This is a genomic window from Streptantibioticus silvisoli (assembly GCF_027947535.2).
In the GTDB taxonomy this organism is placed as follows: Bacteria; Actinomycetota; Actinomycetes; order Streptomycetales; family Streptomycetaceae; genus Streptantibioticus_C; species Streptantibioticus_C silvisoli.
The window spans coordinates 57,093-172,435 of sequence record NZ_JAAGKO020000009.1 but is presented as its reverse complement, the minus strand read 5'-3'; the positions used below and the strand labels follow the sequence as shown (position 1 = coordinate 172,435).

Sequence of the window (115,343 nt, the reverse complement as noted above, 5' to 3'; positions counted from 1 at the left end):
TCCCGCTTCTCCAGCGCCACCCGTTCGGCGTGCTCACGGGCCTGCTCCAGCAACGGGTCCACCAGCCGCTCGGCCAGCCCGCCGCGCCGCGCGCCACCGAGTCCCGCCTGCGACAGCGCCTTCGCCACCGCCGTGCGGTGCCCGGCGGCCGCGGTGCGTACCGTCTCCTCGTCGAGCAGCACCGGCCGCACCATGTTGACCAGCACCGATCCCACCGGCAGTCCGGCCGCGCGCAGCTCCGCCACGCCGTCGACCGTCTCCTGGACCGGCATCTCCTCCAGCAGCGTCACCAGGTGGACGGCCGTCTCCGCGGACTTCAGCACCCGCATGACGGCCTGCGCCTGATTGTGTATCGGCCCGAACCTGGCCAGGCCCGCCACCTCGTCGTTCACGTTCAGGAACCGGGTGATGCGGCCGGTCGGCGGCGCGTCCATCACCACCGCGTCGTAGACCCGGGTGCCGCCCTTGGAGGTCCGGCGGCGCACCGCCTCGCACGCCTTGCCGGTCAGCAGTACGTCCCGCAGGCCCGGTGCGACGGTGGTGGCGAAGTCGATGGCGCCGAGCTTCTTCAGCGCCCGGCCCGCCCGGCCCAGCTTGTAGAACATCTCCAGGTAGTCCAGCAGCGCCAGCTCCGGGTCGATCGCCATCCCGAACACCTCGCCGCCGCCGGGAGCCACCGCGATCTTGCGCTCCTCGTAGGGCAGCTCGCCGCTCTCGAACAACTGGGCGATGCCGTGCCGGCCCTCCACCTCGACCAGCAGCGTGCGCCGGCCCTTCCCGGCGAGGGCGAGCGCGAGCGCGGCGGCCACCGTGGTCTTACCGGTGCCGCCTTTGCCCGTCACGATGTGGAACCGCGTCGGGCTCGGAGCGGTACCGGACGCGGCTGGCTGTTGGGCGCTCACCCTCCCGAGCCTAACCAGTTGTCCCCCGGTCCACGCACGGGACCGGAGACCGAACGGTCGGGCCGAGGCATTAAAGTCGCACCCATGACCAAGTGGGAATACGTGACTGTGCCGCTCCTCGTCCACGCCACCAAGCAGATCCTGGACACCTGGGGCGAGGACGGCTGGGAGCTCGTCCAGGTCGTGCCGGGCCCGAACAACCCCGAGCAGCTGGTTGCCTACCTCAAGCGGGAGAAGCAGGCGTGAGCGCCCTGGAGGAGAGGATCGAGGCTCTCGGCCTCACGCTCCCCGAGGTCGTCGCGCCGCTGGCGGCATACCAGCCGGCCGTCGTCTCCGGGGTGTATGTGCACACTTCCGGCCAACTGCCGATGGTCCAGGGCGCCCTCGCCGCCACCGGCAAGGTCGGCGCCGAGGTCGACCCCGCGCGTGCCAAGGAGCTGGCGGCCACCTGCGCGCTGAACGCCCTGGCCGCCGTCAAGTCGGTCATCGGTGACCTCGACCGCATCCTGCGCGTCGTCAAGGTCGTCGGCTTCGTCGCCTCCGCCCCCGACTTCGTCGGCCAGCCCGCGGTGGTCAACGGCGCCAGCGAACTGCTCGGCGAGGTCCTCGGCGACGCCGGCGTCCACGCCCGCAGCGCGGTCGGCGTCGCCGTCCTGCCGCTGGACGCGCCGGTCGAGGTCGAGATGATCGTCGAACTGAAGGCCTGACCGCTGTTCCGCTTTCCGTTTTCCGTTTTTCCGTCTTTCCGAACGCACGCGCTGTCGGAGCACCCGCGTTTCGGAGCGCACCCGCCTTCCGAACGCGCGCTCGCCTTCCGAACGTCGCACCCTCGACCGAACGCGCCGCCGCTGCCCGAACGCGGGCGCGGGCCCGACCCGAGACCCCTTCCCCGCCGGGAGGGGGTCTCGGTTTTGCACCGGCGCCGATCTACCATCTGGCCATGACCATGACGCACGGTGGACAGCGGCTCCCCGACTCCTGGGGCGACCGGATCCGGGCCATGGCCCAGGGCCTCATCACGCCCGTGACCGCCCGGCAGGCGGCGACCGTCCTGCTGCTGCGGGACACCCCCGCCGACGGCCCCGAGGTGCACATGCTGCGCCGCCGGACCTCGATGGCGTTCGCCGCGGGGATGTACGCCTATCCGGGTGGCGGCGTCGACCCGCGCGACGAGCGCCCGGTCGGCTGGGCCGGACCGTCCCCGGCCGTCTGGGCCGAACGGCTCGGCCTCGACCGGCCCGACGCCGCGCAGGCCGTGGTGTGCGCCGCGGTCCGCGAGACGTTCGAGGAGGCCGGCGTGCTGCTGGCCGGCCCGGACGCCTCGTCGGTCGTCGCCGACACCACCGGCGACGCCTGGGAGGCCGACCGCCGGGCCCTGGTCGCCCACGAACTGTCCTTCGCCGACCTGCTCGCCCGCCGCGACCTGGTCCTGCGCTCCGACCTGCTCGGCCCCTGGGCCCGCTGGACCACACCGGAGTTCGAGGAACGCCGCTACGACACGTGGTTCTTCGTCGCCGCCCTCCCCGACGGCCAGCTCACCCGGGACGTCTCCGGCGAGGCCGACCACACCGTCTGGACCAGTCCCACCGCGGCCGCCGCCGCCCACGACGCCGGCGAACTGCTGATGATGCCGCCGACCCTCGCCACCCTGCGCGCCCTGACGCCCCGCGCCGACGTGGCGGACGTGCTCGCGGCCAGCGCCGGCCGCGACATGACCGCCGTCCTGGCCCGGCTGGAGACCACCGGCGAGGAGATCGTCGTCAGCTGGCCCGGCCACGAGGAGTTCACCCTGCGGGTCCCCCGGCACGCACCGTCCGCGGAAGGGACCGGCTGATGGAATCCGCGATACTCCCCGGCGCCCCGCGCCCGTCCATCGGCGGCCCGGCGACGTCCCGGGCGGTCTGCGTCCTGGCCCCGAACGCGTCGCCGATGACGCTGGACGGCACCAACACCTGGCTGCTGTCCGAACCCGGCTCCGACCTGGCCGTCGTCGTCGACCCCGGCCCGCTGGACGAGGCGCACCTGGCCGCGATCGTCGCGACCGCGGCCGCCGCCGGCCAGCGTGTCGCCCTCACCCTGCTCACCCACGGCCATCCCGACCACGCCGAGGGCGCCGCCCGGTTCGCCGAACTGACCCGCACCCCGGTCCGGGCCCTCGACCCGGCCCTGCGCCTCGGCGACGAGGGTCTTGCGGCCGGCGACGTCGTCACCACCGGCGGCCTCGAACTGCGCGTGGTCCCCACCCCGGGCCACACCTCGGATTCGCTCTGCTTCGCCCTGCCCGCCGACGGCGCCGTCCTGACCGGCGACACCGTCCTGGGCCGCGGCACCACGATGGTCGCCCACCCCGACGGCCGCCTCGGCGACTACCTCGACTCGCTGCGCCGCCTCCAGGCCCTGACGGTCGACGGCACCGTCGACACGATCCTGCCCGGCCACGGCCCCGTGCTGAACGACGCCCGCGGTGCCGTCGAGTACTACCTCGCGCACCGCGCCAACCGCCTCGCCCAGGTCGAGACCGCGGTCGAACGCGGCCACCGCACCGCCGCCGAGGTCGTCGCCGACGTCTACGCCGACGTTCCCGCTGCCCTGTGGCCCGCCGCCGAGCTGTCGGTACGCGCCCAGCTCGATTACCTGAGCGAACACGGTCTGATCTGACCGCGAGCGCTCCTGGCACGGTGTGGCGGCGCGGAAGGGCGGTCGTGTGCCGGGAAACCGTTGACTGGTCGTTGACTCTGACAACGGTAATGGGGACCACGGCACCCCTGCGGCGCCGCGTCCCGTCCGAACGCCCCGCCCGCGCGGTCGCCGTCCCCGGTGGAACATTCCACCCCTACGGCACCCGTACGCACGACGCCGCGCCCACGGCCCCCGAGGGGCGTCGGCGCGGCGTCATACGTGCGGTGACCCGGGCGCGGCGGCCCGAGCGCGGCCCGGCCGGAACCGGAGCGCGTCAAGCCGGGCGGCGGGTGCTCAGCGACTGCGCTTCGCGAGCCGTTCCACGTCGAGCAGGATGACCGCGCGGGCCTCCAGGCGCAGCCAGCCGCGGCCGGCGAAGTCGGCGAGCGCCTTGTTGACCGTCTCGCGGGACGCGCCGACCAGCTGGGCCAGCTCCTCCTGCGTCAGGTCGTGCACGACGTGGATGCCCTCCTCCGACTGCACGCCGAACCGGCGCGACAGGTCCAGCAGCGCCTTGGCGACGCGGCCGGGAACGTCGGAGAACACCAGGTCGGACATGCTGTCGTTGGTCCGCCGCAGCCGCCTCGCGATGGCCCGCAGCAGGGCGACCGCCACCTCGGGCCGGGCGTTCATCCACGGCTGGAGGTCGGGGTGGCCCAGGCCGAGCAGCTTGACCTCGGTCAGCGCGGTGGCCGTGGCGGTGCGGGGGCCGGGGTCGAACAGCGACAGTTCGCCGATCATCTCGGCCGGGCCGAGGACCGCGAGCATGTTCTCCCGGCCGTCGGCCGAGGTGCGATGCAGCTTCACCTTGCCCTCGGTGACCACGTACAGCCGGTCGCCGGGGTCGCCCTCGTGGAAGAGCGAGTCGCCCCGGGCGAGCGTTACCTCCGTCATGGAGGCGCGCAGCTCAGCGGCCTGCTCGTCGTCGAGCGCCGCGAACAGTGGCGCGCGCCGCAGAACGTCGTCCACCAGGTCTCTCCTTGCGTGCCGGACGGTAAATCAGTGCTATCGATCACAAGTGTGACCTATGCCGGAGCGGACGGGGGCCCTGGGGGTCGGATTGCCACCCGATTCCCGGTCGATTGCCACCGGAATCCCGCTGGGCGGACAGCTCGGCCTCCCACGGTTGTCGGTCCCCGGGCTTAGGCTGGCCGGGTGCCTGATACGCCAAGTGCGCAGCGGAAACAGCCGGGTAGCGGGTCCGAAAGGGTGGCCTCCCCGGCAGATTCCGCTGTGAGCGAACAGACCGGTGGGGCCACCGGGACCACCACGTCCCCCGGAGCCACCCGCGCCACGTCCTCCGGGTCCACGTCGACAGCGTCCACGGGCTCCACGGGGTCCACCGCGTCGAAGAGAACGTCCAGGACGGCCGCCTCCGCCGACAGGACCGCTGCCCGTAAGACGTCCAAGACCGCCGCGTCCAAGACTCCCGCGTCCAAGACCACCGCCCGTAAGACCACCAAGACCGCCGCGTCGAAGTCCGCCGCGTCCGGAGCGGCACCGGCACCGGCACCGGCAGCGGCGGCGGCGAAGCCCGCCGAGTCCCACGCCGCCCTGGTCCGCCGGGCGCGCCGCATCAACCGCGAACTGGCCGAGGCGTACCCGTACGCCCATCCGGAGCTGGACTTCGACAGCCCGTTCCAATTGCTGATCGCCACCGTGCTGTCCGCCCAGACCACGGACCTGCGCGTCAACCAGACGACGCCGGCGCTGTTCGCCCGTTACCCCGCGCCGGAGGACATGGCCGCCGCCGATCCCGAGGCGATGGAGGCCATCCTGCGGCCGACCGGTTTCTTCCGGGCGAAGACGAAGTCCGTCATAGGTCTGTCGGCGGCGCTGCGCGACCGGTTCGGCGGCGAGGTGCCCGGCCGGCTGGAGGACCTGGTCACGCTGCCCGGCGTCGGCCGCAAGACCGCCAACGTCGTGCTCGGCAACGCGTTCGGCGTGCCCGGACTGACCGTCGACACCCACTTCGGACGGCTGGTGCGCCGCTTCGGCTGGACGACCGCGCAGGACCCGGAGAAGGTCGAGTCCGACGTCGCGGAGCTGTTCCCGAAGTCGGATTGGACCATGCTCTCCCACCGGCTGATCTTCCACGGCCGCCGCATCTGCCACTCCCGCAAACCCGCGTGCGGCGCCTGCCCGATCGCGCCGCTGTGCCCGTCGTACGGCGAGGGCGAGACCGACCCGGCCAAGGCGGAGAAACTCCTGAAATACGAGAAGGCCGGCGCCCCCGGCCAGCGGCTCAAGCCCCCGGCGGACTTCCCCGGCCCGGCGGCCAAGCCGCTGGAGGCTTCGTGACGGCGGTTCCCGGCACCGACCCGCTCGGACTGCCCGACTGGCTCGCACCGGTCGCCGAGGCCGCCTCGACCGTGCGCGCCGAACAGCTCAGCCGCTTCCTGCCCCCGCCCGACGGCGGCCGGCAGTCCGCCGTGCTGATCCTCTTCGGCGAGGGCCCGCGCGGCCCCGAGGTACTGCTGATGCAGCGATCCGGCAGCCTGCGCTCGCACGCCGGCCAGACATCGTTCCCCGGCGGCGCCCTCGACCCGGCCGACGGCGACCCCGACGGTGACGGGCCGGTGCGCGCCGCGCTGCGCGAGGCGTGGGAGGAGACCGGCCTCGACCCGGCCGGCGTGCAGGTCTTCGGCGTGCTGCCCAAGCTGTACATCCCGGTCAGCCGCTTCGTGGTCGCCCCGGTGCTGGGCTGGTGGCGGTCGCCGACGCCGGTCACCGCCGTCGACCCGGCCGAGACCGCCCACGTCTTCACGGTGCCGGTCGCCGACCTGGCCGATCCGGCCAACCGCGCGACCACCGTTCACCCGAGCGGCTACCGCGGTCCGTCGTTCGCCGTCTGCGACGTGCTGGTGTGGGGCTTCACCGCCGGACTGCTGGACCGGCTGCTGCACTTGTCGGGGTGGGAACGCCCCTGGGACCAGGGAAGGGAAGTCCTGCTCGATGGTCTGGCGTGAGACGGTGTCCCGGTGAACGTGCTGGACATCCTGCTGTTGCTCGCCGCCGTGTGGTTCGCCGTCATCGGTTACCGGCAGGGCTTCGTCGTCGGCGTGCTGTCGGTCTTCGGCTTCCTGGGCGGCGGCCTGATCGCCATCTACGTCCTGCCCATAATCTGGGATGACGCGGTCGGCCCCGCCACCAAGATCGGCACGTACACCGCCATCGCGGCCGTGGCGATCGTCATCATCTTCGCCTCCGTGGGCCAGGCCTGCACCACCCACTTCGGCAACAAGCTGCGCACCCGCATCACCTGGTCGCCCGCCCGCGCCATCGACGCCACCGGCGGCGCGCTGGTCAACGTGCTCGCCATGCTGCTGGTCGCCTGGCTCATCGGCTCCGCCCTGGCCGGCACCGCGCTGCCCACCATCGGCCGCGAGGTCCGCTCCTCCAAGGTGCTCACCGGCGTGTCCCGCATGATCCCGGCCCGCGCCGACGGCTGGTTCGCCGACTTCTCCTCCGTGCTGGCCCAGAACGGCTTCCCGCAGGTCTTCACCCCGTTCTCCAGCGAGCCCATCACCAACGTGCCGCCGCCCGACCCCAAGCTGGTCTCCAACGGCACCGCCTCACGCGCCGAGGACAGCATCGTCAAGATCGTCGGCACCGCGGACTCCTGCAGCAAGGTGCTGGAAGGCTCCGGCTTCGTCTTCTCGCCGCACCACGTCATGACCAACGCCCACGTGGTCGGCGGCGTCCGCAACCCCACCGTGCAGATCGGCGGCGTCGGCCGGCAGTACCCGGCCCGCGTCGTCCTGTACGACTGGCAGCGCGACGTGGCCGTCCTCGACGTCCCGTCGCTCGACGCGCCCGCGCTGACCTTCGACACCACCGCCGCGCACACCGGCGACAGCGCCATCGTCGCCGGCTTCCCCGAGAACGGCCCCTTCAACGTCCAGGCCGCCCGGGTCCGCGCCCGCATCCAGGCTCACGGCCCCGACATCTACCGCCGCGGCAACGTCAGCCGTGACGTCTACTCCCTCTACACCGTCGTCCGCCAGGGCAACTCCGGCGGCCCGCTCCTGACACCCGGTGGCCGGGTCTACGGCATCGTCTTCGCCAAGTCCCTCGACGACGACACCACCGGCTACGCCCTCACCGAGAACGAGATCAGCTCCGACATCACCACCGGCCGCACGGCCTCCCACACGGTCGACACGCAGGGCTGCGCGCTCTGAGGGGGGAGAGTCTTCCGCGGTGCGGGGGTGCGGGGGTGGTTGGCGGCGCGGTGGCCGCCGGTGCGGGGGCATCGGCGGTGGTTGGCGGTGTGGCGCTCGCCGGTGCGGGTGCGCTGGCGGGGGACAGGGTGAGGCTGGCTGCGGTCGCGCCGGTACGGGGTCGTCGGCGCCGGTGACGGTGCGTGGCCGGTGGCTGGGCGCCGGTACGGGGATGCCTGCGGTTGACGGTGCAAAGGCGGCGGCTGGGCGCCGGTGCGAAATCGTCGGCACCGCCGCCGGTCGCTCGACGCGGCGGTGCCTGGGAATCGGCCTTCGGCGTTCCGGTGTCTTCGGCGGCCTCGGTGTCCTGGAGGAGTGTCCTGGTGTCTTCAGTACCGGGTCGGCCCGGGCCGGATGGGCCGGCCGGCCCCGTGCTGGATCAGTCGCTGCGGGAGGAATGCCGGAGTCTGGCTCCGACCCACCGAGCACGGCGCCGCAGAATGTGCGGGATGGCCAGCAGCTGTTCTCTGTCCTGAAGAACCGCGGTGGGTGCGCCTGCCGTTCCGGCCCCGGCTTCCGGGGTGGCTCGGCGGCGGTCACGGGACACATCGCGGTAGTCGTGCGTCAAGCCCATACGGAGCTACGTGCCCGCCACTCGCGATCGGTAACCGTATTCGTGGCCGATGAGTCGATTTCGGCCGGTCGGCCCCGTGACGGAAGTCCCCCATACGGGCCTCCGTCGGCCTCCGCGGGCGTTGGCGGGCCTTCCACGGGGGACGCGGTGGGGGCCTCCGCCGGTTCTGGTGGGCCTCCGCCAGGCGTGGTGGGGCCTCCGCGGGCCCGCGGGAGCGGTGCGCGGTAGCGGTGGGGGATACGGGGGCGGGACGGGGATGGGGTGCGAGATGGGGCCGGGTCGGCGACGCTCAGCCTGACGCCCGGTCTGTGCCGGCGCCGACCGGCCGGATTCGTGCAGCCCGCCTGTGTCCGCGTCAGGCGCTCAAGGCTCCGTACAACCCCGCCTGTGTCCGCGTCAGAGGTTCGGGGCCCGTACAGCTGCCTGTGCCTGCGTCAGGCGATCGAAACCCGGGCGGCGGCCTGTGCAGGCCGCAGACAGCGCCGATGCGCCTAGCGGCGGCGGACGCACCCGGCGGGGAACCTCAGCGGTCCGGTTCGGGGTCCTGGAGCCAGTTGATCAGCTCGGTGGAGAACGCGGCCGGGTCCTCCTCGTGCGGGAAGTGCCCGAGCCCGTCGAAGAGCCGCCAGCGGTACGGCGCCTCCACGTACTCGCCCGAACCGGCCGCGCTGCGGGTCCGCATCACCGGATCGAGTGAGCCGTGCAGGTGCAGCGTCGGCACCCGCACCGGTCGTTTCATCCGACGGTAGAACTGCACGCCGTCCGGCCGGGCCATCGACCGCACCAGCCACCGGTACGGCTCGATCGAACAGTGTGCCGTCGACGGGATCCGCATCGCCCGGCGGTAGGTGTCCACCACCGCGTCCTGCGGCGGCACCGGCCCCGACCACTCGCGCATCAGCCGCCCGACCAGCTCCGCGTCGTCAGCCACCAGCCGCCGCTCCGGCAGCCACGGCTGCTGGAACCCCCAGATGTGCGAACTGTTCGCGCTCTGCCGGACGTCCGCCAGCATCGCCGACCGCCAGCGCCGCGGGTGCGGCATCGAGCACACCGCCAGCCGGCGCACCAGCTTCGGCCGCATCGCCGCGGCCGTCCAGGCCAGATAACCGCCCAGGTCGTGCCCCACCAGTGCCGCATCCGGCTCACCCAGCGACCGGATCACCCCGGTCACGTCCAGCGCCAGGTTGCCCGGGTCGTAGCCGCGCGGCGTCCGGTCGCTGCCGCCGACCCCGCGCAGATCCATCGCCACCGCCCGGAAGCCCACCTCCGCCAGCGCCGTCATCTGATGCCGCCACGTCCACCAGAACTGCGGGAAGCCGTGCAGCAGCAGCACCAACGGTCCGTCGCCCGCCTCCGCGATGTGGAACCGCGCGCCATTGGCGGCGACGTCCCGGTGCGTCCAGGGTCCGTCGAGGCGTACACCCGATGAGTCTGCGACCGTCATGTCGCAGAGCGTGTCACATCTGGCGGACCGGCGTCTTTTCGATCGCCACGGCGTCCCTGGGCCGCAGCGCGACCTGCTCCTGACCGTCCGCCAGCGCCCGCGGATGCGGCTTGACGTTCTGAAGGGCCTGCGCGGTCTGCTTGGCCGAAGAGATCGTCAGCTCCGGCTTCTGGATCTTCTTGAACCTGTTCACCGCGATCAGCGCCAGCAGTGCGGCCACCACGATGAACGCGCCGCCGACGATCAGGAACGACCACGCCAGCCCCAGACCGAGGTTGTGGATGCCGTAGGCCGCCGCGAAGCTGAGCACCGGCATCGCGAACAGCCCGAGCATGCCCGCCACCGCGATCGCCCCGCCGCCGATCCCGGCCCGCTTGGCGTCCTGCCGCAACTCGGCCTTGGCCAGCGCGATCTCCTCGTGGACGAGTGCCGACATCTCCGCCGTGGCCGCCGTGACCAGCTGCGCCAAGGTGCGCCCGTCGGTCCGCTCGTCTGCGCTCATCGCGTCCTCCGTCTGCCGTTCCGCCGGCCGGGTGCCGACTTGCTGCCCGCGTGACCCGCCGCGGTCACCGCTGGGATCATGCTGGACCATCGTCCCCGGAACCCGCTCCCCGGGCCAGTTCCGCGAGTCGGCGGTGCTCGGCGGCCTGTGTTTCAAGGATCACCGCGATGTACGGCCGGTATTCCGGATTCCCCCGTTCGTCCACGCGGGGCACACCGACCTGTTCGCTGTTCCGCCCGCGTCCCCGGCGCCGACGGGACGGGGGCACCCGGCGCGACCTCACCGGCTGCCCCCGCTCCACCGAGGGCACGCCGTCAATCCGCTGACGGCGCTGTCACCCCTCGGACCCTCGGACGTACCGTCAGTCCTCCGAGGACGCCGCCGGCAACTTGGACTGGATCAGGTCCATGACGGTGGAGTCGGTCAGCGTGGTGACGTCACCCAGCTGCCGGTTCTCGGCGACATCGCGCAGCAGCCGGCGCATGATCTTGCCGGACCGGGTCTTCGGCAGTTCGGCGACGGTCAGAACGCGCTTGGGCTTGGCGATCGGGCCGAGCGTCTTGCCGACGTGGTCGCGCAGTTCCTTGATCAACGCCTCCCCCTCGTCCTTCGCCGACCCGCGCAGGATGACGAAGGCGACGATGGCCTGGCCGGTCGTGGCGTCGGCGGCGCCCACGACGGCCGACTCGGCGACCTTCGGGTGGGAGACCAGGGCGGACTCCACCTCGGTGGTCGAGATGTTGTGACCGGAGACCAGCATGACGTCGTCCACCCGGCCCAACAGCCAGATGTCGCCGTCATCGTCCTTCTTCGCTCCGTCACCGGCGAAGTACCGCTCCGGGAAACGGGACCAGTACGTGTCGATGAAGCGCTGGTCGTCACCCCAGATGGTGCGCAGCATCGACGGCCACGGCTCGGTCAGTACGAGGTATCCGCCGGAGCCGTTGGCGACCTCGTTGGCCTCGTCGTCGACCACGGTGGCGGCGATACCCGGCAGCGGCGTCTGGGCGGAGCCGGGCTTGGTGTGCGTCACGCCGGGCAGCGGGCTGATCATCATCGCGCCCGTCTCGGTCTGCCACCACGTGTCGACGATCGGGCAGCGGTTACCGCCGATGTGCTCGCGGTACCACATCCAGGCCTCGGGGTTGATCGGCTCCCCGACGCTGCCGAGCACCCGCAGGCTCGACAGATCGAACCCGGCCGGGATGTCGTCGCCCCACTTCATGAACGTCCGGATCGCGGTGGGGGCGGTGTACAGGAGCGTCACCCCGTACTTCTGCACGATCTCCCAGAAGCGCCCCTGGTGCGGCGTGTCGGGGGTGCCCTCGTAGATGACCTGGGTCGCGCCGTTCGACAGCGGCCCGTACACGATGTACGAGTGGCCCGTCACCCAGCCGATGTCGGCGGTGCACCAGAAGACGTCCGACTCCGGCTTGAGGTCGAACACCGCGTGGTGGGTGTAGCTTGCCTGCGTCAGGTAGCCGCCCGACGTGTGCAGGATGCCCTTCGGCTTCCCCGTGGTGCCGGAGGTGTACAGGATGAACAGCGGGTGCTCGGCGTCGAAGGCCTGCGGCGTGTGGTCGGTGGACTGGCGCCCCACGGCCTCGTGCCACCACACGTCCTTGGTGTCGTCCCAGGCCACGTCCTGCCCGGTGCGGCGCACCACCAGCACGTGTTCGACCTGCGGGCACTTGGCCACCGCCTCGTCGATCGCCGGCTTCAGGGCGGAGGGCGCGCCGCGCCGGTAGCCGCCGTCCGCGGTGATGACGACGTGTGCGTCGGCATCCTGGATGCGGGAGGCGACGGCGTCGGCGGAGAAGCCGCCGAAGACGACCGAGTGGGCCGCGCCGATGCGGGCACAGGCCAGCATGGCGGTGACGGCCTCGGGGATCATCGGCAGGTAGATCGCGACGCGGTCGCCCGCCTGGACGCCGAGCTCGGTCAGGGCGTTGGCCGCCTGGCTGACCTCGTCCTTGAGCTGGGCGTAGGTGACGGTACGGGTGTCGCCGGGCTCGCCCTCGAAGTGGATGGCGACGCGGTCGCCGTGGCCGGCCTCCACATGCCGGTCCACGCAGTTGTAGGCGACGTTGAGCCGGCCGTCGGCGAACCACTTGGCGAACGGCGGGTTCGACCAGTCGAGGGTCTCGGTCGGCTCGGTGGACCAGCTGAGCCGGCGGGCCTGCTCGGCCCAGAACGCCAGGCGGTCCTCCTTCGCCCGGTCGTAGGCCTCCTCCTTGACGTTGGCAGCCGCTGCCAACTCGGCGGGAGGCGCGAACCGACGTTCTTCACGCAGCAAGTTGGCCAGACTCTCGTTACCGCTCACGCCATCTCCTCGTATCCCTCGGCTGCCCGCCCTTCGGCTCTTCGCGGGCCGTTCCGTTGTGAAGACTGCCAGGCTCGCTGCACGGGCTTCCAGCGCTACCCCATCAGCCTGAGGCCGCGATGACAAGATCCACGGCTCTTTGGTGTAGACCTCTTGGCCCAGCCCTCGGCCGGTCCCCGCAGGTCTGACGTGGCCGGGACACGGTGGGCGGCGCTGGAACGGGTGCCCCGGAGGCGGTGTGGTGGTCGGCCCCGGCGTCGGAGCGGGCCGCCGGGAGGGGGTTTGCCGGGCGGGGTCGGGGGATCGCCGGCGGGGGCGGAGTGCCCGGAGCGGGTGTTCGGTCCCCGGTGAACTGCTGGGGTGCGGCGGGCTGTTCGGGGTGCCGTCATTCGGGGTGCCGTCATTCGGGGTGCCGTCATAGGGGCGTTGGACGTGGATGCGGGCGGGGTGGGGGCGTGGCGTCAGGTGTGCGCGGGTGCGTCGGGCAGGACGGCGTGGAAGATCCCTGACGCCTCGTCGAGGAGGTATCCCTGCGCGCCTCGGCCACGTGGAAGTACATGCCGTGCAGGCGCAGTTGTCCCTCGGCCACTCGGCGGGAGACACAGGTGTGCTCCATGAGGTGGCCGAGCTGCTGCACGACGTTGAGCAGACAGAGCCGTTCCACATCGTCCGCGACCGGACGGTCCGCGATCAGAGGACGGCCGTTGGTCACCGCATCGTCCAGCCTGACGAGGCTGGGGCGGCCGTGACGCAGCCAGCGGGTCAGGGGGCTGGGGCGAGCGGGGTGCCCCGAGGCCGTCGGCGCCGCGCCGGAAGGGTGGGCGGTCGCCGCGGCGTTCAGCAGCGCCTGCATGGCTCCGCAACCGGAGTGTCCGCAGACGGTGATGGAGGTGACCCGCAGGACTTCGACGGCGTACTCGATGGCCGCTGCCACTGAGTCGCACACCGTCTCCGGACCGGGTGACGGGGGCGGTGGGACCAGGTTGCCCACGTTGCGCACGGTGAAGAGGTCCCCGGGCCGGCTGGAGGTGATCATGCTGGTCACCAGCCGGGAGTCCGCGCACGCGAGGAAGAGCTGGGTGGGGCGCTGTCCGTCGCGGGCGAGGCGCCCGAGCTCCTCTCGTACCAGCGGTGCCGTGTCCCGCTGGAAGGTCGCGATGGCGGAGCTCAGGTCGAGGAACGGCGGCGTCGGGGGCTTCGTCCCCGGGCGGGTCGGGGACGTCGGGTGTGACTGGCGCATGTCCGCTCCTGCAGGCCGGCGAAGTGTCGGTCGCGGAGTGTGGTGGCTCCGTTATTTTCAAGGATCAGTAAATGAAGAGTAATGGGAGGATATAGACCCTGGGAAGGGCCGAATGGGTGTACGGGTCTCATTCACTACGAACGAGTGAACTGCCGCCGGATGTTGCCGCTGCGGAACGAGGGGCGCGGAGGTGGTGGCGCGCGGCAGCTGGGCGGTGGGATCGGGGGCCGGGTACGCGTGAGCCCACGCGGGGCCTGCGGGAGGCGTGTCGGAGGACGTCGGTGGGCGGTTCGACCGGACTTGCCGCCTCCGGGGCCACTGCTCCGGGACCTGTCGCCTGCGGGGCCGCTGTCTCCGGGACTTAGGGGCCGCAGGTCCACCGCCTCCCGGGCCACTGCCTCCAAGGCTCAGCGCCTGCGAGGGCCACCGTCTCCGGGACTCACCGCTCGCCGAACCACCGCTCCCGGTGACGGCCGGCGCCACGCCTCCGGGGGAGTTCCTCATCGTCTGCGGACTCGCCGGCCGGACCCACGCGCCAACGGGGCAGGTCGTCGCGTCGAAGCCGGTTCGCCCCCCGTCGCAGCCCGGCCGCCGGTCCGTCGACTACCGGGTGTCTCCCTCGGGCCGGCCGGAGCTGCCTACCGGACGTGGGCCGGAGTCGACCGGAGCCGACCATCAGGTGCCTGGCGGACGCCGACCGGAATCCCGGGTGCCGACGCCGCCTTGGTGATCGGTGACTCGTCGAGAACGAAGTTCGGGTCGATCTGCGCGGCGAGATCGGTGCCGGTGCGCTCGTTGCCCCAACTCTCCGCGTTCTTCAGGTGGAAGTGCACCATCTGATGGGTGTAGCGGGTCCAGTCTCGGCCTTCGTAGGACGCGTCGGCGGCTTCGTGCAGGGCGTGCAGGGCCAGGCGGTTGGGCTCTTCGAGCAGTTCGAAACGCGGTGGGCGTCCCTTCTCCATCGCCCGGACCCAGTCCGAGTGGCCCACCGTGGCGAACAGGTCATCGCCCACCTCGTCGCGGAGAAAGGCCAGGTCATCGGCGTCCCGCACCTTGTTCCCGACCACCCGCAGCGCCACGTCGAAATCGCGCGCGTACTCCTTGTACTGGCGGTAGACGCCGACACCCTTGCGCGTCGGCTCCGCGACCAGGAACGTCATGTCGAACCGGGTGAACATCCCGGAGGCGAACGAGTCGCTGCCCGCCGTCATGTCCACCACCACGTACTCGTCGCGCCCGTCGACCAGGTGGTTGAGGCAGAGTTCGACCGCGCCGACCTTGGAGTGGTAGCAGGCCACGCCCAGGTCGGACTCGGTGAACGGGCCGGTGACCATCAACCGCACTTCGCCGTCGTCGAGTCGCACCGTGCGGGCGCAGGCCGCGTAGACCGGGTTTTCCTCGGCGACGCGGAGGAGCCGGGAGCCGTGACCCGGCGGTGTCGTCTTGATCATCGTATCGGCGGACGAGATGCGCGGATTCGTTCCCCGCAGGTATTCCTTGATCTCCGGAAGGTGTGCGCCGAGCGCCGGAAGGGTCGCCGCGTCGTCCTCGTCGAGGCCCAGTGCGGGACCGAGGTGCTGGTTGATGTCGGCGTCGATGGCGACCACCGGCGCTCCCAGGGCCGCCAGATGCCGGATGAACAGGGAGGAGAGCGTGGTCTTACCGCTCCCGCCCTTGCCAACGAAAGCGATCTTCATGTTCAAGAGCGTAGTGCGCCGTGTGTTCCCGACCCGGCCATCGGCACGCCGAAACCACTCGTTCGAGCGGTGTGGGACGGCGAACGAGGGCTTTGGGTGGGCGCGCGGCATCAGGTTCCGCGCTGACACGCGCGCCGGTACGCCGGGGAGACCGGGCATACCGGCATATCGGCATGCCGGGGAGACCTGCCGGCATACCGGCGCGCCGGGGGAGACCCGGCCCTGGCCCGGGTGCTTTGAGCGCTTCGGTGGGCGGTGCGTAGGGTCGTCATCATGAGTGCGTCCTCCCGGGGAACGACCCCCGGCTCCTCGGCGGCCCCCGATCCTCTTGACGTGCTCGGCGCGCTGCCGGGCGTTTCGGACTCCGTCGACTCAGTACGGCAGGCGGTGGACCGGGTCTACGGCCACCGGGTGATGCGGCGGCGTTCGCAGGAGGTCAGTTCCGAGGCGGCGTTGCGCGGCGCCCGCGGTTCCGCCGCGCTGGCCGACGCGGACTGGCCGCTGGAGGAGGTGCGCCGGCGCAGCGACTTCGGGGCCGAGCCCGAGGCCCGTACGGTCGGCGCGGCGTTGCGCCTGACCGCTGAGGCCGGTCAGCTTCTCGACGTCTGGCGGCAGTCCCCGGTGCAGGCGCTGGCCCGCTTGCATCTGGTCGCGGCCGGTGGCATCGCCGCTGACGAGACGGTCGGTCGACCGCGTCTCGCCGGCGAATCCGTCACTGGTGAGCCCGCTGACCTGGAACAACTCCTCGCGCTGCCGTTGCCGGACGCCGCTGAGGTCGCCGCCCGCCTGGACGGACTGGCCGGGCTCCTGCGTTCCGGTTCCGCGGCGCCCGCGCTGGTGGTGGCCGCGGTGGTGCATGGTGAACTGCTGGCGTTGCGGCCCTTCGGGTCCGGTAACGGCGCCGTCGCGCGGGCCGCCGAACGGATCGTGCTGATCGGCAGCGGGCTCGACCCCAAGGGCATCTGCCCCGCCGAGGCAGGCCATGCCGAACTGGGACGCGCCGGCTACCTCGAGGCCCTTGAGGCGTACATGTCCGGTACGCCTGACGGCGTGGCGTTCTGGATCGGTCACTGCGCGAAGGCGGTGAACCTCGGCGCCCGGGAGAGCACCGCTGTGTGCGAGGCACTCCAACGGGGTGCCGCCTGACGGCAGTGACGAGTCCGCCGGGCCGCTGACCCGCGCTGCTCGGGCGTCCCGCCGCCCCTCACCGCATCGCCGGCGGGGACGGATGACCTGGGCCTCGGGGTGGTTTCGCCGAGCGGGCGTGGGATGACAGTCGTGCGCGGGACGTCAGCGGTGGCGGCTGGCCCGAACGCTTCGGCTGGCCGGATCGTCGCCGCCTGTCGGTACGCAAAGGCGGCGGCACCCAGAGGATGCCGCCGCTGGCACGTGCGCCAAGTGACCATGCGTGCACTCGTTTGACCCATCAGGCGGGGATTTCGGCCCCTTGAACCTGTGCGTCCGCCCGGTCAGCGGGCTGGCTTCGCGTGGGTGCCCGGCGTTCGTGCTCGGTCCGTGGGCCTGATCGACGGGATCCTCTCGGATGTCCGTGGTCTCGCGGGCCGTTGATTCCTTTCTACTCCCCGGGAAGAGGAAGCGGAACCCCTGGTTTCGGATTTTTGCTTTTCCTCTTATTCAATAATCAAGTATTTCTTTCGTAGCAAATGGACGTGATCGGTTCCGAATAGGTGACTTCAGGACAGCACTGGTCGCCGCCGCCGGGACATGTACCAGACCAGGCCGGCGGTCAGCACGGCACCGGCCGCCGCCGTGGCGGCCAGCACCGGTCGGCTGGGCATGGCCGGAACGCGCTGGCGCAGTCGGACGGGCCGGTTGAAGACCAGTACGGGCCAGCCGCGTGACACGGCTTCGCGACGCAGGGCCCGGTCCGGGTTGACCGCGTACGGATGCCCGACGGACGAGAGCATGGGGACGTCGGTCGCGGAGTCGCTGTAGGCGTAGCTGCGCTCCAGGTCATAGCCCTGTGAGGCGGCCAGTTCGGCGACTGCCACGGCCTTGGTGTCCGCGTAGGCGTAGTACTCGACCTCGCCCGTGTAGCAGCCGTCCGCGACGACCATGCGGGTCGCGACCACGTGGTCGGCGCCCAGGAGCGCGCCGATCGGCTCGACCACTTCGGCTCCCGAGGTGCTGACGATGACCACGTCACGTCCGGCCGCGTGGTGTTCCTCGATGAGCGAGGCGGCCTCGTCGTAGATCAGGGGGTCGATCAGGTCGTGCAGAGTTTCGGCGACGATCTCCCGGACCTGCTGCACGTTCCAGCCCCGGCACATGGCCGAGAGGTACTCGCGCATCCTCTCCATCTGGTCGTGGTCGGCGCCGCCGAGCAGATAGACGAACTGGGCGTAGGCCGTGCGAAGCACCGCCCGACGGTTGATCAGGCCGCCTTGATAGAAGGACTTGCTGAAGGCCAACGTGCTCGACTTCGCGATGACCGTCTTGTCGAGATCAAAGAAGGCGGCGGTCCGCGGCAAGGGGTGGTTTTCCACGATGACGAGCATAGGCACCCACCATTCGGCGTAAGCCCTGGCGCGTGGGTTTGCCTGAGAAGGCCTTCGGGTACACCATGGAAGTCACGGATCGTTCGCGACCGTGCTAACCCGGCTGGCTCCTCCCCCCCGAGTCGGCCGTGGGGACGACCCCCGCTCTCCCCCCCGGCGGGGGTCGTCGCATGTCCGGATGCCTTTCCGACCACTCGAATGGTCGATGCAGGTGCCACGAAGCCGGTCATTTCTTCTTCCCCCTGGTTCCGCTCGGTCTTGTCTCAGGTATGACGCGTGACCCTGCGTAATCGTTGCCCGTCTGTCGAGAAGTCACCCATCCGGGTGGCGAAGTTCTCCACAAGCACTGGGTTTTCCCCTGTTTTTCACCAAGATCACCACGATTACAGATCTCCCTTCACTGTGAAGGCACGCGAAGTTCGCGGCTCTAACGAGAGAAGTGAGGGGTCATGCTCGAATCCATGCCGACCGGCAGGCCTGAAGGCGCCGGGAGTATTCAACGAAGCGCGCTGAAACCGGACTTGGGACGGTGCGGGGTAAAACGGACTGTCCCCGCGAGGACGGTCGCGCATGGTGGTCGACCGAGCCCGTCGAGGCCCGGCGGCCTGTGCGATCCGCGCGGGCTGTCCGGCCCGGCTGCAAACGGAGGTGAGCCCCGGCCGTGGGCCTGCGCCCCTCCGCCTTCCTCCGGCCCCCGCGCCACCTCGTGCCTCCCCGCTGATTCGGCGCCGGAGCAGTCGTCCGCCGACAGCGGCACGGACGGCGGTGAGGCCCTTGCGCCGCGCTCATGTGGAGCATCCGTACTTCCCCCCGAGCCGGCCCCGCTCGTGTGGCAGGAGTGGGAGGACAGCGAGCCCGACTTCGGCACCGATCCCGGTGCGAATTGCGGTGCCGGCGAGGCGGGCATCGGCCTCGTCCCGGAGAGCGACATCGAGTACTTCGCCGTCTTCCAGGCCGACGACATCCGCCTGTCCTGCGTGAACGACGAGAAGCCGCCGGGCTCGGACGTTCCAGCTGTCGGGGAGATTCGGAGGACCCCGGATCACCGGACCAACTCGGCTGTCCCGGCGGCTTCGAGGGCCCGACCGGCCCCCGTGGCCGAGTCGGCGCAACCGGTCGCGCCACAGGCGGAGGCCGGACCGTCTGGGTCAACGAACACCGGGGCGTCAACCGTTCCGGCCCTTGGCCGCACGACATTCCCGGCAGGAGACCTCACCGACCCGGGCGTCGAAAAAGCCGGATACGGCGAAGAGCCCCTGCGTCCACCGCCGCTGCCGTCGTGGGCGCGGACGTCGGCTTCCGATCGGCTGCCCGAGCCTTACGCCACACCGCCGGAGCGGGATCACCCCGGCCGTCGTCCGGACGGTGACTCCGCTGACGGTGAGCGGACCGCGCCGCGGGCCGGGGGACGACCGGTGGGGATGCCGTTGATCGTCACGGAAGACGAGGCTTTGCTGGACGACCTGTTGCGTCTGTGCGCAGCCGCCGGTGTCGAGCCGGAGGTGTCCTTCGGGCCGCCGCCGGACCCGGGCAGCTGGGAGTCGGCACCGCTGGTGCTGGTGGGGGACGACTGCGCGGACGGGCTGCGCAGGATGCGGCGGCGGTCCGGTGTGCTGCTCGTCGGACGTGACCTCGACGACTCGCAGGTGTGGCGGCGTGGCGTGGTGATCGGCGCCGACCACGTGCTCTTCCTGCCGGATGCCGAGCCGTGGCTGGTGGACCTGATCGCCGATGCCGGGGAGGGCGTGGGGGAGACCGCGCTCACCGTGGGCGTGGTGGGCGGCCGCGGTGGCGCCGGCGCCAGCACGCTGGCCTGCGCGTTGGCGGTCACGGCCGCACGGCAGGGGCACCGGACGATGCTCATTGACGGCGATCCGCTCGGCGGCGGCCTGGACGTGCTGCTGGGTGCCGAGAGTGTCAGCGGGCTGCGGTGGCCGGACCTCGCCGAGTCCCAGGGCCGCGTCAGCTCCGGCGCGTTGGAGGAGTCGCTGCCGCGGTTGCACGACCTGAGCGTCCTCAGTTGGGACCGGTCCGACGCGGTCGTGATCACACCGGAGGCGATGCGCTCGGTCCTGGGCGCGGCACGGCGGCGTGGCGGGGTGGTTGTCGTGGACCTGCCCCGCCGGGTGGACGAGGCGGTCATCGAGGCGCTGTCGCAGACCGACGTCGGTCTGATGGTCGTACCGGCGGAACTGCGGGCGATCGCCGCCGCTGACCGGGTGGCGTCCCGGGTCGGCATGGTGCTGCGCGATCTGCGGGTGGTGGCGCGCGGTCCGTTCCCCGCAGGGCTGGACGGCGATGAGATCGCCCGGTTGCTGGGATTGCCGTCGGCCGGTGCGCTCGGCGTGGAGAAGGGGCTGGCGGAAGCGGTCGACTCCGGTGCGCCGCCCGGATCGCAGGTGCGCGGGCCGCTGGCGAAGTTCTGCACGTCGTTCCTGGCGGGTGCCCTGCGCAGCGACGGCAGCGTGCCAGCATGAACGGCTACGACAACACCGCCGAGACGGCGCCTGCGCACTCCGCCGCGATCACCGGCCAGGTGGGCGGACGGAGCGGGTTCACTCCATCGGGTGGACTTCCGGCGGCCGGGGCTTACGGATCGCAGGGTGCGGCCGGGCCGGAGACGGAGGGCGCCGCGTTGCTGGACGCGGTGCGGTTGACGCTGGCGGAGTCCGGCCAGGAGCCGACACCGGCCCGGGTCGCCGCCGCGTTGCGGTCGCAAGGGCGGCTGTTGGGTGACACGGCGGTGCTCGGTGTGGTGCGCGAGTTGCGATCCGAGATGGTCGGCGCCGGCCTGCTGGAACCGCTGTTGCTGGAGCCGGGCGTCACCGATGTGCTGGTGAACGGGCCGGACGAGGTCTGGGTGGATCGCGGGGCCGGGCTGGAGCGGACCGGGGTGCGTTTCCGTGACGCGGCGGCGGTACGCCGGCTGGCGCAGCGGCTGGCCACGGCGGCGGGGCGGCGGCTGGACGACGCCAGGCCCTGGGTCGACGCGCGGTTGCCCGACGGGACCCGGATGCACGCGGTGCTGCCCCCGGTGTCGGTGGGTTCGCCGTGCGTGTCGCTGCGGGTGGTGCGGGCGCGGGCGTTCTCCCTGGAAGAGCTGGCCGACGCGGGCACGGTGGACGCGGAGGCGGCGGCACTGCTGCGGGCGCTGGTCGACGCGAGGTTGTCGTTCCTGGTCTCCGGCGGCACCGGGTGCGGGAAGACGACGTTGCTCAGCACGCTGCTGGGCCTGGTCGGGCATGGGGAACGCATCGTGCTGGCCGAGGACTCCGCCGAGTTGCGGCCCGCTCATCCGCACGTCGTCCGGTTGGAGACCCGGCCCGCCAACCAGGAGGGCGTCGGGTTGGTGACGTTGCGGGACCTGGTGCGGCAGGCACTGCGCATGCGGCCGGACCGCTTGGTGGTCGGCGAGGTGCGCGGGCCCGAAGTCCTGGATCTGCTGGCCGCGTTGAACACCGGGCACGAGGGCGGCTGCGGCACGGTGCACGCCAACGCGGCCTGCGACGTCCCGGCGCGTCTGGAGGCGCTGGGATCGACCGCCGGGCTGGAACGGGCGGCGCTGCACAGCCAGTTGGCGTCCGCCCTGTCGGTGGTGGTGCATCTGGCCCGGGACCGTGCGGGCCGCCGGCGGCTGTCGGAGCTGCACGTGCTGGAACGCGACGCGGCCGGACTGGTCGCCACCGTTCCGGCGGTGGTGCGCAGTACGGACGGCCGGTTCGAACGCGAGCGCGGCTGGCGGCGGTTCGCGGAACTGTGCGGGCGGGGGATGCGGTGATGGACGCGGAGCTGGCCGCAGCGTGGAGCGTGGCGGGGGTGGCGATGGTCGCGGTGTGGGCGCTGCACCGCCGGGCCGGCGCGGCGCGCAGGGTGCGGTTGTTGCTGACCGGCACCGGATCGGAGCGGGCGACCGCTGCGTCGGGACCGGGCCGGGGGTCGGAGGTACGGGCGGTGCGTGTGCGGGCCGTGCTGGTGGCGGCGTACGGGCGGGGCAAGAAACGCCTGGAGCGCCGCCTGGGGGCCCGGATCGGCCCGGAGACGCTGTGCTTGCCGGCAGGGCTTCTGCTGGCGCTGGCGGCCCGTTCGCCGGTTCCGTTGCTGGCCGGTGCGGTGGCGGTGCCGTGCGTGGGGCGCCGACTGCGGTGCCGGGAGCAGCGGTTGGCGTGCGAGGCGCGCGAGGAGGCCGTGGCCGGGCTGTGCGCGGCGCTCGCCGGTGAACTGCGGGCCGGCAGCCCACCGGAGCTGGTGCTGACCGAGGCGGTCGAGCGGCTGCGCGGGACGGATGTGGCGCAGGGGTGGGCGGCGTTGACGCCCTTGCTGGCGGCGGCCCGGTTCGGCGGCGACGTGCCGTCGGCGTTGCGTGAGGCGGCGGGGCAGCTCGGGGCGGAGGGACTGGCCGCTGTGGCCGTCTGCTGGGAGGTGGCGGTGGACGGGGGCGCCGGTCTCGCGGACGGGCTGGACCGGGTGGCCGCCTCGCTGAGAGCAGAACGAAGCCAACGTGAGGACCTGCGCGCGCAGTTGGCCGGCCCCAAGGTGACGGCCGCGATGCTCGCGCTGCTGCCGGCCTTCGGCGTGTTGCTCGGCGTGTCGTTGGGCGCCGATCCGTTGCGGGTGTTGTTCCGCACCGCGGTCGGGTTCGCCTGCCTGGTCGTGGGGGCCGCGCTGGAGTGGGCCGGGCTGGCGTGGACCGCGCGGATCGTGCGGACCGCGGAGGGGGTGCCGTCGTGAGCGCGGGGGTGGTCCACAGCCTCGGGGAGGGGGCGTGGCTCGCCGTCGGAGCGGGCGCTGCCTCGGCGGCCGGTGCGGTGGGGAGGGCGGTGCGCCGGGCACGGTCGGCGCGGCGGCGCCGGGAGGCGTTGCTGGGGGCCGGTGAGTCGCGTCGGCGGCACCGGTTCGGCGGCCGGGCGGAAGCACTCCGGGCGGCAGCCCGTGCGTGGGCCGTGCCCGCCGGGGCGGGGGTGGCGGCGGGCTGGTTGGTCGGCGGTGCCGCCGGGTGCCTGCTGGGCGCGGCCGCCGCGTACGGCGCCCGGCGATGGCGGAGGACGGCTGCGGCGCGGGCCTCTCCCGTCGCCGCCGCGGTGGGAAGCCGACTGCCGGAGGCGGCGGAGCTGTTGGCGGCGTGTCTCGCTTCCGGGGCCGGCCCGGTCGCGGCGGCGGACGCGGTGGGGCGCACGTTGGGCGGCCCGCTGGGTGAGGCGTTGCGCCGGATCGCCGCGGAGGTGCGGCTGGGCGGTGACCCGGCGCGGTGCTGGCAGCGGCTGGCGGTGGTGCCGGGGGCCTGCGACCTCGCTCGGTGGATGGCGCGGTCGGTGACGACCGGGGTGCCACCGGTCGCGGCGGTGACGCGGTTCGCGGCGGAGTGCCGTGCCGGGCGGGCCCGTGCGGCGGGGGCACGGGCACGGCGGGCCGCGGTGCTGGCGACCGCGCCGCTGGGCCTGTGCTTCCTGCCGGCCTTTCTCGCGGTGGGCGTCGTGCCGGTGGTCATCGGCCTGGCGGGGGTGATGACCGGCGGGGGCTGAAGAGGCGGGAGCACGCGTCGGGCGCGGGGTCCACGAGACCTGAGCCGCGACAGCGGTCCGGGGTGCGCGGCTGAGTGTCCCGGCCGGATCACGGAACGTACCGAACCCATCGCCCCGGCAGTCGGGGTGAACGGAAACCAGGAGGAAGACATGACCAGTTGGATCAAGGACGCGATGCGGCACGGCCGCAAGCTCGGCGGCGCATGCGGCGTACGACGTGGAGGCGGGGTCTCGGCCCGTTGGCGTGCGATGCGCGGCGCGGCGGCTGACGCCGGGATGTCGACGGCGGAGTACGCCGTGGGCACGGTGGCGGCGTGCGGGTTCGCGGCGGTGCTGTACAAGGTCGTCACCAGCGCGGCGGTGAGTTCCGCCCTCACCGGCATGATCAAGAAGGCGCTCGATGTGTCCTTCTGACCTGCGCCTTCCCGCCGTTGCCCGCCGTTGCTGGCGGGCGCGGCGGGCTGGGCGCGGGGGAACGGACGCGGGGTATGTGACGGCTGAGACGGCGGTGGTGTTGCCGGTGCTCGTGGTGTTCACCGCGATGCTGCTGTGGGGGCTCCAGGCGGCGACCGCGCAGATCAGGTGCGTGGACGCGGCCAGAGCCGGCGCGCGTTCGGTGGCCAGGTCGGAGCCCGCCTCCGTTGCGGTCGCCGCAGCCTCCGCCGCCGCACCCTCCGGCGCGTTGGTGACGGTACGGCGCGGTGGTGACCTGGTGCGGGTGCGGGTGACGGCGCGTTCGCTGGGGCCAGGCGGGCTGGCGCGGTTGCTGTCGGTGACCGTCGGCGCTGAGGCGGCCGCCTTGGACGAGGGGACTGTCCGGTGAGCGCGGTGAGGCGGGACCGGGACCGTGGCCCGGCCTTGGGGCGGGGCCGGGGCCGGGATCGGGGGTCCGCGACGGTGTGGGCCGTGGTGGCGACCGGGCTGCTGTGCACGGTGTTCGCCGCCCTGCTGGGGCTCGGTCAGGCCGTCGCGTCACGCCACCGGGCCGGCGGCGCGGCCGACCTCGCGGCGCTCGCGGCGGCGGATCGCGCCCTGGACGGTGAACGGACCGCGTGCCAGGCGGCGGAACGCGTCGCTCAGGCACAGGGCGCACGGCTGGACGCCTGCGTGGTGGTCGGCGAGGTGGCCGACGTCACCGCCGAGGTGCCGGGGCCAGGCTTCCCGTTCCCGACCGGCCCGGCCAGGAGCCGCGCGCGAGCGGGGCCGTCGGACGAGGGCACGGGTGCGGTGGCCGATGGCGGGGCGGGCGGTGCGGTGGTTGGCGGTGCCAGGGCTGACTGTGCGGTGGCTGACGGAGGCATCGCTGGCGGTGCCGGGGCTGACGGTGCGATGGCGGACGGTGCCGTGGTGGGCGGCCGGGTGGGCGGCCGGGCTGGCGGTGCGGTGGTTCTAGGTCGCCGTGGCCGAGGACAGGAGGCAGTCGAGGACGCGGACGGCGGCGGACTTGTCGAGGGGGTCGTTGCCGTTGCCGCACTTGGGCGACTGCACGCAGGACGGGCAGCCGGAGTCGCAGTCGCAGGATGCGATGGCCTCGCGGGTGGCGGTGAGCCAGGTGCGGGCGGTGTGGAAGGCGCGTTCGGCGAAGCCCGCACCGCCGGAGTGGCCGTCGTAGACGAAGACCGTGGGAAGCCCGGTGTCGGGGTGCAGCGGGAACGACACGCCGCCGATGTCCCAGCGGTCGCAGGTGGCGAAGAGTGGGAGGAGGCCGATGGAGGCGTGTTCGGCGGCGTGCAGGGCGCCGGGCAGTTCGTCGGGCAGGACGCCGGCGTCGGCGAGCTGGTCCTCGGTGAGGGACCACCAGACCGCGCGGGTGCGCAGGGTGCGTGGCGGCAGGTCGAGCTTGCTCTCGCCGAGCACCTCGCCGGTGATGAGTTTCCGGCGCAGGTAGGACACGACCTGGTGGGTGACCTCTACGGAGCCGAACGACAACCGGGCCGCGCCCCAGGGGAGTTCGGTCTCGGTGGACAGGACGGAGATCGCCGTGGTGTCGCGGGCCATGGTGGAGTACGGCGGCTCGGCCCGCTCGACCAGCGCGACGGAGTCCTCCAGGTCGAGCCGGGTGACGAGGTAGGTGCGGCCGCGGTGCAGGTGGACCGCGCCGTCGTGGACGCTGGTGTGGGCGGCGGAGGCGTCGACGGTACCGAGCAGCCGGCCGGTGCCGGATTCCACGACCTGGATCGGGCGGCCGCCTTCGCCGCGGATGTCGGTGAGGTCGGCGGCGCGTTCCCGGCGGGTCCAGTACCAGCCGCCGGACCGGCGCCGCAGCAGACCGCGGGTCTCCAGCTGTGCCACGAGCGAGGCGGACTCGGGGCCGAAGAGGGCCAGGTCCTCCTCGGTCAGGGGCAGTTCGGCGGCTGCGGCGCACAGGTGCGGGGCGAGGACGTACGGGTTGTCCGGGTCCAGGACGGTGGACTCCACCGGGCGGTCGAACAGCGCCTCGGGATGGTGGACGAGGTAGGTGTCCAGCGGATCGTCCCGGGCGACGAGTACCGCCAGCGCGCCCTCGCCGCCGCGTCCGGCGCGCCCGGCCTGCTGCCACAGGGAGGCCCGGGTGCCCGGGTAGCCGGCCAGCAGGACGGCGTCCAGTCCGGAAACGTCGACGCCGAGTTCGAGGGCGGTGGTGGAGGCCAGGCCGAGCAGCCGGCCGCTGTGCAGATCGCGTTCGAGCGCACGGCGTTCCTCCGGCAGATAACCGCCGCGATAGGCGGCGACCCGGCCCGGAAGTGAGTCGTCGACCTCCGCCAGCCGGTCCTGTGCGAGCAGTGCGATGAGTTCCGCGGCGCGCCGGGAACGGACGAATGCGACGGTGCGGGTGCCGAGCGTGACGAGGTCGGTGAGCAGTTCGGCGGTCTCGGCGGTGGCCGTGCGGCGGACCGGGGCACCGCGTTCGCCGCTCAGCTCGGTGAGGGGCGGTTCCCAGAGGGCGAACACCAGTTCACCGCGCGGTGAGGCGTCGTCGGTGACCTCGACGACCGGCACACCGGTGAGCCGTCGTGCGGCCTCGGCGGGGTCGGCGGCGGTGGCGGAGGCCAGCAGGAAGACGGGATCGGCACCGTAACGGGCGCAGATCCGGCGCAGTCGCCGCAGCACCTGGGCGACGTGCGAACCGAACACGCCGCGATACGTGTGGCACTCGTCGATGACGACGTACCGCAGCTGCCGCAGGAAGGAGGCCCAGCGGGCGTGGCCCGGCAGGATGCCGCGGTGCAGCATGTCGGGGTTGGTCAGCACGTAGGTGCCGTACTGCCGGACCCACTCGCGTTCCTCGAACGGCGTGTCGCCGTCGTAGACGGCCGCGCGCACCGCGGTGCCGAGCGGGGCGGCCAGTTCGGCCACCGCGCGCCGCTGATCGGCGGCGAGGGCTTTCGTGGGGGCGAGGTAGAGCGCGGTCGCTCCCCGGCCGGTCACCCGCGCCCGCGCGCCGCCGGCCGACTTCGCGCCGTCGGGCACGGCGCCCTGCAGGGGGCGCGCGCCGGTGCCCGTAGCGCCGTCGGCACCCGACCGGCTCCTTCTGCCGCCCGCACCGGCCGCGCTCCCCGCGCCCGGCGCGTCGTCGGAATCGGCCCCGCCCGACACGCTTCCCCCGCCCGACACGCCGTCCGCGCCCGACACGTTCCCCGCACCCGGCGCGCCGCTCCAGCTCGACACGCCGTCGGCGCCGTCCGCCGCGCCGCCGTCCCCGCCTGCCGGGCCGTCTCCGCCCGCTGCGCCCGGATCGCCACCGTTTGTCGCCCCGGCGTCAACCTGCGTAACGGCGTCACTCTCGATGGCCGCAGAAGTTTCCGTGGTCTCCGCCTCCGCGGCGTGCGCGGTGCCGGCGTCAGGCGTCGAACCGCTGTCGTTCGCCGCGCGGCCACCGCCCGCCGCTACGCCGCTGTCGCCCGCCACGCCGGCGTCGACCGTCGGACCGACACCCTCCGCCACGCCGGCGCCATCCGTTATTTCGGCGTCACCCGTTCCGACCTCGGCGACCCCGTTGACGCGGCCGACCCCGTCGACGCCACCGACCTCACCGCTCTCACCGACCCGATCGACCCCAGCGACCAGACCGACCCCACTGACCCCGTTGACCTCCTCGCTCGCCACGCCGGCCTCGTGAGGGGCCGTTGAGCGGGAGCGGGAGGTGCGGGGAGGTCGGGAGGGGCGGGCTGCGGCGTCGGCGCCGTCCAGGAGGGCGCTGAGGACCGGGACGAGGTAGGCCAGGGACTTGCCGGAGGCGGTGCCGGTGGCGATGACGACGGATTCGCCCCGGAGTGCGTGGGCCGCGGTGCGGGCCTGGTGCTCCCAGGGGCGGGTGATACCGGCCGCCCGGATGGCATCGATCACTTCCGGGCGGATCTGCTCAGGCCAATCGGCATGCCGTCCCGTTCTTGGGGGCAAGTGCTCCGTATGAGTGACGCGCGCGGCGCGGCCCGCGCCCGACGCGATCCTGTCGAGGACCGTGGAGGGAGCGGGTCGGCCGTGCCGAGGTTGCGGTGCGGGATCGTGGGCCATCGGCACTCAGTGTGTCACCGGTGTGACGGACAAACGCTGTAAGCGTCGTCCTTGCCCGCTGGTAAGTGATTGAATGCCATCGCGGCTGCCGATCCATGGGGGGCGACCGCTCGATGCAAGGTGCTGGAGGTTCCGTGGACCTGTCCCTGTCGACCGAGACCGTTGGCGACCGTACGGTTGTCCGGGTCGGTGGCGAGATTGATGTATACACCGCGCCCAAGCTGCGCGAGCAGTTGGTCGAGCTCGTCAACGACGGCAGCTACCACCTGGTCGTGGACATGGAGGGCGTTGACTTCCTCGACTCCACCGGCCTGGGTGTACTCGTCGGCGGACTCAAGCGAGTGCGCGCCCACGAGGGTTCGCTGCGTCTGGTGTGCAACCAGGAGCGCATTCTGAAGATTTTCCGAATCACCGGTCTGACCAAGGTGTTTCCGATTCACACCTCGGTCGATGAGGCTGTCTCGGCTACGGACTGACGGCGGCGGTGACACGCGGCGGCCGACTGAGGCCGGTCGTCCGCGTGACATCCCGTGTCCGCCCGAGTACGTGAGGCACCCGGGGTCGTCCGCGAGGCGGGCCCCGGGCTCCTGTCGCGCTGCCCTGACCTTCTAGGGAGTCCGTCGATGGCCACCGTTGAGCTGCTGTTCAGCGCCCTGCCCGAACATGTTCGTACCGCCCGCCTGGTGGCGGCCGCGGTCGCCCGCCGAGCGGGGGTGGACGAGGCAGTGCTGGACGAGGTGCGGCTCGCGGTGGGCGAGGCGTGCACCCGAGCCGTCGGGCTGCACCGCATGAACGAGGTGGATCAGCCCGTGCTGGTGCGGCTGACCGAGGAGGAGAAGAAGTTCTCCATCGAGGTCGGCGACGGCATTCCGGCCGGGCCGGGCGCGTCGGGCGGACCCGCCGGAGCCGGTGCGGACGAGGCCGACGACGAGAGCCGCATGGGTCTCGCCGTCATCAGCGGCCTGGTCGACGACGTCGAGGTCACCACCGGACCGGACGGCGGCACGATTCGTATGACCTGGCCGGTGTCACCGGCTGCGGTCCATCAGGTCTGAGCTCTGAGCCGCGAGTCGGCGCTGCGGTTCATCAGTCCGAACCACGTTCGGGTGATTTGCCGTCGCCCGGCAGCGGATCGGCCCGGGGCGACCGGCGTCGCGGTTGCGTGCGCTCAGATTGCCCCGAAGCCCGTCCGGCGCTCAGCCTCTGGCCGTGCCGTGCCGTGCCGTGCCGTGCCGTGCCGTGCCGTGCCGTGCCGTGCCGTGCCGTGCCGTGCCGTGCCGTGCCGTGCCGTGCCGTGCCGTGCCGTGCCGTGCCCGCGTCCCGTATCCGGGGCTCTCCGGGTACCCGTGACGTTGGCGGTTCGGCTCGCGTGCCGGGGCGGACGCGCCGGGCCTCGGTGAGGCGTTTCGCAGACCACGATCCTGATCCGTGCGTCTGCCCTTTCGCATGTCCGGAACCGGTCTGCCACGGGTCCGGCCACCGGTACGCCGTCGGTCCGCCAACCGGTGCCGCGCCGTCGGGCGGGACGGCCCGCGTCGTCCGCTTGCGTGTCGGGCGTACTCGCTCGTCGTGGCGGGAGCGGTTCACGGCTTCGGCCGCCGCGATATCGCCGTAGGTGATGAAGGCAACAACGGGTCCGCCGCCTGGCCGGGTGGTCCGTCGAAGGCGCGTCGGGGGACGAAACTGGCTGGTCGTCAGGGTGGACGTGGGGCAGAAGGGTTGGGTGGGCGGTGCGTCAGGGTGCTGGCGCCGGTACTTGCTGGCGCGGCCGACCTGGCTGGGGCATAACGCGACAATCCCGGTCGTACCATCCGATCAACTCGTGGCCCGACCCCCTTTCGCCGTGTATGTTCCCCGTCCGGAACCACCCACGGAAGGAATCGCCCGGTGATCAAGAAACTCTCGGCCGGTCTGTGCTGCGCCGCGATCGCGACGCTCGCGGTCGCGGGGTGCAGCGACTCGGACGATCAGGTCAACGCGTACGCGAAGAAGGTCTGCGACCAGGTGCAGCCGCAGCAGGCCACCATTCAGCGGGCCACCAGCGCCATCGCCTCGGTCTCCGCGGCCGGGAACAGCCCCGCGCAGGTCCAGCAGACCGACTCGGCCGCCTTCGGGCAGATCGCCGGGGCCTACCAGACGCTCGCCAAGGCGATCCAGGACGCGGGGGCGCCCCCGGTCGACAAGGGCGCGACGCTCCGGAAGAACGCGGTCACCCAGCTCACCGGCATCGCCTCCTCGTACTCCAAGCTCCAGAAGACGGTCCAGGGGCTCGACGCCTCCGACCAGGGAAAGTTCGCCGACGGCCTGAAGACCGTCTCCGACCAGCTCGTCCCGCTCAGCCAGAGCAGCGGCGACGCGCTGACCAAGCTCCAGGCCGGCGACATTGGCAAGGCGATGGCCGGACAGCCCGGCTGCCGCAAGGCCTCCGCCAGCGCCTCCGCGTCCGCCGGCCCGGCGTAACCCCTCCGGCGGCGGATGGCGGGCCCGCCGCCGGGCGGACGCGTTCGCTGCGTGGCGGACGTAGGGCGACGGCGGACGTACCGCGGACGTACGGCCGCGGCGGCGGATGTACAGCGGGATGTACGTCTCCGACGCTGCCCGTATGCCCGTATGCCCGTATGCCCGTATGCCCGTATGCCCGTATGCCCGTATGCCCGTATGCCCGTATGCCCGTATGCCCGGCGCCTGCCGACTCACCGGCGGCCCCGCCACCACGCAGGTCTGACGCGCCCAAGCCAGACCCCCGCGCCAGCCACCCCACGCCCGCGCGCAGCACGCCTCCCCCCAGTCACCCCACGCCCCAGCCCGCACCGGCCTTCGCCCCGCACCGCCAAAGACCCCCGCACCGCCAGAAAGCCCCCCACCGCCAGAAGCCCCACCCCCGCACCGCCAAAGAGCCCCCCCACCGCCAGAAGAACCCCCACCCCCGCAACCCGTCACCCCTCCCTCCCGCGATCCGGGACAATGGGCCCCGTGAGTGCCCAGACCCTCCCCGTGCCCGAGTCCACCCGTACCGCGCGGCTTCGTGACGCGCTGCTGGCGGCCGACTTCACCGCAGACGGATGCCTGGAGCTGCTGGGGGCGACGGCGTATGCCGCGCTGTCGCGCAGTGAGACGGTGCCGGCGCTGCGGGCCACCCGCGGGGACGGGGTGCTGGAGACGCTGGTGCGGCTGTTCCTGCTTCAGCGTTCCGTGCCGAGGCGGGCCGCGGCCGCCGCGTTGCCGCTCCAGGACGTCGTTGACGGCGGCTGGGTGCGGGAGGCGGCCGACGGCGGGGTCGAGGCCACGGTCGACGTGCGGCCGTACGCCGGTGACGAGGGCGAGAACTGGTGGATCGTCTCCGACCTCGGCTGCGCGGTCGGCGGTGCCGGCGGGATCGGCGCCGGTACCGGTGACCGGGACGGCGCGCCCGACCGCTCGCAGTTGGTGCTCGGGGTCGGCGGTGCGTCCACCACGCTGGCCGGCCTGACCGTCCGTACTCCGGTACGCGACGTGCTGGACCTGGGAACCGGTTCCGGCGTCCAGGCGCTGCACGCGGCCGGCCGGGCGAGCCGGGTCACCGCCACCGACGTCAACCCGCGCGCCCTGCGGTTCGCCGAGCTGACGCTCGCGCTGTCCGGCGTGCCGGCCGCCGACCTGCGGCAGGGCAGCCTGTACGAACCGGTGGGGGAGGAGCGGTTCGACCTGATCGTGTCGAATCCGCCGTTCGTCATCTCACCGGGTGAGCGGTTCGTCTACCGCGACGGCGGTATGGCCGGCGACGACCTGTGTCGCACGCTCGTCGGACGATCCGCCGATCATCTGAACGAGGGCGGCTACTGCCAGCTGCTGGCCAACTGGGAGCACGTCGAGGGCGAGGACTGGCGCGAGCGGGTGCGGTCCTGGCTGCCGGCCGGCTGCGACGCGTGGATCGTGCAGCGCGAGGTGCAGGACCCGGCCGCCTACGCCGAGCTGTGGCTGCGCGACGGCGGGGACCACCGCACCGACCCGGCGAGTTACGCCGCGCGGTACGACCACTGGCTGGCGGAGTTCGAACGCCGCAAGGTCAAGGGCGTCGGATTCGGCTGGATCACCGTGCGGAAGACCGGCGCGGACGTGCCGTCGGTGACCGCCGAGGAGTGGCCGCATGCGGTGGAACAGCCGCTGGGCCCGGAGATCGAGCAGTGGTTCGCCCAGCAGGACTTCCTGCGCCGGCACGACGACGCCGCGCTGCTGGCCTGCCGTTTCCGGCTGGCCGAGGAGGTCGTGCAGGAGCAGATCGGGCTGCCGGGCACCGAGGACCCCGAGCACGTGGTGCTGCGCGCCCACCGCGGCATGCGCCGGGCCACCGCCGTCGACACGGTCGGCGCCGGATTCGCCGGAGTGTGTGACGGATCGCTCACCGCGGGCCGGATCGTGGACGCCATCGCCCAGCTTCTCGGGCAGGACCCGGTGGTCCTGCGCGACCGCACCCCGGCGTCCATCCGCTCCCTGGTCGAGCAGGGTTTCCTGGTACCGCTCGACTGATCCGTCCGCCGGGGCGGCTCCGGGGGCGTGTGGGGCGTACCGGCCGGTTCATGGGGCGGGCGGACCGTAAGTCGGGTTACCGTTCGAGTGGCGTTGCGGACTTTTCCCGTTTGACACGGGGGGCTGGGTTACGGTCACACTCCGCAGCGTCACCCTTTCGACCCGGAGAGAAGAGCAGAAGTTGTCCCCGACCACCGACGCCGCTCAGGGCGGCCACCGCCTCGTTATCGTCGAGTCGCCCGCCAAGGCGAAGACGATCAAGAGCTACCTCGGCCCCGGGTACGTGGTCGAGGCCAGCGTCGGACACATCCGTGACCTGCCGAACGGCGCCGCCGAGGTGCCGGAGAAGTACACGGGTGAGGTGCGCCGCCTCGGGGTGGACGTCGAACACGACTTCCAGCCGGTCTACGTCGTCAACAGCGACAAGAAGAGCCAGGTCAAGAAGCTCAAGGACCTGCTGGTCGGCGCCGACGAACTCCTGCTCGCCACCGATGAGGACCGCGAGGGCGAGGCGATCGCCTGGCACCTGCAGGAGGTCCTCAAGCCCAAGGTCCCGGTGCGCCGGATGGTCTTCCACGAGATCACCAAGGACGCCATCCAGGCCGCGGTGCGCAACCCCCGCGAGCTGAACCAGCGCCTGGTCGACGCCCAGGAGACCCGCCGCATCCTCGACCGGCTCTACGGCTACGAGGTCTCCCCGGTGCTGTGGAAGAAGGTCATGCCGAAGCTGTCGGCGGGCCGCGTGCAGTCGGTCGCCACCCGGCTGGTCGTCGAGCGGGAGCGCGAGCGCATCGCGTTCACCTCGGCCGAGTACTGGGACCTGACCGGCACCTTCGCCACCGGCCGCGCCGGTGACGCCGTCGACCCCGGCACCTTCGCCGCCCGGCTGACCTCGGTCGACGGCCGCCGCATCGCCCAGGGCCGCGACTTCGGCTCGACCGGCCGGCTCAAGGACGGCGCGCCGGTGCTCCACCTCGACGAGTCCGCCGCCCGGGCGCTGGCCGCCGCGCTGGCCGACAGCACCTTCGCGGTGCGTTCCGTCGAGTCCAAGCCGTACCGTCGTTCGCCCTACGCGCCGTTCCGTACGACGACCCTCCAGCAGGAGGCGTCCCGCAAGCTGGGCTTCGGCGCCAAGGCCACCATGCAGGTCGCGCAGAAGCTGTACGAAAACGGCTTCATCACGTACATGCGTACGGACTCCACCACGTTGTCGGAGACCGCGATCAAGGCGGCCCGCGCCCAGGTCACCCAGCTGTACGGCGCCGACTACCTGCCGGACAAGCCGCGTACGTACACCGGCAAGGTCAAGAACGCCCAGGAGGCGCACGAGGCGATCCGCCCGTCCGGCGACCGCTTCCGCACCCCGGCCGAGACCCGCCTGACCGGCGACCAGTTCCGCCTGTACGAGCTGATCTGGATGCGTACCGTCGCCTCGCAGATGAAGGACGCGGTCGGGCAGTCCGTCACCGTCAAGGTGGCCGGCCGCGCCGCCGACGGGCGGGAGGCGGAGTTCTCCGCGTCCGGCAAGATCATCACGTTCCACGGCTTCATGAAGGCCTACGTCGAGGGCGCCGACGACCCCAACGCCGAGCTGGACGACCGCGAGCGGCGGCTGCCGCAGGTCACCGAGGGCGACGCGCTGACCGCGGACGAGATCGACGCCGACGGCCACGCCACCAAGCCGCCCGCCCGCTACACCGAGGCGTCGCTGGTCAAGGAGCTGGAGGAGCGCGAGATCGGCCGCCCGTCCACGTACGCGGCGATCCTCGGCACCATCCTCGACCGCGGGTACGTCTTCAAGAAGGGCACCGCGCTCGTCCCGTCCTTCCTGAGCTTCGCGGTCGTCGGCCTGCTGGAGAAGCACTTCGGCCGGCTGGTCGACTACGACTTCACCGCCCGCATGGAGGACGACCTCGACCGGATCGCCCGCGGTGAGGCGCAGTCCGTGCCGTGGCTGCGCCGGTTCTACTTCGGCGAGACCCGGGGCGCCGTGCCCGCCGCGGTCACCGGCGGCGCCGCCGAGGCCGGCAACGGCGACGGCGACCACCTCGGCGGCCTGAAGGAGCTCGTCACCGACCTCGGCGCGATCGACGCCCGTGAGGTGTCCTCCTTCCCGGTCGCCGACGGCATCGTGCTGCGCGTCGGCCGTTACGGCCCGTACGTCGAGCAGACCGTCGAGGGCGAGGAGACCTCCCGCCGCGCCGACGTCCCCGACGAACTGCCGCCGGACGAGTTGACCGTCGAGCTGGCCAGGGAACTGCTGGACAAGCCCAGCGGCGACTTCGAGCTGGGCGTCGACCCGGCGACCGGCCGTCAGATCGTCGCCAAGGACGGCCGGTACGGCCCGTACGTCACCGAGATCCTCCCCGACGACACGCCCAAGACCGGGAAGAACGCCGTCAAGCCGCGCACCGCGTCGCTCCTGAAGTCGATGACGCTCGACACGGTGACGCTGGAGGACGCCCTCAAGCTGATGTCGCTCCCGCGTGTCGTCGGCGCCGACCCGGAGTCCGGTGACGAGATCACCGCGCAGAACGGCCGGTACGGCCCGTACCTGAAGAAGGGCGCCGACTCGCGTTCGATCGGGTCGGAGGAGCAGCTGTTCACCATCACGCTGGAGGAGGCGCTGGCGATCTACGCGCAGCCCAAGCAGCGTGGCCGCGCCGCCGCCAAGCCCCCGCTGAAGGAACTGGGCACCGACCCGGTCAGCGAGAAGCCGGTGGTGGTCAAGGACGGCCGGTTCGGGCCGTACGTCACGGACGGCGAGACCAACGCCACGCTGCGCCGCGACGACGACGTGGAGACCATCACGCCCGAGCGCGGCTACGAACTCCTGGCGGACAAGCGCGCCAAGGCGCCGGTGAAGAAGACCGCCAAGAAGGCCCCCGCGAAGAAGGCGCCCGCCAAGAAGGCCCCGGCGAAGACCGCGGCCAAGAAGACGGCCGCCAAGAAGACCGCCACGACCGCGACGGCGAAGAAGACCGCCGCCAAGAAGACGACGGCGTCCAAGCCGTCCGAGTAGCCACGCACGACCGCTGACCCCGGAAACCGGACGGGGGCGCCCCAACTGCGTGGGTGCCCCCTGAAGGACCGTTTCCTCGGGCGCGCCGACGGCTCGTGGACGGCTCACCGACGGCTCATGGACGGCCTGCGGACGACGCGCCGACAGCCTGCCGACGGCCCGCGGAGCGCGTGCGCACGGGGTCCGGAACCCTGTCCGGACAGGGTTCCGGACCCCGTGCGGACGGCGATTTGGCGGTATTCCGCCGGTACTCCGCACGGTTTTCTACTTGACCGTCAGGTCACGGTCAGGTATCCGGATCGTCCGGGTGTTCGGCGTGGGCGAATGAGAAGGCCCTTGCCGGTTAGGCTGGCAGGATGACGCGTGCCGAGCAGCCGGGCCAGCCCGACGACTTCACCACCGCACTCGCCGCCGACTCCCGCGAGCGTGCCGTCTCCGCCCTTCTGCGCGTCCCCACCTTGCGCAAACTGTGGACCGCGCACGCCACCGGAGCGGTCGGTGACCGCCTCGGGCTGCTGGCCCTGCTGGCGCTGACCGCCCAGGCGGCCGCCTCCGAACAGGTGCTGGGCGGAGGTTTCCGCGGCATCGGCTTCGCGATCGCGATCGTCTTCGGGCTGCGGCTGCTGGCCGCCGTCCTGTTCGGCGCCGTGCTGCTCGGGCCGCTGTCCACCCTGACCTCGCCACAGGGCGTGCTGGACCGGCGCTGGACGATGATCGGCTCGGACGCCGCACGGCTCGCGCTGTTCGTCGTCGCGCCGCTGTGGATCGACTGGCTGCCGGGCAACGCGCTGACGTGGCTGTTCGTCACCGTCTTCGTCACCGGCCTGGCCGAACGGCTGTGGACGATCGCCAAGGACGGCGCCGCCCCCGCGCTGCTGCCCGCCCAGACCGCCACCGGCGTGCGCCCCGGCCCCGACCACCTCGAAGCGCTGCGCCGCCTCGACCTGCGCACCGGATTCGTCGCGCTGCCGGTCGCCGCCGCCGGGCTGGTCGCCGCCGCGCTGCTCAACAGCCTGCTGGGCGTGTGGTCGGTCTGGTTCGCCGCCCACCAGGTCGCGATGGTCTCCTACGTCGCCGCCGGCCTGTTCGCCGCCTGCGTGGCGGTCCTGTACTTCATCGAACTGCCCGACGTCGTCACCCCCCGGCCGCGCTCGCCGCTGGAGGGCCTGCGCCGCCCCAAGGGCCCGGCCGGCGCCGAGAGCGGCCGGACGAACGCGCTGCCCACGCTGGTGCTCGCCTGCGCCGCGGTGGCCGGCGCGATCGCCGCCGCCACCTCGGTCGCCGTCCTGCACGCCACCGCCCTCGGCGGCGGCCCGACCGCCTTCGGCCTGCTGGTGCTGGCGCTGACCGGCGGCACGGTCTGGGGCATCCGCACCGCCGGAAGCCTGCTGCCCGGCCTGTCGCGCCGCCGCCTGATGGGCCTGGCGATCGCGGTGTCCGGCATCGCGCTGCTGCTCACGGGCCTGGTGCCCGACCCCACCACGGTGCTGCTGCTGTCGTTGCTGGCCGGCTACGCGGCCGGGGTGGCCGCCAACACCGGTCACGTGCTGATCGACCAGGAGGCCGAGGAGGCCCGCAGGGGGCGCACCACCGCCCACCTGCACGCCGTCGTACGCCTCGCGCTGGCCGTCGCCGCGGTGGCCGGCCCCCTGGTCGCCGCCGCCATCGGCCCGCACCGGGTGGTCAACGGCTCGTTCACCTTCAGCCACGGCGGCGCCGCGTTCACCCTGATGCTGGTCGGCGCGCTGCTGCTGCCGGTCGCCGCGCTGGTGATCGGCAAGCTCGACGACCGGCAGGGCGTCCCGATCCGCCGCGACCTGCGCGAGGCCCTGCGCGGCGGCGAACCGGCGGTCGGGCCCGCCGCGACCGGCTTCTTCCTCGCCGTCGAAGGCGGTGACGGCGCCGGCAAGTCCACCCAGGCGGAGGCGCTGGCGGAGTGGATCCGCGCCAAGGGCCACGAGGTCGTCGTCACCCGCGAACCCGGCGCCACCGCGCTCGGCAAGCGCCTGCGGTCCATCCTGCTGGACGTCTCCAGCACCGGTATCTCCGACCGCGCCGAGGCCCTGCTGTACGCGGCCGACCGCGCCGAGCACGTCGACAGCGTCGTGCGCCCGGCCCTGGAACGCGGCGCCATCGTCATCACCGACCGCTACATCGACTCCTCCGTCGCCTACCAGGGCGCCGGCCGCGACCTGGCGCCCACCGAGATCGCCCGGATCTCCCGCTGGGCCACCGGCGGCCTCGTTCCGCACCTCACCGTGCTGCTGGACATCGCGCCGGACGCCGCCCGCGAGCGCTTCACCGAGGCGCCCGACCGCCTGGAGTCCGAGCCCGCCGAGTTCCACGACCGCGTCCGCCGCGGCTTCCTGACGCTGGCCGCCGCCGACCCCTCGCGCTACCTCGTGCTGGACGCCGCCCAGGAACCGGAGACGGTCACCCGGCTCGCCCGGCACCGGCTCGACCAGGTGCTGCCGCTGTCGGAGCAGGAGATCGAGGCCCGCGCCGAGGCCGAGCGCCGTGCCGCCGAGGAGATCCGCAAGCGCGCCGAGGAGGAGGCCGCCGCCAAGGCCGAGGCCGAACGCCTGGAGCAGGAACGCCAGGAGCAGCTGGCCCGGCTGCGCGCCGAGGAGCAGGAGCAGCGCCGCCTCGCCGAGGAGCAGCGGGAGCGCGAGGAGGCCGAACGGCAGGCCGAACAGCAGGCCGAGCAGGCCCGCCAGCGCGCCGAGGAAGCCCGCCTGCGTGCCGAGGAGGAACAGCGCCTCGCCGCGGAGGAGCGGGCCCGCCGCGACGCCGCGGAGGCCGCCCGTGCCGAGGAGCAGCGCCGGCTGGCCGAGGAGGGCCGCCTGCGCCAGGAGGCCGCCGACGCCGCCCGCGCCGACGAGGCCCGCCGCCTCGCGGCGGACGAACGCGCCCGCCGCGACGCCGAACAGGCCGCCCGCGCCGAGGAGCAGGAACGCCTGCGCCGCCAGAAGGCCGAGCAGGACCGGCTGCGCGCCGAGGCCCAGGCGGTCCGGCTGGACAAGCAGCGCAAGTCGGAGGAAGCCCTGCTGCGCGCCGAACGCGGCCGCGAGGAATCCCGCCCGGCCGCCGAACCCGGTACACGTACCGATGCCGGTCCCGCGGCGGACTCTCCGTCCGACACGCCGTCGGACGCGGTGCCCGACACCACGGACACGCCGGAATCACCCGGTAATACGTCACGAAACGCCTCCACCGGCCGGTTCGACGACGCCACGACGACCATCAACGTGGTTCCGCCGGTCCCGGGCAACGCCGAGACCCGCACCATCGAGACCCCCCAGCCGCAGACGCCGGGCGAACCGACCGACGCCGTCCCGCGCCGCCACGACGACGTCACGCGAACGCTGGAGACGCCGCGGCCGGACAGCACGATGACCGTGCAGACGCCGCAGGTCCCGCAGGCGCCGTCCGACAACACCCGGACCGTCGAGGTCCCCCAGCCGTCGGACGCCGAGAAGACCACCGTCATGCCGCGCGTTCCGGCGGCCGATCCGCGGGTACAGCCGCACGACGCCGAGCGCACCACCGTGATGCCCCGGATCACCGAGGACGGCACGCCCGCCGCCCACGACGACGCGCCGGCCGACCGGGTGCCGTCCTGGCTGTTCCGCGACGAGGAGGGCCACACCGCCGGCGCCGGCTACGGCTACGGCTCGGTGTCCGCCACCGGCCCGGACGCACCCGTCGACGACCGCACGCGCGAGCTGCCGCAGATCGCCGACGCGGACTCGTCCGGTACCCCGCGCAAGCGGCCGCGGCCCAGCTGGGCCGAGGAGACCCCGCTGGACGACCTGCCGTCCCTCGCCGACGAACTGCTCGGCCCGCACCACTCCCTCGACGACTACGAGCCCTACGACCGCGACAACCGGGACGACACCGACCCCGGCAAGGGCGGCGGAGGCCGCAGGCGCCGCCGCTGACCGGGTCCCCGGACCCGTCCGCACGTGAAGCGGGCCCCGTCGCCTCGGCGCCGGGGCCCGTTGTCAGTGGGGTGGTCGATGATGGTGCCGTCGGCGACGCCGGGACGTGTCCGGGCGCTGTCGGCGGGAGCGGCACGGCCTCGGGGCTGCGCGTGCGGCTACGCCCGGGCGGGTTCCGGGCGCGGTGGCGGCGTGCGGAACCCCGGCGGTCGCGGCGCGTTGGACCGGGCGTTGGACCGGGCGTTGGACAGGGCTGAACAGGGTTGAACAGGGCTGAACAGCGGGAGACCCGCGAAAGGGGTGCGGCATGACGGTCTGGGACGACCTGATCGGACAGAATCCGGTCATCGAGCAGTTGCTGTCCGCCGCGCGGGACGCCGACGCGCTGGTGACGGCGACCGCAGCCGGGGCGGACGCGGCGGCGAACACCGCGACGGCGAACGCGTTGAACGCGTCGAAGATGACCCACGCCTGGCTGTTCACCGGGCCGCCCGGCTCCGGACGTGCCGAGGCGGCCCGCGCGTTCGCGGCGGCCCTTCAGTGCGTCAGCCCGGACCGCGCGCTCGGCGGCGCGCCCGGCTGCGGGTTCTGCGACGGCTGCCACACCGCCCTGGTCGGCACCCACGCCGACGTCGAGGTGGTCGCCACCGACCAGTTGTCCATCGGCGTCAAGGACACCCGTGACCTGGTACGGCGTTCCGCGATGTCCCCGGCCGGCGGTCGCTGGCAGATCATCGTCCTGGAGGACGCTGACCGCCTCACCGAAGGCGCCGGCAACGTCCTGCTGAAGGCGGTCGAGGAGCCCGCGCCCCGCACCGTCTGGCTGCTGTGCGCCCCCTCCGTCGAGGACGCGCTGCCGACCATCCGCTCCCGCTGCCGGCTGCTGACGCTGCGCACGCCACCGGTGGACGCGGTGGCCGACGCCCTGATGCGGCGCGACGGCATCGCCCCCGACCTCGCCGCGTCCGTCGCCCGGGCCACCCGGGGCCACATCGGCCGCGCCCGCAGACTCGCCACCGACGAACGCGCCCGGGAGCGCCGCGCCGCCGTGCTGCGGCTGCCGCAGCAGTTCGACGACATCGGCGGCTGCCTGAAGGCGGCGCAGAGCCTGGTCGACTCCGCCACCGAGGACGCCAAACAGGTCGCCGAGGAGGTCGACACCAAGGAGACCGAGGAGATGCGCGCGGCCCTCGGCGCCGCAGCCGGTGCCGGCAGCCGTATGCCGCGCGGCACGGCGGGCGTCATGAAGGACCTGGCCGACCGGCAGAAACGCCGCTCCACCCGCACCCAGCGCGACACGCTCGACCTCGCGCTCACCGACCTGGTCGGCTTCTACCGCGACGTGCTCGCCGTCCAGTTCGACTCCGACGCCCGCATCGCCAACGCCGACCACCACGACGCCGTCCACCGCCAGGCCGCCACCGCCCGCCCGGAGAACACCCTGCGCCGCATAGAGGCGATCCTGGCCTGCCGCGAGGCCCTCGACACCAACGTCGCACCGCTGCTGGCGGTCGAGGCGATGACGATGGCGCTGCGAGCGGGGTAGGGGCCGCTGCGCGGGGCTGGCGGTGCGGGGCTTTGGCCTGGGCTGGGGTGGGGTGAGGTGAGGTGGCTGGGGGTGCGGGGGCTTTGGGGCTGGCGTGGCTGGCGGTGCGTGGCGGTGCCGGCGTGGTTGACGGTGCGGTGTGCGGCTCCAGGGTGGGGTGTCTGGCGGTGCGATCTACAGCCCAGAGGTGGGACAGCCGGCGGTGTGGGAGCGCGTGCTGCTGTCCGCTGACGGTGCGTCGCCTCGTACGCGTGTTGACGCGGCCGTGGCTGGTGCTTCCGGGTGATCCTTGGCCGCGTCGGGTTGCGGGCCGGTACCCGTGGGCACGGCTTGCACACCGGAGGGGTCGCGGTGGGCGGCGGCGTCCGCGGCTGTTCTCAGGGTGGTGCGTACCGGTGTCAACGTCCTCCGTCGTCCTCAGCGTGATCCCGCTGGCCGTCTCGTCGGCCGTCGCGGTGCCGCTCGCCCGTGGGGCCACCGCCCGCTGGCGGGGGCAGCGGGCGGGCCGTGCGTACGAACTCCCGGAGGACTACCGTCCCGCCCTGCTGCGGGCCGCCGCCTCCGCTGCCGTCCTGGTCACCGGCCTCGTCCTCACCGTCACTCTTTCGAGCGAAATGGGTCACTCCCCATCCGTCATCGTGGCCAAGGGCGCCCCGGCGCCGCCGCCCGGCCGCCCGCGTTCCGACTCCCGCCCGCGTCCCCGTCCGGATAACCGCCCGCACCCTCGCCCGCGTCCCCACCCCTCCGCCACCCCCGGCGGTCCGCCGCGCACCGTGGCCGAGCCGGCCGGCGGCACGTTGCAGCGGTTCGCCGACGGTACGCGGGTCTGGCTGCCGCCGCAGTACACGTATCCGTCCGCCATCCACCGGACGTTTCCGCTGGTGGTGGCGTATCTGCCGGACGTCGCGCCGAACAGCGAGCAGTTGTTCCCGGCGTTCGCACGGCACGTCGCGGCCGGCCGGTCGGACCCCTTCGTCGTCGTGCTGCCGCGCGACTGCGCCGCCGACCCCTCGGACGCCGCGGCGCTCGCCGCCCGGTACTACCGCACGGTCCCCGGCCCGGCCGCGCGCGGCGTGCTGGGGGTCGGCGCGCTGGCTCCCTGCGCGATCCGGGCCGCGTTGGCGCATCCGGAACGTTTCGGTGCCTACGTGGGCGTGGCCGGTACCTACGACGGCGGCGCAGTGCCGGTGCCGTCCGCGGCGCCCGAACCGTTCCCGAACCTGATGCTGGCCGCGGGCGGTCTGGAGGGCCCGCAGCGGGCGTCCGCGGTGCGGCTGCGAACGGCGTTGCTCCGCTTGGGCCTTCGGGCCCGGCTGGTCGACGGCGTGCTCGGCGAGCGCCCGCTCGGCGGCGGACAGCGGCGGCACGAACTCGCCCTCGCCGCCCAGTACTTCACCGAGGAACTCGCGGCGCCGGGCGGCCGGGCGCGGACCCCGGTGGGGGCTGCCGGCAGACGGCCCCCGGCCTCGTCGTCAACCGCGCTCCCGCGCGCCAGGCTTCGTTCGCCCCTCAGGCCCTCGTCCGCCCCGTAACCGGACCTAACCGGACCGCCCGGGACCAGAGGGCCCGAAACCCGGGAACGGGGGGCCAGAAGGCCCGAAACCCAGGGATATGGGACCAGAAGGCCAGGGACAAGGAAGCACGGGACAAGGGGGCGAGGGACCGAAAAGCACCGGCCCAAAACAGGATCATTCGGAGTATGGCGGGAAATCGCCGGTAAGGGGTGTTCCGAACGGGCAGACCGTGCCTCTGTCCGGATACGCTCGCTGGACCCGACGGGAGGACTCAGGCACCCATGGACACCGTTCGACTGCTCCGGACCACCTCGACCGTACTCGTGGTGGCCGGCCTGACGCTCTCGGGATGTTCCGCGAGCGGTACGGGACGCAGCGCAGCCGCCAGTTCCCCGTCGGCCGCCTCGGGCCCGGCCGGTACGCCGGGGTCCGCCGTGCCGGGCGCCGACGCCACGCTGGCGCCGCTGTCCGCCGACGTACCGTCGGCCCTTCAGTCGTATTACGGCCAGAAGCTCTCGTGGCACGGCTGCGACAGCGGCTTCGAGTGCGCGACGATGCGCGTGCCGCTCGACTACGCGCACCCGGTGGCCGCCGACGACCTGAAGCTGGCGGTCTCCCGCAAGAAGGCCACCGGCCCTGGCGCGCGGATCGGCTCCCTGCTGGTCAACCCCGGCGGTCCCGGCGGCTCGGCGATCGACTACCTGCACTACGCGGGCGTCAGCTTCCCGGCGCCGGTGCGCGCCCGTTACGACATGGTGGCCGTCGACCCGCGCGGCGTCGCCCGCAGCGCCCCGGTCACCTGCCTGTCCAACGCACAGATGGACAAGTTCGCCCAGGTCGACAACACGCCGGACAGTGCGGCGCAGATCAAGGACGTCGTCAGCGCCGACAAGGCGTTCGGCCAGGGCTGCGAGAGCCGCTCCAAAAAGCTCCTCGGCCACGTCAGCACGGTCGACTCCGCCCGCGACATGGATGTCCTGCGTGCGCTGCTCGGCGACAAGAAGCTCTATTACGTCGGCAAGTCCTACGGTACGTTCCTCGGCGCGACGTACGCCGGCCTGTTCCCCAGCCGTGTGGGACGGATGGTGCTCGACGGCGCGATGGACCCGTCGCTCAGTTCGCTGAAGATGGGCGAGGCCCAGGCGCACGGCTTCGAGACCGCTTTCCAGGCTTTCGCCAAGGACTGCGTCCAGCAGAGCGGCTGCCCGATGGGGAGGACCACGTCCGCCGCGGGCAGTTACGTGACGAAGTTTCTCAACGGGCTCGACGCGCATCCGCTGCCGACCGGCCAGAGCCGCAAGCTCGGCGAACAGCTCGGCACCACCGGCCTGCTGGAGGCCATGTACTCCAAGGAGCTCTGGCCGGTCCTGCGCCAGGCCCTCACCGCCGCCAACCATGGCGACGGCTCCCAGCTCCTCGCACTGTCCGACCAGTACTACGAACGCAACGCCAAGGGTTCGTACTCCAACCTGATGGCCGCCAACGCCGCCGTCAACTGCCTCGACCTCCCCGCCGCCGCGAACTCCCCGGCCCAGGTCGAGGCCGCGCTCCCCGCGTTCCGCAAGGCGTCCCCGCACTTCGGCACCGACTTCGCCTGGATGAGCCTCAGCTGCGCCGACTGGCCGGTGAAGCCCACCGGCCGCGCGGAACGCATCCCCGCCAAGGGCGCCGCCCCCATCGTCGTCATCGGCACCACCCGCGACCCCGCCACCCCGTACGCCTGGGCCCAGTCCCTCGCGAGCCAGCTCCAGTCGGCCACCCTGGTCACCTACAACGGCGACGGCCACACGGTGTACGCCAACGGGGACGACTGCGTCGACACCGCCGTCAACACGTACCTCCTCCAGGGCAAACCCCCGAAGAAGGGTCTCCGCTGCTCGTAGCCGCGTGCGCCTCTGGGAAGCGGGGGTGCCTCCGGCGGGGAACGGTCGGGGGTGCGGGTGCCTCCGGTGGGGGAGTGCGATGTTCGTGCCGGGGGTGCCTCTGGCGGAGGATGCTGGCGGCGGGGGCGGCTCCGGGGAGGAGCGGTCGACGGTGGGGGTGCCTCCGGCGAGGGAGTGTGATGACGGTGCCGGGTCCCGCCGGAGGGGGAGCGTGCTGACGGTGCCCGGGTCCCTCCGGAGGAGCTGAAGCGGGTGCTGGCGTCCACCTGCGGAGCGTGACGTGATGCCGGGAAACGACGCTCCGGCCCCGCCCCGGTCCGCGTCGGCGGAACCCGAAACACCGGTGCGGACCACCCCCTCGGCCTGTGTAGACTTACTCCCGTTGCCCCTGGCCCCGGCCAGCCCCGGCAGCCCGCCGCCTTAGCTCAGTCGGACAGAGCGACGCACTCGTAATGCGTAGGTCAAGGGTTCGATTCCCTTAGGCGGCTCCGCGAATCCCCAGGTCACATAGCCCGTGACCTGGGGTTTTCTGTTGCTCGGGGCATGACGCGTCGCACGGCCGGGACGCCGTGAGGATGTCTGCGTGAGCGATGCGTGAGCGGAGCGGGCCAGGGGCCTACTTCTTGGGCTTCTTCCGCTTGCCCGGCTCCTTGGCCTTGGCCCGGTCCCTCTCCGCCTTCTTGGCGGCCTTCCGGGCCTTCTCCGCAGCGCGCGCGGTCTCCTCCGCCTCCGTCTTGCGCTGGAGCGGTACGAGCTTCGCGGTCGCCTCGGCCGCGTCCTTGGCGACTTCGGGGAACACGCTCTGGTAGACGTCACGCGTGATCCGGGTGTCGCTGTGGCCGAGGGTGTCGGAGACGACCTTCACGTCGACGCCGGCCGCGAGCATGAGCGTCGCGGCCCCGTGGCGCAGGTCGTGCAGCCGGATCGGCGGCAAACCCGAGGAGGCGACGAGGCGTTCGAAGTAGTCGGTGATCTTGCCGGGGTGCAGCCAGGAGCCGTCCTCCTGGGTGAAGACGTGGCCGGTCTCCACCCAGGCCGAGCCCCACTCGGCGCGGTCGGCTTCCTGCTGCTTGCGGTGCCGTTCCAGGACGCCGACCGTGTCGTCGTCGAGGGCGACCACGCGGAAGCCGCTGTCGGTCTTCGGGTCGGAGCTCTCCACGTCCCAGCCGTCCTGCACGAGCTGGGTGGTCACCGTGAGCGTGTGGCGGGCCAGATCGGTCTCGGACCAGGACTGCCCGCACGCCTCGCCCCGGCGCAGGCCGCGGAAGGCGATGAGGTGCCACATGGCGTACAGCCGGTCGTCCGCGACGTGGTCGAGGAAGGCGCCGGTCTGCTGGGGCGTCCAGACCATGACCGGCGAAGGCTTCTCGCCGGTCTGCTCCCACCGGGCCACCCGCTCGTCCGTCCACACGAGCGCCTTGGGTTTGCGTACGGGGTCGAGTTCGACGTGGGCGGCGGGGTTGAAGGTGAGGATCTGCTGCGCGATGGCATCGTTCAGGGCGGCCCGGAGCGTGGCCCGGACGCGCTGCCGCGTGGCCGCTCCGGTAACCCGCCGGAACGGTGGCATCGCGCGAAGCGCGTCGCGCAGGGCCCTGCGGCGTGCCCGGTGTTCGGCCCCCTTCCACGGAACGGTGGCCAACTCATCGACGAGCGCTTGGCGTTGAGCGTTCTCCTCCAGGATGACCGCGTTCGCCTCGGCGATGGCGGTGAACATCTCGGTGAGGTGACTGACGCGCAGTCGGTCGAGCCGGAGGTGGCCGAGGCGGGGCTTGAGGTGGACGCGGATGTCCGTCTCGTAGCGGCTGGCGCCCGATTTGCGGATGCGTTTGCCGGCCAGCCACCGGTCGAGCCATTCACCGACGGTGAGGCGCCCGATGAGGTCCTGGCCGGACTTGAGGCGCCGTCGCGTCTCCTCGACGTCGGGCAGGGGTGTCTTCTCGTCGCCGACCTCCTCCAGCATGGCGGCGATGAGGGCGACGCCTTCCGGATCGTCGGAGTCGACGAGGCCGAGGAGCGCGCGGACGTGGTCGAGGTCGGCCTGGGCGTCCTTGAGGCTGCCGTACCCGGCGCGGCTGAAGGAGCGGCGGGTGCCGTCCTCGCGAGGTGGGAGTTCCTGGCGTATGGAGTAGGAGCCGTGCTTGCGGCCCGAGAGCTTGGGACAGGACTTGCCGAGCGGCTTGCCGGTCCTGGGGTCGCGGCAGTAGCAACGGCGGTGCGTGGAGCCCTTCAAAGGTGTTCCTCCGGGTCGTCGGCCTCGGGGTCGATGCCGTGGAGATCGGGGTGGAGCGGTGGCGGCGTGCCGCCGTCCTCGCGGATGAAGGCGCGCGCGGTGCGGAGCCGATCCCTGTGGTGGGCGGCGGTGGCGGCGTAGTGGTCGGCCGAGCGTTGGGCGTCCTCCCGTTCCTCAGGGGTGTTGGCGGTGCGGGCTTCCCAACGGGCGTGGTCCGCGTCGCGGGCGGCGGTGCGGGCGGCGGCCTGGTGGTACTGATGGGCACGGAAGGCGCGCAGCATCGGGTCCTCTCCGCCCAGGAGCCCGCTCGCCTCGCCGGTGAACCACAGCAACGCGTCCCAGGCGGACTCCGGATCGGTGAGCGGGAGCGTCTGGACCCGGTCGGTGTGGCCGAGGGGGTAGAGCAGCAGGATCGGCGAGGTCTCCAGCGCATCCGCCAGCACGATGACGTCGACCAGGGGGAGGGTGGCGCGGCGCCCGGACTCCATGTTGGCGATGACGTTGCGCGGAATGGGGTGGCCGCGTTCGGCACACGCGTCGGCCAGGTCCTGCGCGCTCATGCCCATCTCCTTTCTGCGACGCCTCACTTCGGCGGCCACGGTGGCCATGACCTGGTCGACCCACTCGGGTACGTCGTCCTCGTCATCCGGTCCAGTGTGATTACGGCTCTGTGTCATGCAGACACATTAGCTCGACCATCATGGATCGGAGGGCCTGGAGACGGACGTGATGGGCGCGTTCGCCGAGGGCTGTAATCGAAGGACCGTTGCGTGCGAGACGAGACGACGGCCGACCGGTCGTACGGGATGACCCGGGAAGAGCTTCTGGCCCTGCCTGCCGCTGTCGACCTCGACACCGGCAACCGGGCTTTGGGGCTCGGCCGGAGCAAGGGCTACGAGTTGGCCAAGCGGGGTGCCTACCCATGCAGGGTGCTGCGGCTCGGCAGGGCGTACCGGGTGGTGACGGCGGATCTGCTGAGCCTGCTGGGGCTTGCGGCGTGACGGAGGCGAGCTCAGCGCCATTCTGCGTTCAGCTGACACAACGGCGCTGGACTGCCGCAGGGCGTGGACGTACCGTCCGTGTTCCCTCGCGGCGTCCCGACGCCCGCGAGGCGGGGATGGGCCCCCGGCGGTGCAACGCCGGAGGCCCCAGCTTCCCCATACGGCCCGTGACGAACCAACACGGCGACCAGGGCGTGCAAGCCCGCAGCCGCCGGACGAGGAGCTACCGCGTGAAACCTACGACATCCGCCTGCGATCCCGCACGCACCAAGCCGGCCTGGCCGCCGGTCGCCGTCCCCGGCGGAGGGCTGGTCCAGCGCCAGGACGACGTGCAGGAGGACCTGGCGGACGCACCCGACGCGGTGCCGTCGGGCGCCGCTGCCGAGCCGTCCGTTCCGTCCGGTACTCCCGCCGACGTGTCGGCCGAGCCCGTCGCGCAGGCCGGCGTCCCGGTGGGACAACCCGTCGCCGAGTCCGTGCCGACCGAGGTCGAGGGCTCACGGCTGCTGGACGAACTGCGGGAGGCGATCGCGCGCTACGTGATCCTGCCCAGCGACGAGGCATTGACGGCGGTGGCGCTCTGGGTGGCGGCCACGCACGTCCAGCCCGCGTTGCAGCACGCGCCGCGCCTGGCGGTCGTCGGACCGGCGAAGCGCTGCGGCAAGTCGCGGTTGCTGGACGTGGTCACCGAGACGGTGCACCGACCGCTGATCACGGTCAACACGAGCCCTGCCGTGGTCTTCCGGGCGATCGGCGAGGACCCGCCGACGCTGCTGGTGGACGAGGCCGACACGATCTTCGGCAGCATCAAGGCGGCGGAGCGCAACGAGGAACTGCGCGGCCTCCTCAACGCCGGGCACCAGCGCAACCGGCCCGCGCTGCGCATCGCCGGACCCGAACACAAGCCGGTCGCCTTCCCCACCTTCGCGATGGCCGCGCTCGCCGGTATCGGCGACCTGCCGGACACGGTCATGGACCGCGCCGTCGTGATCCGCATGCAGCGCCGCAAGGACGGCGAGAGGGTCGAGCAGTTCCGCTCCCGCCGCGACATCCCGGCCCTCCACGCCCTGCGCGACCGCCTCGCCGCCTGGCTGCGCCCGCTGCTGGACCATGCCGCCGAACTGGTCCCGGCCATGCCGGTCAAGGACCGGGCGGCCGACACCTGGGAGCCGCTGGTCATCGTGGCCGAACTGGCGGGCGGTGACTGGCCGGAGCGGGCGCGGTCGGTCTGCGCGTCGATGTGCGCCGCCGAAGCCGGGCAGGAGGACGAGTCGAGTCTCAAGACCCGCCTCCTGCGTGACATCCGCACCGCCTTCGCCGACCGGGGCGACCCCGAGGTCCTGCGGACGAACGACCTGCTGACGGCCCTGTGCCAGGACAGCGAAGCCCCCTGGGCCGACTACGGCACCGCCGGACTCAACCCGCGTCATCTGGGCCTGCTGCTGAAGGACTTCGGCATTAAGTCCGCCAACTGCCGCTTCGACGCCGGCCGATAGGCCAAAGCCTTCACCCGCGCGAAGTTCACCGACGCCTGGGCCCGCTACTGCCCCGACGACACGGCTCCCGCTGCGGAGGCCGAGAACGCCTCCGAACGCCCGCGCTGATGCGGTAACCACTCGTCCCACCCGTCGCACCGCAGGTCAACGCGGCGACGAGTCCCGCGCCCGCAACGAGTCCACCCGCATCAGCCGGACCAGTCGTACCTGCCTGACCAGGCACGCGACGGGTGGGACGAGTCCCGCACGTCCTTCACACCCGACCACCGCCGTCGTCCTGCGCTCCGCCCTGCCCGGAACGGAGCGGAGCGCAGGGGCGGCCTCCTGGAAACCAGCTCACTCATGGCCCTTCCTTCAGCCCATCCCGCCCGTCACCGTGTCACCGCCTGGGACCGCGCGGCCGTCGTCGCTCTCGGAGCCGCCGGATGCGCGCTCTCGTACGACGCCCTCCAGCAGATGGCCGTCGCCATTCACGTACGCGGGTTCCTCATGTACCTGTTCCCCCTCGTGATCGACGGGTTCATCGCCTACAGCGTCCGAGCCCTCCTCGTCCTCCGGACGGCGCCCTTCCGGGCTCGTCTGTATGTCTGGACCCTGTTCGGCGCCGCCACCATCGCCAGCATCTGGGCCAACGCCCTGCACGCCGTACGCCTGAACGAGCAAGCTCCCGCCGGGATCCTCCACCTGGGGAACGGCACCGTCGGCATCCTGTCGACGGTCGCACCGCTTGCTCTGGCGGGCGCCGTCCACCTCCACATCCTCATCACCCGCGAGGCCACGGGGACGCCCTCGCCGGAACCTGCCCCGACCCCAGATGTCCCTACCGAACAGCCGGACCCGGCGCGTCGGAACGGCCGGCCTGCCGACGCCACCATCGACCAGCTCATGGAGATCGGGCACATCGCCGCAGTTGAATACGGCCGACTCTCCCGTGCGGTGGTCCTGCAGGCGATAAGGGACAAGGGACTCAAGGTCGGTGGTGAGCGACTGACGGAGGTGATGACGGCGCTACGAACCGAGGCCGACACCACCTCCGAGACCGATCTGGCCGCGGGCTGACCCTCGGTTCGTCGGCGGCCGGGGTGGTCGGAACCCATACGACCACCCCGGCGGTCAGGAGTCGCCGACCGTCGTCAGTCGTCCACAGCGCTGTGGATACCAGCAGCAGTCCGCTCACCCTCATGACCCCGTTCACGCACCCCTTTCGGAGACGACCGTGACGTTCGATCCCCATATTCACGCGGACCACTGCGACGGCGATCGCTCACCCCGGAAGCGCTCTCCCAGCCTGGTCGACCGCATCAGGAGCGCGTTCGGGACACCTGCTCCTGGCGGAGCCAGTAGTACCCCGAGTCCGACTCGGGGCCGGTTGTCGGGGGCCTCCGCCCCGGGGGTGGCGGAGACGGCCCGGCGCGAGGGCGCGCCGGGCCAGGGGGTCAGGGCCGAAGGCGGCCCTGACCCGGAGCAACTCCTCGCCGTCCAGCAGCAGATCCTGACCAACCTCCCGCCGGGCGAGCCCGTCGCCGCGACGGCCCCGGGCGGTGCCGAGTTGAAGAACCGCCGCTTCACCGGAGTCAAGCGCGCGGAACGCGTCGGCCCTCTGCGGTTCGAGCCTGACCAGGAGGCCCGGCTGGGGGCAGCTGCCGCTGCCAACGGCTACCGGGGCGTCTCCGGATTCGCCGCAGACGTCGTCCTGGCCTTCACCGACGGCCGGTTCTTCATCGACCTGCCCCTGGCGGAAGAACGCCGCCAGACCCACCACTTCCGCGCCAGGGTCCTGCGCCTGCTCAGCGGCGTCTCCAACAACGTCAACCAGATCGCCCGCGCCCTCAACAGCGGATACGAACCCACCGCCGACATCCGCCACACCCTCGTCGAGCTACGCCACCTGCTGGAGCAGATCGCCGAAGCCCTCCGCCAGTCCGCCGACCAGGAGGTGTGACGAGCGTGATCGCATCGATCAAGAAGGCCGGTTCCAACACTCGCGGCCTGCTCGCCTACCTCTACGGACCCGGCCGCCACGACGAACACCACGACCCGCACATCGTCGCCGGCTTCGCCACCTTCGGCATGCCCGACCCCGGCCGCGACGAACACGTCACCCTCACCGAACTCGCCCGCCACCTGGACGAGCCCGTACGCCTGCGCAACAGCGAACTCGGCCAGCAGGTCACCGACCACGTCTGGCACTGCCCCGTCCGCGCCGCCCCCGAAGACCGCCACCTCTCCGACGCCGAATGGGCCGAGATCGCGGAGCGCATCGTCCAGGGCACCGGTATCGGCCCCGCCGGCGACGACCTCGCCTGCCGCTGGATCGCCGTCCGCCACGCCGACGACCACATCCACATCCTCGCCACCACCGTCCGCGAGGACGGCCGCCGCCCCAAACTCCACGACAGCGGCAAACGGGCTGGAGCCGAGTGCCGGGAGATCGAGAAGGACTACGGCCTGCGCCGACTCGCCACCGGCGACGGCACCGCCAGCCGCCGCCCCACCCAGGGCGAGATGCACAAGGCCGCCCGCCTCGGCTGGGAACAGACCAGCCGCGAATGGCTCCAGGACCGCATCCGCGCCGCCATCCCCCACGCCGCCAGTCCCGAGGAACTCCTCGCCTACCTCCAAGCCGACGGCGTCGAGGTCAAGATCCGCCGCTTCCCCTCCGGCGACCTCCAGGGCTACTCCGTCGCCCGCCCCGGCGACCTGAAGACCAACGGAGCACCGAACTACATCCCTGGCGGAAAGATCGCCCCAGACCTCTCCCTGCCCAAACTCCAAGCCCTCCTCGAAGCCGGCAAGCCCGAGGAGCACCCCACCGCCCGCCGCAACCGGCCCAGCACCCCCTGGCAGCACGCCACCGACGCCCTCGACACCTTCAGCATCGACATCGTTGATGGTGACCAGGACGGCAGCAGTGGTGACGCACGAGCCCAAGCCCAGGTCACCGCTCTCGGCGAACTGATCGAGGCCACCGCCCAGACCGCGCCCGAAGCCCTCCACGCCGAACTGCGAGCCGCAACAAGGGCATTCGCTCGCGCCCAACGCTCCAGGATCCGCGCCGACCACGCCACCGCGGCCGGCCTGCGTACCGCTGCCCGCGACCTGGTGAACGCGGGCAGCGGCAAGGACGGCAGCGCCCTCGCCGTCCTGATCGCCGCCCTCGTCTGGGCGGCGATCCTCGCCGAACGCTGGCACCAGGCCCGAGACCACGCCCAACAGGCCGAAGCCGCCCGCCACACCGTCCAGCACCTCCAAGCCGCCTACGACCAGGCCGCCGCCCCGCACATCGCCGAACTTCTCCACCGTCAGCCCAAGCAGGACACCCGCAACACCCTCGCCAACGACGTGCGTGCTGCCGTCCCCGACCACGCCGACCGCATCCTCACCGACCCCAACTGGCCAGCACTGGCAACGGTGCTCGCCGACGCCGAAGCAGGCGGCCACCGCCCGGTCCGGCTCCTCACCGAAGCCGCTGGCCGCCGCGAACTGACCACCGCCCGCCTACCCGCCAAGGTCCTCATCGCCCGCATCCAGCACACCAGCCGCAACCCGGTACCCAACCGCACTGCCGAAGCTGCCCGCATGCGTTCAACGAACGCAACTGCCGTCCCCGCCCGGCAGACCCGAGATCAGGAATGTTTGGCGGCAGCCGCGGCAGCCACCGAGCAGCAGCGTCGACAACGCCGATAGAACCAACAACGGCGCCGACACACACGGGTGGGTCGGCGCCGTGTCTCGTTCTCAGGCGTCGATGCGGGCGACCTTGCGGCCCACCTTGAGGTACAGCTCGGTGCCTTCGACCGCCCCGCCCTCGCTGACGACCGAGCTCAGCGTCTGCTGAACAGCGGCCTCCGCGAGCGGCGTGCTCTGCTGGTCTCCGTCCGCCTCGCGGATCAGGCGGAGACCGTTCTGCTGGGCCACCCGCCGTACGGCGGAAATGCTGGGCGCAAAGTCCAGCGTGCGGGTGATCAACGCCCCGAGTGTGTCCTCGGCGTGGTCCTTCAGGGAGACGACCGGCAGGTTCTGGGTGTCGCCGAAGGACCGCTTGGAGAAGCGGGCGGTGAATTCGGCGCGGGCGGCGGCAGCAGCGTCCAGGCCGTGGAGAGCGGCCACGACCTCGCCAGCGAGGAGGCGCTTGACCGCCATCGGGTGGGTGGTTCCCGCCTCCAGGCCCTTGGTGATCACGCGGATCTCGTCGTCGGTCCACTCGGTGAGCAGCTGGAGGTAGGGCTCGGTGAGGTGGTCGGGGATGGACATCAGCCGGCCGTAGACCTCGTCCGGCGAAGCGGACAAGCCCACGTAGTTGCTCTTGCTCTTGCTCATCTTGGCGCCGGTGCCGTCAGTGCCCTCGATGAGCGGGGTGGTGATGACGACCTCGGGGGTCTGGTCAGAGATCTCCATGACCTTGCGGCACATCTGGAGGTTCAGCAACTGGTCCACTCCGCCGAGTTCCACGTCGGCGTCGATGGCGACCGAGTCCCAGGCCATGACGACGGAGTAGACGAACTCGGCGACGGAGAGCCCCTGTCCTTCGGCGAGGCGGTTACGGAAGTCCTCGCGCTGGAGCGTCATGGAGACCGGAACCCGGGCGAGGACGCCGATGAGCTCCGGCAGGGAGACCTTGTTCAGCCACTCGCCGTTGAAGCGCAGGTCGGCGCGCTTGAAGTCGATGAACGGGGTGACCTGCTGCTGGTAACCGCTCAGGTTGTGGGCGATGTCCTCGTCGGTGAGGGGCGGTCGCTCCGAGGACCTTCCCGATGGGTCGCCGATCTTGGCCGTGACGTCGCCGATGATGAAGACGACGTGGTGGCCCATACGCTGGAACCGGCTGGCGATGATGATCGGTACCGCGTGGCCGAGGTGGACGTCGGGCGAGGTGGGGTCGATGCCGTACTTGACGACGAAGGGACGTCCCGCCGCCTGAGCGGCTTCGATCTTCTCGGCGAGCACCGTCGCCGAGGGAATCAGGTTGATCGCGCGCCCCTCGACCAGGGCCGCCTGTTCCTGGGGGGAGAGGTCGGAGAGGTCCAGGGAGCGCCGTGCTGTCGTCTCGCCCAGCAGCTGCGCGACCGTATAGTCCGCGCCCAGGTCCGCCCCGTCGAGGATGTGCATGACACGGGTGACAGACTCACGCAAACGGCTCATGGCGCCTATACGCTCCTGGGTCGGACAGCTGGCTGGGCCAGTATGGGATTGGGAGTGGCGACGTTATCGAATGCGTGGTGGTCCAGTGCATCGAATATCGGCCCATGGCCGCGTCCTTCTCCGCTGGCCGCAGCGACGCTTCGTCGCGAGCCGGGTGCTGGTCTGCTGAAGGTCATCGATCACCGTGCCCGGCCGCTCGCGAGTACTTCCGCTGATTCCTCAGACCCGGACAGATCGTCAGCGTCTTCGCCCGTTGCCTCCCTCACGCTGAGCTGGGCAATGCAGGGATCGCCCAAGTCCCGTACCCCGTGCGCCTCGTTGCCGCGTCGCTATCGTGGGAGTCGCCCCTACACCACAGGAGGCAGCACGCATGCGTGGTCTCGGAGATCACCTGAGCATCGGCGAGCGGATCGCGTTCCACCGGAAGCGCCGCGGCTACACGCAGCAGGTACTGGCCGGGTTGGTAGGCCGCAGCACCGACTGGCTGGCCAAGGCGGAGGCCGGTCGGCGCAAACCGCCGCGTATCGACATGCTTGCCGAACTCGCCCGAGTGCTCCGCGTGCCGCTCGGGGAACTGGTCGGCCAACCCGTGCTCATGGAGGACGACAGGCAACAGGACGATGTCCCGGCCGTGCGGGACGCGTTGATGAGTCCGCGTCGTCTCTCCCGGTTGCTGTTCGGCCCGGAGGCCGAAGCGCAGCTCCCGAGCCCCGGTCCGACGCGTGAGCTCGTGGAACAGAGGTGGGACGACTACCAGGCTGGTCGGCTCGGCAACGTGATCGCTGGGCTTCCCGGCCTTCTTCAGACCGCCCAGGAGCTTGAGGACCGCGCTGCGCGTTCCGCCGGGGAACGCCGGGACTGCTGGGCTGTCTCCGCCCGGGTACACCACCTCGCCGCCACGACGCTCGCCAAGATCGGGGAATCCGACATCTCGTGGCTCGCTGCCGAGCGAGCCATGCGGGCCGCCGACGAATCGGGCGACCCGCTGGTGTTGGCGTCCGCCGCGCGGGCCGGCACGCATGCCCTGCTCGCCAATGGCCGGTATGACGACGCGATGGAGCTGGGTCACACCGCGGCGGTGTGGTTGTCGGCCCGGGTCGATCAGAACGATCCAGCCGCGTTGAGTCTGCTCGGCATGGTCCATCTACGTGCAGCCATCGCTGCGGCGCGGCGCCAGGACCGTTCCACAGCTACGAGTCTTCTGAACCAGGCCGAGGCACTCGCCGACCAGCTCGGCTCCGATGAGAACTACTGGCAGACCAGCTTCGGGCCGACGAATGTCGTTCTGCATCGGCTGTCCGCCGAACTCGACCTCGACAACATCTCGTACGTCGTGGAACACGGTCAGATCGAGGTGGATCACATGCCCCCGGAGCGAGGCGTTTCCCACCGCATCGACTATGCCCGTGCCCTCGCGCTGGCAGGCCAGGGGGACCGTGCGTTGGCGGAGCTGCGTGCGGCCGAGGACACGTCGGCGCAGCTTGTACGGAACAATCCCCGTGTACGAGACACGCTGCGGGACCTGATCAAGCAATCCCCGATCACCGGCAGCGCTCGCTCGTCGGAGTTGTTCATGATGGCTCAACGATGCAGGGCGGTGCAGTGAACACCAACAAACGCGGAGTCCTCGGAGTCGTGGGCACGAGCGCCGGCGGAGTCGAAGCCTTGCGCACCGGGCTCGTGGAACCGGCTCTGGCGCGCGGGTGGCAGGTTGCCGTGACGGTCACGCCGACAGCCGGCCGCTGGCTACGGATGAGCGGCGAGACAGACCGGCTGGAGGAGCTGACAGGTCTGCCCGTACGAGACGCACCACGGCTGCCCGGCGAGGCGAGGCCGCACCCGAGCGTGGACTGCTACGTCGTCGCCCCCGCCAGCGCGAATACGGTCGCCAAACTCGCGACCGGTATCGCCGACAACCAGGCCCTGACGCAAGTCGGAGAAGCCATCGGCACCCTGGGACTACCGGTCGTCGTCTTCCCCCGGGTAAACGCCGCCCATGCCCGCCACCCCGCATGGAGGGGCCACCTCGCCGCGTTGCGCGAGGCCGACGTTCACCTCGTCTACGGCCCGGACGTCTGGCCACTGCACGAGCCACGCGCGGCGCTGGCAGGGCGCGACTTGCCGTGGGCGGCGGTATTGGAGGCGATCGACCGAGCCACGGAATGACAGCTCGTCAACTCTCCTGATCTGCATGAACAGAGGACCCGGACAGTCTGTCCGGGTCCTCTGTTCATGGGGCATCGAGGCTTACTCCCATGCCGGAGATGCTTGAGCAGCAAGCGCGGGAGCCACATAGCCGGACCACCGTGTCGAGCGGTACGGCCCGTTCGGGCCTCCAGTTGCCGTTTTCCGCTCTGCCGGTCGTCGCCCGATGCCAGGGTCCAACACCTCCGCGCGTGGCGGAGAGGCTGAGAAGGCCGGACCGCCGACCACCACTCCCGTTCCCCGGGCTCGCCCCGACCTCGCCCGCACAAAGGGCGCTGAAGTGCGAGATCCGGCAGACGAGCCAGCGAACACCAACCCCCACTCCCGGCCTGGGAGGGCACTCTGTGTCACAAGCACGCCCCAGACTCAGCCACTTGACGCTGGCCGACACCCTGAACGCAGTGTCCTGGGCTCGGCGGCACACCGTCGACGTCCTGTCCCGTTGGCAGGTCCCGCCCGACTTCGTCGAGACGGCTCGGCTTCTGGTCTCCGAGTTGACCACCAACGCCATACGGCATGCGGAGCCGACAGAGGAGCCTTCCTCGCACTCACCTTTGGCGGAGGTCGGCACCGTCGGATTGATGCTGTGGCTCGATACACCTCGCCTCGTACTTCAGGTCCAGGACCACGACCCGCGCCCGCCGGTGGTCAAGTCCGCCGGCCAGGACGCCGAGAACGGCCGAGGGCTGTTTCTGGTGGACTGCATGAGCGCCAGATGGGGCTTCTACTACCCGACGCCGGGGCTGAAGGCCGTGTGGGCCGAGCTGTCGCTCGTGCCAGACACTGGGCGCCACCCGCCTGCCGGGCCGCGCGGGGACCAAGTGCCGCCGCTGACCGTGGCCCGCGCGCTGGTCGGACTGCGGGCGACCTGAGGATGTGCAACCTCCACCGCGCCCCCGGGCCTCGTGGCCGACGTTGATGTTCCTACGCGCGCGACACCCCGGGCCCCCGTCGCAGGCCACGGACGCAACGCCGGTAAGCCGGGGACTGGTTCTGCGGCGGAGGCCGCCCCACAACATCATCCTCTGCCGACCACCCCAGAGGATGAACTTCCCAGGAGACCCTTCGAGATGATGAAGCAATCCAACGACGCTGCCCGCTATGCCGAGCGCATCGCACCCCGGCCGCAGACGCTGGTCGTCCAAGGAACCAAGTTCTGCAACCTGGACTGCGGCTACTGCTACCTACGAGACCGCGACCAGAGAGACCACATGTCGGTCGAGGTCGCCTCCGCCGTGGCACGGTCGGCAGCCGAGCTGACCGAGGAGACTGCGGGCGAGCCGCTGGGCATCGTCTGGCACGCCGGAGAGCCCATGGCCTTGGGCATCCGCCGCTTCGCCGGTCTCCTCGCGCCGTTCGAGCCGCTGCGCGCTGAAGGACGGGTGCGCCACTACGTCCAGACCAACGCCACCTTGATCACCAACGCCTGGTGTGACTTCCTGACCGACCACGGGTTCCGGGTCGGGGTGAGCATCGACGGGCCGGCCGCACTCAACGCCCAGCGTATGGATCGAAGGGGTCAGCCCGCGTTCGACCGCATCAGGAGGGGTATCGAACGGCTTCGTGAGCGGGACATCGCGTTCTCCGCCATCGCGGTCGTCAGCCAGGAGAGCATCCACGAGCCCGAGAGTCTGCTCGACTTTCTGGCCGATCTGGGCTGCGACACCATCGGCTTGAACATCGAGGAGGTCGAGGGCGTCAATACCGAGCGACAGCCTCCGACACGCGAGCTCGCCACCGACTTTTGGCGTCGCACCATCGCTTGGAGCCGCCGCCGTGCGGGTGCACCGCGGGTGCGCGAGCTTGACCGCCTCGGCGACTACCTCCAACTCGCCCGCAGTCCCCGGACCGGGGCGCAGGAGGGGCGCCTTCTTGATCCCATACCGACCATCTCCGTAAACGGGGACGTGGTGCTGCTCTCACCGGAACTGGCCGACACCACCGCCCCGGCATACGACGACTTCCGGGCCGGAAACGTGCGGGAGCAGTCCATCGCCGCCATGCTGGACGGCGCGCACCGGCTGCGCTACGTGCGCGAGTTCCTCACCGGCCTGGACGAGTGCGAGGCCACCTGCGAGTTCTTCGACTTCTGCCGGGGAGCGCAGGCCGGCAATCGCTACTTCGAGAACGGCAGCCTGGCCACGACCGAGACGAACTACTGCCGCGTCTCCCAGCAAGCCCTGGTCCTGGCCCTGTCCGACACCGTCCGAGAGGAACAAACCGCATGACACTCCTGGAACACCTCGCCACCGCCGACACCCCGGCCGTCACCGAGCTGATAGCCGCCACCCGTCGTTCCCCCCAGCCGCACCGCGCCGACTGGGACAACCAGCCGACCTGGGACAACCTCCCCGCCCAGCCCTGGAACAACCAGCCGACGTGGGACAACTGGAACAAGAAGTAGAAGGCCCGCAGGCCGGTGGCCCTTTCCCCGCAAGGAAGGCGCCACCGGCCGACGGCTCACCCAACTCGCAAAGGAAGCAATGCAGAACCGCACCTTCGGCCGCGTCAGCGTCACGCTGCCCAGTCTGAACGAACCCGGCATCTACCTCTCCAACGTCCGCTCACTGGAAGGCGGTCGAGGCACCGTCCAGGACTTCACCTACGCGGACGCGGACCTGCGGACCCTGGACCTCGCAGACGCCCATCTCATCACCGGGCGCGTCACCGGACTGCACGCCCAGCGCACGCAGTTCACCGGGGTGCGGATCGACTCCGTCGAGTTCGCCGACAGCGACCTGGGCGCGGCGCAGTGGACGGACAGCAAGCTTTCGCGTGTGGTCTTCCGCAACTGCAAGCTCCTGGGAGCCGCCCTGCGCGGAGTCACCCTGGACAACGTCCTGTTCGAGGGCTGCAAGCTCGACTACGCCACCTTCGACCAGGTGCGAGCCGTCGGCCCGCTGGCGTTCTCCCAGTGTGTCCTGTCCGAGGCCACCTTCGACGGCTGCGACCTGGGTGGCGCTGTCTTCGACGACTGCGTTCTACGTCTGACGGAGTTCGGGCGAGGCAAGTACCAGGGCTGCGACCTGCGCGGCAGCGACCTCTCGGCCCTCCGCGGCGTCGGCTCGCTGGCCGGCGTCGTCATCGACCGCGCCCAGCAGACCCAGCTCGCCGAGGCACTGGCGGCAGAACTGGGCGTCACGTATGGCGAAGACCTGGACGACGACCGCTAGAGGCTGAGGGGGCATGGCGTGAGCTTGCACATTGCGTTCGGTGACTACGCCGTACTGCGGGAGCGCTGCGAGGTCGCAATCCTGCGAGCCACCAAGCACGAACCGGACTACGAGGACGCGGCCGTCGTGCCGACGGGCGAGTGGCGGCCACTCGACCCAGACCTGGCAGAGCGGCTCCGACCGGCAGAGACCACGCCGGACGTGGCGCTCGTCGAGTTGGTGCGGTTACCCCAAGCCGAACCCGACGAACTGGCCCGGATGGCAACCGGTACCTTCTGGCCGGATCACCTCCCCGGTCGATCCTCAGCCGAGTACCTCGGGTATGTGGTGAGCGAGCCGCAGGCGCTCACCACGACCGGTAACCCCGCCTCCGGCCGGCGGATCGGCCTGCACATCGACAACTGGGACCGCCTGCCGGTTGCCACCCGGCACCTCTCCCGCCGCCGCTTGTGCTTCAACTTCGGTCCCGGGACGCGCTACTTGCTGCTGGCCGACCTGGATGTGTGCGCGATGAGCCGGAGGCTTCACCTGGGAGATGAGACCCGGTGCCCCCACACCGACGACGTGCGGTGGTACGTCGCCGAGGGACGGACGTTGCGGTGCCTCCGCATCCGCCTGGAGCCGGGCGACGGCTACATCGCGCCTACCGAGCTGCTGCCGCACGACGGTTCGACAGAGGGGCAGCTGCAGTCGTCGATGGCGGCGTTCTGGCTGGGGCGATGGTCGCGTGGAGGTGTCGGACCAGGCGTTGGGTCCGTCCCGGTCTGATGGACAATTCAACGCTGGCCATGCTTCATACCCGTGATTCCGAAGCTCGTGATCTTTTCACCCACAGGTGAGCGACAACGCGGGAAACTATCGGCCGTGGCGCGGTGTGGGATGCCGTGCCACGGACGCAACGCTGCCGGGCTCCGTATCTTCTCCAGCTTGCTCGTGGTCCCACGAGCATCTCATCATAGAATGACAAGGAGGGGTGAACCTTGGGGGTGAATTCCCGGCGAATGGCCACACCCTCCAAGGCTTACCTGCATAGCCGCTTCGACCTGAATGAGAACGCTACGGCTTAGTGTCTCGTTCCATTACGGACGTCGCTCCCTCGATGCCGTTGATGACCTCGTACTCAAGGTCATCGATCCCGATGCTGTCCTTGACCGTGTCGAAGTGAATGCGAGCGGAGGTGATCTTGCCCTGCTCAATGGGGCGAAGCAGTTCGAGCTCGTTGACGCCCTTGGTCTCGAAAACGATGTAGCGACTGCCATCGGTACGTTCAACGGTCAGGGCCCAGTCGGGGTTATAGTTTCCCAGTGGGGTCGGGATCTTGAACGAGGACGGCAGCTTTACGAAGGTCTTGATCTCAGGGCGCTGCAGGAGTGCGAGTGCGAAGTCTTTCTCCGCGTTCGAGTCGACAACAAGGTAACGGTAGACGGACTTCTTCTCAAAGGAGATCGCGTTGCCCTCGGCGTCGGAGACGATATTCCCTCCGAGGCCGGTGTACCCTGCGAGGTCAGCGTCGCGAAGCAGGCTGAGCGTGTAACGACACTCTGCTTCGGGGCGGGAGGGGTCCACGAGCTCGTAGCGCAATCCCTTGACCAAGAAGTCAGCCTTGGTAATGTTGAGTTGACGGCCTGCCTGGTCGATGTATGCCTGCGGGTTGTCCCGGAACTGCCCGAGCGTCCCGGATTCGGTGAGGACATGAGCGAGCGTGGCACGGGTCAGTTGAGTGCGGTCTGCAAGAACGGACAGTATGTCGGGCAGGTCCTCGCTATCGGCGTAAGTGACATCCGCACGGCGCGCTGCGGCGGCTTCCGTGGTCAAGCCACTATGATCGATGCGCTTAACACGGTGTGTGAGCCACTCGCCCCGACGTTTGGGTACAGGAAGCATGCCACGGAGCGCCTTGACCATGGCATCACGCAGGCTGGCTTCATCGACCTCGACACGGTACTCCGTGCGGTGCTGGATACGATCCCACAGCTCCTTGAACTCAGGGCTTTCAAGGCGTTCCTGAACAAGGGGCGACGCGAGGCGTTCGCCCGCTTTCTTGACGTCCATTGGCTTGGCCAGGCGTTTGATGAGCCCGAGCACTTCCTTGGCTGCATTCTTTGAATGAACGGAATCTTTGACAACCTTCGCGAGGTTCGCATCGCCGCTCTGCACTGCCTGGCGCAGCCGGTCTTGCACCTTTCCCTTGACGTCAATGTACCCTTCATGGAACAGGGCTTGGCACAGCAATTGTGCGGCAGCTGAGCCCACGCGGAAGACTTCCCCATCTGCCGCTTTGAAGGAAAGGCGCGCGAAACCGTCTACGGTGATGACACCGAACTGGATGCCCAGGTCTTCGGCCATCTCGCGCTGAAGGCGGTCGGCAAATTCCTCATAGGACTCGTTCGCGATCACGGTCAGGCGGTTGATGTCGAAGCCGTGCACACGGTTTCCAGCCCCGTCCACGCACAGGCGCAGGCCACGACCTATGGACTGGCGGCGCCACCGCTCGGTACCCATGTTCCTTAGGACGCAGATTTGGAAAACGTTGGGGTTATCCCAGCCTTCCTGCAACGCGGAGTGGCTGAAGATGAACCGGAGGGGGGTCCCCGGAGTAGTCAGTCCGACTTTGTCCCGCATGATTTGCTCGTAGGCCAGACTCGCCTGCTGGCGTCCCTTGTCGGTAGTCTCAATGGTCTCCACCAGCACTTGTGCACCTCCTTTTCGACGGTCCACAGAGAAGTACCCCTGGTGGGTCTCCTTCGCGACGGTGCCGACAGAGCAGTCGCCCAGCAGGGTGTTGAACTGCGGCTCGGAGGCAATGCGCGTGTACTCTTCCTCGAAGATTCGCACATACTCACCGGGAAGTGCCTCGCCGTCAGATCCGTACTCGCGGTACTTGGCCACGGAATCGACGAAGAAAAGGCTCAGCACCTTTATCTCTCGTTCGTGGATTGCGAACTCCTGCTCCTTGAGGAGGTGCTGCCGGATGGTCTGGGCGATCATCTGACGGGCTCGCTCGGGGATGCTGACCTCGGCGCCGATGCTGTCGCCGACATTCAGTGGCTTCGTGACGGTATCGAAGGAGATGCTCTGCTGCCCCTGGGCCGCATTGATAGCAACCACGGTAAGGTCCTTGTAAAGCTCACGGCCGGTCACGTCTGCGAGGTTGCGGCGTGACGTGGTGTCCACGGTGACAGCCTTGCGCTTGATCTCGTTTCCCTGCTCGACGTCCGCCTCGACCCGCGCCGTGAACGCTCCGCCTTTGCCTCGTGTCACTCCAAGCAGTTTGACGTATGGGGTCGTCCCGCTGGCAGAGGTGACCAGGGAGTCGACCTCGATCTGCTTGACCAGCTGCTTTTCGTAGGCGGCGATGGCATCCAAGCGGTAGACGAGGTTGGCCTTGTCGCCCTTGGAGTGGGTGGCCGAGTAGCGCAGGGTGGCCAGGGCGTTGAGGTCCTCCAGCGCGCCGCGACCTGCACCCTTTTTACTGCCGATACCGGTGTCGCCATACACGCTCTGCGGCTCGTCGACGATGATGATCGGGTTCGTGGCCCGGATCAGGTCAGCGGGTACCTCGAAGTCGAGGTCTTCAGCTGGCTGGTAGATCTTGTTGGTCTTCTTGTTGATCGCTGCGACAGTGACGATCATGATTTGGATGCTCGACGATGTGGCAAACGAACGCACGCGGGACAGGTTGCCGCCGTCGAATTGGAAGAAGCTCATCGGCGGATTGCCATACAGGGATCCGAAGTGCTCGCGCAGCATCCGGACGGACGTCTCGACGCCTTCCTTGATGGCCACGGACGGCACCACGATCATAAACTTGGTGAACCCGTAGAACTGGTGGAGCTCATAGATGGTGCGCAGGTAGACGTACGTCTTGCCCGTGCCGGTTTCCATCTCGATGGTGAAGTTCATTGAGTCCAGCGACGTCTCCGGAGCCAGACCGGTGTGGTGCTGAATGTCGTGCAGATTAGCCAGGATCGTCTCCGGGTCCAGACGCAGCATGTTGCCGTAGCCCAGGTCGGAGAAGCCGTCGAAGCTGGCGTGGACGGCCGGGTGGGCATGCACGGTGAACTGGGAGGTCATGACCTCTTGGCCCCTGAACAGCCCCGTGACTGCGTCGATGGCCTGACGCTGGTAATCGAGGTCCGCATCGAAGGAAAACTTCATTCAGATGCTCCGCAGCGTGGTGAAGCCGGCCTGCTCCAGGGCGGCGGCAAAGTTGAGCTTGGCGGCGGCGTCGACGAAGCCCGTGTCACGGACGACGACCGTGGTGTCGGCGTCGCCCGGGTCTTCGTCGCGCCAGGCCACGAGGGCCTTGGCAACTTCGTTCGCGCGTTCGACTGATATGTCGGTGCCGAAGTATGCGAACAGCGCGCCAGCGAGGTTGTACAGGGCGCTGCCAGCGACCTCGCGTTTCTCCAGCGGCGTGGTCAAGTCCACGCCCTGACGCAGCATCACCTCGACCAGCAGGTCGTCCGTAGTGCGCCCGGCATTGAGGTTGTCCACGGCTCCGAACAAGTCGAGCTGTTCGGCCGTGCCGTCCCATGCCTTCACGTTGCTGGAAGCCAGACGGTAAGACCGGAAGCCAGTGTCGATATCCGGAGCGTCGGGGGTCCCACTTGCAGCGATCTGCTGGCCTGCGCGACGCAGCCGCTCGCGCGTCATGTCCGCGATTGTGTCGTATTCATTCTCGTCGACGGGCTCGCCAAGTTGGACCAAGATGTATCGACGACTGCCGCCATCGCCCGCGTTCAGATTCATGACAGCATGGCCCGTAGTTCCAGACCCTGCAAAGAAATCGAGAATGAGAGCATCCTTCGAATTTTGAGCCACGAGATCAATCCAACGAGAGAGGACATTAACATCTTTCGGGAAGTCAAAAATCTTCCCACCCATAAGCAAGTCCAGCGCCTGCGAAGCCGATCGGCGCGGCTGCTCGAATACGGATAGGGCAACTTCGTTCGACTGCTCTTCCAAATATCGCTTATAGTAGGCGAGTGATGTATGATCCTCGCCAAATAGAATCCTCCCCTCGGCTAGTTTTTCGGCCATGGTTTCCTTGGAATAAACCCAGCCATTCGGATGCCGTCGAACTGGAATTCCCGTCTTGGGATGAGGGAGGTCGTACATTAGATTCTCGCGAGGATTGGGCGAACGAAGATTATCGCCCATGTAGACCCTCCCCTCGTCGTCAATGCGATTATAATTTGTGAGGGACGCCGAGAACCTGCCCCTCTGTCGAGAGAACCACGTTTTCAGCATCTCCGTCGCTTTGGTCGAATCACACTCCGAATCGCGCCAGAAACTCTCCGCCACGCCCAATACTTCATCAATTGAACCCTTGCGCATTCTCCAGAGAGTTCCCATTTCTCTAAGATGCGGCTCATTCTTGGCATAGACAAGCATGTAGTCATGACTGTCGGATACGTACCGAGAGTCATTCTTCTTAACGCCTTGCCAGATGATGTTTGCGATGAAATTCTCTGCGCCGAAGACTCGGTCAATCAGCAACTTCAGCCGCGCGTGTTCGGTATCGTCAATGGCGACGATGACGACACCCGTCTCCTTAAGCAAGTGGTGAGCCACAAGGAGACGTGGGTACATCATCGACAGCCAGGCTGTGTGCTTCGAGGCGCCAGCCTTGCGGTCCAGGGCGCGGTCGGATCCCTTGCCGACTTGGAGCACTCCCCCATCGTCGCGATGGCCGGCAACCGTCTCGTGCGCCGCCTGAGAGGTCGTGCGCTTGTCGTCGTAAACAAAGTCGTTTCCGGTGTTGTAGGGCGGATCTATATAGATCACGTCGACCTTGTTGGTGTAACCACGGCGCAACAAACGCAGGACCTCAAGGTTGTCGCCCTCAATCACAAGGTTGCGAGTGGTATCCCAGTCCACGGATTCATCGGGCTTGGGTAGGAGTGTGCCAGTAGCCGGGAGAGTGGACAGGCGTCGGGCCTCGGCCATTCCAGGCCAGCGTAGGCCAAATGCCTCGGCGCTGTTGGGGGCAGCGGCCTCACCCAGGAAATCCCGGAGCACATCGACGTCGACGGTGCCATCGACGACGGCGTCGGGAAAAAGACAGGCCAAAACGTCAAGGTTCGACTTGGCCTCGCCGGGGCCGGCCAGGTTGTTGACCGGTTCGAAGTCCAGGGTCACAGCGGGTGTCTTTCTTCTATGGTGAGGAGGGTGGAGTCGGGAGCCGTTTGTCAGTCACGCTGTGCTTGTGATCGGCGCGGTAAAGGGTGCCTGCGGCACCCTCGATCTGTAAGCGCAGCATCCGTGCCTGGGTGTTGAGTTCGATACGTCGTTGCTGGTTCTTCGCCCGCCTGGCGTCACGTACGACGGAGGTCAGTTCGAGCTCCAGGTCGGTCAGCCGTCTTCGCAGTGCGATGGCGTCGGCTGCCTGCAGTGCTGTGCTGGCGGGGCGTCCGTCGGCTGCGGCGGTGCGTACTAGGTCGCGGTACAGCGCCCACATGTTGGTGCGGTCGAGCCGGTCCAGGTGGAGGGTTCCCGGCTCTATCTGCCCGGCCGGCACCACGACGTGTGCGTCGATCACGGATGTCGACCGCGTGGGGTCCGTGCGACTGACATGGCTGAGCGCCAGGGAGAGAGTCGTGGCGCAATCAGGCATATACGCGAGCAGCACCACAGGCTTGGCCATGCTGCGGTGAACGAGTTCGGTCACACGGGTCCGGTCGGCCGCTTTCGTCCTACCTGCCAGGACAACTTCCAGGACCGGTATATCGACGACGGTTCGCTCGCTGTCCTGATATTTGGGTACCTGGATGGTCTCCGGTCGCAGAATTCCAACCAGCTGAGCCAAGGTCACGGCCTTGGCGATCAGGCGTGCATCGGTAGGTGCCTGATCCTCGAACTGCGCGGCGAGCATCTTCTTGGTGATGCGGTGCTGTTGGCGCGCCGCCTCGGGCAAGCCGAGCAAGCCGGCACCGTCGTGCCGATGGGGCATGTCGGTCACGGGATGACGGCCACCCATGCGACCAGGTCCACGGCTTCCAGACTGGGCGCGGTGGCGTCCGTGCCCAGTTGAGAGGGGCCTGCGGAGAACAGGGAGGCCACCATGCTCTCTTCGGCCCTGCCGGAAGCTGCGCGGACCGCCACGTCCAGTAGGCCGCGGTAGTGCGTCATGGACTTGCCCGACCGGGTTGTCCTCTCGAATTCCGCGAGGGCGGTGGCGTCAGGTTCGGGATGGCCCAGGCAGTGGTGGCGCAGGATGTCGAGGGCCAGTTTGGGTTCCTCGATCGAGTGGGCGAGGCTGCCGTCGTCGATTACGTAGGCGAGTACGTACGGGGCCAGTGGATATGCCTTGGAGAAAGTGAACGCGTCGTCGCGCACACGCAGGAGGAACACCGCTCCAGGAGCGAGCCCGTCCTCCGCCAGGGTCTTGTCGAAGCGGGTGACGCCGAACAGGGCCAGGGGCCACCCGGTGATTTCCTGGATCTCGCCGCGGGGGCGTGCGGCGGCGTCCATGCGGAAGTCGGAAAGGGTCAGATCTGTAATGCTCAGGCCGCCGGCGAGGCCTTCCATAGTGGGAGCTGTGTCCTGCATCTGCTGCAGTTGTCTACGCCGGTAGTCGAGATCGTTCATCTCACCAGACATGACGTCCAGGACGTTCTCCTCGCCGGTCGCAGAGACATCCAGAAGAGTCATGCGGCTGGCCACGCGCTTCTCAAGGTTGATGTAGGCGTCCAGGTCCATGTTGGGCCAGAAGTTGACGAGCTGGACGCTGGCGTTGATGGTACCCAGGCGGTCTACGCGTCCGAAGCGCTGGACGATGCGCACGGGGTTCCAGTGAATATCGTAATTGATCACCGTGTCGCAGTCCTGAAGATTTTGGCCTTCGGAGATGGCGTCGGTCGCAATCACAATATCAATTTGCGGAGAAATCAGTTCGCCGCCCTTGGAGCGCGGTGAGAATGCTGTGAGCACGTCGACCATGTGGGTGCGCTTCATCGGGAGGGTGGTCCGGGTGGTCTGCCCCGTGATCAAGGCCACGTGCACCCCCAGCTCCTCGTTGGCCCAGCGGCCTATGTGCTCGTAGAGATATTCTGCTGTGTCGCTAAACGCGGTGAAAACCAGGGCCTTGCGGTTGCCGTCGTTGGTGGGGTATTCGACCTTGTCGCGCAGGAATTGCTTGAGCCGGGCCAGCTTGGCGTCGCGGGGGACATCGACCGCCTTCACCTCGGACAGCAGGGCAGCCACGGTGTCCCGGTCCTGCTGGAGTTCCTGTCTCCACCTGATCCGGTCGATGTCGGCGAGGAACACCTTGACGTTGCCGCCCACGGTGTCCTCGAACTGGGGGTCGTCGAGGTCGATGTTCTCCAGGTCAGCGAAGCCGTCGATGGAGTTTCCTTCGTCCCCCGTTGCTTCGTAAGCGTCGATGCTGGCAATCGCGCTGTCTATGGTGGCGAGGATCTTGCCGAGGGTTTTGTCCAAGGAGTTGACCGAGGATTCCAGACGCTTGAGCAGCCCCACCCGCAGTAGATGGACGATGTTTTTCTCGCGGTCGGTTTGCTTCCACACGCGCTGACCGCCTGTGCGAACCTTCTGGTCGTACATGGCGGCGTACTTGCTCTCGTACTTCGTGCTGACGTAGGAGGTGGGCTTGTAGGCTGCCAGGTTCAAGCGCAGGATCGACTGGTTGATCTGCTCCAACGGAATCATGGCGTTGGCCGTGTCAATGGGCGGGATGAGGTTGATCGGGACCAGTCGGTCGGGGAATTTTCCTACATCCTTGGTGCCGTAGTACTTCTGTATGTGCTTGCGCGAACGGGCGATCGTAACCAGATCCAGCAGGCGTATATAGTCCATACCGAGCGTGCCGACCAGGGACTTCGTGCTCTGGGTGGCAGCAGGCATGCGCTGCCATTCGTTAAAGCGCTTCTGCGCCTTGGCCAGGGTCGCCGCGATGCTCTTGATCCCGTCTGTGGCCAGGGCCTGGTCGTTACCCTCCGTGGCAAACAGAACCTGGTTTTTGAGGTCAGCAAGGCGTGTGTTCACGGGCGTGGCACTAAGCATGAGGACTTTGGTCTTGACGCCGCTCTTGAAGACCTCATTCATGAGGCGTTCGTATCGGGTAATTCGGCCCTTGACCTGCGGATTATTGCGGAAGTTGTGAGACTCGTCAATCACGACGAGGTCGTAGTTGCCCCAGTTAGTGTTGGCCAGATCAATGTCCCCGGATAACCCGCTGATGCGGCTGAGGTCAGTGTGGTTGAGGACGTCGTAATGGAACCGATCCTCGGCCAACGGATTGCGATTGTCATTTCCACGATAAACAGTCCAGTTCTCGCGTAGCCGCTTGGGTGCCAGGACGAGAACACGGTCGTTGCGCAGCTCGTAATACTTGATCACTGCAAGGGCTTCAAAAGTTTTCCCCAGGCCTACGCTGTCGGCAATTATACAGCCGTTGTGGCGCTCAAGCTTTTCGATCGCGCCGAGCACGCCGTCGCGCTGGAACTTGTAGAGCTTTTTCCATACGACGGAATCATAGAATCCGGTCTTGCCACGCTCGGCAGTCTCCTCGCCGGCCTCGTCGACAAAGTCCTTGAACAGGGAGGTCAAGACGCGTAGGTAGACGGACTCGGGAGCCCTGTTCTCGAAGAGGGCCCGGGCAGCGGCGAGGAATTCCTCCTGGATAGAGCCAGTGGTTACGTCGTCGCACCACATCCGCTCGAAGTTGGCGATGGTCTGTGACACCTTGTCCGCATCCGTCGTCTCCAGGGGGAAGTACAGATTTTGGGATGCCACCAGGCCAAGGCTCTCGGCTTCAAGGCCCGCACCGTCGACTGCATAGGGGAACGGGCCGTCGACGCTCGTCCAGGTGCCGCGAGTGCGCCGCTTAAGCGTTCTTGCCCGGAGGTGTCCTTTGGCCCAGGTAACGAACGCGCGGGCGATGCGGTGTTGGTCCAGTCGTGCACGCTTGAGGTTCTCCTCCTCAAGCCCATTGAGAGGGAACTCTTCGAGGCTGTGGCCGTGCAGGAGCAGACGCAGTTCGACGTCGGTCAGCTCGTCCTGGAGCGCCTCGTAGACAAAGAGGGAGAACGACTCCGACAGCGAGTCCAGGCGTGTGGCGCCGGTCAGGTGCTTGCGTAACCGGTCGATCGCGTTGCCTGCATCGCTGGGGACCATGAAGCCGAACCTCCGGGGTGGGTGCGTGGATTTATTGTTGCGCGGGGCGCGTGAGCGACACGGACGCTACCGACGCTTTGCGACTGGCCCGTCGCGTGGCACCGCCCGCCGCCGAGACCAGGACCGGTTCCCCCGCGCCGGATCCTGCCGTCCCCCTTGCACTCACGACATCACCCCGGATAAGGCCCGCGCCAACCCGACCCCACCCCTGCCGGGACCTCGTCGGCGTGGTACCTGAGCATCTACGCCGGCTCGGCAGCCGTTCCGCGTCAGCCAGCGGAGGCGAAGTTGTCGCGGCGGCTGTCCGTCGAACTCGACACCGTGACGTTCTCTCCCGCTCCGAGCCCGACCATGACGCCGCCCGGAGAGTCCTAGACGTCCTCGGGTGAGCTTGGTGGCCCGGCCCACGGACCGCCCGTGAGGCAGAGGATGGGGCACCTCGCGCCCTGACGCGGTTCCGCAGGGCGCAACCGAGCATCACCCGTTGTCGGCGCAGCCGGATAGCTTCGCGGACATGGGGACGGGGATCGACTACGTACGCGGTGACGCGACGACACCGCTGGGCAAGGGCCCGAAGGTGATCGCGCACGTCTGCAACGACATGGGCGGCTGGGGTAAGGGCTTCGTGCTCGCGATCTCCAAGCGCTGGCCCGAACCGGAAGCCGGCTATCGGCACTGGCACCGGGAGCGCGCGAAGAACGACTTCGGCCTGGGCGCCGTGCAGGTCGTCCAGGTGGATCGGCTGCTGTGGGTGGTCAACATGATCGGCCAGCACGGCACGCGCACCGGCAGTAAGGGCGTACCCGTACGCTACGAAGCCATCGACACCGCCCTCGGAACTGTCGCCGCCCGGGCCACCACGTTGAACGCGTCCGTCCACGTGCCACGGATCGGTTGCGGCCTGGCGGACGGCACATGAGAGCGCATTGAGCCGTTGATTGTCGCCCGCCTCGCCACCGCCGACATCCCGGTCACCGTCTACGACCACGGATGCCGGCCGACCAGCGGTCCACCAGAAGGGTGACCCGCCGACCGGTGCCCGGCGATCGACACATCTCAGCCCGTCTGTTGCGGGCCTTCTTCGCTCGGGCGCCGGGGCACACGGTGGTCGCTTAGCCGGCCACGCGGTATGGTCAATGGTATGGCAACGAAGAAATACACCGTGACCTTGCCAGAGGAGCTCGCCGAGGAGATCCGCTCCGAGGTCGGCCCCGGCGGTTTCAGCCGCTACGTCACGCAGGCAGTCGAGCGTCAGCGCGAGCGGGAGCGGCTGCACGAGGGCGTCGACTGGTGGGAGTCCGAATACGGTCCCGTCACGGCGGATGAACTGGCGGAGGCAGAGGCCGAGCGCAAGGAGATCGAGCGCGCCCACGCTGAGCGTGAGGAGCGCGCACGGAAGGGGACACGGTCTTCCGGAGAGGCCGCGTGAGCGACGGACAGGTCTACCTTCTCGACAGTGAAGGCCTGTCGCAGTGGGTACGCGGCGACCGCCGCATGGGCCTGCGCCTCAAGGACGCCGACCGCTCCGACATCCCCGTCGTTACCACGTCGATGACCCTCGTCGAGGCCTATCACGCCAAGCTCCACAGGCCGGCTTGGCGGTGGGCGCTGTCGCGGCTGCGCGTGGAACCGGTGACCGAGCAGATCGCCAACGACGCCATCGACCTCCTCCAGGGCGCCGGACTGCACGGCCACAAGCACGCGATCGACGCCGCGCTTGCCGCTGTGGCCCTTCGGCGGCCCGGCCGGGTCACGATCTTCACCTCGGACGAGGACGACATGCGCAAGCTCTGCGGAGACCGCGTCGTGGTCGTGAAGCTCTGACGCCTAGTGCTCCGGCGCCCCGTCGTGAACCACAGGACGCACCTCCGCGGGTGGCGCTACCGGGCAGGTCAGAACCCGGATCTCTGGGCGAAATGCGTGAGCGATGCGTGAGCGGACAAGGCAGCACCAGCTGGATTGGGTGTCACCGCCGTGACGTCGGCAAGTCCCTGACCAGGGAAGACGGGACCCGACGCCATCGCCCGGCACCACCCACCACGATCCCGCACCCCCTCGTAATGCGTAGGTCAAGGGTTCGATTCCCTTAGGCGGCTCTGTGGAAGCCCCAGGGCTCACTCGCCGTGACCTGGGGCTTTTGCCTTTTCCGCTGACCTTGTGGAGCCGGGTGAGACCGACATACGGGGCCTGCGCATCGCAATCAGCGGCCGCCTTCGGCCTCCAGCAACCGTGACGCGATCCGTGATCCGTGATGCGCTCCACGTGGGCTGCCGCCGCTCCGCGGTGGCCGGAGCGGCGGGGTGGGGGCGGGGTCAGTACCGGGTGATCGGTGCCCACGTCCTGATGGCGAATCCGCTGCCCTTGTTCTCGACTTCGAGGGCACTGTGGCCACTGAAGTGGGCAGGCAGGACCAGGGCGTTGTTGTCCGCGGCCCAGCCGAGCAGCCTGTGGCGGGATGCGCGGGCCTCGGTCGGGTTCTGGCAGAAGCAGCTGCTGTGGTCGGGGTGCATGACCTGTAGTGGTGTGTGCAGCAGGTCGCCGGCGAACAGGGCCCGGTCGTCACCGGAGTTGAGCTTGACGACGCTGGAGCCGGGCGTGTGGCCGGGGGCTGCTTCCAGGCGCAGGTTGCCGTCGATGGTGTGGCCTTCCTCCCACAGCTGGACCTGGCCGGTGGCGTGCACGGGGGCGATGCTGTCCTCGAAGGCGTTCTCGTTGACGCCGCCGGCGATGTTCGGGTTGTTCACCGGGTTCCAGAAATCGAAGTCGGCCCTGGGCATCAAGTAGGTGGCGTTGGGGAAGGTCGGCACCCAGGCACCGTCGGCCAGCCGGGTGTTCCAGCCGATGTGGTCGGCGTGCAGGTGGGTGTTGATCACGAGGTCGACGTCCTCGGGGCGGACACCGGCACGCGCGAGGTTGCCGAGGTAGTCCAGCCGCAGGTGGTCCCACGCGGGGACGGCGGGGCGGGTCTTGTCGTTGCCGACGCCGGTGTCGACCAGGATGGTCCTGCCCTCGCTGCGGAGCAGCCAGGTTTGTATCGCGACGTGGACCACGGTGTCGTCGGGGCCCAGATGGTCGGGCACCAGCATCTCGTGGTGTTCCTGCCAGGCATGCTCGGGCAGGTCGGGGAAGAACTGGTCCGCGGGCATGAGCGGCCCGTGCATCTCCTCGACGCGGGTGACGGTGACGCCGCCGAGTTCGAGCGTGTGCGTGTGCTGCATGGTGTTCTCCGTAAGGTGCGGGCGGGCAGGCTCGGGGGCCATGACCGGCCGGCCCGGGGGAGCCGGTGGGCTGCCCCCGGGGCGCGCTCGCGGTCGGTGTGGTGTCAGCGGCTGAGGTGGGCGACGACGAGATCGGGGTTCGTGGCTGTCACGTAGGCGGCGCTGTCGATGTAGACGGTGTTGCCGCGCAGCGCGACGGAGGTGGGGTTCTGCAGGCCGTCGGCCGCGGTCAGGACGATGGTGTGGGAGCCGTCGGGCCGTACGAGGGCGACCTCGCTGGGACCGTTGAGAGCCGCCAGGATCTCGTCGCCGCGGCCGGTGAAGGCGAAGTCGTCGATCCCGGACAGACCGGTGGCCGCGGTCCGGACCGAGCCCGCGCGGCCGTCCGGGAGGACGGGGATGCGCAGGACGGTGCCCTTGTCGAGGTTGGTGGCCCACACCGCCCCGTCATGGATCTTCAGGCCGTTGGCCCCGAGGAACCCGGTGGAGGCCAGCTCGGGGGCGGTGGACCAGGCGGTCGCCGTGCCGCCGGTGACCGGCACCCTCCAGATGGTGCCGAGGGCGGAGTCGGTGACGTAGAGGGTCCCGGTTCGCGGGTCCAGGGCCAGGCCGTTGGGCAGACCGTTGGCGGGCAGCGCGGCGATGCGCTGCGGTGTGCCCCCGGGACGCAGGCGCCACACGCCGGTCAGGTCGGGGGTGCCGGTGGCGTACAGGAAGTACAGGGTGCCGTCGTCGGCGCGAACGATGCCGACGGTCAGCGGGAAGCCCATGACCGGGGTGTGGACGCCTCCGTCGGCGGGCAGCGGCAGGGTGGCCAGGACACGGATGACGCCCGTGGGGGAGATCTGCGCGACCTGGCGGGCCTCGGCGAAGGTGACGTACTCGCCGCCGCCGGGGGCCAGGGCGATGTTCTCCGGTGTCTGGCCCTTGGCCAGGTCGAAGCGCACGGCGGTTCGGGCGTTGCTCAGCGGGGCGGAGGCGGCCGACGCCGAAGCCGGAACGATCGTCGCGATCACGGCCGAGGAAAGGACAGCAGCCGCAAGGGTGGTCCTGGACAGTCTCTTGAACATGTCGCCTTCTTGTTTTCGGGCATGCGGCAGCGTCGCGCCGGCGCACGGTGGACGGATGGTTCGTGCTCGGGGCGCGATGCGCCCGCGGCTGTTTCGGGCAGCGGCCGGTTGTCGGCCGTGTCCGGTGGACGTCGTGTCTGGTGGACGTCCTGTTCGGTGGATGCCGTGTCCGGTGGACGGGGGCCGGTGAGGTCGGCCCCGGTGCCCGGTGGCGGGGTGTGTCGGCTGGTCGGCGGATGGTGGTGGGGCGTGTCGGCGGGTCAGCCGACGGTGGGGGATGTCGGCGGGGCCAGCCGGTGGTGGTGGGGTGTGCGGCGGGGGCAGCCGGTGGTGGTGGGTGTCGGGTCAGCCGGCGGTGCGGGCCCCCGGCCGTGCCGGGTCGGCCTGAGCGACGGCTTGGGCGGTGACGGCCTGGGCGGTGACGGCTTGAGCGGCGGCCTGGGCGGTGACGGCTCGGGCGAGCAGGGCCAGCGCGGACCGCGCGGGCGAGCCCGGTTCCGTCGTGACGGCCACGAAGTTCTGGCCCGGCTCCTGGCTCCAGGTCTGCTGGGTCACGGTCAGCGGGCCGACCAGCGGATGGCGCATCTCGTAGTCGGCGACGGCGCAGGGCTTGATCCGGTGGTCGGCCCACATCGAGGCGAAGTCCGGGCTTTTCGCGCTCAGTTCGCCCACCAGCGTGTGCAGCGCGGCGTCGTCCGGGTACTGGCCCGCCACCAGACGCAGGTTCCCCACCACCGCCCTGGCCTTGCACGGCCAGTCCGCGTACAGGTCACGGCTGTGGGCGTCGAGGAACACCAGCCGCGCCATGTTGGGACGCTCCGCCGGCCGGTCGGCGGAACCGGGGTCCAGGTGCCCGGCGAACAGGGCGTGGCCCAGCCGGTTCCACGCCAGGACGTCACTGCGGCGGCCGATCACGATCGCCGGGGTGTCCGCCAGCGCCTCCAGCAACTGGGCGGTCGCCTCCGTCACCCGCTCCGGTACGGGCCGACGGCGACGGGCGGCGCCTTGGGGCGACCGCGCCAGGTTGTGCAGGTGCAGCCGCTCGGCCTCGTCCAGCCGCAGCGCCCCGGCGATCGCGTCCAGCACCTCCGGTGAGGCGTTCAGCGACTGCCCCTGCTCCAGTCGGGTGTAGTACGAAGCGCTCACCCCCGCCAGCAGGGCCAACTCCTCACGCCGCAGCCCCGGCACCCGCCGCCGCTCCCCGTAGGTGGGCAGCCCCAGATCCGCAGGACGCAACTGGGAACGCCGCGTCTGCAGGAACTCTCCGAGCCGCACTTTTCCGTTCATGGACCCGAGTATGGATCCGGCCGCAGAATCCAGCCTGCCCCGGCCAGGGATAGGCACCAGCGGATCCGCCTCCCCGGCCGGACCGTTGACATCGGTCCAGTGTTTCCCGTGAAACGGGGATCTCCACGGTCACGGGCAGCGCCCCCGCCCGAGGCCATCCGCGCCGGGCCCTCGCCGCCTGCCGCGTTACGTGACCTTCCGCGTCACGCCACCTATTGCGTTACGCGGCCTCCCGCCTCACGCGGCCTCCCGCCTCACGCGGCCTCCCGCCTCACGCGGCCTCCCGCCTCACGCGGCCTCCCGCCTCACGCGGCCTCCCGCCTCACGCGGCCTCCCGCCTCACGCGGCCTCCGGCGTCCCCCCGCCTTCCGCGTCCTCACCCCTCCCCTGCTCGGGTGAAGCGGACGGCCCAGTCGTGGAGTCGGGTGAGGAGTTCGGGTGGGGTGATGACCTGGAACTCGGCGTCGAGGCTGCCCAGGGCCAGGGTCGGCCAGTCCAGGGAGTCCGTCGTCATGCGTACCCGGCAGTGTTCGGCGTCGATCTCCTCGACGGTGGTCCAGCGGCCGATCCGTTCGCGTACCGTCCCGGCCGGGGCGTTCACCAGGACCTCGACCCGGTAGGAGTGCGGCAGGTTGTCCAGGCCGGCCCTGACGAACGCGGCCGCGTCCGGGGCGGGCAGGGCGCGGGGGCGGAAGCGGGAACCGGTGCCCGTCGGCGCGGTCAGGCGGTCGACCCGGAAGCTGCGCCAGTCGTGCCGGACGAGGTCGTAGGCGACCAGGTACCACCGGCGTCCCGGGCAGACCAGCCGGTGCGGTTCCACATGCCGTTCGGTGTGCCGGCCGTTGGCGGCGACGTAGGAGAACCGGAGCTGTTCGCTGTCCCGGCAGGCCAGCGCCACCTCGGTGAGCACGCCCGGATCGACGCCTTCCGTCGCCGGGCCGCCCCAGTCGGCGGGCACCGTCATCGCCCGCAGCGCCTCCACCCGGCGCCGCAGCCGGGCCGGCATCACCTGCACCAACTTGGCCAGCACCCGCACCGACGACTCGGCGATGCCCTCCACCGCGCCCTGCGCCGCGACCTGAAGCCCGACGGCCAGGGCGACCGCCTCCTCGTCGTCGATCACCAGCGGCGGCAGCACCGCGCCCGAGCCGAGCTGATAACCGCCGTCGGTGCCGCGCTGCGCCTCGACCGGGTAGCCCAGCTCGCGCAGCCGGTCGATGTCCCGGCGCAGGGTGCGGACCGAGATCCCCAGCCGTTCGGCCAGTTCGGTGCCCGGCCAGAACCGGTGGTTCTGGAGCAGGGACAGCAGCCGCAGCGTCCGGGTGCTGGTGTTCGCCATACTCCCGATTCTCCTGCACTTCAGGTCAGAAAGTGACCGCTGTGCTTCCTACCGTTGTTCCTGACCGACGCAACAGGAACCATGGAAGGCGGAGCCCATGAGCGAGACCAGGGCCGTCAACGAACCGACCCCCCAGGACCCGGCCGCCGGGCCGGCCGCCACCGGCGAGCGCGCCGACCTGCTGGCCGTGCTGGCCAAGCACCGGCACTTCCTGCGCTTCACCACCCGCGACCTCACCGACGAGCAGGCCGGGCTGCGGACCACCGCCGGCGAGCTGTGCCTCGGCGGCCTGATCAAGCACGTCGCGGAGGCCGAGCGCGGCTGGGTGGACTTCATCCTGGACCCGTCGTCGAAGCCCGACGCCAGCGCCATGACCGAGGCCGACTTCGCCCGGCGCACCGAGGAGTTCCGGATACTGCCCGGTGAGACGCTCGCCGGTCTGCTGGCCGACTACGCCGAGGTGGCCCGCCGCACCGACGAGGTGGTCGCCGCCCTGCCCGACCTGGACGCCGACAGCCCGCTGCCGAAGGCCCCGTGGTTCGAGCCCGGCGCGCGGTGGTCCGCCCGCCGCGTACTGCTGCACATCATCGCCGAGACCGCCCAGCACGCCGGCCACGCCGACATACTCCGCGAATCCCTCGACGGCGCCAAGACGATGGGTTGATCCACCAAGACGATGGGCTGACTACGACGATGGGTGACCATGACGATGGGTTGGTTACTACGACGATCGGCTGATCACCGGGATCGCGGGCGAGACGCGGGCGCGTGGCGTGCGGACGCGGGACGTTGGGACGTTCCGACGCGGGGTGTGCGAACGGGGGACGTCCCGGCGCAGGACGTGCGGACGCTCGCACCGCGGTCGCCGGACGGCGCCGGAGACCGGACGGTGCCGGAGGTCGTGCCGCGGGGTGTACGGGGGCCGGCCCGGCGGTGACGTTCTGACGGTGAGGAGGTCCGGGGCGTCGGTGGTCGTCGACCCGGGCCTCCGTCAGCACACCGTTCCGCGGCGCGCGGCGCGCGTCAGCCGCCGAACTCGACCGAACGCAGCTTCAGCCGGTCGGAGGCATGGCCGCCGAGCGCCCTGAGCGGGAAGGAGGCGCCGTCGCAGAACGGGCCGGTGAAGACCTTGGCGACGGAGGCGGTGTCGTTGTGCGGGCTGTGGGCGGGCGACAGATACGGGGACGCCACCTCGCGCAGCGGGACGCACGTGTGGCTGGGCGGATCGACGACGAGGCCCAGGTGAGGTGCGCCCGAGGGGTCGTCGTAGACGTACGTGAATGCCCCCTCGGTGGCGCTCGCGGCGGTCGGCAGGCTCAGCGCGAGCGCGGCGGCGCTGACGGCGGCGGCGAGCAGGGTGGTGCGAAGGCGCATGGGGAGGTTCCTCACGATATACGGGTCAATGCCGCCTGTGCACTGCCCCCGCACGAGCCCCCTCATGCCGAACCGCGCCCGGCCCCACCCGAACGAGTACGGTCCGCGGCGTCGGCACGTGTACCCGTCACGACGCACGCCCCGCTCGCTCCGCGACGAGCCGGCGGCCACCGCGGCGGGCTCCTCGCCGGCCGCGTCCAGTGCCGCACCCCGCCGGAACGCGTGCTCCTTCACGGACGACGGGGCCCGCTGCAACGCGCCCTCACACCCCGCGGCTGGAATGCGCCCCCGCACTCCCGCGCCCCGAAGACCGCACCCCGTCACCGGAAACCCCTGTCACCGGACATCCCCGCGTCCCGAAGACCGCACCCGTGACCGGAAACCCCCGCCACCGGAACCCCGCCACCGGAAACCCCCGCCTCGGCCCGGCCGCCCGCCTCGAACCGTGCGAGGGCACGGGGAAGCCGGAACCGGGAACCGGAAAGCGGGAACGAGCGAACCGGGAACCTGGCGACGGCACCGGAAACCGGGCGCGCGCACCGGGACCGGAAACCGAGCGCACCGGAAACCGGGCGTGCGCACCGGGGCCGGGAACCGGGCGAGCGTGTCGGCCACTACCGCCTGGGCGCAGACGAGTTCACGACGTGGCCTCGTCGCACAGGGCGTGGTCGGTCAGAGTCTCCACCGCGCGGTTCACCTTGTCCTGGTCGATCAGCGCCGTGGTGGTGGTGATCGCGACGGTCACCGCGCGGCGGCCGTCGGCGGAGACGGCGGGGCGGCCGTAGACGCCGAGGCCGTCCCCCTCGTGCATGTAGTACGTGCCGCCGCAGCTCAGGGGGAGGACGCGCAGCCCGAGACCGTAGCCGCCCTGGGTGCCGGCGGGCGGGACGGGCAGGTCGTCGTACGGGACCGTGGTCCGCATCTCGGCCCACTGGGCGGGCGGCAGCAGCTTGCCGGTGGCGAGGGCGCGGAAGAAGGTGTCGAGGTCGGCGGGGGTGCTGACGACGCCGGAGTCGGCGGTGTGCTGGAAGCTCTGGTCGGTGAGGTCGAGGGGCTTCCCGTCGGGGCCGGTGATGGTGACGCGCTCGTGCGGGCCGACGAGATAGGGGTCGGCGTCCGGGATGTAGGTGTGGTCCAGGCCGAGCGGGGCGATCACGCGGTGCTCCACCAGTTCCTGCCAGCTCTGGCCGCCGCTCGCCTTCTCGGCGATCATCGCGGCGAGCAGGTAGTTGGTGTTGGAGTACGCCCAGCGGCCGCCGCCGGGCGTGAAGAGCGGCGGGTGGCCCATCGCGATGGCGACGAGCTGGGCGGGTGGGGTGTCGTCGAAACGGTTCTCGTCGAAGTGGTTGATCATCCGGTCCTGGATGTCCGGGTCGTCGACGTAGTCGTAGAGGCCGCTGGTCTGCTGGAGCAGGTCGCGCACGGTGATGCGGCGGCCGTCGTTGCCGTGGCCGCTGACGAGGCCGGGCAGCCAGTGGTCGACCGTGTCGTCGAGGGACAACCGGTGTTCGGCGACGAGTTGGAGCACCACGACCGCGGTGAACGTCTTGGTGGTGCTGGCCGTCCTGAACTCCGGGTCCCACGGCACGGGCGCCGTCGAGCCGAGGCCGGCCGTGCCGTACCGGGCCCGCAGTGGGGCTTGGCCCTGGCGGTCCAGCCGGGCCACCACGTTGATGTCGCCGCCGCCGGCCGCGCGCACCGCCGCGAGGTCCTCGCGCAGGTCCGCCGCGGAGTAGCCCCCGCCGCGGGAGCCGCCGCCCGTGGAGGCCGCGGCGTTCGCGCCCGCCGGCGCCGCGGCCAGGGTCGACGCCGCCAGCGCCACCACCCACGCCGCCACGACCGTCCGTTTTCCCGCCGTCCTGACCCGCATCGCACTTCCCGTCACCCGGTTCACCCGCGTCTTCGCGGCCACCCCCTGAGTCAACCGGCCGGGGAGCCGGCGGGCGATGCGGCTGCCACCCGGGGGCGGGGTGGGGAGAGCCCCCGGGGGGCGGGGACGCGGGTGCGGGTGCGGGTGGGGAGGCCGGCCGGGCCCGCGGCTTCCAACGCCCCGGCGCGCTCCCTCCGCCGAGGGCTCCCTCCGCCGAGGGCTCCCTCCGCCGAGGGCTCCCTCCGCCGAGGGCTCCCTCCGTCAGGAGCACCGTCCGCCAGAAGCACCCTCCGCCAGAAGCACCCCCCGCCAGAAGCACCCCCTCCGTCGGAGGCCCCCTCCGCCAGAAGTACCTCCCGAAAGGCCCCGCCAGGGAACACCCCCCTACGCCGCGTCCCCCACCCACTGCGCCCACGGCATGTTCCAGCCGTTGAGGCCGTTGTCCGGGGCGACCGTGTGGTCGGGAGAGTTCTTGACGATGACGACGTCGCCGATGAGGGAGTCGCGGTAGAACCAGGCGGCGTCCTGGTCGGGGTCGCCGCCGCCCCTGACGTCGGCCAGGCCGACGCAGCCGTGGCTGACGTTGGTGTGGCCGAAGACGCCGGCGCCGGCCCAGTAGTTGCCGTGGATGAACGTGCCGGAGTCCGACAGCCGCATGGCGTGCGGGACGTCGGGGATGTCGTACTGCCCGGCATAGCCGACGGTCGCGCCGTCCATCCGGGTCGTCAGCAGCTTCTGCTCGATCACCATCTGCCCGTTCCAGGTGGTCCTGCCGGGCGCGCCCGCGGTGATCGGCAGCGTTCTGACGACCTTGCCGTTCCGCACGACCTTCATGGTGTCGCTGCGCGCGTCGACGGTGGAGACCTGGCTGCGGCCGATGGTGAAGTGGAACGTCTCGTCCTGCGTGCCGTACGCGTTCGCGCCGCCCCGCAGGCCGTCCAGCGCGACCTGGACGGTCACGGTGGAGCCGGGCACCCAGTACCGCTCGGGGCGGAAGTCGACGCGCCGGTCGCCGAACCAGTGGCCGACGACCTGCTGACCGCTGGTGGAGGTCACCCGGATACCGGCGGCGACGGTCGCGCGGTCGGTGATCGCCTTGTCGAAGGTGAACGACACCGGCATGCCGACGCCCACCGTGGTACCCGCGGCGGGTACCTCGGTGCCGGTGAACCGGTCGTCCTGCGCCAGCGTGGTGAAGGCGGCCGACCTGTCGACCGTGCGACCGCCGTCGGTCGCCTCGGCGGTGAGGCGGTACGCGGTGCCGGGGCTCAGGTCGGCGGCCGGCTGCCAGGACCGCCCGCCGTCGGAGAGCGCGCCGGCCACGTGCGGGCCACCGTCGGCCCTGGTGAGCGTGACGTGCGTCAACGTTCCGCCGCTGACGGTCACCCGTCCGCCCCGGTCGACGGACACGTTGCGCTGCCCGTCCGCCGCGCCGAGCGTGATGTGGGCTTCCGCGGCGGCGGGCTTGGCGGACGCCGGCGCCTTGCCGTCCGTCCTCACCCCGGTCGGGGCCCCGCCCGCGTCGCAGGCGGTCAGGGTCATGCTTGCCGCGAGCAGGGTGGCCGCGCACAGCAGGGTTTTGGTGGCGTTCATCGGATCTCCGGCCGGGGTGGGTGGCGTGCTGGTGGGGTGGGTGGTGACTGGTGGAGTGCGGAGCGATGGAGGGGTGAGGTCGTGGCCCCGACGGGTTCAACGGACCGGTGTGGTCCGGAGAACCGGCTCGACGAGGCGGGATCGGTGCGCCGGGGCGACTCAACGGGCCGGCCGGTGACGGGAGTTGTGCGAGAAGGAGCTCGCCGGCCGGGGAGGGCGTTCAGCGGGCGAGGGACGCCGCGTCGCCCATGACGACGACGGGGTGGTCCGCCGGGTCGAGGGTGCGCAGCAGGTCCTTCATGTGGGCGCGGGAGATGCTCACGCACCCGTGGGTCGGGCCGCCGTGGTCGACGTGGAACCAGATGCCGCCGCCGCGCGAGGCGCCCATCGGCCGGGTCCAGTCCAGCGGTGACGTGCCCGGCTTGCGGTTGTAGTTGATGGCGACGACGTAGTCGAACGCGGTCGCCAGCGATTCGCCGTTGAATCCGGTGCCGCTCTCGGCGAAGGCGCTGGCCGACTGGTCGTACGGCAGTTTCGTGCCCGGGTCGGGCAGCCGCCCGCCGGCGTCGGTGAGGCCGAACACGCCGATCGGCGAGCGCAGGTCGTCCTGCGTGTGGTGCGCGCTCCAGCCGTGCAGCGCGTTGTGCGCCTGCCACGTCGCGCCGGCCTTCCAGCCGGCGGCGGTGCGCTGGTAGAGCACGACGGCGGCCGTCGGCGAGTTGCGGCCGTCGCCGGTCACCTCGACGACCTGGCTCGCGTCGGCCGGCACCTCGGCCAGCGTCCGCGGACCCACCCCCGGCAGCCGCGCGGGCAGGCTCAGGGCGGCCGCCCGCGCGGACGGCGTCGCGGCCGGGGCGTCATGGCTGACGGCCGCCGTCCGCTGGGCCGCCGACGAAGCGGTGACGGCACCGCAACCGCTGACGGCCCCCACGGAGGCGGCGGTGAGTACGGCGGCGAACAGACAGGTGCGAGCACGCATCGGGAACACCTTTCGGCGGCGCGCGCGAAGACCGCGCGGCCTGATTCGGCAGGGAAACGGACGGGTCGCCGACCGGAAGTCGGAAGTGCGGAGTTACGAGGTGACGTTGGAAGTGGAGCCACGAAGCGGAGTCGGAGGTGCGGGGTGGTGAGGCAGGCGGAGCCACGAGGCGGAGTCGGAGGTGCGGGGTGGTGAGGCAGGTGGAGTCGCGAGGCGGAGTCGGAGGTGCGGGGTGGTGAGGCAGGTGGAGTCGCGAGGCGGAGTCGCAGGTGCGGGGTGGTGAGGCAGGCGGACTCGCGAGGCGTGCGGGGTCGCCGAGCCCCGGTGTGGCAGAGGCGGAGCCGGGTGGCGTGACGCGATAGGCCGTCAACAGCCGTGCGGAGAGGGCAAGTTGAGGGACAGCCGAGCGGCAGCAGCCCCATCCCCCGACAGCAGCGGCTGCCTCCGGGGACCGGCACCGGCGCCTCCCCGGCAGCGCTGCCACCGGGCCCGGACACCGGCGCCTCCCCGACACCGGTGCCGCCGAGCCCCCGAAACCGTGGCCTGCGCCGACAGCGATGCCTCCGAGCCCCCGACACCGGCGCCTTCGCCGGCACCGGCGCGTCCGAGCACCGCCCCCGACGCCCCCGCGCCCCCGCCGGACACTCCTCCCCGGAGCGATCCCCCCGCGGAGCGATCCCCCCGGAGCGGTCATCCCCGCGGAGCGATCCCCCCGCGGAGCGATCAGCGCGGCGCCGGAGTGATCAGTCCGTCGCCGGTTTGCTGAAGAACACCGCGGAGTCCAGGACGCTCTTCGCCAGGTCGAGTTGTGCCTGTGAGGTCCCCCGCATGCAGACATACGCGACCGGGCCCATCGCGTGGCCGATGCCGCCGATGGCCTCCATCTCCCGGGTCCCGCCGATGATGGCGCAGTCCTTGTCGGGCCGGGGGGAACGCGGGGGCTTGAAGAAGAACCCGCCTTCGAACGGCTTGTGCGCGACGGTGACGCGGTCCTTGGGGACCCCCGCCAGGAAGGCGAACGCCATGCCGTTGGCCGGGAGTCCCTTCACCGGCAGGCAGGCGAACGCGCCCACCGCCGGGTCGGGGCACGATTTCGGCGGGCCGAGCGTGCCGTCCGTGGCGTAGCCGACGGCGAACCCGTTGCCGGGGACCATCTCGGCCTGCCAGTGCCGGGGCAGCACCACCCCGATGTCCGTGCCGCCGAAGGGCAGCAGCAGCCATCCCCCGGGACCGGCCGCCGCCGCGCCGACCGGTGAGTCGCCGACCGTGGGGATGGCGGCGAGCGGCGGTACGCCGGCCGGGAGCGCGGTGTCGTCGCGGGCCGGCCCGCGGGCCAACGGGCCGGCCAGGGCCAGGATCGCGGCCACGCAGGTCACGGCCCCGACCATGGCGGCCCGGCGACGCCTGCGGCGGACCACCCGGCGGTGGACCTGGCGCATCCGGTCGGCCGGAGCGGACAGTCGCGGCACGCCCGCCTCCAGCAACCGCCGCAGCGCGAACTCTCCGAGGTCCGTCTCGGCGTCGTCGCCGCGCTCGTCACGGCTGTCGTCACGGCCGTCGCCGCCGTCACCGGCTGTCACAGGGTTCCCCCTCGTCCGCGAGCGCCGCCGTCAGCCGTCCGCGCATCGTGCGGAGCGCCTTGGCCGACTGGCTCTTGACGGTGCCGGGGCGGCAGTTGAGCACGCCGGCGGTCTCCTCGACGCTGAGGTCCTCGAAGTACCGGAGCACCACCACCGCGCGCTGGCGTGGCGGGAGCAGCCGTATCGCCGCGGCGAGGGAGTGCTCCAGATCGACCGCCGCGAAGACGTCGGTGCCCGTCACGTCCGGCAGGTCGTCGTGCGGGACCTCGCCCTGCCAGCGCCGCTGCCGCCACGAGGCGTACGTGTTGACCAGCGCCTTGCGTACGTAGGCGTCCGGATTGCCGTCCGAGACCCGGCGCCACTTGGGCCAGACCCGGGCCAGGACCGTCTGCAACAGGTCCTCCGCCAGGTGCTCGTCGCCCGTCAGCAGCCAGGCCACGCGCAGCAGCCGAGGCCCCCGGGCCGCGACGAACTCCTCGAAGTCGCCCTCCCGCCTCATCGCCGCCACGCCTTTGCCATCGCACCTCTGTCCACGACGTGTTCTTCACATCATCGATAACAAGGTGGACTTCCGAGCAGGTTGTCCTACGAGACCCAGATCACACCGCAACGCCGGAGTCGTGCGCCGCAGCGAGGCGGGCCCGGGCCGTGCGCCGCCGCGAGGTGAGGGCGCCGGAGCGGAGGCGTCCCCCGCGGCGCCGAAGGTACGGAAGGTGCCGGTGGCGCCGATTCAGTGCTTCGGTCGATGAGTGCGTTCGGATTCTTCTATTGGACGGATGTGCCGGTCGCCGGAAAGGGTGGTGACACGGTGGTGACGCACGGACCGCCGGTCGTTACGGATGAGGAGTCGACGTGGAGTATCGGGCGTTGGGGCGCAGTGGGTGCGCGGTGTCGGCGCTGGCGCTGGGGACGATGACCTTCGGCGCGGAGACCGACGAGGAGGGCGCGTTCGCCCAGCTGGACCGGTTCGTCGCGGCGGGCGGCACGCTCGTCGACACCGCCGACGTCTACACCGCCGGCGCGTCCGAGGAGATCGTCGGCCGCTGGCTGGCGGCACGGCCCGCCGAGGTCCGCGACCAGGTGGTGCTGGCGACCAAGGGCCGCTTCCCCACCGCCGGCGGGCCGAACGACGTCGGCCTGTCGCGGCGGCACCTGGACCGGGCGCTGGACGCGTCGCTGCGGCGGCTCGGGGTGGACGGCGTCGACCTGTACCAGGTGCACTCCTGGGACCCGCTGACGCCGGTCGAGGAGACGCTGCGGTTCCTGGACGACGCGGTGCGCAAGGGCAAGGTGCACTACGTGGGCCTGTCGAACTTCACCGGGTGGCAGGTGCAGAAGGCGGTCGACGTGGCCGACTTCCGCGGCTACGCGCGGCCGGTGACGCTCCAGCCGCAGTACAGCCTGCTGGCCCGCGAGATCGAGTGGGAGATCACCCCCGCGTGCGCCTCCGAGGGCCTGGGCCTGCTGCCCTGGAGCCCGCTGGGCGGCGGCTGGCTCACCGGCAAGTACCGCCGCGACGAGCGCCCCACCGGCGCGACCCGGCTGGGCGAGAACCCGGACCGCGGCGTCGAGGCGTACGACCGGCGCTCCCGGCTGGAACGCACCTGGGCGGTCGTCGACGAGGTGAAGGCGGTCGCCGACGGCCGCGGCACGTCCATGGCGCAGGTCGCGCTGGCCTGGTTGCTGTCGCGCCCGATGGTCTCCTCCGTCATCCTCGGCGCCCGCACCCTCGCCCAGCTCGACGACAACCTGGGCGCCGACGGCCTTGTGCTGTCCGCCGCCGAACTGGACCGCCTGGACGCGGCCAGCGACCCCGGCGCCGCCGACTACCCGTACGGCGTCCCCGGCGTCCAGCAGCGCTCCCGCCGCATCGAGGGCGGCCGGTAGGCGCGGGGCGCGGGCCGACGGGGACGGGCGGGCCGACGGAGGCGTATGCCGACGGGGACGGCGGACCCGCGGGCGGGCGGCCGTCCGGTGTCAGCGGCTCTCGCGTTCCTCGCGGGCCCGGCGGCGGGCGGCGGCCCACACCGGGTCGGCCTGTTCCTCCGCGAGGGTGACCTCCGGCCGGCGCTTGAGCGGCCGGGTGCGGCGCTCCGACTCCAGCCGGCGGACGCGGTCGCGGTCCTCGTCGTCCCCGGCGGTCGCCGACGCCGGTACGTACTCGCCGGTCGGCACCGGCTGGCGGGCCTGGGTGGAACGCACCGCGGCCCGGGCGGTGGCGGCCATGTCGCCGGAGACGGCGGTACGGGTGGCGACCGCCCGGTAAGGCGTGCGCGGCCGGCACACCGGGCAGGGCTCGTCGGGGTTGTCCGGCACCCAGCCGTCCTCGCAGCCGCCGCGGCAGCCGGACGGCGAGACCAGCCAGACGGCGACGTCGTCGGGACCGTAGCCCGCCACGTCCTCGTCGCCGGCCCGGCGCAGCGGCCGGTCGGACCACTGCTGCCACCAGCGGCGTTCAATGCGCTCGGTCAGCCGGCGGACCGGGTTGCGCTCCAGTTCGGCGCGGATGACGTAGACCGCGCGGGCCGGCGCGCTGCCGCCGCAGGCGCGCAGCAGCTTCGGCGGCAGCGTGCGGGTGACCTGCCGCTCGCGGTCCGCGGCCCGGCTGTGCAGGCAGCGGTCGCACAGCGACTTCGTCCACGTCGACGGGAACAGCACCCGGGTGCGGTCGCCGCCGGCGCGTGGCGGCGCGGTGACCACCGTCGTGTCGGTGGACCGGAGGGACAACTGGCCGCCGCAGTCCCGGCACCGTCCGGAGCACGCCCGGCACAGCCCGCCCAGCCCGGGGCCGGCGGGCGCGTCGCACCGCGGGCACTCGCTGCGGCACACGTCGCACAGGTGGTCCCCCGGATGCGGTTCGCGCAGCCGCCGGTGCTCCCCCTGGCAGCGGATGCACCGCCGGGTGTCGGTCTCCTCCGGCGCGTTGAGCACCGGGTGGTCCGGGCAGGTCGGGCACCGTACCGTCACGGTCCTCATGGCCGGTCCCCCCGGACGACGACGGGCGTGGCCGCGTGGGTCATGTCGCCCCTTTCGTACGCTCATCGGTTCGGTGTCCCCGTCCATGATGACCCCGCGACCACCCGGACGTGACGACGCCGCCCCGGACGGAGGACGAATCAGGCGGTACGAGCTCGACGTGACCGGGCGGAGTCGGGACCGGAGCCGTGCCGGAGCCAGGGGAACGTCACCTCCGCGTCAGCGACTTCACCCGCGCCACGTCAACGTCACGTGCATCACGGTGCCGCCCGCCACGTCACGCTCACCCCACCGCCGACCAGACCCCACGCACCGCTTCCCCCCCACCCACCACACCGGATACTCCCGAAATCCCGCCCCCCGCCCCCCGCGGCCCGTACCGTACCGGCGGAACGTCCGACCGATCGAACCGGAGGGCACCGCCCATGAGTTACGACGTCGAGGCGGTCCGCCGCCACTTCCCGGCCCTGGCGGACGGCACCGCGCACTTCGACGGGCCCGGTGGCTCGCAGACGCCGCGCGCGGTGGCCGACGCGATCCGCGACACCCTGCTGGCGGGGCTGTCCAACCGGGGCCGTACCACCGCCGCCGAGCGCCGCGCCGACGACACGGTGACCGGCGCCCGCGCGGCGATGGGCGATCTGCTCGGCGCCGACCCGCGCGGCATCGTCTTCGGGCGCAGCATGACGCAGTTGACGTACGACCTGGCGCGGACGCTGGCCAAGGAGTGGGGGCCGGGCGACGAGGTGGTGGTCAGCCGGCTCGACCACGACGCGAACGTGCGGCCCTGGGTGCAGGCGGCCGCGGCGGTCGGCGCGCAGGTGCGGTGGATCGACTTCGACCCGGAGCGCGGTGAACTGACCGCGGCGCACGTGGCCGCCGAACTCGGCCCGCGCACCCGGCTGGTGGCGCTCACCGGCGCGTCCAACCTGATCGGCACCCGGCCGCCGCTGGAGGAGATCGGCCGGCTGGTGCACGACGCCGGCGCGCTGTTCGCCGTCGACGGGGTCCACCTGACCGCGCACGCGGCGGTGGACGTGGCGGCGCTGGGCGCCGACTTCTACACCTGCTCGCCGTACAAGTTCCTCGGCCCGCACTGCGGGGTGCTGGCGAGCCCGCCCGAGACGCTGGAACGGCTGGCGCCGGACAAGCTGCTGCCGTCCACCGACGCGGTGCCGGAGCGGTTCGAACTCGGCACCCTGCCCTACGAGCTGCTGGCCGGCACCACGGCGGCCGTCGACTTCCTGGCCGGCCTGGTGCCCGGCGAGGGCAGCCGGCGCCGGCGGCTGATCACCGCGCTGGAGGCGGTCGGCGAGCACGAGGACGGCCTGCTCCGTCGCGCCGAGGAGGGGCTGGCGGAACTGCCGGGCGTCACCGTGTGGTCGCGGGCCGCCCGGCGCACCCCGACCCTGCTGCTGACCTTCGACGGCCGCGACGCCGCCGACGCCTGCCGCTTCCTGGCCGGCCGCGGTGTCAGCGCCCCGGCCGGGTCCTTCTACGCCCTGGAGCCGTCCCGCCGCCTCGGCCTCGGCGACAGCGGCGGCCTGCGCGCCGGCCTGGCCCCCTACACCAGCGGCGCCGACGTCGTCCGGCTCCTCGACGGCCTCGCCGCCTTCCTGGCCACGCCGGCCGGGTGACGCCGCGCCGGCCCCGGCCGGGGGAAGCCGGCTGACGCCGAGCGGACCTCACCGGCAACCGGCCGTACCGCCGGGGAATCCCGCCGCCGCCGAGCGGCCCCCGGCGGGGGAAGCCCCTCAGCCCGCGCACCGGAGAGGCCCCTCACCCCACGCCGGCCCCGGCCGGGGAATCCCGCCGCCGCCGAGCGGCCCCACCGGGGAAGCACCTCACCCCGCGCCAACCCCGGCCGGGGGAAGCCCCTCAGCCCGCGCACCGGAGAGGCCCCTCACCCCACGCCACCCCCCCCGGGAGGGAACCACCGGGGCCCGTCGCCGCATCCTTCACCGCACAGCCCGCGCCGGACGCCGGGCGCGGGGCGACGGGAGGAGCGGTCATGCTCGACGTGATGGGGACGGCCGGCACGGTGTTCGGCGTGATGGGCACGGTCTTCGCGCTGATCGGTGCCGCGGGCGTCGTCGCCTTCGTGCGCGCGCTGCTGCGGCGGCACCGGGCGCTGCGGTTCGGCGAGACGGCGCGGGCGTACTGCGTGGACACCTACGTCACCCACGACTCCGACGGGCCGTCCCGCCGGCGGGCCGTGCTGTCGTTCACCACGCCCGACGGCCGGGAGCACCGCGTGACGTCGCCGGCCGCCGGCACCGTCGTCACCGGCGACCAGGTCCCGGTGCGGTATCTGCCGGACCGGCCGCAGCACGCGGTGGTCGACACCCCGGCCGGTCCGGCCGCCTGGGCCGGGGCCGTCTTCGTCCTGCTGGTGCTCACCGTCTTCACCGCGTTCGGCGCGCTGTTCGCCGTCAGCGGCTTCGTCGGCGCGTCGATGCTGCCCTGACGCCGGGGGCGGTTTTCGGCCAGCCGCGGTCGTCGTGACAGCGGTGGCGGGACGGTGTGCGGGGACCGGCGGGCATCGGCCACCGGGGCGGCGGTGACCGGACGCACGGCCGGAAAGGGATGCGGGAGCGACGTATGAGGTTAGGGTGAAGGGCCTTCGAGAGCACGTCGTACGAGGAGTTGCCCGGTGCCCGACAGCTTCGTCCACCTGCACAATCACACCGAGTACTCGATGCTGGACGGGGCGCAGAAGCTCAAGCCCATGTTCGCCGAGGTCGAGCGGCAGGGCATGCCCGCGGTCGCCATGAGCGACCACGGCAACATGTTCGGGGCGTACGAGTTCCAGCAGATCGCCAAGGGTGTCGAATCGGTCAAGCCGATCATCGGCATCGAGGCGTACGTCGCGCCCTCCAGCCGGTTCAACCGCAAGCAGGAGTTCTGGGGACCCGGCGGCCAGCGGGCCGTGTCGGACGACGGCGAGGGCGGCAAGGACGTCTCCGGCGGCGGCCGGTACACCCACATGACGATGTGGGCGAGCAGCGCGCAGGGGCTGCGCAACCTGTTCCGGCTCTCCTCGACGGCGTCGTTCGAAGGCCAGTTCCCGTCCGGCAAGCCCCGGATGGACCGGGAGATCATCTCGCAGCACTCCGAGGGGATCATCGCCACCACCGGCTGCCCCTCCGGCGAGATCCAGACCCGGCTGCGGCTCAAGCAGTACGACCTGGCCAAGCAGGCCGCCTCCGACTACCAGGACCTGTTCGGCAAGGAGAACTACTTCCTGGAGCTGATGGACCACGGCCTGGACCTGGAGCGCAACGTCCGCGCCGACCTGTTGCGGCTGGCCAAGGACCTGGACATCCCGCTGCTGGCCACCAACGACGCGCACTACATCACCGAGGACCAGTTCGACGCGCACGACAACCTGCTGTGCATCGGCGTCGGCAAGAACAAGGACGACCCGGCCCGCTTCCGGTTCAACGGCTCGGGCTACTACCTGAAGACCGCCGAGGAGATGCGGCGGATGTTCCGGGAGCTGCCGGAGGCCTGCGACAACACGCTGCTGATCGCCGAGCGCGTCGGGTCCTACGACGAGGTCTTCAACTTCGTCGACCAGATGCCGCAGTTCGACGTGCCCGAGGGCGAGACGCAGGAGTCGTGGCTGCGCAAGGAGATCGCCATCGGCATCGCCTACCGCTACGGCGACAACGCCGGGCCGGAGATCTACGAGCGCATCGAGACCGAGATGAAGGTCATCGGTCCGATGGGCTTCTCGTCCTACTTCCTCGTGGTCGCCGACATCTGCCGGCACGCCCGCGACAACGGCATCCCGGTCGGCCCCGGCCGAGGCTCCGCGGCCGGCTCGCTCGTGGCGTACCTCACCCGCATCACCGAACTCGACCCGATCGAGCACGACCTGCTCTTCGAGCGGTTCCTCAACCCCGAGCGCATCAACCCCCCGGACGTCGACATCGACTTCGACGACCGCCAGCGCGACCAGATGGTGCGCTACGTCACCGACAAGTACGGCGACGCCTACACCGCCCAGGTCAACACGTTCGGCACCATCAAGGCCAAGGCCGCCGTCAAGGACTCCAGCCGCATCCTGGGCTACCCGTTCGCGATGGGCGACCGGATCACCAAGGCCATGCCGCCGGACGTCATGGGCAAGGGCATCCCGCTGACCGGCATCTTCGACCCCAAGCACCCCCGCTACGGCGAGGCGGGCGAGGTCCGGCAGATGTACGACAACGACCCCGACGTCAAGAAGGTCATCGACACCGCCAAGGGCATCGAGGGCCTCACCCGGGGCACCGGCGTGCACGCGGCGGCCGTCATCCTGTCCAAGACCCCGCTGCTCGACCTGATCCCGATGCACATGCGGGCCAAGGACGGCGTCAAGATCACCGGCTTCTCGTACCCCCAGTGCGAGGAGATGGGCCTGGTCAAGATGGACTTCCTGGGTCTGCGGAACCTGGGCATCATGGACCACGCCGTGAAGGTCATCAAGGCCAACCGGGGGATCGAGGTGGACATGCAGAAGATCCCCCTCGACGACCCGGTGACCTTCCAGATGCTGGCCCGCGGCGACACCCTCGGCGTCTTCCAGCTGGACGGCGGGCCGATGCGCGAACTGCTGAAGCTGATGCGCCCCGACAAGTTCGACGACATCTCCGCGGTCTCCGCGCTGTACCGGCCCGGCCCGATGGGCATGAACTCGCACACCAACTACGCGCTGCGCAAGAACGGCCAGCAGGAGATCATCCCGATCCACCCGGAGCTGGACGAACCGCTCCAGGGCATCCTGGGCCCGACGTACGGTCTGATCGTCTACCAGGAGCAGGTGCAGCGCGCCGCGCAGATCCTCGCCGGGTACAGCCTCGGACAGGCCGACCTGCTGCGCCGCGCGATGGGCAAGAAGAAGCCCGAGGTGCTGGCCAAGGAGTTCATCCCGTTCCAGGCCGGCTGCCGCGAGCGCGGCTACTCCGACGAGTCGATCCAGGCGGTGTGGGACGTCCTGGTGCCGTTCGCCGGCTACGCGTTCAACAAGTCGCACTCCGCCGCGTACGGCCTGGTGTCGTACTGGACCGCCTACCTGAAGGCCAACTACCCGGCCGAGTACATGGCCGCGCTGCTGACGTCCGTCGACGACGACAAGGACAAGGCGGCCATCTACCTCGCCGAGGCGCGCCGGATGGGCATCAAGGTGCTCTCGCCGGACGTCAACGAGTCGGTCGCCGACTTCTCCGCCGTCGGCGACGACGTTCGCTTCGGCCTGAAGTCCGTGCGCAACGTGGGCACCAACGTGATCGAGTCGGTCGTGAAGTCCCGCAAGGAGAAGGGCAAGTACAGCACCTTCGGCGACTTCCTCGACAAGGTCGACCTGCCCGCGTGCAACAAGCGGGCGGTGGAGTCGCTGATCAAGGCCGGCGCCTTCGACTCGCTCGGCCACGCCCGGCGCGCGCTGTGCGACATCCACGAGCAGGCGGTGGACGCCATCGTGCCGGTCAAGAAGCAGCAGGCCATAGGGCAGGACGACCTGTTCGGCGCGATGGACGGCGGCCCCGACGAGACCGGCTCCATCGGCCTGGACATCCGGGTCGGCGACCACGAGTGGCCGCGCAAGCAACTGCTGTCCCTGGAACGCGAGATGCTCGGCCTGTACGTCTCCGCGCACCCGCTGGACGGCGCCGAGCACATCCTGGCCCGCAACCGCGACGTCTCCATCCCCGAACTGCTCGGCTCCGGCCGCGCCCAGGGCGACGTCAAGCTGGCCGGCCTGATCACCGGTGTCGAACGCCGGATGACCAAGCAGGGCAACGCGTGGGCCATCGTCCACCTCGCCGACCGCGACGCCAACATCGAGGTCTGCTTCTTCCCCGCGTCCTACCAGCTCGTCGCCCCGCAGCTCATCGAGGACAACGTGGTCACGGTCCGCGGCCGGATCAACGCCCGCGACTCCGGCATCAACATCGCCGGCCAGGAGCTCGCCATCCTCGACACCGCCTCCGCCGAGCACGGCGGCCGCCCGCCGGTGGTCATCGCACTCAAGGCGCACCGCGTCATCCCGCCGGGCGTGGCCGAGCTGAAGCGCATCCTCCAGGCCCATCCCGGCGAGACCCCGATCCGGCTGCGGGTCGAGACGCCCAGCAAGACCACCGTCTTCGAACTGGGCTTCCTCATCAACTCCGAGACGGTCGCCTCCGACATCAAGGGCAGCTTCGGGCCGGCCGCCTGGCTGGGAGTCGCCTGAGCGCCGGAATACCCCGCTGACCGGCGGGGCGGGTGCGGTCTACCATGACGGCACGCCGGACGAAGGAAAGGCGAAAGCTGTGACGACCGAACCGGAGTGCCCGCAGGAGACGGGGACCGCGACGGACCCGGGACGCGGAACGGGCACGCTGGCGCAGAAGATCGACGCGCTGTTCCGGGTCGTACGCCGCCCGAGCCACGAGCCGTTCAGCCATGAGGAGGTCGCCAAGACCTGCCGTGACGCGACCGGGGAGAGTTTCTCGGCGACCTACCTGTGGCAGTTGCGCACCGGGCGGCGGGACAATCCGACCAAGCGGCACCTGGAGGCGCTCGCCGCGTTCTTCCAGGTGCCGGTGGCGTACTTCTTCGAGGACGACCGCGGCGCGGCGATCGCCCAGGAACTCGAACTGCTGGGCGCGCTGCGGGACGCGGGCGTGCGCAGCATGGCTCTGCGTGCGGTGAACCTCTCCCCGGAGGGCGTGGGCACGATCAGCGACATGATCGACGTCATCGCCCGCCGGGAACGCGGGGAGCACCGCGACCCGGGACCGATCGGCTGACCGGCCGTCCCGGTCATCGGCCCGGCCGGCGCCGGGCGGAAAGGTGCGGCGGGTGAGGCGGGAGCGATCCGGCCGGGAGCTGGAACGGCGCTGCCGGAAACTGGTGGACGGGCTGGAACTGCCGCGCCCGTTCGACGCCGCGGCGTTCATCGCCCGGCTGGCCCGCGCCCGCGGTCGCCCGATCGAACTCATCGCGGTGCCGGCCCGCCCCGACGCGCCGTGCGGGCTGCTGATCACCACCGCCCGTGCCGACTATGTGATGTACGCCGCCGACACCACCCCGCTGCACCAGCAGCACATCCTGCTGCACGAGGCGGCGCACCTGGTCTGCGGCCACCACGACCGGGCGGTGGCCGGCGGGGACGCGGCCGCCGTCCTGCTGCCCAACCTGCCCGCCTCCCTGGTCAAGGCGGTGCTCGGCCGCACGGTCTACACCGAACCGCAGGAGCGGGAGGCCGAGTTGGTCGCCTCGCTGCTGCGCTGCCGGGCCGAACGGGACGCCGCGGTGCCGCCGCCGCAGCCGCGGACCCGGTTGCAGTCGCTGTTCGACGCCCCCCGGGACGGGCGGCGTGGGTGACGCGGTGGCCTGCACCGCCGTCATGCTGCTGGCGGTCTTCGGCGTCACCCGGCTGATCCGCTTCCGCGGCGGCGCGGACCCGGCGCAACGGTACGTGGGCGGCTTCTCGCTGTGCCTGGCCGCCTCGCTGCTGCTGCTGGCGCCCGGCGTGCTCACCGCCGCCGACCGGCTGACCGGCCGCCCGGTGCTGCTGGTGCTCGTCGGCGACACGCTGACGCTGGCCGCGTCCAACCTCATCGTGCTGCTCGCCGTCTCCCTGCCCGCCCCGCCCGCCCGGCCGGCCCGCCACGCGCTTACCGCGGTGGCCGTGCAGCTGCTGTCGATCGCGCTGTTCGCCGCCGCCGACCCCGGCATGCGCGACGCCTCGCTCACGGTGGCCGGCGCCGGCCGGCAACTGCTGGCGGCGCACGACGCGCTCTTCGCCGGCTACGGGCTGTACGGGCTCGCGCTGCTGGCCCGCGAGCTGAACCGCGGTGCGCGCTCGGCGCCGCCCGGACCGCTGCGGACCGGGCTGCGGATCACCACCTGCGCGGCGTTCACCGGCATGCTGTGGGCCGGCTGGACCGCCGACGACGTGGTGAACGTGCTGTCGTCCGGGGTGCAGTTCGGCGGCGACGACGTGATCTCCAACACGCTGGCCGCCGTCACCGCGCTGCTGACGGTGAGCGGCACGACCGTCATGCGGTGGTCCGGCCCCCTCGGCGCGCCGGCCCGCTGGCTGCGCGCGTACCGCAGGCACCGGGCGCTGGAACCGCTGTGGGCCGCGCTGCACGCGGTGATGCCGGAGATCGCGCTGGCGCCCGCCGACCCCGGCGCCTTCGGCTGCGGGGCGCGGGGGGCCGAGTTCGCCCTCTACCGGCGCATCATCGAGATCCGGGACGGCGCGCTGGCGCTGCGTCCGTGGTCCGACCCGCGGGTGGCCGACTGGGCGGCGGCCGACGGTGCCGCCGTCGCGGACGCCGCGGTACTGGAGGCGGCCGGGATAGCGGCGGCCCTGGAACACCGCGCCGCGGGCCGCGCCGGCCCCGGCCCCGGCCGCGGACCCGCCGTGCCGTACGCGTCCTGCCCGATGCCGGGCACGGTCGACGCCGAGGCGCTGTGGCTGCTGCGCGTCACCGCCGCGTTCACCGGCTCCCCGGCCGTCGCGGCGGTACGCGGCCGGGCCCGCACCGGGGAGGGATGAGGGGCGGGGGTCAGGGGGCGTCTGCGGGGGGCGCGGGACTGCTGGCGGAGGCGCGGGGCACCGGCGGAGGCGTTGGACCGCTCGGCGGCGACGCAGGACGTCGGCGGAGGCGCGGGGCCGCCCGTGATGGCGGTCACGCGGAAGTGACGGCACGACTGAGCGCCGGACGACGGTGCGGCCGCCGGGGCGGCGTTCGTCCGGAGGGGTGACGTCCCGCCCGACGGGGGCACCGCCGGGAAGCGGAGGCCGTCGGGCGTGGTGACCGCTGGGGAGCGGTGCGGGTCAGACGGTGTGCCGTTCGTCCTTCACCGGGTCGGCGATCGGCGCCGGCTTCTCCAGCGAGTCGGGTTCCCGCTCACGGCGCTCGGCGGTGGACTCGGACACGTCCTTGTCCTTGCCCTCCTCACGCAGCGCCTTCGTCTCCGACTTGAGGATGCGCAGCGACTTGCCGAGTCCGCGGGCGGCGTCGGGCAGCTTCTTGTAGCCGAAGAGCACCACGAACAGCACCACGACGATGAGGATGTGCCATGGCTCCAGCCCGTTCCTGAACATCTAGCGGCCTCGCTCTCACCGGTTTTTCTCGGCTCTTCGGTTTATGGGGCTCTCACGGAGTATCACCCGCCGGACGCGTTAACCGGAAGCGTTCACGGGAAAACCGCAGGAAAACATCGTTCGGCGCCACCGGGCGCCCACGGACGGGAGACCGACATGGCTGGATTTCTGGACCGGGCGAAGGAGGCCGCGCAGCGCGGCCTGGACGCGGGCAAGGACAAGGTCGAGGAGGTGCAGGCGACCCGCGCCGGGCAGGACCTGCTGCGCCGGCTGGGCGCCGCGTACTACGCCGAACGGCGTGGCGCGGGCACACCCGAAAGTGTGAACGCCGCGCTACAGGCCGTCGAGACGCACATCCGCGAGCACGGCGACGCCTTCCTGCACAGCACGTCACCCTTCAGCGGCGGCACCGGCCCCGGCACCTGACCGCACCCGGGGACGGCGCGGGGCGGGCGCGGGGACGGCGGCGGGGCGGGGACGGCGACGGGGGCGGGCGGTGCAGGACCCGAGCCGTACCGGAACCGCCCCGCCCGCCGGAACCGCCCCGCCCGCCGGGGCCGCAACCGCACCGCCGGACCCCCGCGCCGGTCGGACCACCGCCGACCGACGGCACCGGCCACGCCGACCGACGGCACCGGCCGCACCGGCCACGCCGACCGGCCGCACCGCCCGCGTAACCGCCCGCCCGCCGTACCGACGGCGCCGGCCGCACCGCGTACCCACCTCAGGGCCTGGAGGACTCCCGGTCCGGCGCCGGGGCGGACTCCGCGGTGGCGGCGGTGCGGCGGGCCTTGCGGATCTCCAGCGCGATCGGGATCAGCGACAGTACGACCAGCAGCGCGATGATCGGCAGCAGATAGTGGTCGATGTTGGGGATGGACGAGCCCAGCGCGTGCCCGGCCAGGGTGACGCCGAGGCTCCAGGCCAGGCCGCCGACGATCTGCCAGCCGGTGAAGGCCCGTACCGGTACGCCGAGGGCGCCCGCCATCGGGTTGAGCACGGTGCGCACCAGCGGGATGAAGCGGGCCAGCACGATCGCCTTGCCGTAGCCGTACTTCTCCAGCATCTCCGAGGAGCGTTCCACCGCCTGCCGCAGCTTGGGGTTGCCGGTGCGGTTCAGCAGCGCCGGACCGCCGCGCCGGCCGAGCAGGTAGCCGGTCTGGGCCCCGAGCAGCGCGCCGGCCCCGGCCGCCGCCAGCACCCAGCCGAGGTTGAGGTGGACCGTCGCGGTGGCGCTGGTGGTGGTGAACAGGCCCGCGGTGAACAGCAGCGAGTCGCCCGGCAGGAAGAAGCCCACCAGCAGTCCGGTCTCGGCGAACAGCACCACGAGGATGCCCAGCGCGCCGAACGACGACAGCAGCGAGGTGGGATCCAGCACATTGAGGGCGAGCTGCGATCCGTGGGTCATTGCGTACATGTGCGCCTTTCAGCGGGGCTCGCGGGCCGTTTCGCGTCTACGAGAGTGTAGACGTGGCGGGCCGCCGCTCCGGACCGCCGAGGCCCCCGGCCGCCGCGACCCCCGCCGCCCGCCGGGTCACGCGTCGAGGCCGCCGTCGGTCAGCAGGGCGCGCAGCGCGCCGGCGTCGTCGGTGGTGAGGCCGGCGACGAACCGGGCCAGCACGCCGGAGCGGTCCGGGGCGCGGTCCAGTTCGCCGCGCATGCGGCGCGCGGACAGGGCGGCCTCGTCCTCGACGGCGGCGGTGTAGCGGTAGGCGCGGCCGTCCCGTGCCCGTGCCACCGTGCCCTTGTCGTGCAGGCGGGCCAGGATCGTGGCGACGGTGGTCCGGGCCAGGGCGCCCGACAGCCGGTGCTGGACCTCGGGCGCGGTGAGCGGTGCGCCGGCCTCCCAGAGCGCGGCGAGCACGGCGGCTTCCAGCTCTCCGGCCGGTCGCCGTGCGGCGTGGGTCACGTCTGCCGTCCCTTTTCGTTCCACTAGAGTTGTCCGACAGTCTACGAATCTGTAGACAGGCGGCCTTCCGGGGGACATCTCCCGCGTCATGGCTGGGCCGCCGGTCGTAGCTGATTATCGGAGGAAACCCGCCCGTGCTCGTATCCGCCACCGCTGACGTGGCCCTCGGAGCCCCCCTCGCCACGCGGCAGCTGGCGTTCGACGGCGCGAAGATCGACGGCGGACTCTACTTGGACGTCACCAACTTCGCCCGCACCGCGCCGGGCTGGTTCGACACCCTGGTGAAGGAGTGGTCCGCCTTCGGGATCGTCACGTTCTTCCTGCTGATGATCGTCGGCTGGTGGCTGGCCAAGCGGCTGCCCGCGCAGAACATGGCGAAGGCCCTGTGCGCGCCGGTGGCGGTCGTCGTGGTCTACGTGATCAACGACCTGATCAAGTCGGTGGTCCAGGAGGTGCGGCCGTGCCGGCAGCTGCCGCACGTCTTCCACCTGGAGGCGTGCCAGGCGCCGACCGACTGGGCGTTCCCCAGCAACCACACGGTGGTGGCGTTCTCCGCGGCGACGGCGCTGTTCATGGTCGCCCGGCGGCTCGGCCTGGTGGCCTACGTGCTCGCGGTGCTGATGGGCGCCTCCCGGGTCTACGTCGGCGCGCACTACCCGCACGACGTGGCGGCCGGCATCGTGGTCGGCGTGGTCTTCGGCGTGCTGCTGACCTGGGCGGCCGGCCGGTTCGGCGCCGACCGGGTGCTGCGGGCCAGGGAGGGCGGCCGGCTGCGGCCGCTGCTGGTCGACGTGCCGTCCGGCGCGCACGGGCGGCTGCCGGGCTCCGGGGACGACGAGCCGGGCCGGCGGCGCCGCGAGGCACCGGCCGGCCGCGGTCCCGACCAGCCCTGAGCGGCGGCCGCCACCCCGCGGTCGTATACGAACGGCAGGGCCCGGCGCCCCCGCCTCCCCGAGGAGGACGGGCGCGCCGGGCCCTGCCGCGTACCGCGGCGACCGGTGTCAGACCTCCAGGGTCGCGCCGCGGGTCTCCAGCCAGCGGTTGACCGACAGCACCAGCTCGGTCGGGAAGCGCGCCTCGCCGCCGCCCTCCTCGACGGCGGTGGTGGCCCGGGCGGTGTCCAGCAGCGGCCGCACCGGCGCGTCCTGGTCGGCCAGCACGCCCTTCAGCTCGGCGGTCAGGGCCTGCGCGTACCGCGGGTCCTGGGTGCTGGGGTACGGGCTCTTGACGCGGTTGGCGACCGACTCGGGCAGTACGTCGCGGCAGGCGGCGCGCAGCAGCGACTTCTCCCGGCCGTCGAAGGTCTTCATCGACCAGGGGGTGTTGAAGACGTAGTTGACCAGGCGGTGGTCGCAGAACGGCACCCGCACCTCCAGGCCGACCGCCATGCTCATGCGGTCCTTGCGGTCCAGCAGGAACTGCACGAACCGGGTCAGGTGCAGGTAGCAGATCTCGCGCATCCGGCGTTCCAGCGCCGAGTCGCCGTCCCGGTAGGGGACCTCGGCGAGCGCCTCGCGGTAGCGGGCTTCGCGGTAGCCGGGCAGGTCGATCTTGGCCAGCAGGTCCGGGGCGAGCAGCGCCTCGCGGGTGTAGCTGCTGCGGCCGGCGAAGTTGTTGAGGTCGAACGCGGCCAGCCACGGGAAGGTGTCGGCCTCGACGGCCGCCTTGTCGTGGAACCACTTGTAGCCGCCGAAGACCTCGTCGGCCGACTCGCCGGACAGCGCCACCGTCGACTGCTCGCGGATCGCCTTGAACAGCAGGTAGAGCGAGGTGTCGGCCTCACCCAGGCCGAACGGCAGGTCGCGCGCCGCCAGCACCGCGTCGCGGTGGCCGCTGTTCATCAGCGTGGTGGTGTCCAGCACGATGTCGCTGTGGTCGGAGCGCACGTGCTCGGCCAGCGCGTGGGCGTACGGGCCGTCCGGGGTGGGCCGCAGGTCGTCGGCCTGGAAGTTCTCCGTCTGCCCGACGAAGTCCACCGAGAAGGACCGCACCGCGCCCTTGCCGCCGGCCGCCAGGCCCTTCGCGGCCAGCGCGGTGATGACGGAGGAGTCCAGACCGCCGGACAGCAGGGTGCACAGCGGCACGTCGGCGATCAGCTGGCGGGCGACGATGTCGTCCAGCAGGCCGCGCACGGTGGAGACGGTGGTGTCCAGGTCGTCGGTGTGCTCGGCGGCGTCCAGCGCCCAGTACTGCTTCACCGACAGGCCCTGGCGCCGCACCCGCACGGTGTAGCCGGGGCGGACCTCCTTCATGCCGCGGTAGATCGCGTGGCCCGGGGTCTTGGTGAAGGCGATCAGCTCCGCCAGGCCCTCGGTGTCCACCACGGCCCGCGCCAGCGGGTGCGCCAGGATCGCCTTCGGCTCCGAACCGAACAGCACACCGTCGGCGGTCGGGTAGTAGTACAGCGGCTTGATGCCCATCCGGTCCCGGACCAGCAGCAGCTCCTCCGTGCGCGGGTCCCACAGCGCGAAGGCGTACATGCCGTTGAGCCGCTCGGTGAAGCTCTCGCCCCACTCCAGGTAGGCGTGCAGCGCCACCTCGGTGTCGCTGCTGGTGCGGAAGGCGTGGCCGAGCGAGTCCAGCTCGGCGCGCAGCTCGCGGTAGTTGTATATCTCGCCGCTGTAGGTGGTCACCAGCACGGTGCGGCCGTCGTGCTCGACGGCCATCGGCTGCTTGCCGCCCTCCAGGTCGATCACCGCCAGCCGGCGGTGGCCGAAAGCAGCGTGCCGGTCCAGCCACACGCCGCCGGCGTCCGGTCCGCGGCACGCCATCGTCTGCGTCATCGCGTCGAGCGTGGCCCGCTCGCCGGTCAGGTCCCGGTCGTAGGAGATCCATCCGGTGATCCCGCACATAAGCGGTACGCCTCCTCATGTTGTCGGCCCGGCACGGACGGTGTCCGGTACCGTGCGCAGGGCCCCCGTTCCATCACGGTCCGTAACGTGGGCGTAACGCATACGAAACGAACGGGCTCACCGTAACGCCGCTAGTTGCACTTGGCATCTGTTGCCGTGGGCAACCGAATAATTCCGGCCACCGGATGCGCCCGGCCCGCGCCCGTCCGACGATGGAGACGTACCGGTCACGCGGACACGCGGTGAAACAGCCGTGACCGCCGGACCCGACGACGTGCACGCAACGCACCCGAGGAGCACCCCGGTGGGGCCACCCGACGCGCCAGATCCACTGACCGCCGGAGCGCTGCGCCAACTGGTCGACGGCACCGCCGCGGGCATCGCCGTCCTCGACACCGAGCTGCGGTTCGTCTACGTCAACCCGGCCCTGGCCCGGATGAACGGCGTCCCGGCCGCCGACCACACCGGCCGGACCGTCGCCGACCTGCTGCCCGACCTCGACACCCGGCCCGAGGTCATACGGCGGGTTCTCGCCGACGGCGTGTCGCGCGAGACCGCCCCCAGCGGCCACACCCGCGCCGCGGCCGGGCGGGAACGCCGCTACTGGCACAGCACCTTCCACCGCCTGGAGGAGGACGGCGTACCGGTCGGCGTGGTCGGGGTGGTGATGGAGGTGAGCGCCTCCCGGCGCGAGCAGCAGGAGCTGGAACAGGCCCGCGAACGCCTCGCCCTGCTCGACACCGCCGTCAGCCGCATCGGCACCACCTTGGAGCTGGACACCACCTGCGCCGAACTGGCCGAATTCCTGGTGCCCGGGGTCGCCGACCTGGCCACCGTCGAGGTCTTCCCGCCCGAACAGGCCGACGCCGCACGCCAGGTCCGCGTCGACCGGCCGCTGCGGCTGCGCCGCGCCGCGATGGCCGCCGTGCCCCGGCTGCGCGAGGCGGCCCGGCGCCTGGGCGAACCGGGGGAGTACGTGCGGTTCCAGGCCGGTTCGCAGACGCCCGTCACGCTCGCCACCGGCCGCCCGGCGATCATGAACCTGCCCTCCGACGAGCAGCTGGCCCGGGCCGCGCCGGACTCCGACCGGGTCGCGCTGTACCGTGCCATGGGCCTGCACTCCGGCGTCGTGCTGCCGCTGGCCGCCCGCGGGGCGCCGCTGGGCGTGCTGACCATGGCCCGCGGCGGCCGGTCGCCCGCCTTCACCCGCGAGGACCTGACCGTCGCCCAGGACCTGGCCGGCCGGGCCGCCATCAGCCTGGACAACGCCCGCCGCTACACCCGCGAGCACAGCATCGCCCTGGAACTCCAGCGCGCCCTGCTCTCCTCCCCGCACCGCCCGGACCCGGGCATCGAGGTCGCCTCCCGCTACCTGCCGGCCGGCAGCAGCGCGCTGGTCGGCGGTGACTGGTTCGACACCATCCACCGGCCGCTGGGCCGCTCGCTGCTGGTCATCGGCGACGTCATGGGGCACGGCGTCGAGGCGGCGGTCGACATGAGCAACTACCGCTCGATGCTCCGGGTCGTCGGCGCCGCCGACCTGCCGCCGCACCACGTGCTGCGCCGGCTGGACGCCATGATCGCCGAGGCGCCCGACAGCCGCCCCGCCAGCTGCCTGCTGGTGCTGGCCGACCCGGTCCGCGGCAAGCTGTCGTACGCCCGCGCCGGCCACCTGCCGCCCGCCCTGCTGCACGCCGGCGGCGGCACCCAGCTGATCCAGGTGCCGGCCGGACCCCCGCTGGGCACCGGGGTCGGCGGGTACGAGATGGTCACCGTCGACTGGCCGCCGGGCGACGTGCTGCTGATGTACACCGACGGCCTGGTCGAGCACCGCAACGAGGACATCGACGCCTCCCTCGACCGGCTCGCGGCCCTGCGGCTGCCGGTCGCCGACAGCCTCGAATCCCTGCTCGACCGCCTGCTGGACCACCTGGTGCGCGGTCCCGCCGAGGACGACGTCGCGGTGATGGCCGCCCGCGCGCTTGACCCTCACGCGGCGTGAGGCGGCACGGTGGAGCACGTAACCACCGGAAGGCGGAGGCCATGCACTACGCGGTCGGGCAGGTCGCCGGATTCGCCGGCACCACCGTGCGGACCCTGCACCACTACGACGAGATCGGGCTGCTGCGGCCCGGCGCCCGCACCGGCGCCGGCCACCGGCGCTACGACGACGCCGACCTGGACCGGCTCCAGCGCATCCTGTTCTACCGCGAGCTGGGCTTCCCCCTGGACGAGATCGCGACCCTGCTCGACGACCCCGGCAGCGACCCGGTGGAGCTCCTGCGCCGCAGGCACGAGGTGCTCACCGGCCGCGTCGAGGCGTTGCGCGCGATGGCCGCGGCCGTCGAACGAGCCATGGAGGCACGCACGATGGGCGTCAACCTGACCCCCGAGGAGAAGTTCGAGGTCTTCGGCGACCACGATCCCGACCGGTACGCCGAGGAGGTCGGCCGCCGCTGGGGGACCACCGACGCGTACCGCGAGTCGCAGCGGCGCACCGCCGGGCGCGGCAAGCAGGAGTGGCTGCGGATCAAGGACGAGCAGCGCGCGTGGGCCGACCGGCTGGCCGCCGTCATGGACACCGGCGCCCCGCCCGGCGGCGAGGCCGCCACGGACCTCGCCGAGGAGCACCGGGCGCAGATCTGCCGGTACTACTACACCTGCACCTACGAGATCCACACCGGCCTCGCCCGGCTGTACACCACCGACCCGCGCTTCACCGCCCACTACGAGGCGATCCGCCCCGGCATGGCGGCCTACCTCGCGGAGGCGATCACGGCGAACGCCGCCCGGAGGGGGGAGCAGCCGGGGGAGTGACCCTGCGGGGCCGGGGCCGACGGTGAGCCCGTGCGGGGGCGCCGACCACTGCGGGGACCGGGCCGACGGTGGAGCGCCGGCCCGGACCCGCGCGGCTCAGCCCTGCGGGGTCAGGACGACCGCGGTGCCGTAGGCGCAGACCTCGGTGCCGATGTCCGCGGCCTCGGTGACGTCGAACCGCATCATGAGGACCGCGTTGGCCCCGCGGGCGCGGGCCTGTTCCACGAGGCGTTCCATGGCCTGGTTGCGGGTCTGGACCAGGGTCTTGGTGAGCCCCTTCAGCTCGCCGCCGACCATGGATTTCAGGCCCGCGCCGATCTGGCTGCCGAGGTGCCGCGAGCGCACGGTGAGGCCGAAGACCTCGCCGATCACCCGCTCCACGCGGTGCCCGGGCACGTCGTTGGTCGTCACCACCAGGACGTCGGAGTGCTCGGTCTGGCCGCCGCCGTAATCGCTGATGCTCATGACATCAGGGTGCCCGCGCGGGGCGGTGGCACGCATCCTGACGGCGCCGGGGGGAGAGCGCCGGTCATACTGGTGGAGCGTCCGCCGCCCCGGCGGGGCACGTGTCCGCCGCCCACCGCCCACTCAGGAGTCCGCCCGGCCGTGACGACCCTCGCCCTGGGCCCCACCTGGCTCACGCCCGACCAGCTGATCCAGTCCTTCGGGCTGATCGGCATCATGATCGTCGTCTTCGCCGAGTCCGGGCTGCTCATCGGCTTCTTCCTGCCGGGCGACTCGCTGCTGTTCACCAGCGGCCTGCTGATCTCGCAGCACAAGTACCTGCACGATCCGCTGTGGCTGGTGTGCCTCGCGGTCGGCCTCGCCGCGGTCCTCGGCGACCAGGCCGGCTACCTGTTCGGCCGCAAGGTCGGCCCCACGCTGTTCAACCGGCCCGACTCCAAGCTGTTCAAGCGGGAGAACGTGGAGAAGGCGCACGCCTTCTTCGAGCACCACGGCCCGAAGTCGATCATCCTGGCCCGGTTCGTGCCCATCGTGCGCACGTTCACCCCGATCATCGCGGGCGTCAGCCGGATGAACTACCGCACGTTCTTCGTCTTCAACCTCGTCGGCGGCACCTCCTGGGCCGCCGGTGTCACCGTGCTCGGCTACTTCCTCGGCCGGGTCGCCTTCGTCGGCGCGCACATCGAGGCGATCTTCGTCCTCATCGTGCTGATCTCGGTGGTGCCGGTCGGCATCGAGTACCTGCGGGCCCGGCGCAACGCCGACCGCACCCCGCCGCCGCCCGGTCCGCCCGGCTCCGCCGGCCCGTCCGGTCCCGGGGACGCCCGTTCGCCGCAGGGCTCCACCGCGAGCCGGGCGGCCGTACCGCAGCGCGGGCGGCACCGCGCCGCCAAGCGATGACCGGGCGCGAGAACGACCGCGCCACGGTCGAACGCCACCAGGGCGACGCCGGGTCCGCCTTCACCCCGCCGCTCGGCGTGCCGCTGCCGCCGCTGCCGGACAGCGAGGGCTCCGCCTTCCAGCCGCCGTCCCGAGGCTCGGGCGCGACCACCGGCACCCACCCGCTGCCCTCCCGCGCCGGCCGGCCCGGCGCCGGTCAGGCGAACGGCACCCACGGCTCCGGTTCGACCACCGGCACCCACCCGCGCCCCGGCGACTCCGGCTCCACCACCGGCACCCACCCGTTCACCCCGCCGGACGGGATACCGGTCGTGCGGCTGCCCGGCGACGCGCCCTGGCAGGACCGCATGCGGGCGATGCTGCGCATGCCGGTGGCCGAGCGCCCGGCGCTGGAACCGGTCCCCCGGCCGGAGTCCGGCGCCGCCGCGGTGCCCCGGGTGCTCGACCTGACGCTGCGCATCGGGGAACTGCTGCTGGCCGGCGGCGAGGGCGCCGAGGACGTCGAGGCGTCGATGTTCGGGGTGGCGCGTGCCTACGGACTGGACCGCGTCGAGCCCGGCGTAACGTTCACTCTCCTGTCGATCAGCCACCAGCCGTCGCTCGTCGAGGACCCGGTGACGGCCAGCCGTACCGTGCGCCGGCGCGGCAGCGACTACACCCGGCTGGCCGCGGTCTACCGGCTGATCGACGACATCACCGCGCACGAGGCCACCTTGGAGGACGCCTACCGGCGGCTGGCCGAGATCCGCCGCAACCGGCACCCGTACCCCGGCTGGCTGCTGACCGGCGCGGCCGGGTTCCTGGCCGGCTCGGGCGCCGTCCTGGTCGGCGGCGGCCCGCTGGTCTTCGTGGCCGCCGCGCTCGGCGCGATCCTCGGCGACCGGCTGGCCTGGCTGTGCGCCGGCCGCGGGCTGCCGGAGTTCTACCAGTTCGTCGCGGCCGCCACCCCGGCCGCCGTGATGGGCATCCTGCTCAACCTGCTCGGCTCCCACGTGCCGGGCAGCGGCCACGTACAGGCCTCGGCGGTCATCACCGGCGGCCTGTACGCGCTGCTGCCGGGCCGCGCGCTGGTCGCCGCCGTCCAGGACGGCCTGACCGGCTTCTACATCACCGCCTCGGCGCGCCTGCTGGAGGTGATGTACCTCATCGTCGGCATCGTCTTCGGCGTCACGCTGGTGCTCTACGCGGGCGTGTCCCTGCACGTCACGCTCAACCCGGACGAGGCGCTGGGGGCCTACGACAAACCGCCGGTCCAGCTGGTCGCCGCGATGGGACTGACGCTGGCCTTCGCGGTGCTGCTCCAGTGCGACCGCGCCGTCCTGCCGGTCGTCACGCTCAACGGCGGCATCGCCTGGGTGGTGTACGCGCTGCTGCACTACCAGGTCGGGATGTCGCCGATCGCGGCCACCGCGATCGCCGCCGGGCTGGTCGGCCTGTTCGGCCACATGCTGGCCCGCTACCAGCACGCCTCCGCGCTGCCCTACGTCACCGCCGCCATCGGCCCGCTGCTGCCGGGCAGCGCGACCTACTTCGGCCTGCTGGCCTTCACCCAGGGCCGCCAGGACGTCGGCGTCGCGTCGCTGGCCAAGGCGGTCGCGCTCGCGCTGGCGGTCGCCGTCGGCGTCAACCTCGGCGGCGAGCTGATCCGCATGATGATCCGCCTCCCCGCCGACCGCCCCCGCCGCCGCGCGGCGAAGCGCACGCGCGGCTTCTGAGGGGGGCCCTGCGGGGCTCGTGCCGGGGCGTACGGGCTCGTGCCGGGGCGTACGGCGTACGGGGCCGTCCGGGGGCCCTGCGGGGCGTGCGGGGGCGTGTGGGGGTGTGCGGGCCCTGCGGTGTACGCGGGCCGTACGGGGGCCGTCCGGGGGCCGTCCGGGGTGTCTGCGGGGGCTCTGCGCGGCGCGTGCACCGGTGCTTGTGGTGGGCGTGGGGCGGTCCGGTGCGGAGGTGCGGCCGGTCGGCGCGGACCGTGCGGCTGGGCTTCGCCGACGTGCGGCCTCCGTAGGCCGGCGTGCGGGGCGCCGTTGCCCGCGCGGGACGGGAGTGGCCTCTGCCCCTACGCACGCGCGGCGTCGCTCCCCGAACCGGCGCGCAGCCGTACCCCCGACCCCGGAACCGCCCCGCAGCCGTACCCCCGACCGCGAACCGCCCCCGCAGCCGTACCCCGACCGCGAACCGCCCCCGCAGCCGTACCCCGACCGCGAACCGCCCCCGCAGCCGTACCCCGACCGGACGAACCCCGGCGCCGCACTGCGCCCCCGCGAGGCGCATGTCCCCGGCAGGCCGTCCGTCGCCCCGACGCACGTAGCCCTGCCAGGCCGTCCGCCGGCCGTCGCGCACGCGGTCCCACGTCCCCCCGGCGCACGTGGCCGCCGCCAGGACCCCCGCCCCGCGTACGCCGAAGGGCGGGACCGTCGTGCGGTCCCGCCCTTCGGGCAGCTCGCCGTGCCGCGGCTAGGCCTCAGTGGCCGCCGGAGTCGTGCAGACGCTTTATGGACGCCTCCACCTCGGCCTCGGCCTCGGTGCGGCCGACCCAGTCGGCGCCTTCGACGGACTTGCCGGGCTCCAGGTCCTTGTAGACCTCGAAGAAGTGCTGGATCTCCAGGCGGTCGAACTCGCTGACGTGGTGGATGTCACGCAGGTGCTCCACCCGCGGGTCCGACGCCGGCACGCACAGCAGCTTGTCGTCGCCGCCGGCCTCGTCCGTCATGCGGAACATGCCGATCGCGCGGCAGCGGATCAGGCAGCCGGGGAAGGTCGGGTCGTCGAGGATGACGAGCGCGTCCAGCGGGTCGCCGTCCTCACCGAGGGTGCCCTCGACGAAGCCGTAGTCCGCCGGGTAGCTGGTGGACGTGAAGAGCCTGCGGTCCAGGCGGATACGACCGGTCTCGTGGTCCACCTCGTACTTGTTGCGCGAACCCTTCGGGATCTCGATCGTGACGTCGAACTCCAAGGCTCTCCTCCATCTGCGCGGCCAGCACCCTGGTGCGGGACCCATGAACGACAACGTGAGCGACAACCTGGGCGACAACCGCGCACCAAGTCGTGCGCACAAGTGTCGCTCACCCGTATGGCCGCGCGCCAAAGGGGCCGGTCGGACGGGTACGTCACCCGGTCGGGCGGCCCGTGCGGGGGCGTGGTCCGGGTTCCGGCTGACTCCTGGTTAAGTGTGACTGTCTTAACAATGCGAGTGCTGACGTCACAGCGCGAGGAGAGGTGGTCGAGGGTGCGCTTCGCGTTGCCCCGGGTCGCACAGGAAGCCGCCCAGGCGGCCACCCGGACGGTCACCCGGGCGGTGGGCCGGGCGGAGTGGCGGACCCTGGCCGAACGGGGCGGGTTCACCGCGGTCGCCACCGCGACGGGCCTGGTCGCCGCCCTGGTCGCGGTCGCCGTCGCCGGCCCCTGGAGCGGCGGTCAGCGCGTCGCGGAACGCTCCTTCGCCGCCGGCCGCCCGGCCGCCGCCCCCGCCCCGCCCGGTCGCCGCACCCCCGCCGTGCCCCCGGCGCCCGCCGTACTGGCCGGCCTCGGCCCGGGCGCCGCCGTGACCACCCAGGCGGCTGCCCCCGGACCGACCGGCAGCGGACTGACCGACGCGCTGTCACCGCTCTTCGACGACTCCGCCCTCGGCAAGCACAGCACCGGCGCGGTCCTGGACGCCACCACCGGAGCCCTGCTCTACGGCCACGACGCCGCCGGCGCGTCCGCGCCCGCGTCGACCACCAAGATCGCCACCGCGGTCGCCGCCCTGGAGAGCCGCGGCGCCGACTACCGCATCCCCACCGTCGTCGTCCCCGGCCGCGCCAAGGGCTCCGTCGTGCTGGTCGGCGGCGGCGACCCGACGCTGACCGCCGCCCCCACCCCGGCCGGCGCCGACCCCGACGCCACCCCGGCCTCGCTGGCCACCCTGGCCGACCGCACCGTCCGGGCGCTGCACGACCGCGGCACCCGGCACGTCACCCTGTCCTACGACACCTCCCGCTTCACCGGCCCGCTCCTGCACCCGATAGGCGTCAACGACAACCTCGCCGCCGTCACCGCCCTCATGGCCGACGAGGGCCGGACCGACCCGAACTCCACCGAGGACGCCCCGCGCTACGCCGACCCGGCGAAGTCCGCAGCCGAGACCTTCGCCAAGCTGCTGGACGTCCGCGGCGTCACCGTCACCGCCGTCCGCCCCGGAACCGCGCCGGCCGGCCGCGAGGCGCAGCTCGCCGAGGTCGACTCCATGCCGCTGTCCGCGCTGGTGGAGCGGATGCTGACCAACAGCGACAACGACATCGCCGAGGCGCTCGGCAGGCAGGCCGCCATCGCCACCGGCAAGCCCGTCACGTTCACCGGCGCCGGCCAGGCCGTCCGCTCGGTGCTGACCAAGCTGGGCATGCCGATGGCCGGCACCGCCTTCCACGACGGCAGCGGCCTGGACCGCGAGGACCGGCTCACCCCCGACCTCCTCGCCCGGCTGCTGCTCACCGCCGGCCGGCCCGGCCACCCCGAGCTGCGCCCGGTCCTCAGCGGCCTGCCGGTCGCCGGCTTCACCGGCACCCTCAGCGACCGCTTCCAGTCCGCCGAGGACACCGGCGCCAAGGCCGGCGGCGACCCCTCCGGCGCTGCCGGCCTGGTCCGCGCCAAGACCGGCACCCTCACCGGCGTCAACACCCTCGCCGGCACCGTCGTCGACGCCGACGGGCGGCTGCTGGACTTCGCCTTCATGACCTCCGGCACCACCGACGCCGACGCCGCGATGGCCGCCCTGGACCGGCTCGCCTCCGCGGTCACCAACTGCGGCTGCCGCTGAGCCGGACGGGTGACATCGCGTCGGGCCGCCCGGCGACCCCGGTAAAACCCGGAAACCGGTGCCGGGCGGCCCGGATCGGCCGACTTCCACGTACGGTGAAGCCATGACGAGCATCGGTGGAGCGGAGATGGTCGACTGGAACCTCGCGGTGGCGACCGCGACCCGGCTGGTCCGGCCGGGCCCGGAAGTCAGCCGCGACGAGGCGCGTGCCGTGGTGGGGGAGTTGCGCCGGCACGCGAAGTCGGCGGAGGAACACGTCAGGGCCTACAGCCGGATGTACGGCCCGGACGCCGCCGAGGCGCCCGACACCCCGGTCCTGGTGGTCGACCGGGCCGGCTGGATCAAGGCCAACGTGGCCGGGTTCCGCGAGATCCTCAAGCCCCTGACCGACAAGATGCAGGCCCGCCGCTCCGCCACCGCCGGCGGCGCCGTGCTGGGCACCGTCGGCGGCAAGGTCACCGGCGTCGAGGTCGGCGCGCTGCTGTCGTTCATGTCCTCCCGGGTCCTGGGCCAGTACGAGACGTTCGCCCCGAACACCCGGGACCTGCCCGCCGGTTCCGCCACCGCGGCCCCCGGCGGGCCGCGCACCGGCCGGCTGCTGCTGGTCGCGCCCAACATCGTGCACGTCGAGCGGGAGCTGGAGGTCGACCCGCACGACTTCCGGTTGTGGGTCTGCCTGCACGAGGAGACGCACCGCACGCAGTTCACCGCCGTGCCGTGGCTGCGCGACCACCTGGAGGGCGAGATCCACGGGTTCCTCGCCCAGACCGACATCGACCCCGCCAACCTGCTGGAGCGGGTCACCAAGGCCGCGCAGTCCCTGGTCGGCGGCCGTTCCGAGGACAGCGGCACGGACGAGAACCTCAGCATGATGGAGGTCGTCCAGACCCCCGCGCAGCGCGAGATCCTCAGCCGTCTGACCGCGGTGATGTCGCTTCTGGAGGGCCACGCGGACTTCGTCATGGACGGTGTCGGCCCGCAGATCGTGCCGTCGGTCGCCGAGATCCGGGAGAAGTTCCAGCAGCGCCGCGCCAGCGGGGCCGGCCGCCTGGACCAGGCGCTGCGCCGGCTGCTCGGCCTGGACGCCAAGCTGCGCCAGTACCGCGACGGCGAACGCTTCGTGCGCGCCGTGGTCGACGAGGTCGGCATGGACGGCTTCAACCGGGTGTGGACCTCGCCCAACACGCTGCCCACCAAGGCTGAGATCGCCAAACCGGCGGACTGGATCACCCGGGTGCACCGGCACACCGACAGCTGAACCGCCGCTCCCCCCGCCCCTCCAGGTTTCCCCGGTTTCACCCTTCCGAGGGACCATGACGGAGGGGTGGGCGTGCGATGCTCGGGTAACAGGCGATATCTGTCACCATCCAGATACGCTCCGTCATCGCACTGCCCTGCCGCCCTCCGCCCAGTCCGGGGTACGCGGGGATCTCATGGAGGGAATGGACATGGGTCCTCATCCCGCGGTCGCCGCGATACGCCTGGCGGTCCGCCGCGTACTCCACGACGTCGTCCGCGACGTCCTGGCCGAACAGGACGCCCGCCACACGGGCGTGCTGTTCGGCGAGGACGCCGGCGTCCCGCACGCCGACGCTCCGCACGCCGGCGTGCCCCGCGGTGCCGGTCCGCGCTCCGGCGCGCGGTCCGCCGCCCGATCGCTGTCCGGTGTGACGTATGCCGGCCCGCCCGGTGCCGCCCCGCTCGCCCCGGCCCCGGTCGCCGAGCAGCCCGACCCGCCGGGCCCCGCGCGCTCCGCTGTCATCGCCATGCGCCGCCGCACCGCGGACCGCCCCGCGCCGGGCCCCGAACGCCCCCTGGTGCTCGCCGCGTGCAGCGGCGGCGCCGACTCGATGGCGCTGGCCGCCGCCCTGGCCTTCGAAGCCGCCCGCGCCGGAGTGCGGGCCGGCGCCGTCACCGTCGACCACGGACTCCAGTCCGGCTCCGCCGCCCGCGCGCTCGACGTGGCCGACCGGCTGCGCGACCTGGGCCTGGACCCGGTCGAGGCGGTCGGCGTCACCGTGGGCCGCCAGGGCGGTCCGGAGGCGGCCGCCCGCGACGCCCGCTACGCCGCGCTGGAGTCGGCCGCCACCACGCTGGGCGCCGCCGCCGTGCTGCTCGGGCACACCCGCGACGACCAGGCGGAGACCGTGCTGCTGGGCCTGGCCCGCGGCTCCGGCACCCGGTCGCTGTCCGGCATGGCCGCCGTCTCCGGCCCCGGCGGCCGCTACCGGCGCCCGCTGCTGCTGCTGGACCGCGACACCACCCGCAAGGCGTGCCTGGTGCAGGGCATCGACGTCTGGGAGGACCCGCACAACGCCGATCCCGCCTACACCCGGGCCCGGGTGCGGCACGAGGCGCTGCCGGTGCTGGAGAAGTCGCTGGGCCGCGGCGTGGTGGCCTCGCTGGCCCGCACCGCCCAGCTGTTCCGCGACGACGCCGACGCCCTCGACCAGTGGGCCGCCTCGGCCGGCCGGGACGCGGCGGTCGACGGCGACCCGGACGGCGCGCTGGCGGTCGCCCGGCTGCGCCCGCTGCCGCCCGCCGTGCGGCGCCGGGTGATCCGGTCGGCGGCGGTGTCCGCGGGCTGTCCCGGCGGCTCGCTGTTCGCCCGGCACGTCGAGGAGACCGACCGGCTGCTCACCGACTGGCGGGGCCAGGGGCCGTTGAACCTGCCCGGGGGCGTCGTCGCTCTGAGGACGGATGGCAAACTGGTCTTCCGGCGCGCAACCGCCGAATGACTGAACGACGTTCCGAGCCGTCAGGGCCATGCAGGAAGTAGCCGGGGTGAACGAGACGGACATGAGTGCCGACCTTGAGAAGGTACTCATCACGAAAGAAGAGATCGACGCGAAACTCGCCGAACTGGCGGGCGCGATCGACCAGGACTACGCGGGACGGGACCTGCTGATCATCGGGGTGCTCAAGGGCGCCGTCATGGTCATGGCGGACCTGGCACGTGCCCTGGCCTCGCCGCTCACCATGGACTGGATGGCGATCTCCTCCTACGGGGCGGGCACCAAGTCCTCCGGCGTGGTGCGGATTCTGAAGGACCTCGACACCGACATCGTCGGCCGCCACGTGCTGATCGTCGAGGACATCATCGACTCCGGCCTGACCCTGTCGTGGCTGCTGTCCAACCTCACCTCGCGCGGCCCCGCCTCGCTCCAGGTCTGCACCCTGCTGCGCAAGCCGGAGGCGGCCAAGGTCGCCATCGACGTCAAGTACGTGGGATTCGACATTCCCAACGAGTTCGTCGTCGGTTACGGGCTGGATTATGCCGAGAAGTACCGCAACCTCCCGTTCGTCGGGACGCTCGCCCCGCACGTCTACGGGGGCTGACCCCGGCTCCGCCGGCCGACCGCCATTCGGATGCCGTCCGGAACCGAACGCGGTTTCTCGCCGTTGGAGCTAGGGAAGAGGGGTTTGTTAACGGTCCTCGGCGGCTACGAGCGACAATGCTGAGGTACCGTCCGAAGGTCGGGCTATAACACCTAGCTGACGCACAGCGGCTCATCCGGGCCGAGGTGCTCTCACTGTGGCAGGAGGGACGGGGCGGCGACGCCCCGCATGGATGGACGTCAAACGCTACTTCCGTGGGCCGGTCGTGTGGATCATACTGGCCGTCCTCGTCGTGCTCGGGCTGATGCAACTCGTCGGGTCATCGGGCGGCTACAAGACGGTGGACACCGGCCAGGTCATCGCGGCCATCGACAGCGGCCAGGCCACCCAGGCCAAAATCACCACAGGTGACGACCAGACGGTGTCGGTCCAGCTGAAGCCGGGCACCAAGGTCGACAACAAGGACCTGGGCACCAAGATCAAGGCGAGTTACATCGGCAGCACCCAGGCCACCGAGATCGCCAACAAGCTCCAGAGTCAGATCAACGACCACCAGCGCGGTGGCACCCAGCTCAAGGACGGCTACACGATCTCGCCGTCCCACCAGAACCCGTTCTTCGGGTTCCTGGTCACGCTGCTGCCGTTCGTGCTGATCATCGTGGTCTTCCTGTTCCTGATGAACCAGATGCAGGGCGGCGGCTCCCGGGTCATGAACTTCGGGAAGTCCAAGGCGAAGCTCATCACCAAGGACACCCCGAAGACCACGTTCTCCGACGTGGCCGGCTCGGACGAGGCGGTCGAGGAGCTCCAGGAGATCAAGGAGTTCCTCCAGGAGCCGGCCAAGTTCCAGGCGGTCGGCGCCAAGATCCCCAAGGGTGTGCTGCTCTACGGCCCGCCCGGTACCGGCAAGACGCTGCTGGCGCGTGCCGTGGCCGGTGAGGCCGGGGTGCCGTTCTACTCGATCTCCGGCTCCGACTTCGTCGAGATGTTCGTCGGCGTCGGCGCCTCCCGGGTGCGCGACCTGTTCGAGCAGGCCAAGGCCAACGCGCCGGCCATCGTCTTCGTCGACGAGATCGACGCCGTCGGCCGGCACCGCGGTGCGGGTCTCGGCGGCGGTCACGACGAGCGCGAGCAGACGCTGAACCAGTTGCTGGTCGAGATGGACGGCTTCGACGTGAAGGGCGGCGTGATCCTGATCGCGGCGACCAACCGTCCGGACATCCTGGACCCGGCGCTGCTGCGTCCGGGCCGCTTCGACCGGCAGATCGCCGTGGACCGCCCGGACCTCCAGGGCCGCCTGGAGATCCTGAAGGTCCACCAGAAGGGCAAGCCGATCGCGCCGGACGTCGACCTTCAGGCCGTCGCCCGCCGCACCCCCGGCTTCACCGGTGCCGACCTGGCCAACGTGCTGAACGAGGCGGCCCTGCTGACCGCGCGCAGCGACCTGAAGCTGGTCGACAACACGATGCTCGACGAGGCGATCGACCGTGTCGTGGCCGGACCGCAGAAGCGGACCCGGATCATGAGCGACAAGGAGAAGAAGATCACCGCGTACCACGAGGGCGGTCACGCCCTGGTCGCGGCGGCTTCTCCGAACAGCGACCCGGTGCACAAGATCACCATCCTGTCGCGCGGCAGGGCGCTCGGCTACACCATGGTGCTGCCGGACGAGGACAGGTACTCCACCACCCGCAACGAGATGCTCGACAAGCTCGCCTACATGCTGGGCGGCCGTGCGGCGGAGGAACTGGTCTTCCACGACCCGACCACCGGTGCCGCGGACGACATCGACAAGGCGACGTCCACCGCCCGCGCGATGGTCACCCAGTACGGGATGACCGAGCGACTGGGCGCCATCAAGTTCGGCCAGGACAACTCCGAGCCGTTCCTGGGCCGTGAGATGGGTCACCAGCGCGACTACTCCGAAGAGGTCGCCGGGCTGGTCGACGAAGAGGTCAAGCAACTCATCGAGACCGCGCA

The 115,343-nt window shown here is 71.4% G+C and carries 89 protein-coding genes, 1 tRNA gene and 3 pseudogenes (2 of these 93 cut by a window edge); 60 read left to right on the top strand and 33 right to left on the bottom strand.

What is annotated here, in order from left to right; genetic code table 11:
• Positions 1 to 902, bottom strand: the 5' portion of a protein-coding gene (bagA, locus tag POF43_RS09695; protein WP_271315267.1) for an ATPase BagA. It extends 121 nt beyond the left edge of the window; the window shows 902 of its 1,023 coding nt (coding positions 1–902); it begins with the start codon at positions 900 to 902; its stop codon lies off the left edge, out of view.
• An 84-nt stretch (positions 903 to 986) separates the two neighbouring features.
• Between bagA and sp36 the strand changes: the two genes are divergently transcribed.
• The 4 genes from sp36 (at position 987) to POF43_RS09675 (ending at position 3,560) form a co-directional block, all read left to right on the top strand.
• Positions 987 to 1,148: a Sp36 family protein gene (gene sp36 / locus POF43_RS09690; RefSeq protein WP_003981536.1), complete on the top strand. Its 162-nt coding sequence runs from the start codon at positions 987 to 989 to the stop codon at positions 1,146 to 1,148.
• On the top strand, positions 1,145 to 1,609 hold the full coding sequence (locus tag POF43_RS09685; protein ID WP_271315268.1) for a RidA family protein: 465 nt from the start codon (positions 1,145 to 1,147) through the stop codon (positions 1,607 to 1,609). Before sp36 ends, POF43_RS09685 begins: the two co-directional genes overlap by 4 nt.
• A 233-nt stretch (positions 1,610 to 1,842) precedes the next feature.
• Positions 1,843 to 2,736, top strand: a complete 894-nt coding sequence (locus POF43_RS09680; RefSeq protein ID WP_271323862.1) for an NUDIX hydrolase — start codon at positions 1,843 to 1,845, stop codon at positions 2,734 to 2,736.
• Entirely contained in the window at positions 2,736 to 3,560 is an 825-nt protein-coding gene (locus POF43_RS09675; protein ID WP_372515926.1) for an MBL fold metallo-hydrolase, read from the top strand. The genes POF43_RS09680 and POF43_RS09675 overlap by 1 nt, the downstream gene beginning before the upstream one ends.
• Positions 3,561 to 3,875: 315 nt before the next feature.
• On the opposite strand, the gene POF43_RS09670 is transcribed toward POF43_RS09675, so the two are convergent.
• Positions 3,876 to 4,550, bottom strand: a complete 675-nt coding sequence (locus POF43_RS09670) for a Crp/Fnr family transcriptional regulator (RefSeq protein WP_271315270.1) — start codon at positions 4,548 to 4,550, stop codon at positions 3,876 to 3,878.
• Between the two features lie 264 nt (positions 4,551 to 4,814).
• Here POF43_RS09670 and nth point away from each other — a divergent pair, with 264 nt between their 5' ends.
• Genes nth through POF43_RS09655 form a run of 3 tightly spaced genes read left to right on the top strand, consistent with a single transcriptional unit; the run spans position 4,815 to position 7,765 of the window.
• Positions 4,815 to 5,882 carry an endonuclease III gene (nth, locus tag POF43_RS09665; protein WP_271323861.1) on the top strand — a complete coding sequence of 356 codons (1,068 nt, stop codon included), beginning with the start codon at positions 4,815 to 4,817 and terminating at the stop codon, positions 5,880 to 5,882.
• Positions 5,879 to 6,550, top strand: coding sequence for an NUDIX hydrolase (locus POF43_RS09660; protein ID WP_271315272.1), 672 nt, complete (start codon positions 5,879 to 5,881; stop codon positions 6,548 to 6,550). Before nth ends, POF43_RS09660 begins: the two co-directional genes overlap by 4 nt.
• Before the next feature lie 12 nt (positions 6,551 to 6,562).
• A complete protein-coding gene (locus POF43_RS09655) occupies positions 6,563 to 7,765 on the top strand; it encodes a MarP family serine protease (protein ID WP_271323860.1) in 1,203 nt (400 codons plus the stop codon).
• 1,136 nt (positions 7,766 to 8,901) lie between these two features.
• On the opposite strand, the gene POF43_RS09645 is transcribed toward POF43_RS09655, so the two are convergent.
• The 5 genes from POF43_RS09645 to POF43_RS09625 all read right to left on the bottom strand — a co-directional run bounded on the left by POF43_RS09645 (position 8,902) and on the right by POF43_RS09625 (position 15,584).
• Positions 8,902 to 9,822: an alpha/beta fold hydrolase gene (locus tag POF43_RS09645; protein ID WP_271325250.1), complete on the bottom strand. Its 921-nt coding sequence runs from the start codon at positions 9,820 to 9,822 to the stop codon at positions 8,902 to 8,904.
• A 13-nt stretch (positions 9,823 to 9,835) separates the two neighbouring features.
• Positions 9,836 to 10,324 carry a phage holin family protein gene (locus POF43_RS09640; protein ID WP_271317575.1) on the bottom strand — a complete coding sequence of 163 codons (489 nt, stop codon included), beginning with the start codon at positions 10,322 to 10,324 and terminating at the stop codon, positions 9,836 to 9,838.
• A gap of 361 nt (positions 10,325 to 10,685) precedes the next feature.
• On the bottom strand, positions 10,686 to 12,647 hold the full coding sequence (gene acs, locus POF43_RS09635; protein WP_271317574.1) for an acetate--CoA ligase: 1,962 nt from the start codon (positions 12,645 to 12,647) through the stop codon (positions 10,686 to 10,688).
• A 415-nt stretch (positions 12,648 to 13,062) separates the two neighbouring features.
• Entirely contained in the window at positions 13,063 to 13,887 is an 825-nt protein-coding gene (locus POF43_RS09630) for a carbonic anhydrase (RefSeq protein WP_372515924.1), read from the bottom strand.
• 638 nt (positions 13,888 to 14,525) lie between these two features.
• A complete protein-coding gene (locus POF43_RS09625) occupies positions 14,526 to 15,584 on the bottom strand; it encodes an ATP-binding protein (RefSeq protein ID WP_271324110.1) in 1,059 nt (352 codons plus the stop codon).
• Between the two features lie 273 nt (positions 15,585 to 15,857).
• On the opposite strand from POF43_RS09625, the gene POF43_RS09620 reads away from it, so the two are divergent.
• A complete protein-coding gene (locus POF43_RS09620; protein ID WP_271324109.1) occupies positions 15,858 to 16,730 on the top strand; it encodes a Fic family protein in 873 nt (290 codons plus the stop codon).
• Between the two features lie 548 nt (positions 16,731 to 17,278).
• Here the strand turns inward: POF43_RS09620 and POF43_RS09615 are convergent.
• Entirely contained in the window at positions 17,279 to 18,103 is an 825-nt protein-coding gene (locus tag POF43_RS09615; protein WP_271315652.1) for an HAD family hydrolase, read from the bottom strand.
• A gap of 1,421 nt (positions 18,104 to 19,524) precedes the next feature.
• Between POF43_RS09615 and ssd the strand changes: the two genes are divergently transcribed.
• From ssd to POF43_RS09575, 8 genes and pseudogenes are all read left to right on the top strand, one after another.
• The gene (ssd, locus tag POF43_RS09610; RefSeq protein WP_271315651.1) at positions 19,525 to 20,580 is read left to right on the top strand and encodes a septum site-determining protein Ssd; all 1,056 of its coding nucleotides are present in this window, start codon (positions 19,525 to 19,527) and stop codon (positions 20,578 to 20,580) included.
• Positions 20,577 to 21,881, top strand: coding sequence for a TadA family conjugal transfer-associated ATPase (locus POF43_RS09605; protein WP_271324108.1), 1,305 nt, complete (start codon positions 20,577 to 20,579; stop codon positions 21,879 to 21,881). Before ssd ends, POF43_RS09605 begins: the two co-directional genes overlap by 4 nt.
• A complete protein-coding gene (locus POF43_RS09600; RefSeq protein WP_282704503.1) occupies positions 21,881 to 22,831 on the top strand; it encodes a type II secretion system F family protein in 951 nt (316 codons plus the stop codon). Before POF43_RS09605 ends, POF43_RS09600 begins: the two co-directional genes overlap by 1 nt.
• Positions 22,832 to 23,181: 350 nt before the next feature.
• A complete protein-coding gene (locus POF43_RS34845) occupies positions 23,182 to 23,622 on the top strand; it encodes a type II secretion system F family protein (RefSeq protein WP_308217731.1) in 441 nt (146 codons plus the stop codon).
• A gap of 150 nt (positions 23,623 to 23,772) precedes the next feature.
• Complete coding sequence (locus POF43_RS09590) at positions 23,773 to 24,036, top strand: DUF4244 domain-containing protein (protein ID WP_271325914.1); 264 nt, start codon at positions 23,773 to 23,775, stop codon at positions 24,034 to 24,036.
• Positions 24,037 to 24,112: 76 nt separating this feature from the next.
• On the top strand, positions 24,113 to 24,445 hold the full coding sequence (locus POF43_RS09585; protein WP_372515922.1) for a TadE family type IV pilus minor pilin: 333 nt from the start codon (positions 24,113 to 24,115) through the stop codon (positions 24,443 to 24,445).
• Positions 24,442 to 24,816: pseudogene (locus POF43_RS09580) on the top strand (Rv3654c family TadE-like protein); the annotation flags it as partial. The gene POF43_RS09585 and the pseudogene POF43_RS09580, both read left to right, overlap by 4 nt.
• Positions 24,817 to 24,886: 70 nt before the next feature.
• Positions 24,887 to 25,015 carry a hypothetical protein gene (locus POF43_RS09575; RefSeq protein ID WP_271325623.1) on the top strand — a complete coding sequence of 43 codons (129 nt, stop codon included), beginning with the start codon at positions 24,887 to 24,889 and terminating at the stop codon, positions 25,013 to 25,015.
• Here POF43_RS09575 and sftH read toward each other — a convergent pair.
• Positions 25,012 to 27,948, bottom strand: a complete 2,937-nt coding sequence (sftH, locus tag POF43_RS09570) for a DEAD/DEAH box helicase (protein ID WP_282704502.1) — start codon at positions 27,946 to 27,948, stop codon at positions 25,012 to 25,014. The genes POF43_RS09575 and sftH overlap by 4 nt on opposite strands.
• Before the next feature lie 302 nt (positions 27,949 to 28,250).
• On the opposite strand from sftH, the gene bldG reads away from it, so the two are divergent.
• The 10 genes from bldG to POF43_RS09520 all read left to right on the top strand — a co-directional run bounded on the left by bldG (position 28,251) and on the right by POF43_RS09520 (position 45,016).
• On the top strand, positions 28,251 to 28,592 hold the full coding sequence (gene bldG, locus POF43_RS09565) for an anti-sigma factor antagonist BldG (RefSeq protein ID WP_271317203.1): 342 nt from the start codon (positions 28,251 to 28,253) through the stop codon (positions 28,590 to 28,592).
• A gap of 147 nt (positions 28,593 to 28,739) precedes the next feature.
• On the top strand, positions 28,740 to 29,171 hold the full coding sequence (locus tag POF43_RS09560) for an ATP-binding protein (RefSeq protein WP_271317202.1): 432 nt from the start codon (positions 28,740 to 28,742) through the stop codon (positions 29,169 to 29,171).
• 832 nt (positions 29,172 to 30,003) lie between these two features.
• Positions 30,004 to 30,576 carry a small secreted protein gene (locus POF43_RS09555; protein ID WP_271318807.1) on the top strand — a complete coding sequence of 191 codons (573 nt, stop codon included), beginning with the start codon at positions 30,004 to 30,006 and terminating at the stop codon, positions 30,574 to 30,576.
• Positions 30,577 to 31,080: 504 nt separating this feature from the next.
• Complete coding sequence (locus POF43_RS09550; protein ID WP_282704501.1) at positions 31,081 to 32,622, top strand: DUF7059 domain-containing protein; 1,542 nt, start codon at positions 31,081 to 31,083, stop codon at positions 32,620 to 32,622.
• Positions 32,623 to 32,803: 181 nt separating this feature from the next.
• Positions 32,804 to 35,644, top strand: a complete 2,841-nt coding sequence (gene topA / locus POF43_RS09545) for a type I DNA topoisomerase (protein ID WP_271323935.1) — start codon at positions 32,804 to 32,806, stop codon at positions 35,642 to 35,644.
• A gap of 356 nt (positions 35,645 to 36,000) precedes the next feature.
• On the top strand, positions 36,001 to 39,585 hold the full coding sequence (gene tmk, locus POF43_RS09540; protein ID WP_271323934.1) for a dTMP kinase: 3,585 nt from the start codon (positions 36,001 to 36,003) through the stop codon (positions 39,583 to 39,585).
• A gap of 307 nt (positions 39,586 to 39,892) precedes the next feature.
• On the top strand, positions 39,893 to 41,131 hold the full coding sequence (locus POF43_RS09535; protein WP_271323933.1) for a DNA polymerase III subunit delta': 1,239 nt from the start codon (positions 39,893 to 39,895) through the stop codon (positions 41,129 to 41,131).
• A 395-nt stretch (positions 41,132 to 41,526) separates the two neighbouring features.
• Positions 41,527 to 42,663 (top strand): alpha/beta hydrolase, encoded by a 1,137-nt coding sequence (locus POF43_RS09530; RefSeq protein ID WP_282704500.1) that lies wholly within the window; start codon positions 41,527 to 41,529, stop codon positions 42,661 to 42,663.
• Between the two features lie 263 nt (positions 42,664 to 42,926).
• Positions 42,927 to 44,528 (top strand): alpha/beta hydrolase, encoded by a 1,602-nt coding sequence (locus tag POF43_RS09525; protein ID WP_271325600.1) that lies wholly within the window; start codon positions 42,927 to 42,929, stop codon positions 44,526 to 44,528.
• Positions 44,529 to 44,942: 414 nt separating this feature from the next.
• Positions 44,943 to 45,016: transfer RNA gene (locus POF43_RS09520), tRNA-Thr, on the top strand.
• Positions 45,017 to 45,144: 128 nt separating this feature from the next.
• Here POF43_RS09520 and POF43_RS09515 read toward each other — a convergent pair.
• Complete coding sequence (locus POF43_RS09515) at positions 45,145 to 46,758, bottom strand: tyrosine-type recombinase/integrase (protein WP_271322279.1); 1,614 nt, start codon at positions 46,756 to 46,758, stop codon at positions 45,145 to 45,147.
• A complete protein-coding gene (locus tag POF43_RS09510) occupies positions 46,755 to 47,435 on the bottom strand; it encodes a helix-turn-helix domain-containing protein (RefSeq protein ID WP_271322280.1) in 681 nt (226 codons plus the stop codon). Before POF43_RS09510 ends, POF43_RS09515 begins: the two co-directional genes overlap by 4 nt.
• Before the next feature lie 93 nt (positions 47,436 to 47,528).
• Between POF43_RS09510 and POF43_RS09505 the strand changes: the two genes are divergently transcribed.
• From POF43_RS09505 to POF43_RS09485, 5 genes and pseudogenes are all read left to right on the top strand, one after another.
• A complete protein-coding gene (locus POF43_RS09505) occupies positions 47,529 to 47,759 on the top strand; it encodes a hypothetical protein (RefSeq protein WP_271322281.1) in 231 nt (76 codons plus the stop codon).
• A 452-nt stretch (positions 47,760 to 48,211) separates the two neighbouring features.
• A pseudogene (locus POF43_RS09500) lies at positions 48,212 to 49,363 on the top strand (DUF3631 domain-containing protein).
• A 234-nt stretch (positions 49,364 to 49,597) separates the two neighbouring features.
• Positions 49,598 to 50,314 carry a DUF2637 domain-containing protein gene (locus POF43_RS09495; RefSeq protein WP_271322282.1) on the top strand — a complete coding sequence of 239 codons (717 nt, stop codon included), beginning with the start codon at positions 49,598 to 49,600 and terminating at the stop codon, positions 50,312 to 50,314.
• 334 nt (positions 50,315 to 50,648) lie between these two features.
• The gene (locus POF43_RS09490; protein WP_271322283.1) at positions 50,649 to 51,197 is read left to right on the top strand and encodes a MobC family plasmid mobilization relaxosome protein; all 549 of its coding nucleotides are present in this window, start codon (positions 50,649 to 50,651) and stop codon (positions 51,195 to 51,197) included.
• Positions 51,198 to 51,202: 5 nt separating this feature from the next.
• The gene (locus POF43_RS09485; RefSeq protein WP_271322284.1) at positions 51,203 to 52,942 is read left to right on the top strand and encodes a relaxase/mobilization nuclease domain-containing protein; all 1,740 of its coding nucleotides are present in this window, start codon (positions 51,203 to 51,205) and stop codon (positions 52,940 to 52,942) included.
• A 51-nt stretch (positions 52,943 to 52,993) separates the two neighbouring features.
• Here POF43_RS09485 and tyrS read toward each other — a convergent pair whose 3' ends face one another.
• Positions 52,994 to 54,397: a tyrosine--tRNA ligase gene (tyrS, locus tag POF43_RS09480; protein ID WP_271322285.1), complete on the bottom strand. Its 1,404-nt coding sequence runs from the start codon at positions 54,395 to 54,397 to the stop codon at positions 52,994 to 52,996.
• 370 nt (positions 54,398 to 54,767) lie between these two features.
• Here tyrS and POF43_RS09475 point away from each other — a divergent pair, with 370 nt between their 5' ends.
• The 7 genes from POF43_RS09475 (at position 54,768) to POF43_RS09445 (ending at position 60,543) form a co-directional block, all read left to right on the top strand.
• On the top strand, positions 54,768 to 56,003 hold the full coding sequence (locus POF43_RS09475; RefSeq protein WP_271322286.1) for a helix-turn-helix domain-containing protein: 1,236 nt from the start codon (positions 54,768 to 54,770) through the stop codon (positions 56,001 to 56,003).
• Entirely contained in the window at positions 56,000 to 56,563 is a 564-nt protein-coding gene (locus tag POF43_RS09470) for a flavoprotein (protein ID WP_271322288.1), read from the top strand. Before POF43_RS09475 ends, POF43_RS09470 begins: the two co-directional genes overlap by 4 nt.
• A gap of 413 nt (positions 56,564 to 56,976) precedes the next feature.
• On the top strand, positions 56,977 to 57,474 hold the full coding sequence (locus POF43_RS09465; protein WP_271322289.1) for an ATP-binding protein: 498 nt from the start codon (positions 56,977 to 56,979) through the stop codon (positions 57,472 to 57,474).
• Positions 57,475 to 57,672: 198 nt separating this feature from the next.
• Positions 57,673 to 58,830 carry a cyclophane-forming radical SAM peptide maturase AmcB gene (gene amcB / locus POF43_RS09460; protein ID WP_271322290.1) on the top strand — a complete coding sequence of 386 codons (1,158 nt, stop codon included), beginning with the start codon at positions 57,673 to 57,675 and terminating at the stop codon, positions 58,828 to 58,830.
• Positions 58,827 to 59,006 (top strand): multiple cyclophane-containing RiPP AmcA, encoded by a 180-nt coding sequence (gene amcA / locus POF43_RS09455; RefSeq protein WP_271322291.1) that lies wholly within the window; start codon positions 58,827 to 58,829, stop codon positions 59,004 to 59,006. The genes amcB and amcA overlap by 4 nt, the downstream gene beginning before the upstream one ends.
• A 79-nt stretch (positions 59,007 to 59,085) precedes the next feature.
• Positions 59,086 to 59,775: a pentapeptide repeat-containing protein gene (locus tag POF43_RS09450; RefSeq protein WP_271322292.1), complete on the top strand. Its 690-nt coding sequence runs from the start codon at positions 59,086 to 59,088 to the stop codon at positions 59,773 to 59,775.
• Between the two features lie 18 nt (positions 59,776 to 59,793).
• Positions 59,794 to 60,543 carry a hypothetical protein gene (locus POF43_RS09445; RefSeq protein ID WP_271322293.1) on the top strand — a complete coding sequence of 250 codons (750 nt, stop codon included), beginning with the start codon at positions 59,794 to 59,796 and terminating at the stop codon, positions 60,541 to 60,543.
• A 288-nt stretch (positions 60,544 to 60,831) separates the two neighbouring features.
• On the opposite strand, the gene POF43_RS09440 is transcribed toward POF43_RS09445, so the two are convergent.
• The 4 genes from POF43_RS09440 to POF43_RS09425 are packed head-to-tail and all read right to left on the bottom strand — an operon-like array spanning position 60,832 to position 69,912.
• Positions 60,832 to 63,933, bottom strand: coding sequence for a restriction endonuclease (locus tag POF43_RS09440; RefSeq protein WP_271322294.1), 3,102 nt, complete (start codon positions 63,931 to 63,933; stop codon positions 60,832 to 60,834).
• Entirely contained in the window at positions 63,934 to 65,919 is a 1,986-nt protein-coding gene (locus POF43_RS09435) for a site-specific DNA-methyltransferase (protein ID WP_271322295.1), read from the bottom strand.
• 16 nt (positions 65,920 to 65,935) lie between these two features.
• On the bottom strand, positions 65,936 to 66,730 hold the full coding sequence (locus POF43_RS09430; protein WP_271322301.1) for a DUF4391 domain-containing protein: 795 nt from the start codon (positions 66,728 to 66,730) through the stop codon (positions 65,936 to 65,938).
• Between the two features lie 5 nt (positions 66,731 to 66,735).
• Entirely contained in the window at positions 66,736 to 69,912 is a 3,177-nt protein-coding gene (locus tag POF43_RS09425) for a helicase-related protein (protein ID WP_271322296.1), read from the bottom strand.
• Between the two features lie 514 nt (positions 69,913 to 70,426).
• On the opposite strand from POF43_RS09425, the pseudogene POF43_RS09420 reads away from it, so the two are divergent.
• From POF43_RS09420 to POF43_RS09410, 3 genes and pseudogenes are all read left to right on the top strand, one after another.
• Positions 70,427 to 70,936, top strand: a pseudogene (locus POF43_RS09420) (macro domain-containing protein).
• A gap of 117 nt (positions 70,937 to 71,053) precedes the next feature.
• Positions 71,054 to 71,341, top strand: a complete 288-nt coding sequence (locus POF43_RS09415; RefSeq protein WP_271322297.1) for a hypothetical protein — start codon at positions 71,054 to 71,056, stop codon at positions 71,339 to 71,341.
• Positions 71,338 to 71,736: a PIN domain-containing protein gene (locus tag POF43_RS09410; RefSeq protein ID WP_271322298.1), complete on the top strand. Its 399-nt coding sequence runs from the start codon at positions 71,338 to 71,340 to the stop codon at positions 71,734 to 71,736. Before POF43_RS09415 ends, POF43_RS09410 begins: the two co-directional genes overlap by 4 nt.
• A gap of 488 nt (positions 71,737 to 72,224) precedes the next feature.
• Here POF43_RS09410 and POF43_RS09405 read toward each other — a convergent pair whose 3' ends face one another.
• From POF43_RS09405 to POF43_RS09390, 4 genes are all read right to left on the bottom strand, one after another.
• Positions 72,225 to 73,130 (bottom strand): MBL fold metallo-hydrolase, encoded by a 906-nt coding sequence (locus POF43_RS09405; RefSeq protein WP_271322299.1) that lies wholly within the window; start codon positions 73,128 to 73,130, stop codon positions 72,225 to 72,227.
• Positions 73,131 to 73,234: 104 nt separating this feature from the next.
• Positions 73,235 to 74,200 (bottom strand): SMP-30/gluconolactonase/LRE family protein, encoded by a 966-nt coding sequence (locus tag POF43_RS09400; protein ID WP_271322300.1) that lies wholly within the window; start codon positions 74,198 to 74,200, stop codon positions 73,235 to 73,237.
• Positions 74,201 to 74,545: 345 nt separating this feature from the next.
• Positions 74,546 to 75,487, bottom strand: a complete 942-nt coding sequence (locus POF43_RS09395) for a helix-turn-helix domain-containing protein (protein WP_271325308.1) — start codon at positions 75,485 to 75,487, stop codon at positions 74,546 to 74,548.
• Between the two features lie 376 nt (positions 75,488 to 75,863).
• Positions 75,864 to 76,826, bottom strand: coding sequence for a helix-turn-helix transcriptional regulator (locus tag POF43_RS09390; RefSeq protein WP_271325307.1), 963 nt, complete (start codon positions 76,824 to 76,826; stop codon positions 75,864 to 75,866).
• 97 nt (positions 76,827 to 76,923) lie between these two features.
• On the opposite strand from POF43_RS09390, the gene POF43_RS09385 reads away from it, so the two are divergent.
• Positions 76,924 to 77,490: a DinB family protein gene (locus POF43_RS09385; protein ID WP_271325306.1), complete on the top strand. Its 567-nt coding sequence runs from the start codon at positions 76,924 to 76,926 to the stop codon at positions 77,488 to 77,490.
• Between the two features lie 359 nt (positions 77,491 to 77,849).
• Here POF43_RS09385 and POF43_RS09380 read toward each other — a convergent pair whose 3' ends face one another.
• From POF43_RS09380 to POF43_RS09355, 6 genes are all read right to left on the bottom strand, one after another.
• Positions 77,850 to 78,200, bottom strand: a complete 351-nt coding sequence (locus tag POF43_RS09380; protein ID WP_271325305.1) for a hypothetical protein — start codon at positions 78,198 to 78,200, stop codon at positions 77,850 to 77,852.
• 637 nt (positions 78,201 to 78,837) lie between these two features.
• Positions 78,838 to 80,112: a serine hydrolase domain-containing protein gene (locus POF43_RS09375; RefSeq protein WP_282704499.1), complete on the bottom strand. Its 1,275-nt coding sequence runs from the start codon at positions 80,110 to 80,112 to the stop codon at positions 78,838 to 78,840.
• A 342-nt stretch (positions 80,113 to 80,454) separates the two neighbouring features.
• Positions 80,455 to 81,663 (bottom strand): L,D-transpeptidase, encoded by a 1,209-nt coding sequence (locus POF43_RS09370; RefSeq protein ID WP_271325596.1) that lies wholly within the window; start codon positions 81,661 to 81,663, stop codon positions 80,455 to 80,457.
• 220 nt (positions 81,664 to 81,883) lie between these two features.
• The gene (locus tag POF43_RS09365; protein ID WP_271318246.1) at positions 81,884 to 82,642 is read right to left on the bottom strand and encodes a L,D-transpeptidase family protein; all 759 of its coding nucleotides are present in this window, start codon (positions 82,640 to 82,642) and stop codon (positions 81,884 to 81,886) included.
• A 743-nt stretch (positions 82,643 to 83,385) separates the two neighbouring features.
• Entirely contained in the window at positions 83,386 to 84,222 is an 837-nt protein-coding gene (locus POF43_RS09360) for a hypothetical protein (protein ID WP_271325265.1), read from the bottom strand.
• Positions 84,209 to 84,721, bottom strand: coding sequence for a SigE family RNA polymerase sigma factor (locus POF43_RS09355; RefSeq protein ID WP_271317593.1), 513 nt, complete (start codon positions 84,719 to 84,721; stop codon positions 84,209 to 84,211). Before POF43_RS09355 ends, POF43_RS09360 begins: the two co-directional genes overlap by 14 nt.
• A 353-nt stretch (positions 84,722 to 85,074) precedes the next feature.
• Between POF43_RS09355 and POF43_RS09350 the strand changes: the two genes are divergently transcribed.
• On the top strand, positions 85,075 to 86,109 hold the full coding sequence (locus POF43_RS09350; protein ID WP_271325266.1) for an aldo/keto reductase: 1,035 nt from the start codon (positions 85,075 to 85,077) through the stop codon (positions 86,107 to 86,109).
• Positions 86,110 to 86,199: 90 nt separating this feature from the next.
• Here the strand turns inward: POF43_RS09350 and POF43_RS09345 are convergent, their stop codons facing one another.
• Positions 86,200 to 87,198 (bottom strand): hypothetical protein, encoded by a 999-nt coding sequence (locus POF43_RS09345; RefSeq protein WP_271317595.1) that lies wholly within the window; start codon positions 87,196 to 87,198, stop codon positions 86,200 to 86,202.
• 425 nt (positions 87,199 to 87,623) lie between these two features.
• Between POF43_RS09345 and POF43_RS09340 the strand changes: the two genes are divergently transcribed.
• The 6 genes from POF43_RS09340 to POF43_RS09315 all read left to right on the top strand — a co-directional run bounded on the left by POF43_RS09340 (position 87,624) and on the right by POF43_RS09315 (position 95,734).
• On the top strand, positions 87,624 to 88,835 hold the full coding sequence (locus POF43_RS09340) for a cysteine desulfurase-like protein (protein ID WP_271324574.1): 1,212 nt from the start codon (positions 87,624 to 87,626) through the stop codon (positions 88,833 to 88,835).
• Positions 88,836 to 89,209: 374 nt separating this feature from the next.
• Positions 89,210 to 89,665, top strand: coding sequence for a DUF3592 domain-containing protein (locus tag POF43_RS09335; RefSeq protein ID WP_271317112.1), 456 nt, complete (start codon positions 89,210 to 89,212; stop codon positions 89,663 to 89,665).
• A 186-nt stretch (positions 89,666 to 89,851) separates the two neighbouring features.
• The gene (gene dnaE, locus POF43_RS09330) at positions 89,852 to 93,415 is read left to right on the top strand and encodes a DNA polymerase III subunit alpha (protein ID WP_271317111.1); all 3,564 of its coding nucleotides are present in this window, start codon (positions 89,852 to 89,854) and stop codon (positions 93,413 to 93,415) included.
• Between the two features lie 79 nt (positions 93,416 to 93,494).
• Positions 93,495 to 93,974, top strand: coding sequence for a helix-turn-helix domain-containing protein (locus POF43_RS09325; protein ID WP_271317110.1), 480 nt, complete (start codon positions 93,495 to 93,497; stop codon positions 93,972 to 93,974).
• A gap of 52 nt (positions 93,975 to 94,026) precedes the next feature.
• A complete protein-coding gene (locus POF43_RS09320) occupies positions 94,027 to 94,551 on the top strand; it encodes a ParH-like protein (protein WP_271317109.1) in 525 nt (174 codons plus the stop codon).
• Positions 94,544 to 95,734, top strand: a complete 1,191-nt coding sequence (locus POF43_RS09315) for an MAB_1171c family putative transporter (RefSeq protein WP_282704498.1) — start codon at positions 94,544 to 94,546, stop codon at positions 95,732 to 95,734. Before POF43_RS09320 ends, POF43_RS09315 begins: the two co-directional genes overlap by 8 nt.
• A gap of 282 nt (positions 95,735 to 96,016) precedes the next feature.
• Here the strand turns inward: POF43_RS09315 and tatA are convergent, their stop codons facing one another.
• The gene (gene tatA, locus POF43_RS09310; protein ID WP_271318485.1) at positions 96,017 to 96,286 is read right to left on the bottom strand and encodes a Sec-independent protein translocase subunit TatA; all 270 of its coding nucleotides are present in this window, start codon (positions 96,284 to 96,286) and stop codon (positions 96,017 to 96,019) included.
• Positions 96,287 to 96,442: 156 nt separating this feature from the next.
• Here tatA and POF43_RS09305 point away from each other — a divergent pair, with 156 nt between their 5' ends.
• A complete protein-coding gene (locus tag POF43_RS09305; protein WP_271318484.1) occupies positions 96,443 to 96,712 on the top strand; it encodes a hypothetical protein in 270 nt (89 codons plus the stop codon).
• Between the two features lie 298 nt (positions 96,713 to 97,010).
• Here the strand turns inward: POF43_RS09305 and POF43_RS09300 are convergent, their stop codons facing one another.
• Both POF43_RS09300 and POF43_RS09295 read right to left on the bottom strand, forming a co-directional pair.
• Positions 97,011 to 97,703, bottom strand: coding sequence for a DedA family protein (locus tag POF43_RS09300; protein ID WP_271318483.1), 693 nt, complete (start codon positions 97,701 to 97,703; stop codon positions 97,011 to 97,013).
• A 117-nt stretch (positions 97,704 to 97,820) separates the two neighbouring features.
• Entirely contained in the window at positions 97,821 to 98,195 is a 375-nt protein-coding gene (locus POF43_RS09295) for a BlaI/MecI/CopY family transcriptional regulator (protein ID WP_271314729.1), read from the bottom strand.
• Positions 98,196 to 98,329: 134 nt separating this feature from the next.
• On the opposite strand from POF43_RS09295, the gene POF43_RS09290 reads away from it, so the two are divergent.
• Positions 98,330 to 99,088 carry a phosphatase PAP2 family protein gene (locus tag POF43_RS09290; RefSeq protein ID WP_271314728.1) on the top strand — a complete coding sequence of 253 codons (759 nt, stop codon included), beginning with the start codon at positions 98,330 to 98,332 and terminating at the stop codon, positions 99,086 to 99,088.
• Between the two features lie 108 nt (positions 99,089 to 99,196).
• Here the strand turns inward: POF43_RS09290 and asnB are convergent, their stop codons facing one another.
• On the bottom strand, positions 99,197 to 101,047 hold the full coding sequence (gene asnB, locus POF43_RS09285; RefSeq protein ID WP_271314727.1) for an asparagine synthase (glutamine-hydrolyzing): 1,851 nt from the start codon (positions 101,045 to 101,047) through the stop codon (positions 99,197 to 99,199).
• Between the two features lie 304 nt (positions 101,048 to 101,351).
• Here asnB and POF43_RS09280 point away from each other — a divergent pair, with 304 nt between their 5' ends.
• Positions 101,352 to 103,049, top strand: a complete 1,698-nt coding sequence (locus POF43_RS09280) for a SpoIIE family protein phosphatase (protein WP_271314726.1) — start codon at positions 101,352 to 101,354, stop codon at positions 103,047 to 103,049.
• A 41-nt stretch (positions 103,050 to 103,090) separates the two neighbouring features.
• The gene (locus tag POF43_RS09275; protein WP_271314725.1) at positions 103,091 to 103,864 is read left to right on the top strand and encodes a MerR family transcriptional regulator; all 774 of its coding nucleotides are present in this window, start codon (positions 103,091 to 103,093) and stop codon (positions 103,862 to 103,864) included.
• 96 nt (positions 103,865 to 103,960) lie between these two features.
• On the opposite strand, the gene POF43_RS09270 is transcribed toward POF43_RS09275, so the two are convergent.
• On the bottom strand, positions 103,961 to 104,329 hold the full coding sequence (locus tag POF43_RS09270) for a YbjQ family protein (RefSeq protein ID WP_271323741.1): 369 nt from the start codon (positions 104,327 to 104,329) through the stop codon (positions 103,961 to 103,963).
• Between the two features lie 141 nt (positions 104,330 to 104,470).
• Between POF43_RS09270 and POF43_RS09265 the strand changes: the two genes are divergently transcribed.
• Entirely contained in the window at positions 104,471 to 105,229 is a 759-nt protein-coding gene (locus POF43_RS09265; RefSeq protein WP_271323740.1) for a DedA family protein, read from the top strand.
• A complete protein-coding gene (locus POF43_RS09260; protein WP_271323739.1) occupies positions 105,226 to 106,944 on the top strand; it encodes a threonine/serine exporter family protein in 1,719 nt (572 codons plus the stop codon). Before POF43_RS09265 ends, POF43_RS09260 begins: the two co-directional genes overlap by 4 nt.
• Before the next feature lie 746 nt (positions 106,945 to 107,690).
• Here the strand turns inward: POF43_RS09260 and POF43_RS09255 are convergent.
• On the bottom strand, positions 107,691 to 108,182 hold the full coding sequence (locus POF43_RS09255) for an inorganic diphosphatase (RefSeq protein ID WP_271318728.1): 492 nt from the start codon (positions 108,180 to 108,182) through the stop codon (positions 107,691 to 107,693).
• Positions 108,183 to 108,455: 273 nt separating this feature from the next.
• Here POF43_RS09255 and dacB point away from each other — a divergent pair, with 273 nt between their 5' ends.
• The 5 genes from dacB to ftsH all read left to right on the top strand — a co-directional run.
• Entirely contained in the window at positions 108,456 to 110,024 is a 1,569-nt protein-coding gene (gene dacB, locus POF43_RS09250; RefSeq protein ID WP_282704497.1) for a D-alanyl-D-alanine carboxypeptidase/D-alanyl-D-alanine endopeptidase, read from the top strand.
• Positions 110,025 to 110,127: 103 nt separating this feature from the next.
• Positions 110,128 to 111,282 (top strand): Rv3626c family coenzyme F420 biosynthesis-associated protein, encoded by a 1,155-nt coding sequence (locus tag POF43_RS09245; RefSeq protein WP_271313675.1) that lies wholly within the window; start codon positions 110,128 to 110,130, stop codon positions 111,280 to 111,282.
• A 190-nt stretch (positions 111,283 to 111,472) separates the two neighbouring features.
• On the top strand, positions 111,473 to 112,762 hold the full coding sequence (tilS, locus tag POF43_RS09240; RefSeq protein WP_271322822.1) for a tRNA lysidine(34) synthetase TilS: 1,290 nt from the start codon (positions 111,473 to 111,475) through the stop codon (positions 112,760 to 112,762).
• Between the two features lie 28 nt (positions 112,763 to 112,790).
• Positions 112,791 to 113,363: a hypoxanthine phosphoribosyltransferase gene (hpt, locus tag POF43_RS09235; RefSeq protein WP_372515914.1), complete on the top strand. Its 573-nt coding sequence runs from the start codon at positions 112,791 to 112,793 to the stop codon at positions 113,361 to 113,363.
• A 232-nt stretch (positions 113,364 to 113,595) separates the two neighbouring features.
• Positions 113,596 to 115,343, top strand: the 5' portion of a protein-coding gene (gene ftsH / locus POF43_RS09230) for an ATP-dependent zinc metalloprotease FtsH (protein WP_271313678.1). The gene runs 310 nt beyond the window's last position; 1,748 of the gene's 2,058 nt are visible here — the first part of the coding sequence; its start codon is at positions 113,596 to 113,598; its stop codon lies off the right edge, out of view.

What these genes read in the sequence shown, in the direction of transcription:
- sp36 (WP_003981536.1), top strand. Translation starts at nt 987, where the DNA reads ATGACCAAGTGGGAATACGTGACTGTGCCGCTCCTCGTCCACGCCACC.
- POF43_RS09680 (WP_271323862.1), top strand. Translation starts at nt 1,843, where the DNA reads ATGACCATGACGCACGGTGGACAGCGGCTCCCCGACTCCTGGGGCGAC.
- POF43_RS09675 (WP_372515926.1), top strand. Translation starts at nt 2,736, where the DNA reads ATGGAATCCGCGATACTCCCCGGCGCCCCGCGCCCGTCCATCGGCGGC.
- POF43_RS09645 (WP_271325250.1), bottom strand. Translation starts at nt 9,822, where the DNA reads ATGACGGTCGCAGACTCATCGGGTGTACGCCTCGACGGACCCTGGACG.
- POF43_RS09640 (WP_271317575.1), bottom strand. Translation starts at nt 10,324, where the DNA reads ATGAGCGCAGACGAGCGGACCGACGGGCGCACCTTGGCGCAGCTGGTC.
- POF43_RS09630 (WP_372515924.1), bottom strand. Translation starts at nt 13,887, where the DNA reads ATGCGCCAGTCACACCCGACGTCCCCGACCCGCCCGGGGACGAAGCCC.
- POF43_RS09625 (WP_271324110.1), bottom strand. Translation starts at nt 15,584, where the DNA reads ATGAAGATCGCTTTCGTTGGCAAGGGCGGGAGCGGTAAGACCACGCTC.
- POF43_RS09620 (WP_271324109.1), top strand. Translation starts at nt 15,858, where the DNA reads ATGAGTGCGTCCTCCCGGGGAACGACCCCCGGCTCCTCGGCGGCCCCC.
- POF43_RS09615 (WP_271315652.1), bottom strand. Translation starts at nt 18,103, where the DNA reads ATGCTCGTCATCGTGGAAAACCACCCCTTGCCGCGGACCGCCGCCTTC.
- ssd (WP_271315651.1), top strand. Translation starts at nt 19,525, where the DNA reads ATGCCGTTGATCGTCACGGAAGACGAGGCTTTGCTGGACGACCTGTTG.
- POF43_RS09605 (WP_271324108.1), top strand. Translation starts at nt 20,577, where the DNA reads ATGAACGGCTACGACAACACCGCCGAGACGGCGCCTGCGCACTCCGCC.
- POF43_RS09600 (WP_282704503.1), top strand. Translation starts at nt 21,881, where the DNA reads ATGGACGCGGAGCTGGCCGCAGCGTGGAGCGTGGCGGGGGTGGCGATG.
- POF43_RS09590 (WP_271325914.1), top strand. Translation starts at nt 23,773, where the DNA reads ATGACCAGTTGGATCAAGGACGCGATGCGGCACGGCCGCAAGCTCGGC.
- POF43_RS09560 (WP_271317202.1), top strand. Translation starts at nt 28,740, where the DNA reads ATGGCCACCGTTGAGCTGCTGTTCAGCGCCCTGCCCGAACATGTTCGT.
- POF43_RS09550 (WP_282704501.1), top strand. Translation starts at nt 31,081, where the DNA reads ATGGGCCCCGTGAGTGCCCAGACCCTCCCCGTGCCCGAGTCCACCCGT.
- tmk (WP_271323934.1), top strand. Translation starts at nt 36,001, where the DNA reads ATGACGCGTGCCGAGCAGCCGGGCCAGCCCGACGACTTCACCACCGCA.
- POF43_RS09535 (WP_271323933.1), top strand. Translation starts at nt 39,893, where the DNA reads ATGACGGTCTGGGACGACCTGATCGGACAGAATCCGGTCATCGAGCAG.
- POF43_RS09525 (WP_271325600.1), top strand. Translation starts at nt 42,927, where the DNA reads ATGGACACCGTTCGACTGCTCCGGACCACCTCGACCGTACTCGTGGTG.
- POF43_RS09510 (WP_271322280.1), bottom strand. Translation starts at nt 47,435, where the DNA reads ATGACACAGAGCCGTAATCACACTGGACCGGATGACGAGGACGACGTA.
- POF43_RS09495 (WP_271322282.1), top strand. Translation starts at nt 49,598, where the DNA reads ATGGCCCTTCCTTCAGCCCATCCCGCCCGTCACCGTGTCACCGCCTGG.
- tyrS (WP_271322285.1), bottom strand. Translation starts at nt 54,397, where the DNA reads ATGAGCCGTTTGCGTGAGTCTGTCACCCGTGTCATGCACATCCTCGAC.
- POF43_RS09475 (WP_271322286.1), top strand. Translation starts at nt 54,768, where the DNA reads ATGCGTGGTCTCGGAGATCACCTGAGCATCGGCGAGCGGATCGCGTTC.
- amcB (WP_271322290.1), top strand. Translation starts at nt 57,673, where the DNA reads ATGATGAAGCAATCCAACGACGCTGCCCGCTATGCCGAGCGCATCGCA.
- amcA (WP_271322291.1), top strand. Translation starts at nt 58,827, where the DNA reads ATGACACTCCTGGAACACCTCGCCACCGCCGACACCCCGGCCGTCACC.
- POF43_RS09450 (WP_271322292.1), top strand. Translation starts at nt 59,086, where the DNA reads ATGCAGAACCGCACCTTCGGCCGCGTCAGCGTCACGCTGCCCAGTCTG.
- POF43_RS09440 (WP_271322294.1), bottom strand. Translation starts at nt 63,933, where the DNA reads ATGAAGTTTTCCTTCGATGCGGACCTCGATTACCAGCGTCAGGCCATC.
- POF43_RS09430 (WP_271322301.1), bottom strand. Translation starts at nt 66,730, where the DNA reads ATGCCCCATCGGCACGACGGTGCCGGCTTGCTCGGCTTGCCCGAGGCG.
- POF43_RS09425 (WP_271322296.1), bottom strand. Translation starts at nt 69,912, where the DNA reads ATGGTCCCCAGCGATGCAGGCAACGCGATCGACCGGTTACGCAAGCAC.
- POF43_RS09415 (WP_271322297.1), top strand. Translation starts at nt 71,054, where the DNA reads ATGGCAACGAAGAAATACACCGTGACCTTGCCAGAGGAGCTCGCCGAG.
- POF43_RS09405 (WP_271322299.1), bottom strand. Translation starts at nt 73,130, where the DNA reads ATGCAGCACACGCACACGCTCGAACTCGGCGGCGTCACCGTCACCCGC.
- POF43_RS09400 (WP_271322300.1), bottom strand. Translation starts at nt 74,200, where the DNA reads ATGTTCAAGAGACTGTCCAGGACCACCCTTGCGGCTGCTGTCCTTTCC.
- POF43_RS09395 (WP_271325308.1), bottom strand. Translation starts at nt 75,487, where the DNA reads ATGAACGGAAAAGTGCGGCTCGGAGAGTTCCTGCAGACGCGGCGTTCC.
- POF43_RS09390 (WP_271325307.1), bottom strand. Translation starts at nt 76,826, where the DNA reads ATGGCGAACACCAGCACCCGGACGCTGCGGCTGCTGTCCCTGCTCCAG.
- POF43_RS09385 (WP_271325306.1), top strand. Translation starts at nt 76,924, where the DNA reads ATGAGCGAGACCAGGGCCGTCAACGAACCGACCCCCCAGGACCCGGCC.
- POF43_RS09380 (WP_271325305.1), bottom strand. Translation starts at nt 78,200, where the DNA reads ATGCGCCTTCGCACCACCCTGCTCGCCGCCGCCGTCAGCGCCGCCGCG.
- POF43_RS09370 (WP_271325596.1), bottom strand. Translation starts at nt 81,663, where the DNA reads ATGAACGCCACCAAAACCCTGCTGTGCGCGGCCACCCTGCTCGCGGCA.
- POF43_RS09365 (WP_271318246.1), bottom strand. Translation starts at nt 82,642, where the DNA reads ATGCGTGCTCGCACCTGTCTGTTCGCCGCCGTACTCACCGCCGCCTCC.
- POF43_RS09355 (WP_271317593.1), bottom strand. Translation starts at nt 84,721, where the DNA reads ATGAGGCGGGAGGGCGACTTCGAGGAGTTCGTCGCGGCCCGGGGGCCT.
- POF43_RS09345 (WP_271317595.1), bottom strand. Translation starts at nt 87,198, where the DNA reads ATGAGGACCGTGACGGTACGGTGCCCGACCTGCCCGGACCACCCGGTG.
- POF43_RS09340 (WP_271324574.1), top strand. Translation starts at nt 87,624, where the DNA reads ATGAGTTACGACGTCGAGGCGGTCCGCCGCCACTTCCCGGCCCTGGCG.
- POF43_RS09335 (WP_271317112.1), top strand. Translation starts at nt 89,210, where the DNA reads ATGCTCGACGTGATGGGGACGGCCGGCACGGTGTTCGGCGTGATGGGC.
- tatA (WP_271318485.1), bottom strand. Translation starts at nt 96,286, where the DNA reads ATGTTCAGGAACGGGCTGGAGCCATGGCACATCCTCATCGTCGTGGTG.
- POF43_RS09305 (WP_271318484.1), top strand. Translation starts at nt 96,443, where the DNA reads ATGGCTGGATTTCTGGACCGGGCGAAGGAGGCCGCGCAGCGCGGCCTG.
- POF43_RS09300 (WP_271318483.1), bottom strand. Translation starts at nt 97,703, where the DNA reads ATGTACGCAATGACCCACGGATCGCAGCTCGCCCTCAATGTGCTGGAT.
- asnB (WP_271314727.1), bottom strand. Translation starts at nt 101,047, where the DNA reads ATGTGCGGGATCACCGGATGGATCTCCTACGACCGGGACCTGACCGGC.
- POF43_RS09275 (WP_271314725.1), top strand. Translation starts at nt 103,091, where the DNA reads ATGCACTACGCGGTCGGGCAGGTCGCCGGATTCGCCGGCACCACCGTG.
- POF43_RS09270 (WP_271323741.1), bottom strand. Translation starts at nt 104,329, where the DNA reads ATGAGCATCAGCGATTACGGCGGCGGCCAGACCGAGCACTCCGACGTC.
- POF43_RS09260 (WP_271323739.1), top strand. Translation starts at nt 105,226, where the DNA reads ATGACCGGGCGCGAGAACGACCGCGCCACGGTCGAACGCCACCAGGGC.
- POF43_RS09245 (WP_271313675.1), top strand. Translation starts at nt 110,128, where the DNA reads ATGACGAGCATCGGTGGAGCGGAGATGGTCGACTGGAACCTCGCGGTG.
- tilS (WP_271322822.1), top strand. Translation starts at nt 111,473, where the DNA reads ATGGGTCCTCATCCCGCGGTCGCCGCGATACGCCTGGCGGTCCGCCGC.
- hpt (WP_372515914.1), top strand. Translation starts at nt 112,791, where the DNA reads ATGCAGGAAGTAGCCGGGGTGAACGAGACGGACATGAGTGCCGACCTT.